This window comes from Vibrio sp. OPT24, assembly GCF_015163545.1.
Taxonomy (GTDB): Bacteria; Pseudomonadota; Gammaproteobacteria; order Enterobacterales; family Vibrionaceae; genus Vibrio; species Vibrio cyclitrophicus.
Genome location: NZ_JADDYI010000015.1, coordinates 126002 through 241344, shown reverse-complemented (window position 1 = coordinate 241344; position 115343 = coordinate 126002). Strand labels below are relative to the sequence as shown.

Below are 115343 nucleotides of genomic sequence, written 5' to 3'. Positions count from 1 at the left end.
CGAAAAAACATGATCGATTAGATACAAAAAGGCCTCATCACTGCAAAGTAATGAGGCCTTTTCTATTCAACTTTATATTGAATACGGGCTAACGATTTAATCTTAACGGAAGATTAAACAGTCTCTTCAGCCATCTCTTGCTCTGTTGCTTTACCAACAAAGAACATACAGATGATTGCTGCAGTCGTTGGCAATAACCAACCCATACCGAACTCAAATAGCGGAAGCATGTTAAGTGCAGATACATCGATACCCGCAACTTTAGCGCCATCAATAAGAGCAAACATCAGTGACACTAAAACAACCACACGGTAAGCCGCTTTTGGATTAGGGAAGCGGCTGCGCAAGAACGTCAGTGCTACCAATGCGATTGCTACTGGGTACAGTGCAAACAGTACTGGAACAGATAGAGAAATCAGCTGAGAAAGGCCAACGTTCGCAACGGTTGCACAAGCTACACCATTGATGATTACCCAAGTCTTGTAAGACAGAGGTGTTAGCGAGCTGAAATAATCAGAACATGCTGAAACAAGGCCGATTGCCGTTGTTAGACATGCTAGCAATACGATCACTGAAAGTACTAGCTGACCAGATGGGCCAAATAGTGATTGAACGTAAAGGCTTAGGATAGCACCGCCATTGTCAGCACCTGCAGCTACTGTTGCACTCGTTGCGCCTAAGAAGAACAAAGAGATGTAAACAAACGCTAGACCAGCTGCAGCAATACAACCTGCGCTGATTAAATACTTAGTCGTTGCCGCGCGATCAGTAATTCCTTTGCTGCGAATCGCATCAACAATCAGCATGCCGAACATCAAAGAAGCAAAAGTATCCATGGTGTTGTAACCTTCAAGGAAACCTTTGGTTAGTGGCTGAGTGATATATTCTCCGTGTGCCGCAAAAATGTCGCCTTGAGGGTTAACAAACACAGCAATCGCCAATACAACTAAACCAACGAATAGTACAGGTGTAAGCACCTTACCAATAACGTCGATTAGCTTACCTTGAGACCATGAGAAGAACATCGCTACAACAAAAAATGCAATCGAAAAGAACGTAAGGTGAGCTTGAGAGGCATCGATGAAGAACGGTTTCACCGCCATCTCATAAGCAACAAGACCGGTACGCGGTGCAGCAAATGCAGGACCAATGATAATAAAGATCAGCACAGCCATAATGGTAGCTGCTCGCTTAGGAAGATCTTTGGTTAGATGACCCCAAGAGCCACCAGCCACAGCCACAGCAACGATAGTGATTAATGGCAGACCAACGGCGGTCAGCAAGAAACCAAACATCGCTGGAAGGAAATGGTCACCAGCTAATTGACCAGCAAGAGGTGGGAAGATGATGTTACCCGCACCTAAGAAAAACGCAAAAAGCATAAAGCCCAATGCCATTATATCTGTTAGTTTTAGACTCTGTTTCACAGATAATCCTTAATTATATTTATGAGTTTATGTTGTGCTTACATGAATGTTACAGCTCAAAGCTGCCAATCAATCTATAAAATAGTCGCGCATAATGACGAAACACTTGGCTAGCTGCAAGTCACCACAAAAAAACACCATATAAATTTGCATATGAGAACCAAAAGCAGTGGATTCCACTGGATACAGAAAAATAGACGCAATTATAAACTAACCACAATTCACAACAATAGCTTTCCAAACAGAACATTGATTCATACAACTAATTAACATTAGAGCTAATCACTTAAAAATTCTCGATACTCAGAACATTCATGAAAGACAAAACAATAGAAACCAAAAGCTTCAATTTTAAAAAATTCTCTATTTACGGTGGACAAAGCGGCATGCCCGTTAGCACCGATGGCGTACTACTTGGAGCGTGGACTAACCTTGCACCGAAATCATCGGTACTCGACATAGGGACAGGAACTGGCTTATTAGCCTTGATGACGGCACAACGCTATGAAGATGCCTCTATCTTTGCGATCGATATTGATCTGCACGCGATTGATGCGGCGACAATCAACATTGAGCAGTCGCAGTGGCAAGATCGCATCTCTCTTCATCATGGCAGTGTGTTAACGGCGGATTTTTCACAAAGATTTGATGCGATTATCTGTAACCCACCCTACTTCAACTCTGGTGAACAGGCGCAGCAAAGCCAAAGAGCAACGGCCAGACATACAGGAAGCTTGGAGCACCTTCAGCTTGCCCTGCGTTGTTTCGAACTTACCACAGAAAATGCAACCGCAAGCTTCATACTGCCGACTCCAGAAGGAGAAGGTTTCATCAAGCTTGCCCAGCAATGTGGTTGGTATCTAGCAAAACGCCTTGATGTGAAAACAACAAATAAAAAACCCGCTAGCCGAATTTTGTTTGAGTTATCTAAAGATCCTGCTTGCGAGCAAGATTTGCAGTGTGAATCGCTCACGATCCACAACAATAATGGTTATAGCGAGGCATTTATTGCCCTTACTAAAGATTTTTATCTCAAGATGTAGCAAATACCATGTGATCCTAATCACTAATGCTTCTATAATGTCCGACTACTCTTTTTTATCGTCTGCTTTTTGAGGCAGAAACATTTATTGCTTGTGGAGAAACAACAGTGATCAGAACCTTTGCAGAACTCGATCTAAACCAAGAGCTGCTTAAAGCAATTGACGAAATGGGCTACGAACGCCCAACACAGATACAAGCTGAAGCAATCCCACAAGCGTTAGATGGAAGAGACGTTTTGGCTTCTGCGCCAACAGGTACTGGTAAAACAGCATCATTTGTATTGCCAGCACTGCAATACCTACTGGATTTCCCACGTAAGAAATATGGCCCTGCACGTATGCTTATCCTAACGCCAACGCGCGAGCTGGCAATGCAGATCACCGAACAAGCACGTGAACTTGCTAAATACACCAGCCTGAACATCTTCACGATCACGGGCGGTGTGATGTACCAAGAGCACGCAGATATCTTAAGTACAACTCAAGATATCGTAGTCGCAACACCTGGTCGTTTAATGGAATACATTGAAGGTGAGCGTTTCGATTGTCGTGCGATTGAATGGTTAGTTCTGGATGAAGCAGACCGCATGCTAGACATGGGCTTTGGTCCTGTCGTTGACCGTTTGTCAGCAGAGTGTCGCTGGCGTAAACAAACTTTACTGTTCTCAGCAACACTAGAAGGTAAAGGTATTGAGGGCTTCACTGAAGATCTACTTAAAAACCCAGCGGAGATCGATGCTAAATCATCGCTTCGTGAGCGTAAGAAGATCACTCAGTGGTATCACCGTGCCGATTCAGCTAAACACAAACTTGATATCCTAAAACATATCATCACTGAACAAGCTGAGCGCAGCATCATCTTCTTGAAAACTCGTGATCGCCTAGGTGATCTACGAGCTCAACTTGAAAGCGCGCAAATCCCATGTGCATGGATCCAAGGTGAAATGCCTCAAGATCGCCGTAACAATGCGATTGCTCGTTTTCGTGACGGTTCGGTAAACGTACTTCTCGCGACTGACGTTGCTGCACGTGGTATCGACCTTCCAGACGTAAGCCACGTAATCAACTACGACATGCCACGTACTGCTGATGTCTACCTGCACCGTATTGGCCGTACTGCTCGTGCTGGTAAAAAAGGTAACGCGGTTTCTATCATTGAAGCGCACGACCAGCTGATGATTGAGCGTGTAGCTCGTTACACTGAAGAACCGATCAAAGAGCGCTTTATCGAAGGTATGCGTCCAACACATAAGAAAGCGGCCGTGACTAAGAAGAAGAAACCGAAGAAAGAAGACAAGAAAGCGGTAGAGAAACAAAAAATCGCGAAGAAGAAAAAAATCGCGAAGAAAAAGAAAGCAGCAAAGAAGAAATAATCTAACTGCTTCAACGATTCCATAAAAAAGCCCCATGCAGTTCGCAGCATGGGGCTTTTCTTTGTCTGGCCTGTTATCTGGCTAAATAATTCGTCTCTAATTTTAATTACAGGCTAAAGCCGAGACTAACTCGTTAGCCAAGGGCTGCTAGTTTTGCTCTTCACGCTTGAAAACAAGCTCTTTCGCATTCGACTCTTCTTCAACGAAATAGTAACCCGCCGTATCAAATTGAGTTAGCGCTTCTACCGAATCAATTTTGTTCTCGATAATGTAGCGAGCCATCATGCCGCGCGCTTTCTTCGCGTAGAAACTGATCACCTTGTATTGACCGTTCTTACAATCTTTAAATACTGGGGTAATCACTTGGCCGTCAAGGTTCTTTGGCTTCACGGCTTTAAAGTATTCGTTCGACGCTAGATTGATCAGCACATTATCACCCTGAGCATTCAACGCTTCATTGAGCTTGTCTGTGATGATGTTACCCCAGAACTGATACAAGTTAGTACCACGAGCATTCGCCAAGCGTGTCCCCATCTCTAGGCGGTATGGCTGCATCAAATCTAACGGCTTAAGCAAACCATATAACCCAGAAAGCATGCGCAGGTGGTTTTGTGCGTAGTCAAAATCTTCATCCGATAAAGTCTCAGCGTCTAGGCCAGTGTAGACATCGCCCTTAAAGGCTAGGATTGCTTGGCGTGCGTTGTCTTGGGTAAAAGTCTCGCTCCACTGCTCAAAGCGCGCTACGTTCAACCCTGCGATTTTATCGCTGACTTTCATCAGTGCAGAAACATCTACTGGCGTCAGCTTACGGCACTCTTCAATCAGCTCAGCAGAGTGTTCAACAAACTCAGGCTGACTAAAGCGTTCAGTCGCTAATGGTGATTCGTAATCAAGTGTTTTGGCTGGAGAAACGACAACTAACATAACTTTACCCTAATCGGTTATCTAACTGGATGCTGCTAGAGTATAGAAAAAACATCAACTTGTCTTTATGACTCTTCCTATTACTTCGATAGGGAGAATGAGCTTTGATAGACAGAATTAGGCAAATGACAGGCAAAGAAAAAGGCTAAGGTCGAAACCTTAGCCTTTCTAATCACTTTAGGATGAGCTGTTTATCGCTCCAACAAGATTACTTCTTGTTGTTGTCCCAAATACCGTCTTCCAGCTGAGACTTAAGCTCTGGGAAGTCATTCGAATCAAATGTTGGTACTTTACCTGCGTCTAGTTGACGGTTGTAGTCTTTCGCTAGCTTAATCACGATACCCGATAGCAGGATAATCGCCGCCAAGTTTACAATCGCCATTAGGCCCATCGATACGTCAGCCAGTGCCCATACTGTTGGCAATGTCGCTAGAGAACCGAACATAACCATACCCAGAACAACGATACGGAATAGCACTAGGCCTTTCTTGTTGTTGTGCTCAAGGAAGATAAGGTTCGTTTCAGCGTACGAGTAGTTTGCAATGATTGAAGTGAAAGCGAAGAAGAAAATCGCTACCGCTACAAAGATGCCGCCCCATTCGCCCACTTGTGCCGTTAGTGCACGTTGCGTGAGTTCGATACCCGTTACTTCACCATGTGGTACATACTCACCAGACATTAGGATGATTGCTACTGTTGCTGAACAGATAACAATTGTGTCCATGAATACGCCTAGCATTTGCACGTAACCTTGCGATGCTGGATGCGGTGGGTAAGGCGTAGCAGAAGCTGCTGCGTTTGGCGCAGAACCCATACCCGCTTCGTTCGAGAACAAACCACGTTTGATGCCGTTAATCATTGCTTGTGCGATCGCGTAACCTAGGCCACCCGCGGCTGCTTCTTGCAGACCAAAAGCACTCTTGAAGATAAGAGCCAGAACTTCAGGCACTTTCTCAATGTTCATTAGCATTACGTAGATAGCGATAGCTAAATAAGCCAGTGCCATGATTGGAACAATGATTTCTGCAGTACGAGCGATCTTACGGATACCACCGAAGATAACGAATGCAGAGATAATTACGATACCAACACCAACGTAGCCGCGCTCAAAGTCGAATGCCGTATTCATTGCGCTTGCAATTGCGTTTGCTTGAACCGCGTTGAATACTAGACCAAATGCGATGATTAGGAAGATAGAGAATAGAACCCCCATCCAACGCATGCCTAGGCCTTTCTCCATGTAGTATGCAGGGCCGCCACGGTAGTTACCGTCGTTATCACGCGTTTTGTATAGCTGTGCTAGAGTGCTTTCAGCAAATGATGTTGCCATACCTAGCATGGCGATTAGCCACATCCAGAAGATAGCACCAGGGCCACCGGCGGTTAGTGCTACAGCAACACCTGCCATGTTACCTGTACCGACACGAGCAGCAAGACTAGTACAAAGAGCTTGGAAAGAAGAGATACCAGCACTGTCTGCTTTACGGCTGTTTCTGAGAACAGAGAACATGTGGCCGAAATGGCGGAATTGAATGAAGCCTAGTCGTACAGTGAAGTAGATACCCACACCAACGAGTAAGTAAACTAAGATAGATCCCCAAAGGAGATCGTTCATCAAATTGATTAAGTCTGTCACGTGAACCTCGTAATTGAGTTTAAGCACTGATCTTGCTTCCGAGCCTTCCTCTAGATCACCTATGCCAGTGTCAATAGTTGTGTCGGCATTAGTTTTATATTTATTTGCTGCGATCTAGATTGTAAATGTCGCTTCATGCATCCATTTTACGTATCAGTGTATTTTTTGACGGGCGGATAATGCAGCGAGACGGCCTAAAAATCAATATGCAATAGAATTTATATTTAAATGACATTTCACTAATAACACACCTTTTGTTAACACAATTCTCAACAATTAAGCCCAATAAAAGTCACATTACCGGGACATAATATCAACAAAAATCAGTCCTCCAACAAAACAAGGACGCCATGTTATATAAATACCGTCAGCCTAGGCTTTACAAGGTATAGTGAAGATATGTGCATTTTTCTAGAACAATGAGATTCCCATACCGCGCAGCGCAGTGTGCAACTGAATGCACCACTGTCAGAATGCTATCCCTTTCGCACAATGAATTAACATTCAATAACCACTAATTTAATCGTTTACTCATGTTTGTTTGCTCATTTTTTGTACACAAAAATCACCACAATGTGTGAGCATGCATAAAAAAATAGAACAAAAGCTTCATGGATTTGAAACAAATGAGAAACAAATCAAGGTTATTGTAGACTTAAATATGATATTTAATGGTTCGTAAGAACGAGTCCCACGGAAGGAGATATGGCTTATGGATAGCTTTCAATTTGATGAAATATCAGAACTAGAAATACCTCGTGCAACTCAAAAAACACGCTCCAAACCACTCAAGCGTAAATGGCGTGAAATCGAAGCAATCAACGACCGTAGACAGCTTGAAAAAGAGTTGAGAGAGATGAACCTAGGCCTCGACTTCAGCCTCGACGATATAAAGCTTTAATCAGCACGACAATAGAATAAAAACTAAAAGGCACCTATAAAGGTGCTTTTTTATTCTATTTGTACCGTCCTAAATATGATTACTCGCCAATTCAAAGCATCGTTTTGAACGCCTATGACCGAAGATAAAGAGTCAACAAGTATCAAGCGACTAATACAGAAGACACCTCAACATAGAGGTGCTTCAAAACTCATATTAGCTGTACTGATAGACTAAACGCACTCTTGTTCATTTTGTCGTACACGAGCTGCAAGCTGGCGGTATTGATCAGCAATCGTCTCTCCAAAGACAGGGTCGTTTTCAGGTTGAAGCCATTGCGATTCAACCTCTTGCCAATCTTTCACAGTAAATTCCTCAATAATCATTGGCAATACATGCTTCTCTTCATATTCCATGTGCTTTCTCTGCGCCTTTACAAAAGCTTCAAGCTGTTCAATAAACACTTGCTGAGGAACTACCGCATCTTGGAGGATCATATCGACTAACCCCAAAAAGTCGGCGGTTTTTTCCGAAAGCAATTGATGCTCTAGCTCCAAGTCTTCAATCACTTGGTCACTTCCATATTGCTTAAGGTAATACCGATAAATGACATCTTCTTTAGGATGATGCACCTTTTCCGAATGATTCATCAAATAATGAACCACCTCAGCGATCAGGCTGTAGTTTATTTCACGCTCTTGTTTTAGACACTCTAACTTATTATTGAGAATCGCGAGCAAACGAGCCATATAGCCATGCTCTCGTCTTATCCTTTCAATCATCATAGTATTGCACTCCATTACACCTACTATTTACAAGTGTATACGAAGATGCTTATTTATGGTTTGACCCTGCTCAGAAAACCATCAATCTATAATTCTGTTGGTAGCCGCCAATCGATAGGTTGTTGATCAATAGAAGAAAGCAGCTTATTAGTTGTTGAGAAATGCTGACAACCGAAGAAACCACGACGTGCGGATAATGGCGATGGGTGAGGTGCAACCAACACATGATGTTTTTTGGCATCAATCACTTGGCCTTTCTTTTGAGCATGCGCTCCCCAAAGCAAGAAGATGATAGGTTCAGAACGCTGATTCAACTCAGCGATGATCGCATCAGTAAAGCTCTCCCAACCACACTTTGCATGTGAGTGTGCTTTCGCCTCTTCTACCGTTAGGACTGTATTCAACATTAACACCCCTTGCGATGCCCAAGATTCAAGAAAACCATGACTAGGAGCCTCAAAACCCTTTATATCTTGTGCAAGCTCTTTGTACATATTACGTAGCGAAGGTGGAATTTTTACACCTGGCAGTACAGAAAAAGCTAAGCCATGCGCTTGATTGGCACCGTGATAAGGGTCTTGACCTAAGATAACCACTCGCACCGACTCAAAAGGTGTCATATCAAAGGCACTGAACACCTGATCTTGTGGAGGGTAGACAGTTTTCCCACTATTACGTTGCTGTTCGACAAAAGTGAGAACATTTTGGAAATACTCTTTCTCACGTTCATCATTAATGATGGATTCCCATGTCTTTGGTGCGCTCATCGTATTACTTCCCAATCATCAAGGTTTCTAGAGGTTGCCGGCCTTTCGCTACACAAAAAAATAGCTGTATCGGCTAACTATCCTAAATAAGGATCTAGTTATACCTCATACAGCTATCAATAAACATGATGTGTAGGGTTCACTTGTTGATGAATCATAATAATCAGTTCAAGTTGTGTTTATCTCTATTAACCACTTTTCTGCTGTGTACGATGATGACCATGGTTATGTACATGACGGTTTGGTGTCGGTAAACGACTTGCGACAGAAACAGTTTGAGTTTGGGCTATTGAATACATAAAAGCACCTCCTATAAGACTTCGTGAACTACATATTCACTTTAAGACTATGAAAGAAAGGTGCCAATTATTAGAAATAGAAGGAAATTAATTTCCGCCTCTATATATTACATTTCTTCACTCATAGCCGTTGCTGAGTGATGAAACATTCTAAGTTGTTGAATTTCCTCATTCCATATTGTTGAATCAATGGTTTCCAAGATAAGAGGGATACCATTAAAACGAGAATCCGAGGCAATATATTCAAAACAGTCCCAGCCAATCTCACCTTTTCCTAAAGAATGATGTCTATCTACTCGGCTTGCGAACTCAGCTTTTGAATCATTGATGTGCATTGCTCTTAGATAGTGCATGCCCACGATACGGTCGAACTCAGCAAAAGTATGCTCACACGCTTCTTTTGTTCTTAGGTCATAACCGGCAGTAAAGGTATGGCAAGTATCTAAACACACACCGACGCGTGACTTATCGTCTACTTGATCGATGATCTCTGCTAGGTGCTCAAACTTCCAACCAAGATTAGAGCCTTGCCCAGACGTATTCTCGATCACCGCAATCACATCAGGCACCGCTTGGTGAGCCAAATTAATCGACTCAGCGATCTTGGCCAAGCATTCGGTTTCAGAGATCTTCTTTAAATGACTCCCTGGATGAAAATTCAAAAGCGTTAAACCAAGTTGATTACAACGCTCCATTTCATCGATAAAAGCCGCACGTGACTTTTCTAGCTTCTCTTCTTCTGGTGCCCCTAAGTTAATAAGGTAAGAATCATGAGGAAGAATATGTTCAGCAGTAAAGCCTAACATTTTGCAGTTGGCTTTAAAGGCGCTGATGGTTTTGGCTTCTAGCGGCTTTGCCGCCCATTGTCTCTGGTTCTTAGTAAACAATGCAAAAGCATTGGCGCCAATCTCACGAGCGCGCATTGGCGCTTGATCAACACCGCCCGCTGCAGACACATGAGCACCAATAAACTTGATATTTGTTTGAGGCTTTGAGGCTGAATTATTGTTTGTCATTAAATCACTTTACACTTTCAGAATGCTTAATAAATAAAGGGTCGTATCAGTTGTAGTTCAATAAAAACACAACAAATGTAGTAAAATTACTACACATATAGCTGTTAAATATTTTTTATACTTTAAAATATTTTGTAATTACTTTGTTTTCAAAGGTTTTATTGATTTACCTCAATATAATTACCTTTGTAAAAATATGGTTTTTGGTTGTTTTTTGACTTAAATCAATGTTAACCTTACTAATATTAGGTATATATTACCCAGCTCAATAAAAATCGAAAGTTAACACCATAATCAAACCACATTCAGTGGACTAGGAGATAGTTATGATCCAAGGTATTCAAATTACTAAAGCAGCGAACGATGACCTACTAAACTCAATCTGGCTACTAGATAGCGAGAAGAATGAAGCTCGTTGTGTTGTTGCTACTTCAGGTTTCGAAGCTGACCAAGTTATCTCAGCTGCAGACCTAGGCGAGTACGAAAGCCGTGAAGTTGCAATCGAAGCAGCGCCACGCATCGAAGGTGGCCAACACCTAAACGTTAACGTTCTTAAGCGTGAAACGTTAGAAGATGCAGTTGCTCACCCAGAGAACTACCCACAACTAACTATCCGTGTATCGGGTTACGCTGTACGTTTCAACTCTCTAACTACTGAACAGCAACGTGACGTTATCGCACGTACGTTCACTGAGTCTCTATAATTTTTTAGAGCTTGAATTAGAATACAAAAACGGCGCTCATTGAGCGCCGTTTTTATTTGTTCAACAATACATATGTACGTTACGGTTGAACTCGGCGTAGTACCGTTTTCAGAGCTTCAAAATCATTGTCTAGATCTTCAGACAACAATTCCATCGCCGCGTGCTTAGCCAGTGGACCAGGTAACTCAATATCTGTACCTAAAATATCATCAACCACTTCTTTGAACTTCGCAGGGTGCGCAGTACACAGGAACAAGCCAGTTTCGTTTTCTTGCAGTTGCTCTTCCAGTAGGCGGTAAGCAATCGCACCATGTGGTTCACAAAGGTAACCTTGTGCTTTTAAGTCGCGCACTGACTCAGCGCTCTGCTCGTCAGAGACCTTACCTTTCCCTAGTGTATCTAAACCCCAACCTTTCAGTTGGCAAAGCTCTTCGATACGAGGCCAGTTGTTTGGTTGGCTAACGTCCATCGCGTTTGATGTTGTCGCAACCGTTGGTTTTGGATCCCATTTCCCCGTTTCAAGGTAGCGAGGAACCGTATCATTTTCATTGGTCGCTGCAATGAAGCGCTTCACTGGCAAACCAAGAGCTTTAGCCAATAGGCCAGCCGTTAGATTACCGAAGTTACCACTTGGGACTGAAATAACGAGGTTCTCACGCTGTTCTTTGGTGAGCTGAGATGCAGCCTCAAAGTAGTAACAGATTTGAGCCATTAAACGACTGATGTTGATTGAGTTTGCTGAGTTTAAGCCAATCTCTTTACGCAATTCAGCGTCATCAAATGCGTCTTTAACCAACGCCTGACACGCATCAAAATCACCATCGATTGCCACAGTGTGGATGTTTTTACCTAGCGTACAGAACAGCTTTTCTTGTAGTGGGCTGATCTTGCCTTTCGGATAAAGGATCACAACATTGATGTCTTTCATACCGTAGAAAGCATGCGCAACCGCAGCGCCAGTATCACCAGATGTCGCGGTTAAGATTGTGATTTGACCACCATCAGATACCGCTGCTAAAGATTGAGCCATGAAACGGCCACCGAAATCTTTAAATGCCAGTGTTGGACCGTGGAACAATTCAAGCGCGTAGACGCCGTCTTTTACTTGATTGATCGGTGCTGGGAATTGGAATGCCGCATCCACTAATTGATCAATCTGTTCCTTTGGTAATTCATCACCGATTAAAGCCGATAGGATCTTTGAGCTACGAGGGACAAAGTCCTCTGCTAGCAGCGCATCGATATCATCAAACTTCGGCAGCTCTGATGGGAAAAATAGACCTTGATTACGACCTAAACCTTGACGAACGGCTTGGCCAAAAGAGACTTGCTCATCGTTTTCTTTGATGTTGTACAGCTTCATAACTCACTTCCTGTAACGATCGAACCTTGTTTGTCTAAACGACAAACGTGGACGAATCCTTCTTCATTTTGTACGTAATTTTGTTCTAACCAACGTGCAACACGCTCGGCGACATCTTGTTCTTTGCAAATGCTAAACAGAGTTGGGCCACTACCGGAAATACCAGTAGCCAGTGCACCGGCTGAAGTTGCGTACTTACGCGCATCAGCAAACCCTGGAAGCAGTTTCTCACGATATGGTTCAGCAATCACGTCTTTGATCATCTTAGCTGCCAGTTCAGGTTGGCCTGAGTGGCAAGCGTGGATGAAACCAGCTAAATGGCGACCATGTGCAATCACATCTTGACGACGGTATTGAGATGGTAGGATTTCTCTCGCCTCAGCGGTTGAAACCTTAATGCCCGGATAAGCCATTACCCAGAACCAATCATCAAAACACGGTACTTCTTGGCTAATGATGCCTAACTCTTCAAGCATAAGCTGGACACCACCAAGGTAGCATGGCGCAACGTTATCGTAATGTATACCGCCTGAAATCTTACCTTCCATTTCACCCATTAGGGCAAGGAGTTCGGTTTCATCCAGTGGTTGTCCGTGAAAACGGTTCAGAGCATCAAGCGCCGCTACAATTGAACATGCACTTGAACCTAAACCAGAACCGATAGGCATGTTCTTCTCTAGTGTCATCTCCAAAGGCTTAACCGAAACGCCTTTCTTATCTAACTCTCTAGAGAACACCACCCAACAGTCATAAACGATATTTTCTTTGGTTTCAGTTGGCAGTTTAGAAACAAAGCTACCCGCTGTTTTTAGTGAAAACGCTTGATCACCAGCTTTAACCATTACTCGATCACCAAGTAATGTGCCATCCACTGGAGACACAGCGGCCCCCAGCACATCAAACCCTACACTGACATTACCGATTGATGCAGGAGCATAAACGACAACATCCATATCACTTGAACTCATTCCTAAACTCCTAATTTCCAACCAAGAGTACGCATCACATCAGAGAATACGCCTGCTGCTGTTACTTCAGTACCCGCACCGTAACCACGAAGTACAAGAGGGATTGGTTGGTAGTAACGACTGTAGAATGCCAGCGCATTCTCGCCATCTTTAATCTTGAACATTGGGTCGTCGCCATCAACAGCTGCGATACGAACTTTACACTTACCGTCGGTGATTTCACCGACATAGCGAAGTACTTTGCCTTCTTCTGCGGCGATAGCTGACTGCTCTTTGAAATAAGCATCCGCTTCTGGCAAACGAGCCATAAACTCTTCCACCGTACCTGAATCATCAAAACCCGGTGGCAATGCTTGGTCAACTTCAACGTCTTCAAGCTCAAGCGCCATACCAGCTTCACGAGCAAGAATAAGCAGCTTACGTGCGACATCCATACCAGATAGGTCATCACGAGGATCAGGTTCAGTAAAGCCGTTATCTTTAGCAATGTTTGTTGCTTGGCTAAGTGTCATACCTTCATCAAGCTTACCGAAGATGTAAGACAGAGAACCAGAAAGAATACCGTTGAATTTTTCAAGCTCATCACCTGCAGAGATTAGGTTCTGTAGGTTTTCGATTACCGGTAGACCTGCGCCTACTGTTGTCTCGTACATCAACTTACGACGAGAGTTACGTGCAACTTCACGAAGCTGATGGTAGTAAGCCATGCTTGCTGTGTTGGCTTTTTTGTTTGGTGTTACAACATGGAAACCAGCCGCTAGGAAGTCCGCGTATTGAGCAGCAATACCTTCGCTAGACGTACAATCAACCAACACAGGGTTGATGATGTGGTTACGTTGAACTAGAGCCGCTAAACGCGCTAGGCTGAACTCTTCTGTCGCGCTCGACATACGATCACGCCATTGCTCTAACGGCAGACCATCGCTGTCTAACAACAAACCTTTGCTGTTTGCTAAACCACACACGCGAATCACAATACCTTTCTCAGCCAGTTTGCCTTGTTGACGTTGGATCTGGTCAACAAGTTCACCTCCAACACCACCAACACCGACAACGAATACGTCAAGGAAGTGCTTCGAGTTAAATAGATTCTCGTGACACGCTTTTATCGCTTCTGAGATTTTATCTTCAGGGATAACCGCAGAGATCGCGCGTTCTGATGAGCCTTGAGCGATAGCAACAATGTTGACATTTACTTCAGCTAAAGAAGAGAAGAACTGAGAAGCAACACCACGTGATGTGCGCATACCGTCACCCACCAGTGTAACAATCGCTACGTCGTCCATGAACTCGACTGGCTCTAACAAGCCATCTTTTAATTCAAGTTCAAACGCCTCTGATAGCACTTGCTTTGCTCTTACTTTATCAGCCGATTCAATACAGAAGCTGATACTGTACTCAGAAGAAGATTGAGTAATAAGGACAATAGATACACCCGCAGAAGACATCGCGCCAAACACACGGCTCGCCATGCCTACCATGCCTTTCATACCAGGGCCAGATACGTTAACCATCGTTAGGTCACTAAGAGTTGTGATGCCTTTGATCGCTAGGTTATCTTCGCCAGTGTCTTGACCAATCAAAGTACCTGCACCCTGTGGGTTAAAGCTGTTTTTGATTAGGCAAGGGATATGAAATTGCGCGATAGGAGCAATAGTTTTCGGATGTAGAACCGAAGCACCAAAATAAGAAAGCTCCATCGCTTCTTGGTAGCTAAGCGATTTAAGAAGACGAGCGTCATGCACCAAACGTGGGTCACAGTTGTAAACACCGTCTACATCTGTCCAGATCTCACAACAATCCGCGCGTAGACACGCCGCTAGAACCGCTGCTGAGTAATCAGAGCCGTTACGACCAAGCGTTACTAACTCACCTTTTTCATTACCGGCCGTGAAGCCCGGCATGATGTTTACGTGACCTTGTGGAAGGGGTGATTGACGGAAGTTCTGAGTAGAAACATCCACATCAACCATCGCTTCAAGGTGATCACCTTTAGCGTATAAGTACTGAACTGGGTCAATCAGGCTTGCTGGTTGGCCTTTCGCTTCAAGTACCGCTTTCATTAACTGGATGGAGATTCGCTCACCTTTACTGATGATACGAGCATTAACATGATTCGGGCACATACCTAAGAGGTTAATGCCATTTACAAACTGTTTTAGTTGAGCAAGAGACGTATCCACTTGCTCTTGAAATGCAGAACCATCAACACCCGGTAATACAGCCTGAATCTCTGTAAACAGATTCGCAAATGATGATTCGATTTCTGCAATTTGTGCTTCTGCTTCACCATTTTTTAGTGCCGCTTCAATAACAGCAACTAGCTTATTGGTTGTTTTTCCTGGAGCCGATAGTACAACGGCTAGCTCTTCTTGCTGGGCATTATTAGCGATGATATCAGCCGCTCGTAAAAAACGATCTGCATCAGCTAATGATGAACCTCCAAATTTTAAAACGCGCATCCCTTTCTCCATAAGTCATAAAAATGGTACAAAAAAAGGCCTGTATCTTGTGGGATACAGGCCTTTCTTTTAAAATCCGTTACTTAGCAGCCTGCCCCAACAATGTGAATGTCGGTAATAATAATGGTGGTGGTCATTACTAGGTGGCTTAGGTGCTGCATATCAAATTCTCTGCTTGTGCTTTACTCTACGTGTATCAATTTTTACCACTAGACGTCAATGAAAAGTTGCGTTTTTTTTACATTCACGTCATTTTTCAGAGCAAACAGCCATTTCAGCGACAAAACGTCCTAAAACAGCTCCCAACTTAAAAGCGGAATTAGATTGCTAGATGAAGCGAAGTCATAAGTTGCATATATAGTCATAACAAAATGCTATATCGATTGTACAGCGAACGCACAACTTCTGTGCTTTAATTGAACGATAACGTTCGTAAAACAATAATAATGACATCAGGAGTGGGAAGTGAAGAGATTATTTATTCTTTTAGCCTTTGCTATGCCTGTCATTTGTTCAGCGAATAGTTTGCCTCTACTGAGTGGTTTACCATTACTTCCCAGTCAAATCGATCGTTCGTCTCATAAATTCTTCATCTCAACGCAAAATGCCTCAAGTGAAAGCTTCGACACTTGGAAAATCGACAGTGGTTACTCATACAGTCTGTTTGCTGATGTTGACCTTTATGTAGGTACACGAATCAACAGCGATTCACTTAAGTATGAAAGCGGATTTTTAAGTGGTGTCAGTTATCAGTTCTCAGAAAGGATCTCTTTTAACAGTTCTCTGCACACCTATAAAGACGAAGAAGAAGACAACGAAAAGTCATTAGCTGCAGAAGTTTCAAGCCGAGTACAACTTACCGATAATTTGGATTTGCATGCCACCCTTGATTACGAAGAGTGGCAGCAAGGTGTTGAAGTGGGGTTAGGATTTCGATTTTAATCGAATTCGGTTGTCCTTCATGAGTTCGCATGCGTTTTGATTTTTCAGTAGCTCAAGATCTTAGCGTCAACCTGTGCACGCAACAAACCGTTCCTCAATCCAATAATTCCAGCCTATTGTACTTAAACCTGTTAAGATTCAATTAACAATTCAGATGAAATTAATACACCATTCCAATCCGCATAAATGTAATCACCAGGTTGAATCAACTGATTGTGGACAGAAAGAGTGACATTAACCTGACCAACACCGCGTTTCTCTGTTTTGAATGGAGATGCACCAAGCGCCTGCACCCCAAGGTCCATTTGCGACATCATGCCGACATCGCGCACGGCACCGTTCACAATCACGCCTTCCCATCCATTTTCTATTGCTAGAATGGCGAGCTGATCGCCAAGAAGCGCTTTCTGGCACGAGCCATTTCCATCGACAACAAGCACTTTACCAATGCCATCAGTCTCTAAAACCTCGCGAACCTTGGAATTATCGTGATAACAACGAACTGTTACAATTTTTCCAAAGAACGCACCACGTTGACCGAAGTTCTGTAATGGTAGGTTAAGTAATGTGACTTTGCTTTCAAACTCATCACACAAGTCGGGTGTTATATCGTGCATATATCCTCCGTGAGTAAGGCGTTACCTGTTAAGTCAGGCGAACCTCTATGCTTTTATATGTTATTAAAATTAATCCTTTGTTTTCATTGTTCTATGTTCAATCTAATAATAATAAAAAGTTGATTGAGCATATTTATCTACTAGACTCTAAGGACAGCTTTCAGCTTCCTTGGTTCATATTCTTGCCTTTAGCAGGTGAGATGTGAGAGCCATCTCGAATAATCATTCTTGTTTTGCTGCTAAATAATCACCATAGCATTGGTTAAGTTGTAGCCATACTATTAAAGTTTGTTGCGATACGGCAATTGATGTAAATCAACAAAGTGAATGGAATTAACATTCTCGCATTGTTAGCATGCTGTTAACATTATAGAATCCTCTGCAATCACTAAAAGAATGATTAAAAGGCGTACTGGATCTACGTTATTGGGCAATACTTCAAGGAAGGCAGATAGCTGGAAGTAAGTGTTTTTTTGAAAACTTTAAGTTATCATCAAAATTACATTACCTGTATGTTATGTTTTTGCCTAGAATTTATTCTATTAGCACAGTTTCGTCACAAATTTAGGTACCGCCAAATGCAAACCCCGCAGATTCTGATCGTTGAAGATGAGCAAGTAACTCGTAACACTCTAAAGAGTATTTTTGAAGCAGAGGGATATGCTGTTTTTGAGGCTAGCGACGGTGAAGAGATGCACCAAGTGCTATCTGACAACCAAGTTAACCTTGTAATTATGGACATCAACCTTCCGGGTAAGAATGGCCTACTACTTGCGCGTGAACTGCGTGAGCAAGCAAATGTAGCGCTTATGTTCTTAACGGGTCGTGATAACGAAGTTGATAAGATCCTTGGCCTTGAGATTGGCGCTGATGACTACATCACTAAGCCTTTCAACCCACGTGAATTGACTATCCGTGCACGTAACCTTCTGAACCGTTCAATGAGCACTAGCTCAGTTCAAGAAGAAAAGCGTAGCGTTGAAAAGTACGAGTTCAACGGTTGGGTACTCGATATCAACAGTCGTTCTCTGGTTAGCCCAGATGGCGAAGGCTACAAACTACCTCGTTCAGAGTTCCGTGCTCTACTTCACTTCTGTGAGAACCCAGGTAAAATCCAAACACGTGCAGACCTTCTTAAGAAGATGACTGGCCGTGAACTTAAGCCACACGATCGTACTGTAGACGTAACAATCCGTCGTATTCGTAAACACTTTGAGTCTGTTTCTGGTACGCCAGAAATCATCGCAACGATTCACGGTGAAGGCTACCGCTTTTGTGGTGACCTAGAAGACTAATTCGATAAAGCTTCTGAACGCTGAGTTCCTGTAGTTGGTGAGCACTTCTAACTAGCTAGTACTCCTAACAGTCGAAGCGTAATCAATAATTATTAAAAAGGGAGAATGCCAACGCATTCTCCCTTTTTTATTGTTCTTAATTGAATGAGTTTTTAGTAAACCGTATCAACTTTAACGTCTTTCTCCACCAGCCACTTAACTGTTTCGCCATCTTTCAGCTCAACCGCTACATCTACCGGCTTGTCACTGTCGATCTCTAGCTGCCATACAAAAGCGACTTCCCATTGAGTTTCACTGTGAGTTCTTAAATCAAGATCGTCAGCCGTTACCAACAAGGTATCTGCACCCTGCTTAACCGTGACGCTCTCAACTGCAAGCGTTGCTGGCAATTGTGAGTCTGACTCTAGGTAGATGGAACCGTGTAGTGTCTTATCTTGAGCCTCTCCAATCGTTGGCATTTTGTTGTGCCACAGGTTACTTTTCATTGTGACTGTCGACGCAGAGACTTCAACTTGGTTACCTTGCTGCCATTCTACTTGTGGGGCAGAGCAGCCCGCTAATGCCACTACGCATGCGGCGAATGCTAATTTTTTCATTATTCTTCTACCTTTGATTTAACCAACTCTTTAATACTTCAATATCATTCTGGTATTCGTTATTAATTTCATCGACCCAATCTGAGATATTTTCCCACCACGCTGGCATATCTGGAGATTGAGCTTTCTGAGCGACTTGTTGTATGCGCTTCAAACCAATCGAACCGGCCGCACCTTTAATCTTATGAGCTTCAGAAACGATGCTGTCTTGATCTTTTGCGACCATGTTAGAGTTCAAGATTTCCATATACTCCGGCATCATATTTTCAAACATCACGATACTATCCAAAACCGGTTTCGGTCCAACAATGTCAACATAAGACTCTAGCATATCAATATCAAGCAGGGCCGTATCAACCGAAGAAAGAACCGGCTGCCTCGCTACTACTTTTTCAACACCGGTTGCTTTCTCAACACCAGTAGCTTTCTCAACATCCTTTACTGTATCAATACCTTTGGCTTTCTCATTAACCTCTGGGGCATCCTCAATAAGCTCGCTGATGACATCTTGAATAGCGCGAACCGACAGCGGCTTGCTGATCGCCTCGTCCATACCTTTCTGAAAATATTCTTGCTTGTTGCTTAAAACGTTCGCCGTCAAAGCAACTAAAGGAGGTAACTGGCTATATTTCTCTCGGTAGTACTGAGCGATGTCGAAACCTGTCATATCTGGTAACTGAATATCCAGAAGCACCAAATCATAGTCTTTAGGGTTGAAGACAATTTGCGCTTCTTTACCAGTCATCACCACCGTCACTTCATGGCCAAGGCTTTCAAGTAGAGAGCGAGCAACCGTGATATTGAGTTCAATATCTTCCACCATAAAGATTTTAAGGTTCGACTGCTTTCTTGGTGTTTTAATCAGTGCCTGAGTATCGTGATTCACCGGCACGCGAATCGAAACGGTAAATGTGCTACCAAAGCCTTCTTCACTGGTGACATCAATGTCGCCATCCATCATGTTGATCAATTGCTTAGATACAGCAAGACCAATACCAGTACCAACAGCGTGCAGGTTGTCGGCTCCTGACTTCACTTGATAGTACATTGCAAAGATCTTCTCGATTTCACTCTCTGGAATACCAATACCGGTATCCTCAACTTCCATCGTGATGTCAGCAAAATCACCATCGATATCGGCGCTGACCGTCATTACTACACCACCATCTTTGGTGAACTTCATCGCGTTACTGACAAGGTTCCACAGCACCTGTCTCAAGCGCGTACCATCGACTTCGACAGATGCAGGAAGATCGGACAACCTTTCTAGATCAAACCTCAACCCTTTTTGCTCTGCCATCAATGCAGAAATACTCTCAATCTCGACAACGAAATCTTCAAAGTTAATCGGGGTTGGGAATAACTCTAGCTTGCGGCGATCAAACTTATCCATATCGATAATATCGTTAAAGATATTACCCAGCGTTACGGCGCTAACCTTAATGGTTTGCATGTGTTTACGCTGCTCGGGTGTCAGTTGACTGTCCAGTAGCATTCGGCTCAAGCCGATGATCCCGTTAAGTGGGGTTCTTAATTCATGGCTGATGGTTGAGATAAAGGTAGTCTTATCACGACTGGCTTTCTCTAACGATTCTTGATGCTCTTTACGCTCGGTAATATCACGACCAAAGCCGACTAAGCCTAAGTGGCGGCCATCTTTACTGTAGAAAGGTACCTTACGCAGTTCGAAGTAGCTCTTACGACCATCAGGGTATTCCAACCATTGGTCGTAGGTCAGGGCTTGGTTATCAGAAAAGACTTTCTTATCAGTTTCAACAACCTGCTGAGCGATTTCTTTGCTGTAAACATCCCAAGGCGTTAAGCCAACCAGATCTTTTTCTGTTTTGCCGGTAAGTTCTTCTACTGCGCGGTTACAACCAGAGAACACACCATCTTCGTTTCGGTAGTAAATAAGGTCAGGAGAAGCGTCGATAAACGAACGCAGTAGTGCGGTACGCTCTGCGAGTTCAAGCTGAGTTCGTTCACGTTGAAAGACTTCATTTTCGAGATCATGCATAGCTTCAGCACGCGCTTCTTCCGCTTTCTCACGTTCTTCAATTTCTTGGTTAAGCTTCTCGATATTGAGCTGCAGTTTATTGTTGAGCTCTTGGTCTCGCTCACGCATATCGCCAAGTTTAGATACTAGCTTCGCCAATCTTTGTCGGGACTCTTCCAGTTGGTCAACAACTACTGACAAGAAATAGACCGCCCAAGGCGTGATGACTAAACCGAAGAAAACCGAACGTACAATGTCGATGTCATCAACATTGCCTTTGAGTGCGAGGGTAATACCGACTTGCACAACAACAGCGAGGGCAACAAGCGCTAAGGCGAGTAAGATAGAAAAGCGGACAATCCCCAGTTTTACGAGTAGATCTACGTAATACTGAGCGAGATTTTTCATGGGTTTCATTTAGCGCTCCATGCGATAAGACTAGCAACATTCTACCCTGTTTGAAGATAGGAGGTAAGCTAGCTGCATCACACGCAGCAAGAGATCCACAGCAATATCATGGTCAAACAATCAATATAGTGGTAACCAATCAAGATAGTGCTAAGCAACACCAAAAAGACAGGTTAGCCCAACCATAAATTTATAGAACTAGCTAATTGAAGAAGGATGTACCATTGAACGATTTCGACCGTCAGATTTAGCTTGGTAGAGTGCACTGTCAGCCATCGCAACTGCGGACTCCATTTCGTCATCAGGTGATGGAATATAAGAAATAATGCCAATACTCACCGTGATAAATTCAGAGACCGCTGATTTTTCGTGTATCAGACCTAACTTAAGTACTTCATCATGAATACGACTTGCAACAAGAAGCGCACCATCCGTAGTCGTATTTGGCAAAATAAAGCCGAACTCTTCCCCGCCATAACGAGCCACGCAATCAGACGAGCGACTGAGTACTTGCTTGAATGCCTGCGAAACTTGAATCAGAGCATCATCACCTTGCTGGTGACCATAAAAATCGTTATAGCCTTTAAAAAAGTCGATATCACACAGCATGATCGTCAATGGTAGCCTCTCACGCACATGGTAATGCCATAGTGTCGAAAGCTGTTCATCAAAGCGGCGTCGGTTGGAAACTTTAGTCAAGCTATCCATAAAACTGAGGCGTTCAAGTTCAAGGTTCGCCTCTTCAAGCTTTTGTTCTGCTAGATAGCGCTCGGTAATATCACGCGCCATGATCAACACACCATTAGTGCTCGATGCTGGATCTCTAAATGGTGATTTGACTACATCATACCAAGTAAATGCTCCATCACTTGAGACCACTTTGTCGATATAACGCAGCGATTTACTTTGATGAAGCACTTGATGATCGGTTTCTGAAATTCGCGTATAGATGCTATGTGGCACCACATCTTGTAAACGCTTACCGATCAAGTCACTCACTTCAGAGATTCCCAGCGCAGCCACAAATGGTTTATTACACGCTTGATAAACCATGTTTTCATTAAAGATACCAATGGAGTCCGGGCTGGCCTCCAGGATGTTTTGTAGAATGGTATCACGCTGTGCAAGCGCGACTTCGGTGTCTTTTCGTTTTTCCATCTCTCCGCGCAACTTTTGCTGCATGTCGTGCCAATCGGTTACATCATGGCTAATCGAAAGCGTACCTATGGTTGAGCCATCTTGTGAAAGCAAGACACTTTGGTAGGTTTCAAGCAAGCAGCTTTTTCCATCTTGGTCTGTGGTCCAAGAGCGTTCACTTACACGACCTTTTAATGCTCCACCAGAAACACTCAGGGTGCCCTCTTCAGCACGACCATGCCAAAACTTTTTAAACGAGCGATTACTCGTCACTAACTCACCTTTCTGATCTTTCACGTAGATCAGCTCAGACAAAGAATCTAAAGCCGTGCGCGCGACATTGAGCTCACGAACTTCTTGGGACAGTTCTTCATTGGTATTTTTATAAGGCGATGCATGGATCATCCAGGCTTTCTTGCTTCTAAAGTGGATTTTACGGCCGACTAAATTGACCTTAAAAGACTCAAATTCGGAAAGTGCCCAAAACGAAATTTGCTCAAATGATCGAGAGTTAATGTGATTGGTTAAGTAGTGACGGAAACTGTTTTCACTTTCCACGGTAGGAAAACGAAAATTAACACCGATTTGGCGGATACCCAATAATTGCATAGCTTGAAGATTGGCATACAAGATTTCACCACTTCGTACATCGACAAAGTAAAGTGGTGAGGGAGTAGAGAGTAGAAGCTTTTCAATGTGCGACTGATAACGCGAATAAAGATGCCAGCAGATGAGAGCAATTAGCAATACGATCACGATATATATACCGTAGCCATACGCCTTGTCCCACAACCAAGTCATTACCAGTTCCATTTACTCTCAATCTATACCATAAATTCTGTGAGGGAAATGTTACCACTATTTGCTGGTTTAATCTGCTGTTACCTACTCCCACGCATTTCTATAGATTGGCGCTATTTAATACAGGGAGCGTATACTTGAAAGCCGTACCTGTTTTGATGCCCTGCGCACCTGTTTTATCGAGTTCACGACCAATTTCAGTCATCGCTAACCAGCGGTTTTCACACCACAATGGCGAAAGAAGTGTCGGACGACGAGCGGCTGAAGATACACGATGATAAACCACATTTGCAGGCGTACGCTGGATAATTTCACTGGCGATATCAATATACTCTTCCAGGGTCGGCGCTTCGAGTTTGCCAGCTTTCCACGCTTTGGCCATGGTACTGCCCTCAACAATATGAAGGCCGTGAAGCTTGATACCATCAGTACCAACAGCTAATACCTTGTCTAACGTTTCCAGATTATCGACTTTGGTTTCTTTTGGCAGGCCGACGATAAGGTGCGTACAAACTTTGATACCTAAAGCCCGTGCGCGCTGAGTGATCGTTTCATACACCGCAAAATCATGACCACGGTTAATTCGTTTAAGGGTTTTATCATTGGCTGTTTGTAATCCTAGCTCTAGCCAAATCTCATAGCCTTGTTCCACGTAACCCGCTAGCAGTTCCAATACCGAATCAGGCACGCAGTCTGGCCTAGTGCCAACACAAAGACCTACGATATCGGCACCTGGTGCTTTAAGCGCTTCTTCATACATATTTTTGAGCACTTGGACTTCAGCATAAGTGCTGGTGTATGCCTGAAAATAAGCAAGATACTTCTTCGCACGAGCGATCTCACCGGCGCGATCTTTTAGCTGATCAGCAATACTTTGAATTTGAGTTTGTTCATCCGCAAACGAAGCAACGTTACAAAAAGTACATCCACCGCGACCGATGGTCCCATCTCTATTTGGGCAGCTAAAACCACCATGAAGTGTCAGCTTATGAACCTTCTCACCATAACGACGCTGAAGATCTTGGCCGATAGTATTAACCAACTCATGTAATTGCATATTTTCAAAGTTCTCAGTAAATAAGAATGAATATCAGTCTTTTTTGAAAAAAAATTACATCCCTGCAAAATTCGACCAAATAGTTTACGCAAAGCTTTTTGCGAGCAACCTATCAAATATCAATAAACATGCAAAAAATCAGCTCTATTTGCCTAATGTTGCACATTTGTTGTGCATTAAATTCAAAATAAAACGAAAAAAATGGTCTACATGGGGCAACTTTCATTGCAATTCGCCTAGACAAAATTGTAGGATACTTACACATATTGGCTATTTTTGAGTATTTACTTACAACCAAAACTTGCTGATAAGTCGGTGATACCCATATCCCACCTATATAAACCACTAGTTTGTGGTTAAAAATAAACGGATATCACTAAGGATTGTTTTTCTCGCAATACTTTTCCTGCGAGATACGGAAAGGATTCAAACCGCCAGCATAGGCAGGTTTAGACCCATAAATATAAAAGGACAAGGCTAACTTTATACAAATAAGTTGCGCCTAGATTTAACTGGAAGGATGTATCTATGGTAGATCAAGAGCAGAACTCACAGGGTCTGTATACTCCTGAATTGGAGCATGACGCTTGTGGTATCGGTTTTGTTGCGCATCTAAAGAATCGCAAATCTCATGATGTAGTAACTCAAGCACTCGATATGCTTGCACGTATGGAACACCGTGGCGGCCAAGGCTGCGATCCGTGTTCTGGTGATGGTGCAGGTATCCTGCTACAGAAGCCGCACGAATTCTTACTAGAAGAAGCCGTAAAGCTTGGAATTAAACTGCCATCTTTTGAAAAATATGGTGTTGGTGTTGTACTTTTCCCTAAAGATGAACACAAACGTGCACAGTGTCGTGACATTCTAGAACGCAATGCACAGCGCCTAGAGTTAGAAGTTATCGGTTACCGTGAACTTCCAACTGACAATTCAATGATTGGTGCTGACCCACTAAGCACTGAACCTCAATTTGAACACGTATTTATCTCTGGCGGCCCTGGTATCACTCCAGAAGAGCTTGAGCGCAAACTGTATGTTCTACGTAACTACACCGTTCGTGTTTGCCTAGAAAGCGTGTCAAATATCGGTGATGACTTCTACATCAACTCTATGTCTTACAAGACATTGGTGTACAAAGGTCAGCTAACAACAGAACAAGTTCCTCAGTACTTCCTAGATCTGCAAAACCCAACCATGGTGACAGCTCTAGCACTGGTACACTCTCGCTTCTCTACCAATACATTCCCACGTTGGCGTCTAGCTCAGCCTTTCCGTTATATCGCACACAATGGCGAAATTAACACGGTTCGCGGTAACCTAAACTGGATGAAAGCGCGTGAAGCGATCCTTGAATCGGATCTGTTCACACAAGCTGAAATCGACATGCTGCTTCCTATCTGTCAGGAAGGTAGCTCGGATTCATCAAACTTCGATATGGCGCTTGAGCTTCTTGTTCTTTCAGGTCGTACTCTGCCACACGCATTGATGATGATGATCCCTGAAGCATGGCAAGAAAACAAGAACATGGATCCAACTCGTCGTGCGTTCTACCAGTACCACGCGAACGTAATGGAACCATGGGATGGCCCTGCATCAGTATGTTTCACCGATGGTGTTCAAGTTGGTGCAACACTTGACCGGAATGGTCTGCGTCCTTCTCGCTACACGGTGACCAAAGACGACTTCCTAGTAATGGCGTCTGAATCTGGCGTAGTAGAAATCGCACCAGAAAACGTTGAATACCGTGGTCGTCTACAGCCTGGTCGTATCTTCGTTGCTGACCTTGAGCAAGGCCGCATCATTTCTGATGAAGAAGTGAAAGACGGTATCGCTAAATCGCAACCCTACGAAAAATGGGTTGAAGAGAATCTTCTGAGCTTGAAAAAGCTACCGGATGCGAGCAACGAATTTAACCAACCTTCTCCAGAGAAACTGCTTCACAAACAGCAATCGTTTGGTGTGAGCTCTGAAGAAGTGAACGAAATCATTCTCCCTCTTGCAAAAACAGGCTACGAGCCACTTTCTGCAATGGGTGCTGACTGGCCGCTAGCGATTCTGTCTCATCAATCGCAGCACCTTTCAAACTACTTTAAGCAGTTGTTTGCACAAGTAACTAACCCGCCGATCGACCCGATTCGTGAGCGTATGGTTATGTCTCTGAACACTTACCTAGGTAAAGATCAGAACCTACTTGCTGAAACACCTGAACACTGTCAAAAAGTGGAACTTGAGTCTCCTGTTCTTTCTAACTCAGAGTTAGAGAAACTTCGTGCAATCGATAATGAGCACCTTCAATCGAAGACGCTAGATATCGTATTCCAAGCAAACGGAGATCAAGGCAAGTTAGAGCGCGCACTTAAGCGTATCTGTCAGTACGCAGAAGACGCAGTGATTGATGGTTACTCTATCATTCTACTGACTGACCGTGCCGTTAACTCTAACCACGCCGCTATTCCAGCAATGCTGGCAGTTGGCGCGGTTCACCACCACCTAATCCGTAAAGGTCTACGCGCTAAGTGTGACATCGTTGTTGAAACGGGTGATGCTCGTGAAACTCACCATTTTGCAACACTTATCGGTTACGGTGCGAACGCAGTTAACCCATACCTAGTTATTGAAACGATTGTTGAATTGCAACGTACTAAGAAGCTAGATCCAAACGTACACCCACGTGAGTTCTTCGATAACTACCGTAAAGGTGTCAACGGCGGTCTACTGAAGATCTTCTCTAAGATGGGGATCTCTACGTTACAGTCTTACCATGGTGCTCAAATTTTTGAAGCCCTTGGTGTTAGCAAATCGGTGGTTGAAAAATACTTTACTGGTACTGTTTCTCGTATCCAAGGTCTAACGATCGACGATATCGCACGAGAAGTACTGGTTCGTCACCGTGTTGGTTACCCTGCTCGTGAAATCCCAGCTCAAATTCTTGACGTTGGTGGTGTTTACCAGTGGAAACAACGTGGTGAGAAACACTTGTTCAACCCTGAAACGATTTCTCTACTTCAAGAGTCGACGCGTAACAAAGATTACGGTCAATTCAAGAAGTACGCAAAAGCAGTCGATGACCAAGGCGACAACGCAGCAACGCTACGTAGCCAACTTGATTTCATCAAGAACCCTGCAGGCTCTATCCCTCTAGCGGAAGTAGAACCAATCGAGAATATCCTTAAGCGTTTCGCAACAGGCGCAATGAGCTTTGGTTCAATCTCGCATGAGGCTCACTCAACACTCGCTGTTGCGATGAACCGCATTGGCGCGAAATCAAACTCAGGTGAAGGTGGTGAAGACCCAGCACGTTTCGAGCGTAAAGAAAATGGCGACTGGGAACGTTCAGCAATCAAACAGGTGGCTTCTGGTCGCTTTGGTGTAACGTCTTACTACCTATCTAACGCTGATGAGCTGCAAATCAAGATGGCTCAAGGTGCGAAACCTGGCGAAGGTGGTCAACTACCTGGTGATAAGGTTGATGACTGGATCGGCGCAACACGTCACTCGACTCCGGGCGTAGGTCTTATCTCGCCACCGCCACACCACGATATCTACTCAATCGAGGATTTGGCTCAACTAATCTACGATCTGAAAAATGCTAACCGTAATGGCCGTGTAAACGTGAAGCTAGTATCGGAAGCAGGCGTAGGTACGATTGCATCAGGCGTAGCGAAAGCAAAAGCTGACGTGGTACTTATCGCAGGTTTTGATGGCGGTACAGGTGCATCTCCAATGTCTTCTATCCGTCACACAGGTCTGCCTTGGGAACTTGGTCTAGCAGAAACGCACCAAACACTACTGAAAAACGGCCTGCGTAACCGTATCGTTGTTCAGTCTGATGGTCAGATGAAAACACCACGAGACCTTGCAGTCGCAACGTTACTAGGCGCTGAAGAATGGGGCGTAGCAACAGCAGCATTGGTTGTTGAAGGCTGTATCATGATGCGTAAGTGTCACAAAAATACATGTCCTGTTGGTATTGCAACACAGAACAAAACTCTGCGTGAGCGTTTCGACGGCCGCGTAGAAGACGTAGTGACTTTCTTCCAATACATGGCTGAAGGTTTACGTGAAGTAATGGCTGAGCTTGGCTTCCATTCTATCGACGAAATGGTTGGTCAATCACACAAACTTAAAGTTCGCGATGACATCGGCCACTGGAAGTACAAGAACCTAGATCTAACACCAGTACTGCACATTGAGCAGGCTCGTGCTGAAGATGGTATCTACAACCAGACAAAACAAAATCACAACCTAGAAGACGTTCTAGACCGTAAGTTGATTCAAGCTGCAATTCCAGCACTTGAGAAAGGCGAAGCCGTGAATGCGACCTTCCCTATCATCAACACGGATCGCTCTGCAGGTACCATGCTGTCGAACGAAATCTCGAAGGTTTACAAAGACCAAGGTTTACCACAACCAATGAACGTTAAGTTCCACGGTAGTGCGGGCCAATCTTTCGGTGCATTCCTTGCGAAAGGCGTTAAGTTCGAAGTCGAAGGCGACGCGAACGATTACTGGGGTAAAGGTCTGTCTGGCGGTACATTGGTACTGTACCCAGATGCGAAATCTTCTATCGTTGCAGAAGACAACATCGTAGTGGGTAACGTATGTTTCTACGGTGCCACTTCTGGTGAATCTTTCATTCGCGGTATGGCTGGCGAACGTTTCTGTGTTCGTAACTCAGGTGCGAAGGTTGTAGTTGAAGGTGTTGGTGATCACGGTTGTGAGTACATGACAGGTGGCGCGGCAATTATCCTTGGCTCAACGGGTCGTAACTTTGCTGCAGGTATGAGTGGCGGTGTCGCTTATGTTTGGGATAAAGCAGGTGACTTCGAAACCAAGCTCAACGCAGAACTTGTAGACCTAGACCCAATTGAACAAGAAGATAAAGATCTTCTACTCGATATGCTAACGAAGCATGTTGAATTCACAGGAAGTGAAGTTGCTCAGTCTTTCCTAGACAACTTTGAAACAAGCGTTGCATCACTAGTTAAAGTAATGCCTCGTGACTACAAAGCAGTTCTTGAGAAGCGTAAAGCTGAAGCACAACAGGCACAAACGGAAGAAGTGGAGGCAGTATAATGGGTAAGCCTACTGGATTTTTAGAACACGGTCGTGAGCTTCCAAAGAAGCTCGACCCATCGGTTCGTATCGAAGACAACAAAGAGTTCGTACTTAACGAAGAGTTTGGTGAAAAGATCAATACTCAAGCATCTCGTTGTATGGACTGTGGCGTACCTTTCTGTCACAACGGCTGTCCGATTGGTAACATCATCCCAGAATTCAATGACGCGGTTTACCGTGACAGCTGGGAAGAGGCTTGGAACATTCTAAGCTCTACCAACAATTTCCCTGAGTTTACAGGTCGTGTTTGTCCTGCTCCTTGTGAAAGTGCCTGTGTTCTTGGTATCAACCAAGATCCAATCACTATCTGTAATATCGAGAAAACAATTGTTGAAACTGCGTACCGTGAAGGATACGCAAAACCGAAAACGCCACGTTCTCGCACAGGTAAAACGGTAGCCGTGATCGGTTCAGGTCCTGCTGGCCTAGCCGCTGCTGAACAGCTAAACAGTGCTGGTCACTCAGTAACGGTATTTGAACGTGACGAAAAAGTAGGTGGTCTACTTCGCTTCGGTATTCCAGATTTCAAACTGGGTATGGACGTCATCGATCGTAAGATCAACCTAATGGCTGAAGCGGGCGTTGAGTTTAAAGTTAACCAGCACATTGGTGTTGATGTTAATGCTCAACAACTACGTCAAGAGTTCGATGTGGTATTACTAACGGGTGGTTCTACGGTTCCACGCGACTTGCCAATCCCAGGTCGTGAGTTGGAAGGTGTGCATTTTGCTATGGAATTCCTTGGTCAAAATAACCGCCGTGCCAACGATTTAGATCTCAAGACCGAAGAAATCCATGCTAAAGATAAGCACATTGTGGTTATCGGTGGTGGTGATACAGGTTCTGACTGTGTGGGTACTTCAAACCGCCATAAGGCAGCAAGCATTACTCAAGTTGAGATCATGCCGATCCCACCTGAGAAACGTCCTGCGAACATGCCTTGGCCTCAATACCCAATGATCATGAAAACCACCACTTCTCACGAAGAAGGTTGTGAGCGTCATTGGAACATCCTGACCAAAGAATTCATCGGCAACGATAAAGGTCAAGTGACGGGTCTACGTATTGCAGACATTGTTTGGCAAGACGCGAAACCAGGCGAGCGTCCAGGCTTTGATGAAGTGGCTAACTCTGAACGTGTTATTCCTTGTGATATGGCGTTCCTAGCAATGGGCTTCTTACACCCAGAACCAACAGGTGTACTGGCTCAGCTAGACATTAAACTGGATGAGCGCGGTAACGTGGCCTCTGAAGGTTACGCGACGAACCAGAAAGGCGTTTTCGCTGCTGGTGATATGCGTACTGGCCAGTCGCTAGTCGTACGTTGTATTAACGAAGGCCGTGAATGTGCAATTGCGATTGATGACTTCTTAATGGGTAACTCAAACTTAGAAGCGAAAGCTGATTCACTCATGCTTTCCGCATAATATTTCTCGGGCTAACGTCGCTGACGTTAGCTTAGGGAAAAAGCAACACCCTTCCTAACTTTTGTATTTGGCTAGCACTCGATGCTAGCCTTTTTTCTGCCTGTCACTTTCAATACATCTACGATAGCTGTTAAATCCCGTTAACAACTGGCTTTCATATCTCTTTGATATAGTTCTATTATTTCAGGTTATTACGTGGCTAATCGCGTTTACGCATGATAATTAACCATGAACTTGACCTTAAACACAATTAGCTATACGTTGTAAAGCTGATGAAAATAAAACCAATAGGTTTTGTTAACACAGCTAATAACGTTTTAACTAGCTAAAAACAAACTATCAGTTTATATAAGAACAAGTTTATAAAAAACAACAAGTATATGAATAGTTAGTCATTTACTGTCTGGATGACAGAGAAGCAAAAGGGAGAATTGCAATGGCTCTATATGATCCTAGTCTTGAAAAAGACAACTGTGGATTTGGTTTAATAGCGCAAATGGAAGGCCAACCTAGTCATAAGTTGGTACGAACTGCTATTTCAGCCCTCGATCGCATGACACACCGTGGTGGTATCGCCGCGGATGGCAAAACCGGAGATGGTTGTGGCTTATTACTACAGAAACCAGACTCCTACCTCAGAATTATTGCAGAAGAGAATAACTTCAAGCTCGGCAAGCAATACGCTGTCGGCATGGTTTTCTTCAGCCAAGACCCAATCAAAGCACAATCCGCGCAAGACATCGTCAATAAAGAGCTCGCTCACGAGACCTTAACCATCGCGGGTTGGCGCGTTGTGCCGACCAACACCGATGTATTAGGTCCAATCGCCAAAGATTCCGTTCCTAATATTCAGCAAGTCTTTATCTCAGCCCCTGCTGGCTGGCGTGAACGCGATATTGAACGACGCCTTTATATCGCTCGCCGTAGAATTGAAAAGCAGATCACCGAAGACAAAGATTTCTATATTTGTAGCCTGTCGACCCAAGTCATGGTTTACAAAGGCTTGTGCATGCCTGCCGATCTACCGCGATTTTACCTCGATCTCGCTGACTTACGTATGGAATCGGCGATATGTCTGTTCCACCAGCGCTTCTCAACCAATACTCAGCCACGTTGGCCATTGGCTCAGCCATTCCGCTATTTGGCGCACAATGGTGAGATCAATACCATCGAAGGCAACCGTCAATGGGCTAAGGCTCGTGCTTACAAATTCTCCTCACCACTGTTGCCTGATTTACAAACAGCCGCACCTTTTGTAAATGAGACAGGCTCAGACTCATCAAGCTTAGATAACATGCTCGACCTGTTCCTTGCTGGTGGTATGGATGTGTTCAGAGCGATGCGTATGCTTGTGCCGCCCGCTTGGCAAAACCACCCAGATATGGATCCTGAGTTACGTGCCTTTTACGACTTCAACTCCAAACATATGGAACCGTGGGATGGCCCAGCTGGTATCGTACTTTCAGATGGTCGTTATGCAGCATGTAACCTTGATAGAAACGGCTTACGTCCAGCACGCTATGTCATTACCAAAGACAACCTGATCACTTTGGCATCAGAAGTGGGTATTTGGAACTACGCGCCAGATGAAGTAGCAGAGAAAGGTCGCGTTGGGCCTGGTGAACTGCTTGTTATTGACACTCGTCGCGGCAAGCTATGGCAATCTAATGAGATCGACAATGATCTGAAAGGTCGACACCCTTATAAAGAGTGGATGGAAAAGAACGTTCACAAATTAACACCGTTTTCCGAATTGTCAGATGATCAAGTCGGTAAGCGTAGCTTTGACGATGACACACTAAAAACTTATCAAAAACAATTTGCGATGAGTAACGAAGAATCAGACCAAGTACTTCGCGTACTCGGTGATATGGGACAGGAAGCGGTCGGCTCGATGGGCGATGATACGCCAATGGCCGTTCTGTCTTCTAAAGAACGTCTTATTACGGATTATTTCCGTCAGAAGTTTGCCCAAGTAACCAACCCACCGATTGACCCTCTGCGTGAAAAACACGTGATGTCTTTGGCGACCAGTATCGGCCAAGAGATGAATGTATTCTGTGAAACCGATGGCCACGCTTATCGTGTGACGTTTGATTCACCGGTGCTGCTTTACTCTGATATGCAGCAGCTTCTGCAGTTAAGTCAAAAGCATTATGGTCACGCTATTCTTAGCATGCACTATGATCCGGCAGATAAAGATCTCGAACAAGCCATCAACGACTTGTGTGATCGTGCAGTGGAAGAAGTGCGTGATGGTGCAGTTTTGATTGTACTTTCAGACAAAGGTTTAGAAAAAGGTAGGCTGCCAGTTCCTGCCGCCATGGCTGTCGGTGCCGTACAAACCAGACTTGCAGACAACAACCTACGTTGTGATGCTAACATCGTGGTTGAAACAGCAACCGCACGTGACCCGCACCAATTTGCCGTACTGCTTGGCTTCGGTGCTACCGCAGTTTACCCATATCTCGCTTATGAAGCTCTGGGCAAAATGTTGGACGATGGTTCATTAGATAAAGACTATCGCACTGCATTGCAAAATTACCAAAACGGCATCAACAAAGGTCTGTATAAGATCATGTCGAAGATGGGTATCTCAACGATTGCTTCGTATCGCTGCTCGCAGTTATTTGAGGCAGTAGGTTTACATACCGATGTTGTTGATCTGTGTTTCCGTGGCGTAACGACTCGCATCCAAGGCGCTAGCTTTAGCGACTTCCAACAAGACATCTATAACCTATCTCGTAAAGCATGGACAAAACGTAAACCACTGGAACATGGTGGCTTACTCAAATACGTACATGGCGGCGAATACCACGCCTACAACCCAGACGTAGTCAGTACCTTGCAAACCGCTGTAAAGACAGGTGAAACATCGGATTATCAATCTTTTGCGAAGCAAGTTAATGCTCGTCCTGCTGCTATGCTGCGCGACTTAATGAGCCTCAAAAAAGCCGAACAACCTCTGCCGCTAGAGCAAGTCGAGCCAAGTAGCGATCTCTTTAAACGCTTCGATTCTGCCGCGATGTCGATTGGTGCCTTGAGCCCCGAAGCTCATGAAGCGCTGGCCATGGCGATGAACCGATTAGGTGGTTATTCTAACTCTGGTGAAGGCGGTGAAGATCCACGACGCTTTGGGACTGATCGTAACTCGCGCATCAAACAGATAGCTTCCGGTCGTTTTGGTGTGACGCCACATTACTTAACCAATGCGGATGTTCTACAAATCAAGGTCGCGCAAGGTGCGAAGCCAGGAGAAGGCGGTCAGCTGCCGGGTCATAAAGTCACCGCAGAAATAGCCAAGCTGAGATACTCAGTTCAAGGCGTGACTCTGATCTCCCCTCCTCCGCATCACGATATCTACTCTATCGAAGATCTGGCTCAGCTGATTTTCGACCTTAAGCAAGTTAATCCTAAAGCCTTGGTTTCAGTGAAGTTAGTATCTGAGCCGGGTGTCGGCACCATTGCTACAGGTGTGGCGAAAGCTTATGCCGACCTGATCACCATTTCAGGTTACGACGGCGGTACCGCAGCAAGCCCACTGACCTCAGTGAAATACGCAGGTTGTCCCTGGGAGCTTGGCTTAGCTGAAACTCAACAAGCACTCGTCGCCAACGGGCTTCGTCATAAAATTCGCCTGCAAGTCGATGGTGGTTTAAAAACCGGCCTCGATGTTATCAAGGGTGCGATTTTAGGTGCAGAGAGCTTTGGTTTTGGTACTGCACCAATGGTAGCAATGGGTTGTAAGTTCTTAAGAATTTGTCACCTAAATAACTGTGCGACAGGTGTGGCGACTCAAGATGAAACCCTACGTCGTGAATACTTCAAAGGCCTACCAGACATGGTGGTGAACTACTTTACCGGCCTAGCCGATGAGGTTCGCCAATACCTTGCAGAGCTTGGCGTAGAAAAGCTTACTGACCTGATTGGCCGTACTGATTTGCTTGAAGCCGTTCAAGGTCTCACGGCGAAGCAGAGTAAGTTGGATCTTTCATCGATATTGGAAGCTCCGGTATCTACTGAAGGTCATCCACTGTTTTGGACAGAACCAAACGCACCGTTTGATAAGGCTCAGCTCAACCAACAGATCCTTGATGACGTAATCGAGGCAATTGAGAAACGTCAATCCACCAGCCTTTACTACAACGTGATCAACACCGATCGTTCGATTGGCGCTCGTATCTCTGGCGAAATTGCTAAGCGATACGGCAACCAAGGCATGGCAGGTTCACCAATCAAGTTGTACCTCGACGGCACCGCAGGCCAATCTTTTGCAGTTTGGAACGCAGGTGGTGTTGAGCTTTACCTAACAGGTGATGCCAATGACTATGTTGGCAAAGGCATGGCTGGCGGAAAAGTGGTTATCAAGCCTCACCAAGGCACCGCATTTACCTGTAACGAAGCGACCATTATCGGCAACACTTGTCTGTATGGCGCAACCGGAGGCAAGCTGTTTGCTGCTGGTACTGCTGGCGAACGATTTGGTGTACGTAACTCAGGCACGGTTGCTGTGATTGAAGGTGCGGGTGACAACGCCTGTGAATACATGACTGGTGGTATTGTTGCCATTCTTGGTGCAACGGGCGTGAACTTCGGCGCGGGTATGACAGGTGGTTTTGCTTATGTGATGGATAAGAATGAAGACTTCCAAGGCCGAGTGAACAACGAGTCGGTCGAGGCACTTTCTCTGTCTGACCTATTTATCCACCAAGAACATCTGCGTGGCTTAATTGCAGAACACTTAGAAGAAACGGGCTCAGTACACGCTGAAGCTATTCTGGCGAACTTTGATGAATGGATTCCGAAGTTCTACTTAGTGAAGCCAAAGACGGCGGATCTTAACACCTTGCTCGGCCACCAAAGTCGTAGCTCTGCTGAACTTCGTGTTCAAGCGCAATAATTGGAAGGAGCCAATAATGAGCCAGAATGTATACCAATTTATTGATGTGAATCGCGTAGACCCAGCGAAGAAGCCAATCAAGATACGTAAGATTGAGTTTGTAGAGATCTACGAACCTTTCACTAAGCAACAAGCCAAAGCGCAAGCTGACCGCTGTCTAGACTGCGGTAACCCCTACTGTGAATGGAAGTGTCCAGTCCATAACTATATCCCTCAATGGCTCAAGCTTGCCAATGAAGGGCGTATTATCGAAGCGGCTGAACTGTCTCACCAAACCAACAGCTTGCCTGAGGTTTGCGGCCGAGTTTGTCCTCAAGATCGTCTATGTGAAGGCTCTTGTACCCTCAACGACGATTTCGGCGCAGTAACCATCGGCAACATTGAAAAATACATCAATGACAAAGCGTTTGAGATGGGCTGGAAACCAGACATGTCTCACGTTGAATGGACCGACAAAAAGGTCGCGATCATTGGCGCTGGCCCTGCAGGTCTTGCAGCAGCTGATATCTTAGTTCGAAACGGTGTGAAGGCCGTGGTATTTGACCGCTACCCGGAGATCGGTGGCCTACTAACGTTTGGTATCCCATCGTTCAAACTCGAGAAAGGCATCATGGAAAACCGTCGCCGTATCTTTAGTGGTATGGGTGTCGAATTTAAGATGAATACCGAAGTCGGTAAAGACGTTCAACTACAACAACTTGTCGATGATTATGATGCCGTTTTCTTAGGGGTCGGTACCTATAAAAACATGCGAGCTGGGTTAGACAACGAAGAAGCACCGGGCGTTTATGATGCTCTACCCTTTCTTGTTTCCAATACCTACAAGGTCATGGAGCTGGATAATCCAACGCCATTCATCGACATGAAAGGCAAAAAAGTGGTCGTGCTTGGTGGTGGTGATACTGCGATGGACTGTGTTCGAACGTCTATTCGTCAGCATGCTGCTAACGTCGTCTGTGCTTATCGTCGTGATGAGGCCAACATGCCAGGCTCTCGCCGTGAGGTGAAGAATGCAAAAGAAGAAGGCGTGAAGTTCATGTTCAACCTTCAGCCATTAGCATTGGAAACCGATTCATCAGGTCATGTTACTGGCGTCAAAGTGGTGAAAACGGCGCTAGGTGAACCAGATGAAGCAGGCCGACGTCGTCCGGAACCCGTTGAAGGCAGTGAACATGTTCTAGAAGCCGATGCTGTGATCATGGCATTTGGTTTCCAACCTCATGCAATGGAATGGCTAGAACCATTTGGTGTAGAGCTCGACCAATGGGGTCGCATCAAGGCTCCCGGACAGCAAGAGTTTCAATACCAAACCACCAACAGTAAGATCTTTGCAGGTGGTGATGCAGTTCGAGGATCTGATTTAGTGGTGACTGCTATCGATGAAGGCCGTAAAGCCGCGGAAGGAATATTGGATTACCTAGAAGTGTGACTAGGTTTCCTTTATTACTCAGTTCGTTACTATAAAAAAGGGATCCAATTATGGATCCTTTTTAAACTAGATACGTTTATCACAAGCATCACGAAAATACGTAAAACAATTACAAATAAACCAATGCCGATAACTACAATTAGAATTAAAAACAAGCCATAGGAAACACCATGAAAAAAGCCGCTCTCCTTTCTCTATCTCTTTTAACTTTAACCGCATGCAGCCAAGGAATCACGAACATGAAAGACAGAACTTCATCACCTTGTGGAGACAAACCAAACTGCGTATCAACTCAAGATGGCCGTGAGCAGCATGCATTGGACACGTTTGAGTTATCTGACTCAGCAAACTTAGATGCGATTGAGCAGGTTGCACTAACTTTACCTGGATCGAAAACCGCGAGTAAAACAGAAGATTATCTGCGTATTGAATGTACTTCTCGCATCATGCGCTTTGTCGATGACTTAGAACTTAAGATCACTGATGACAAACTGATCGTGCGTTCAGAATCTCGCACTGGCCATTCTGATTTTGGCGTAAACAGAAAACGTGCAGAACAACTTCGTGCTAGCTTAAAAAGCGAAGGCCTAATCAAATAGATAAAAGAATCCGCAGATAAATCACTGCTATTCGGATGAGAAGTGCCTCTGGGCAGTCGCTCGACACTTCTTATCCATGCTACAATTTCGCTCTACTGTTTAAATATTATTTATTAAGAGACTACACATGAAAATCGGCATCATTGGCGCAATGGAGCAAGAAGTTGCGATCCTAAAAGCAGCAATTTCAGACATTACTGAAGTTAATAAAGGCGGTTGTACCTTTTTCTCTGGTCAGCTAAATGGTGTTGACGTTGTTTTACTTCAATCAGGCATTGGTAAAGTAGCAGCGGCTGTTGGGACTTCAATCCTATTAAGCGAATACCAACCAGATGTTGTTCTAAACACGGGCTCTGCTGGCGGTTTTGATTCAACACTGAACCTTGGTGATGTCGTGATCTCAACTGAAGTTCGTCACCACGATGCAGACGTTACAGCTTTCGGTTACGAAATCGGCCAAATGGCAGGTCAACCTGCAGCATTTAAAGCTGACGACAAGCTGATGGCTGTCGCTGAACAAGCACTAGCACAAATGGAAGATAAGCACGCCGTTCGCGGTCTTATCTGTACTGGCGACGCATTTGTTTGCACAGCAGAACGTCAAGCGTTCATTCGCAAGCACTTCCCATCTGTCGTTGCTGTAGAGATGGAAGCATCGGCTATCGCTCAAGCTTGTCACCAATTCCAAGTACCATTCGTGGTTGTTCGTGCAATCTCTGACGTTGCAGACAAAGAATCACCAATGAGCTTCGAAGAGTTTCTGCCACTAGCAGCACAAAGCTCTTCAGAAATGGTTATCAAGATGGTTGCCCTACTAAACTAAGCGACTAGACATGCAAACACTGTTTGATCAGGTATTTGCAAATGGCGTGCTCCTTGTAATGTGGGGAGCACTGCTTTTTCATTTGATTTTACCTATCCCCCATGCCGCACATCCCACAACCTTATGGCATAAGTTTGCTGAGCTTTTAGCAAGCAAGGTTAATAACAACCAAAACTATTCCCAAAGCTTAATCTCGGGCACATTAGCTTGGGGATTGATGGTACTGCCGAGTCTAGTAATTCTATTAGCACTGCAACCATTGGTTTGGCAATCTCAACTGTTTGAATTAGCACTGTTATTACTGGCGATTGATTGGCGCAACAATGAAAAGCTAACAAACCAACTGATCAAAGCACTTGGTCGAGAAGATAAAGCCACGGCTCGCCAGTTATTGGCGCCGATTGTTAATCGTCAAACTGAATCACTGTCATCACTTGGCCTAGGTAAAGCCGCCGTAGAAACCATCATCATGGGTTACGCTCGTAACGTGGTTTGTGTGTTGTTCTGGTACGCCATTGGTGGTGGCATCGCCGCGTTAATGTATCGTCTAGTAGTCGAGTTAGCTCGAGCTTGGTCGCCAAGTCGCAAGCAATTTTCTCCATTTGGATCAACGGCAATCAAGATCGTCGCTATTCTCGAATTTATACCGATGCGTTTATTTGCTTTGATGATCGTATGTGGTGATAAAGCCACGCACACATTTAAAATGATGCTAGTCCAAAGTCGCTCTTGGCCACTGCCCGGCCCTGCATGGTTAATCACGGCCGTTGGCAACAAGCTTGAGCTGTCATTGGGTGGCCCAGCGATTTACGACAACACCAAAGCCATTCGAGCCAAATTAGGTGGCAGAATCGCCCCATCAGCCCTGCATTTGTCGCAGGTTCAGAAGCTACTATTTGGCCGTATCGCTATCTGGATATTTTTACAAAGCCTAATCTTACTATTTGTTCACCAAGGGATTTAGAGTGAAACCTTTAGCACTTGTTACAAGACTTACTCTTTTATCTTCCAGCTTATGGCTGCCTTTATCATTTGCAGAAGAAACATCGCTGACTCCAGAAAAAGTACAGCCAGCTCAACGCGTAGTAAGCCTTGCTCCTCACGCCACTGAGCTCGCCTACAGCGCTGGTTTAGGTGATAAGCTTGTCGCGGTTAGTGAGCGAAGTGATTACCCACCACAAGCTGACAAGCTAGAGAAAGTGGCGAATTACCAAGGCATCAAGGTTGAGAAGATCATTGCACTTCAGCCTGATTTGATTCTTGCGTGGCCAGCCGGAAACCCGCCCAGAGAACTGGCGAAACTAGAGCAATTTGGTTTTAATCTTTACTACTCCAAGACCAAAAGCCTAAACAGTATCGCCACCAATATTGAACAACTCAGCCAATACGCTAGCGATCCAAGCATTGGCGAAAATAACGCTCAGCAATACAAAGAGCAGCTCAAGGCGTTGAGAATAAAATACAAAGATGCCGAGCCAGTAAACTACTTCTACCAACTCAGTGAGAAACCGATCATCACAGTTGCTCAAGGGCACTGGCCAAGTGAGGTGTTTGAGTTTTGTGGTGGCCGCAATATTTTTGAAGACAGCGCATCCCCTTATCCGCAAGTTGGAATTGAACAAGTTGTCTTAAGAAAACCGCAAGTGATCTTCACTTCTCAGCACGCGATTGAGAATGGAACCATATGGCAAACATGGGAAGATGAGATCCCAGCTGTCGCTCAAAATCAGATTTGGTCCCTCAATTCTGACTGGATTAATCGCCCGACAACGAGAACTTTGAAAGCGATCCAACAAGTGTGCGATTTCTTCGATAGAGCTAGGCAAAATCACTAACTATTTGCTGCGTTTTTTCGTACAATTCGCCACCGACCTATCCCTACAATTTTAACTATAAGAGCACCAGTATCATGGACTCCATGCTGCTTTATATTATCGATTTATTTGGCACTGCCATCTTTGCCGTCTCAGGTGTATTTGTCGCTGGCCGTCTTAAGATGGATCCCTTTGGCGTAGCCGTTCTAGGCAGTGTTACTGCAATTGGTGGCGGTACAATTCGAGACATGGCTCTGGGCGCGACTCCCGTATTTTGGATCACCGATACCACCTACCTTTGGGTCATCATCACCACCTGTTTGCTGACTATGATTATTGTAAGGCGCCCAAAACGTCTGGCTTGGTGGATATTGCCGGTGTGTGATGCGATCGGCCTCGCGGTGTTTGTTGGTATTGGTGTAGAAAAAGCGCTTACCTATCAAGATTCAGCGCTAGTGGCCATCATCATGGGTGTCATCACCGGCTGCGGTGGCGGTATTATCCGTGACGTACTTGCCCGTGAAGTACCAATGATTCTAAGAAGTGAAGTCTACGCGACCGCTTGCATCATTGGCGGCGCTTTCCATACAATGGCGATCAGCATGGGACACGACTCAGAAACTGCATTTTTAGCTGGCGTGTTCTCAACACTATTGATTAGGCTTGGTGCCATTCGTTGGCATTTATCATTGCCAACCTTTGCTATCAAATAGGCCATCGTTACAAATTGAAAGGCTCCGCAACGGAGCCTTTTTTAATCCTGCTCACTCTCCAATCCATTATTATGATCTTTCGTGACACTTTACGTTCCCAATTTAAAATACCTAACTGAGTTCAAACCTTTCGCTTCAAATCTAGAGAATGAAGAGTGTTTGAGGTAATTTGGTTTAATCATTCCCAACTTTCATGAATATAACCCAATGCTACTCGAAGGAATCGAAACTCTACTGGTATTGAGTAAAGCAAAGACCATGAGCCGCACAGGCAGTTTGCTTTATATCAGCCAATCAGCGGTCAGCAAACGGATTGCTAATTTAGAGAAGAAGTTAAGCAAGAAACTCATAGAACCGAGTGGCCGACAGATAAAACTGACGCCAGATGCGATTGCATTGATCGAGAGTATAGGCCCAACATTCAATGAGTTACGTGGTCTTATTTATGAACAGCAAGAGTTGGAAGATACGACTCTTATCACCTTAGACAGCTCTAAATCTCTGATAGCGGGCTATCTAGGTGAGATGATGGGCCAATTTATCCAGCAAGATAAATACATCACCATTACCACTAACCACACACCTCGAATCATAGAAAGAGTGCAATCGGGCAAAGCGACCTTGGGCTTATGCGCAGGCTTATTACCACCGCATCATGGGTTGATGACCTTCCATCTGTTTGATGAGCCGTTTTACATAGTGAGTAAGTCACCGCTAACGGAGCTTCCTCCATTGGTGATTACCAACGATATGACCAACCCCGCGAACTCTTATCAACTTTCTGTCTTAGAGAAGTTTGGTATCAAGCCCTTGATGGAGATGGATGCCTACACCGCAGCGGCTCAACTTGCATTGGGCGGGACTGGGCCAGCGTTAATCCCGCTCTCTATCGTAAAAACACTCAATATTGAGCCTCAATACCTGTATAGCTTCACCGAATTAGCAGGCTTAATTCGACCGATTCATATCTGTGTAAGACCAAATAGCTATCAGTCTCCACGAGTTAGAACACTGATAGAATCCATTGTTGATGCTGTTCCCAAAGCAGTTTAGACGCCATTAGCATCGACATAACGATCACAAGGGGTCGAATCCATTTCTGCCCTTTTGTCACCACCACTTTAGCGCCAAGCTGAGCGCCCATAAAACCGCCAACCGCCATCACTAATCCTAACTCCCAAATAGGCAAGCCAGCCAAAATAAAGAAGATCAATGCGGCAATATTAGAGGTGAAATTAAGTACCTTGGTGCGCGCCGTAGCATCGACTAACGAGAAGTGACCAATCGCAACAAAGCAGACTGTGAAGATAGAACCTGTTCCTGGGCCAAAGAAACCATCATAGAAACCAACTCCACCACCTACACACAGAGCAAACATCGCCTCAGAGATCTTCTGTTTTCCTTCAGACGCTCTAGTTTGCGGTGCCAACAGGAAATAGAGAGAGATAGCGATAAGCAGCAGCGGTATCACACTGGTCAGTAGGCTCGCATCAATGTGCTGAACTAACTCGGCGCCAATAGCAGAGCCGATAAAGGTACAAAAGATAGCAAGGCGCATCTCTTTGATACTGACAATACCGTTGCGCACGAAATACCAACTGGCGGAAAAGCTACCAAATGAGCTTTGGAGTTTATTGGTTGCCAATGCTTGAGTTGGTGGCACTCCGGCCGCTAGCAATGCAGGTAGAGTCAGTAAGCCACCACCACCAGCCATTGCATCGATGAAGCCTGCCGCCGTTGCAACAACAAACAAGATAGCCAATATTTCAAGAGTGATTTCCATATACCCAACGCCTTAAAGTCCTGTGTAACGACAAGTTACCACTCACTGTAGGTGAGCAATAACGAAACACAAGATTTTAACCTATTCCAAATATTCATCATTTAACCACTACAGAATAACAGACATAAAAAAGCCCACTCCGAAGAGTAGGCTTTGAGTATTTATATCTGTTTAACAGCGTTACGCTTTAGGCTATTACGCTAGAGAAGCTTTAACCTGAGCGTGTAGCTCTTGAACTGAAGTTACTGACGTCTTCGCGTCTGCAGTGTGCGCCATACAAGTCGCAAATGCAGCGTTTAGCGTAGTCGTGTAGTTAACCTTCTCAGCCAATGCGCCGCGACGAAGAACTTTAGAATCTTCAATCGCTTGACGGCCAGCAGCAGTGTTCACGATGTACGTGTACTCGTTATTCTTGATACGGTCAAGAATGTGAGGACGACCTTCGTGTACCTTGTTTACTAGACGTGGGTTAATACCCGCTTCTCCAAGAATAACTGCAGTACCGTGAGTTGCGTCTAACTGGTAACCAAGCTTAGATAGCTTAGAAGCTAGGTCAACAACACGCTCTTTGTCGCCTTCACGAACAGAAAGAAGTGCACGGCCGCCTTCTGGGTAGATATTGCCACAACCCAACTCAGCTTTAGAGTATGCTTCTGCGAATGTCGCACCAACACCCATAACTTCACCAGTAGAGCGCATTTCTGGGCCTAACAGTGGGTCAACACCAGGAAATTTGTTGAATGGAAGTACAACTTCTTTCACTGAGTAGTAAGGTGGGATGATTTCTTTCGTAAAGCCTTGAGACTCTAGTGATTGACCAGCCATTACACGCGCTGCAATCTTAGCAATCGGTGCGCCTGTAGCTTTAGACACGAATGGAACAGTACGTGCTGCACGAGGGTTAACCTCGATTAGGTATACTTCGTTATCTTTAACAGCAAACTGCGTATTCATCAGACCACGAACACCCAACTCAAACGCTAGCTTTTCAACTTGCTCGCGCATTACGTCTTGGATTTCTTGGCTTAGCGTGTATGCAGGAAGAGAACATGCTGAGTCACCAGAGTGAACACCCGCTTGTTCGATATGCTCCATGATACCGCCGATAACAACACGCTCACCATCACAAATCGCATCTACGTCTACCTCAATAGCGTCATCTAAGAAGCTATCAAGTAATACTGGAGATTCGTTTGATACGCTGACTGCTTCGTTGAAGTAGCGACGCAGGTCTTGCTCGTCGTATACGATTTCCATCGCACGACCACCAAGTACGTAAGAAGGACGTACAACAAGTGGGAAGCCGATTTCGCGAGATTTCTCAACCGCTTGCTCCATTGTTGTTACGGTTGCATTTTGTGGTTGAAGCAGGCCTAGGCGGTCTACAGCAACTTGGAAACGCTCACGGTCTTCTGCACGGTCGATTGCGTCTGGACTAGTACCAATAATTGGTACGCCAGCAGCTTCAAGAGCACGAGCCAGTTTAAGTGGCGTTTGACCACCGTACTGAACGATAACGCCTTTTGGCTTCTCAACACGAGCGATCGCCAGTACATCTTCCAGAGTTACTGGTTCGAAGTACAGGCGGTCAGACGTATCGTAGTCTGTAGAAACTGTCTCAGGGTTACAGTTAACCATGATAGTTTCGTAGCCATCTTCGCGTAGTGCTAGTGAGGCGTGTACACAACAGTAATCAAACTCGATACCTTGACCGATACGGTTTGGACCGCCACCCAAGATCATGATCTTGTCTTTGTCTGTTGGATTCGCTTCACACTCTTCATCGTAAGATGAGTACATGTACGCCGTATCTGAAGAGAACTCAGCAGCACACGTATCTACACGCTTGTAAACAGGGTGTATATCGTATTGGTCACGCATGCGACGGATTTCGCTTTCCGCTACACCTAGAATCTTAGATAAGCGTGCATCAGCAAAACCTTTACGCTTAAGCTTGTTTAACTCGTCTTTGTTTAGACCAGCAAAGCCTTTCGCTTTAAGTTCTTGCTCTAGCTTAACGATGTCTTCGATTTGAACTAGGAACCAACGGTCGATTTGCGTTAGGTTGAATACACCATCTACCGACATACCAGCACGGAATGCGTCAGCGATGTACCAAATACGTTCTGCGCCAGCTTCTTTTAGTTCATGACGGATAGTCGTTAGCGCATCAGGTGCGTCTAGGTCTACCATTTCGTCAAAACCAGTCGCGCCAACTTCTAGGCCGCGAAGTGCTTTCTGTAGAGATTCTTGTTGGTTACGGCCGATAGCCATAACTTCACCAACCGACTTCATTTGCGTTGTTAGACGGTCGTTAGCACCTGCAAATTTCTCGAAGTTAAAACGAGGAATCTTAGTAACTACGTAGTCGATTGTTGGTTCGAATGACGCTGGCGTTGCGCCACCAGTGATGTCATTCATTAGCTCATCTAGCGTAAAGCCAACAGCCAGTTTCGCTGCAATCTTAGCGATTGGGAAACCTGTCGCTTTAGAAGCTAGTGCAGAAGAGCGAGATACACGTGGGTTCATCTCGATGATAACCATACGGCCATCTTTCGGGTTGATACCAAACTGTACGTTTGAACCACCTGTTTCAACACCAATCTCACGCAGTACCGCTAGAGAAGCGTTACGCATTAGTTGGTATTCTTTGTCTGTCAGCGTTTGAGCTGGCGCCACTGTGATTGAGTCACCGGTGTGAATACCCATTGGGTCAAAGTTTTCAATCGCACATACGATGATACAGTTGTCGTTTTTGTCACGAACCACTTCCATCTCGTACTCTTTCCAACCGATAAGTGATTCATCGATAAGAAGTTCGTTAGTTGGAGATAAGTCCAAACCACGACGACAGATTTCTTCAAATTCTTCTTTGTTGTAAGCGATACCGCCACCAGTACCACCCATCGTGAACGATGGACGAATGATACAAGGGAAGCCAACCATGTCTAAAACTTTGTAAGCTTCTTCCATGGTTTTCGCTGTATCAGCAGTTGGACATTCAAGACCAATTGCTTTCATTGCTTTATCGAAGCGTGAACGGTCTTCTGCTTTATCGATAGCGTCAGCCGTTGCACCAATCATTTCAACACCGAACTCTTCAAGAACGCCGTGCTTTTCTAGGTCTAGAGCACAGTTCAATGCAGTTTGGCCACCCATAGTAGGTAGAACTGCATCGGGCTTCTCTTTAGCGATGATGTTACGCACAACTTCCCATTGAATAGGTTCGATGTAAGTTGCATCGGCCATATCTGGATCAGTCATGATTGTCGCTGGGTTCGAGTTTACAAGAATAACTCGGTAACCTTCTTCGCGAAGCGCTTTACAAGCTTGAGCACCAGAGTAATCGAACTCACATGCTTGGCCGATAACGATCGGGCCAGCACCTAGAATAAGAATACTTTTAATGTCAGTACGTTTTGGCATTGTCTACTACTCCGAATTACGCTGTGTGCTGTTTGATTAGTTCAATAAAGTGGTCGAATAACGGCGCTGCGTCTTCTGGACCTGGGCTTGCTTCCGGGTGACCTTGGAAGCTGAATGCTGGTTTGTCTGTACGGTGAATACCTTGTAGAGAACCATCAAATAATGATTTGTGCGTTGCACGCAGTGTCTCTGGAAGGGTTTCTTCGTCAGCAGCAAAGCCGTGGTTTTGCGAAGTAATCATCACAACATCACGATCTAAATCTTTAACCGGGTGGTTTGCACCGTGGTGACCAAACTTCATCTTCACTGTCTTAGCGCCTGACGCAAGAGCAAGAATCTGGTGACCTAGACAGATACCGAAGATTGGTAAGCCTTTTTCTAGGAACACTTTTGTCGCTTCAATTGCGTAAGTACATGGTTCTGGGTCACCAGGGCCATTTGAAAGGAAAACACCGTCTGGGTTCAGAGCGAGTACTTCTTCTGCTGAAGTTTCAGCAGGAACAACCGTTAGGCGGCAGCCGCGGTCAACAAGCATTCGTAAGATGTTTCGTTTTGCGCCGAAGTCATAAGCAACAACGTGGTATGGCAATTCAGAGTCTGCTTTCGCTTCAGGAAGTCCACCCGTAAGCGTCCACGAACCTTGTTTCCATTGATACGCTTCTTTTGTTGTAACTTCTTTCGCAAGGTCCATACCTTTCAGGCCAGGGAATTCTTTTGCTTTAGCCAGAGCTAGAGCCTCATCAAGGTTTCCATCGTTTACTGAAGAGCCAGCTACGATACAACCGTTTTGAGCACCTTTTTCACGAAGAATACGCGTCAGCTTACGAGTATCGATATCAGCGATACCAATAACGTTTTGCGACTTAAGGTAATCAGAAAGGGATTGTTCATTACGGAAGTTAGAAGCGATTAGAGGGAGATCGCGAATCACAAGGCCTTGAGCGTGGATTGAAGAAGATTCTTCGTCTTCGGAATTGGTTCCGGTATTGCCAATGTGAGGGTAAGTAAGGGTAACGATTTGTTGAGAATAGGAAGGATCAGTGAGGATTTCTTGGTACCCCGTCATCGAGGTATTAAAAACGACTTCACCAACTGCGGAACCTACAGCGCCAATGGCTTCACCGTGAAATACTGTCCCATCTTCTAGGACGAGTAGTGCTGACTTCTTCAAGACAACCTCCAGAAATAAAAATGCATTAAAATTGATTTAATTTGCAAATCTACCTTCCTGTAACACCAGAAACTGCGTGTTTATGGAAATTAGACAAATTGGCGATATTTTAGTGATCTGCGTGATACGTGTCAACATTTAACGCAAAAGAAATTAAACATTTGTAAGGACTAATTCAATTTACACCATCAAAGCTTCAAAAGTTTAACTTTCATGCTCATTTTGTCCGAATATTACGATTTTCTAATTTTCATCCCTCATTTTAGCCAACCATAGAGTGATAAAAATATCAGCAACAAAACGCAATCGATAAATACAAAGAGAAAAGGTCGAAATTTAAAGATCTAAAACAAAAAGCACACTATAAGCATTAAAAATCGCAGTTAAATAAGAGAAAATCGACAATAAGAAGAAACTAGAGAGAGGTTTGTAAAAGGGATATTACGAAGGAAAATGTATCAAATAAAGAAAGCGCTGGCAATTGCCAGCGCATAAATATCTATTTATAGGTCATTCAAACCAAGGACGTCAGTCATGGTATAAAAGCCTGCTGGTTTATCATTTAGCCAAACTGCCGCCTTGATTGCACCATTGGCAAAAGTCATTCGGTCAGTCGCTTTATGGGTAATTTCCACTCGCTCACCGATATCAGCAAACATAGCGGTGTGCTCACCAATAATGTCGCCGGCACGAATCGTCGCAAAACCGATCTCATCCTTAGTTCGCTCACCAGTAATACCTTCACGTGACCATACGGCTACATCGTTAAGCTCATTACCCATCGCACCAGCAATCGCTTCACCCATACCAATAGCCGTGCCTGAAGGTGCATCTACCTTGTGGCGATGGTGAGCTTCAACGATTTCAACATCACAGTAATCGCCCATCACTTTAGCGGCCTTTTCTAGCAGCTTAAATACCAGGTTTACACCAACGCTGTAGTTAGGTGCCATGACAATTGGCATCTCTTTTGACGCCGCATCGATAGCCTGCTTTTCTTCTTCAGAGAAACCCGTTGTGCCGATGATCAGCTTTTTACCATGACGTTTACAAAGTTCAATATTCGCTAATGTGCTAACAGGTGCGGTAAAATCGACGATCACATCAAACTCTTCGATAGCTTTAGACAAGTCATCCACTAAAGCGACATCAAAACGACCTTCACCACATAACTCGCCGACATCAACGCCCACTAAAGATGACTCTGGACGCTCTGAACCAGCACCAACACTTGCTTCTGAATTATGATGAGCGGCTTTCACCAAGTTACGACCCATACGGCCCGCTGCTCCTGCAATTGCAATTCTTACCACTGCGAATATCTCCATTGTTTTGGTTACCGTTGCCACTTATCTCGTGCGGCAACGTTCAATCGATTAATCCCTTTAAACTAACAACAATCTCAAACTCAGGCTAGCAATTACGAAAACTCTTTTATTACTCGCTCTAAAATTGGCACATTTGCCTCTGGGAAGGGGTATTGATTCAAAGATTCTAGGTTTACCCATTCACCTTGTTGACCCTCTTTACCATAAGGCTGTTGCTCAAAGGCTGTCACAAGGATGAAATCAAACTTAAGCGATTTATCACTGTAATCAAATTCAAGATGCTCAAAGAGAGACTGTTCAGTTACCTTGATGCCAATTTCTTCATCTAACTCACGAGCCATTGCTTGTTCAATGGTTTCCCCTACTTCAACCTTGCCGCCAGGGAACTCCCAAAAGCCACCTTTGTGTTTATCGTCTGGGCGTTTAGTAATAAAGACCTGTGATTTATCTTGGTTGAAGATAATGCCCGCAACAATATGGATTCTTTTCATATGATGGTATTCCTTAATAAAACGCTTTGCTCACTCATCCCCCTCAATACGTCATCCTCAAGAAGGACAAACAACTGAGTTGAGGATCTAATACAAGAGCGTGAGTCTAACTATTAAACGAGATTCCCTACTAGGCTCGTTCCTCGCTAGAGGGAATGACGACTTACCCTTTCATCAAAAGATAAGCCACGAAATTTACATACAAAAAGAGCCGCCTAAGCGACTCTTTAATCAGAACTATATTTAGGCAAAGCTGTATTGGTTGAGAACGAGGAGGCGACGCAGAGTTTACAAGTGTAAATGAGCATCGCCGATGAAGTTATCAGCCATTACAGCAAAGCATTAGTCAATTTTACCGTGACACTGTTTGTATTTTTTGCCACTTCCACATGGGCATGGTTCGTTACGACCCACTTTACGCTCATCACGTACTACCGTTTGTGGAGATACCGCTTCAGCTTCATCGTCAGCTAACTGATTTTCAGCCACTGCATGTTGTGTTTGAGCACGACGCGCCGCTTCTTCAGCTTGAGCTTGACGTTGAGCTTCCATCTTTTCAACTTCTTCTTGTTGCTGAACGCGAACCTTAGAAAGAATGGTAACAACGTCTGTTTTCAGTACATCTAACAGGCCTTCAAACAGTTCAAACGACTCGCGCTTGTACTCTTGTTTCGGGTTCTTCTGAGCATAACCACGTAAGTGTATACCTTGACGAAGGTGATCCATCGCAGCCAAGTGCTCTTTCCAAAGACCGTCTAGCGTTTGTAGCATCACAGACTTTTCGAAGTTACGCAGTACTTGAGCACCAACCACTTCTTCTTTTTGTTTGTACGAGTCAACCGCCATACCAATAATACGCTCACGCAATGCTTCTTCATAAAGCTTGTCGTCTTCGTCCAACCAACCTTGAATATCAAAGTCTAGATCGAAGTCGTTTTTCAGGCGATCTTGTAGACCAGCGATATCCCACATGTCTTCAAGAGATTGAGGTGCAATGTACTCATCGATAACCGAAGTAAACACGTCTTCACGGTTGTGTTCGATCATTTCGCTGATGTCGTCAGAACTCATCAGTTCGTCACGAAGCTCATAAACCACTTTACGTTGGTCATTAGCTACATCATCGTACTCAAGAAGCTGCTTACGGATATCGAAGTTACGACCTTCCACTTTACGTTGTGCTTTTTCAATTGAGCGAGACAGCATCTTAGATTCAATCGCTTCGCCTTCGTCCATACCACTTTGAATAAGGCCAGCCATACGATCAGACGTAAAGATACGTAGCAGAGAGTCTTCCATTGATAGGTAGAAACGAGAAGAACCCGCATCACCTTGACGACCAGAACGACCACGTAGCTGGTTATCGATACGGCGAGATTCATGGCGCTCAGTACCAATGATGTGCAGACCACCGGACTCAAGTACTTTATCGTGGATAACTCTCCAGTCAGCTTTGATCTTATCGATCTGCTCTTGAGTTGGGTTTTCTAGCTTCTCTACCTGAGCCTGCCAGCTACCACCCAATACGATATCGGTACCACGACCAGCCATGTTAGTTGCGATAGTTACCGCGCTTGGCGTACCCGCTTGTGCAACGATCTCGGCTTCCATTTCGTGAAACTTAGCATTGAGAACGTTATGCTTAATTTTTGCTTTTTTCAGTGCGTTAGACAGTAGTTCTGATTTTTCGATAGAAACCGTACCAACCAGTGATGGCTGACCAGCCGCAACACGATCTTTAATGTCTTCAATGATCGCATTGAATTTGTCTTCTTCGGTACGATAAACCACATCTGGCATATCGTTACGAACCATAGGCTTGTTGGTTGGGATAACCACCGTTTCTAGGCCGTAGATAGACTGGAATTCGAAAGCTTCTGTATCGGCTGTACCTGTCATACCAGACAGTTTCTCGTACAAACGGAAGAAGTTCTGGAAGGTAATCGATGCTAACGTTTGGTTTTCGTTTTGAATCTTTACACCTTCTTTCGCTTCAACAGCTTGGTGTAAACCTTCAGACCAACGACGACCAGGCATAGTACGACCAGTATGTTCATCAACAATAACCACTTCGCCTTCTTCAGTAACGATGTAGTCTACGTTTTTCTCAAACAATACGTGCGCACGAAGAGCCGCATTTACGTGGTGAAGTAAGCTGATATTGGTTGGAGAGTAAAGTGTATCGCCCTCTTCCATCAATCCATTTTTAACCATTAACTCTTCAACAAATTCTTGACCGTTTTCAGTCAGGTGAACCTGTTTAGATTTTTCGTCCATGGTGTAGTGACCTTCACCACGGTACTCTTCTGAATCTTCTTTATCTTGACGCTCTAGAGAAGGGATCAGCGTATTAATGCGCGTATAAAGATCTGAGCTATCTTCAGCAGGACCAGAGATAATTAACGGAGTACGAGCTTCATCGATTAAGATTGAGTCAACTTCATCGACTACAGCGAAGAAACGTTCACGCTGAACTCTATCTTCAGCACGGAAAGCCATGTTGTCACGCAGGTAATCAAAACCAAACTCGTTGTTTGTTCCGTATAGGATATCGGCTTGGTACGCTTCTTTCTTCTCTGGCGGAGCCATATTTGGCACGTTCACGCCAACTGTCATGCCAAGGAATTCAAATAGTGGTCGGTTTGTTTCCGCATCACGCTTCGCTAGGTAATCGTTCACCGTTACAACGTGAACACCTTTGCTTGGTAGGGCGTTAAGATAAGCTGGTAGAGTTGCGGTAAGAGTTTTACCTTCACCAGTACGCATCTCTGCGATTTGGCCAGCATTTAGAACCATGCCACCAATCAACTGCACGTCAAAGTGACGCATGCCGTAAACACGTTTAGACGCTTCACGTACTGTAGCAAATGCTTCAGGTAAAAGTTGATCTAGCGATTCGCCTTTATCTAAGCGCTCACGAAACTCAACCGTTTTAGCTTTTAACTCTTCATCAGAAAGTGCTTCTAACGTTGGTTCGTAGTTATTAATTTCTTTTACAATTTTTCTAAGGCGGCGCAGTGTTCTGTCATTGCGACTGCCAATTACCTTTGTCAGCAGCTTAGTAATCATGTGCTTGGAATCTCTTCGTTCTCAGATCGTCCGCGATCTATTTTAAATGCCGTCAGTCTCTACTAGCTATGAACTAGTCTTCAGTTACTAACCAAGGATACTGAGATAAATCTAGTATCTTTGATATTGTACTTGAGAGTAGAGTTTTCAAGGCTTGAGTTAAAATTAATGCTCTCTAGTGTAAGTAATTTTCACACTAACGACCATTTATAACCCCATTTGTTTGATGTGCTTGGAACTTTTCTTTCTAATTGCTGACGGATTAGCCAGACTGCAGTCTATTGGTAGACAACTTTCGGATGTTGACGACACTGTATCTGGAAAATAGATACAAAAAAACCAGGTCAATGACCTGGTTTTCGAAATCTTATATTGTTGTAAGCAACAATTACGCTAAAACCATACCTGGTTCAGCAAACGCAACTGGAGAGCCTACTTCTTCTTCGAATGTTGCCCATTCCCAAGCTTCTGCGTCAGCAAGTACTGCACGTAGTAGTTGGTTATTTAGGCCATGACCTGATTTGTATGCACGGAACTCACCAATAATAGCGTGTCCACACATGTAAAGGTCACCAATCGCGTCTAGTACTTTATGAGTTACGAACTCATTGTCAAAACGTAGACCTTCTTCATTAAGAATTCGGTACTCGTCAAGTACGATAGCATTATCAAAGCTACCACCAAGTACTAGATTTTGGGATTGTAGATACTCAATATCACGCATGAAACCGAAAGTACGAGCGCGAGAAATTTCTTTCACAAAACCTTGTGAAGAGAAATCAAACAACAAACGTTGCTCATCAGATTCAATCGCGGGATGGTTAAAGTCGATCTCAAAGTCCATGCGGAAGCCGTTAAATGGGACGAATTCTGCCCACTTATCGCCATCTTCAAAACGGATAGGCTTTTTGATTCGAATAAAACGCTTCGCTGCATTCAGTGTTTCTACACCTGCTTGCTGTAGCAAATATACGAATGGGCTTGCGCTACCATCCATAATTGGGATCTCTGGTGCATCAACCTCAACAATAATGTTGTCGATACCCATACCCGCTAAAGCTGCGTTAAGGTGTTCCACTGTAGAAATACGTACGCCTTCGTCGTTAACAAGAGCAGTACATAACATAGTGTCACGAACTGATGCTGGATCAGCTGGGAAATCTACAGGTGGATTTACATCAGTACGACGATAAACAATACCTGTATTTGCAGCTGCCGGGCGAAGAGTAAGTGTGACTTTACGACCAGAGTGGAGACCCACACCAGTTGTTTTCACAATTTCTTTCAGAGTACGTTGTCTGATCATCTGCTTGCCTCGTTATCAGTGCTACAAATCACGGTCAGTATTTACCGACCGCGAATTTTACCATTAATTCAACGATAGTCAAATTTTGGGTATTTGTTAATCAGCCTGACGTCGTAAGAATGCTGGAATATCTAAGTATCCACTCTCTTTCTCAGCTTTAGGTGCAGCACTCTGGCTAGCGCCTGTACCTGAAGAAACAGGTGACGTTGTTGGCTGTGGCTTAACTTGAGGTTTAACCTCAGTTTTCTCTTGCAATGGCTGTGCCATTTTCTCTTCCACTTTTGGTGCAGTTTGAGCTGCAACTTGTGGTTGAGGCGTTGGCGCTACTTTAGCCTTGCCACCAGCAACTAATGTAATGTCTGGTTTTTTCTCTGTTCCGATACCTGTTGCAACAACAGTTACACGGATTTCATCCGTCATGTCAGGGTCTAGAGAAGTACCAATCACGACAGTTGCGTTATCAGAAGCGAATGCCTTAACTGTATTACCCACAGTTTCGAATTCATCTAGACGCATGTCCAGGCCTGCAGTGATGTTCACAAGAACGCCACGCGCACCAGCTAGGTCGATGTCTTCTAGTAGTGGGCTAGAAATTGCCGTTTCAGCAGCTTCTTCAGCACGGTCTTCACCTTTTGCGATACCGCTACCCATCATTGCATGACCCATCTCAGACATTACAGTGCGAACATCCGCGAAATCGACGTTAATCATACCAGGGCGAGTAATTAGCTCTGCGATACCTTGTACAGCATTTTTAAGCACATCATTTGCACTTGCGAAAGCTTCTAGCAGTGTTACGCCACGGCCAAGTACTTTAAGTAGCTTTTCATTTGGAATCGTAATTAAAGAATCCACATGCTTAGAAAGCTCTTCAATACCTTGCTCTGCAAACGCTAAACGTTTTTTGCCTTCAAAGCTAAATGGCTTAGTTACAACAGCAACTGTTAGCACACCTAGCTCTTTCGCAACTTCAGCAATAACTGGAGCAGCACCTGTACCCGTACCACCGCCCATACCAGCTGCGATAAATACCATATCGGCGCCAGTTAGAACTTCTTTAATTCTTTCTCGATCTTCGAGAGCTGCATCACGGCCTACTTGTGGGTTTGCACCAGCGCCCAAACCTTTAGTGATATCACCACCAATTTGGATCACGCTGCTCACGCTTGTTTTACGAAGTGCTTGGGCATCAGTGTTAACACTGATGAATTCTACGCCTTCGATTGATTCACGTACCATGTGCTCAACAGCGTTACCGCCACCGCCACCAACTCCAACGACTTTAATTACTGCATCGTCAGACATTTCCATCATCGGTTCAAACATGTGTTATCTCCGTTTTTTCCTGCAACTCAGGTTAAAACTCTTTTTGTATCCAATTACGCAATTTGCCAAACAAGCCTGACATAGAAGGTGCTGAACGCTTAGGTTCGCTGTAATCACCTTCATCACTTATCTGACAATCTCTTGCGTAATGAAGTAAACCAACCGCCGTAGAATGATACGGCTCTTTAACATAGTCAGTTAAGCCACTAACTTCTAATGGCTTACCAACTCGAACTTGATTGCGGAAAACGCGTTCCGCACACTCTACCAATCCGTCAATTTGTGCCGCTCCACCAGTGAGAACGACGCCAGCTGCAAGGTGGTGTTTAATACCTTCATCGCGTAGCTGTAATTGAACCGTATCAATAGTTTGGTTAACGAGCCCCATAAGTTCAGTGTAACGTGGTTCAATCACTTCCGACAAAGTTTGTCGTTGCAAACTTCTCGATGGGCGACCACCAACACTTGGGACGTTAACAGAGTCATCCTTGCTTACGAGTTCACTCAGAGCGCAACCATGGTTTACTTTTATCTCTTCAGCATCGCTCACTGGCGTGCCGAAAGCGAAGGCAATATCACTGGTTACTGCATTTCCTGCGTAGGAAAATACTTCTGTGTGTCGAAGCGCGCCGCCAGTCCATATGGAAATATCCATTGTACCCGCACCGATATCTACCACACACACTCCAAGCTCTCTCTCGTCTTCAGTAATTACCGCGTTACTTGAGGCAAGTCCTGAAAACACGATCTGTTCTACTGTAAGACCACATCGTTCAACAGCTTTAATAATGTTTCTCGCCATGTCGCTATGGCAAGAAATTAGGTGAACACTGACTTCCATTCGAACACCAGATAAGCCAAGTGGGTTCTTAATCCCTTCTTGATAATCAATGGTAAATTCTTGTGGGATCACGTGCAGAATTCTCTGCTCATCACCTATTTTAATTGATTTCGCGGTATGGATCGCTCGATCCATATCATCTTGAGACACTTCTTCATCTGAAATAGTGCCCATGCCTTTTTCAATTCGGCTTGCGATATGTTTGCCCGATAGCGAGATAAACACATTGCTGATTTGGCATTCCGCCATCAACTCTGCTTGATCAATAGCTCGCTGAACCGACTTAACTACCGACTCTAGGTCGTTTACACCACCTTTATCCATACCTCTAGATGGGCTTTGCCCTGATCCAATGATATTGATTTGACCATCAGGCAATATTTCACCAACCAGAGCTGATATGGTCGCAGTGCCTATATCAAGACCAACGATTATGTTGTCATCTGCGGTCTTAGTCATCTGTGCTCTCTTCTAACTCTTGCTCTGGAAACCAGCCTACAGCGGCTCCCGTATCATACCTGAGGTCGATGTAGCTCACTTGATTCGCCTTACTACCTAATTCGTTGTAAAGCGAAATGAAGCGTTCAACACGCTCATCTAAAGAATCTTTACCTAGTTCTAAACGGATACCGTTATCTAGGATTATTTGCCACGCGCGACGCTCATTGAGAACGAGCGAGGTAACGGTTAACCCTAGACTATTAATCAAAGGAGTTATCTGTCGCCATTTTTCTATCACTTCTTGGCTGGTGCCGTCTGGGCCGTAAAGCTTGACTCGATCGCCCTTTAATAGGCCGATATCACCATTAAACACCTGACCATCGTCATTAAGCAGCATGTTACCGTTCCAGATTGCTGCTGCATGATACTCAGTCAAAAATACTTTTATTGTGTCTGGCCACTGTTTACGAATTGAGACAACAGACACCCAAGGCAATGCTTCTAAACTGTTTTGCAACACACCAATGTCCTGTGACATGAATGTTCCAATATGCTCAAGCTCGCCAAAGGCATGCTGAACATCACCAGCCGTTACATAAGTTAAGTCGCCCTGAAGTACTATTTTGGAAAGAGGCAATCGCTGATCGTCCCACATCCAAGTCAGTGTGGTATAGAAAAGAAACCCAATGAATAGCAGCACCACAACAAAAAAAGACCCGCCTAAGGCGTGTTTCTTGAGCGACGGTAAACTGAATAGGTGGCGGTTTTCGCTAAAAGTACTTTCTACCAAAGCCCGCATTCCCTGTCGTTGGTTCGCAATTCTATTCCCTATCTTCGTAATAGAGGTAAAAGCACTTACTTTAACCTATGAATTATACTGAGCAAAATCAAACTATCAAACGTTGATAATAAGATTTTTGGTCAATTTTAGGTCAATCGCAAGAAGTGAGCGATCAACCACAGTCTGTAGACGGTATTCTGTTACGCGTTCTGCATTTTATTAATGTCTAATTGTAACGATTCAAGCTGCTTCGCTACACGGCCAACATCACCTGCACCCTGCGTTAAAACAAGATCACCACCTTGAATTACGTTAGCAAGAGCCGACGGCAGCGCGTTGATATCAGCAACAAAGATTGGATCTATCTTACCACGACCACGAATAGTTCGACTTAACGAACGCCCGTCCGCACCTGCAATAGGTTTCTCACCTGCCGAGTACACATCTAATAAAATTAGAACATCAACCTGCTCAAGAACGTTAGCAAAGTCATCATACAGATCGCGAGTACGGCTATAACGGTGAGGTTGGAAGATCATCACAAGACGTTTGTCAGTCCAGCCGCTGCGTGCAGCTTGGATAGTAACATCCACTTCAGTTGGGTGATGACCATAATCATCAACCAACATTGCAACGCCTTTACCGGTTTCGTACTCACCTAAGTGATCGAAACGACGGCCTGTGCCTTCCGTTCCTGCCATCGCTTTTAGAATTGCTTCATCACTGATGTCATCTTCAGTCGCAACCGCAATTGCAGCTGATGCATTTAGCGCATTATGACGGCCCGGAATGTTCAATGTAATATCAAGGTTAGCTTTGCCTTCACGTACCACAGTGAACTTGCCTTGTTGCCCTTCTTGTACGTAATTTTCAATACGGATATCAGCATCTTCTGAGAAACCGTAAGTAATCACTTGGCGACTCACCTGAGGAATAAGCTCACGTACAACAGGATCGTCAACACACATCACAGCCTGACCATAGAATGGCAGGTTGTGTAAGAAATCAATAAACGTCTGCTTTAACGTTTCAAAATCACCGCCATAGGTATCCATATGATCCGCTTCAATGTTAGTCACAATACTAACCATTGGTTGCAGATGCAGAAATGACGCATCACTTTCATCAGCTTCAGCGATAAGGATACGACTTGAACCTAAGCGAGCATTAGTGCCTGCACTTTTCACCAAACCACCGTTTACGAAAGTGGGATCGAGGCCTGCTTCCGAGTAAATCTGTGTAACTAGCGCTGTGGTCGTTGTTTTACCGTGCGTACCAGCCACGGCAATACCGTGACGAAAACGCATCAGCTCAGCCAGCATTTCCGCACGACGAACAATCGGTGTACGCGCTTCACGAGCAGCAACAATCTCTGGATTTTCTTCGTTGATAGCGGTTGAAACCACCACTACACTTGCATCAGCAACGTTACTTGCTTGGTGGCCAATGTAAACTGTCGCCCCCTTGCTAACTAAACGATCAGTCACTGGGTTTTGAGCAATATCAGAACCCGTGATCTGATAGCCTTCATTTAGCAAGACTTCAGCAATCCCGCTCATTCCAGCACCACCAATACCAATGAAGTGGATAGATTTAACACGGCGCATTTCTGGCACCATTGCACGGATTTGCGCTAAGTCTTGGGTATGTTCAATCGTCATCAATTCAGTCTCGTTATTTTGCTAAAGCTTTAATTGCTTCAGCGACGGTCACATCAGCATCAAGCTTGGCTGCTTGACGAGCTTTTGTTGCCATCATTTTTAATTCATTTCTATCAAGCTGAGCGATAGCGTTCGCTAGCTTATCAGCCGTCAGTTGTGGCTGTTCAATCATTAATGCTGCGCCACATTCAACTAAATGGTCGGCATTCAACGCTTGCTGCCTGTCTTTGTGCATGAACGGAACAAAGATAGAACCAACACCAGCAGCTGACACTTCAGATACGGTTAATGCACCTGAACGACAAACTAATAGATCTGCCCATTCATAAGCTTGCGCCACATCATCAATAAATTCAGTTACTTGAACATTATCTACAGAGTGTGATTTGTATTGTTCAATCACTTGCTGTTGATTGTTCTTACCGGCTTGATGCACCACAGTAAAACCTTCACCAAGCTGGGCCATGCTCACTGGCAAGGTATCGTTCAGAATTTTAGCGCCCTGACTGCCGCCCATCACTAGGATACGAATATCACCGTCGCGCTCTGTCATGCGTTGCTCGGGTTCAGCTAAGGCAACCACATCTTCACGTACTGGATTACCCACCACATCAGCAGTAGGGAAAGCACCAGGGAAAGCTTGGAATACTTTTTTGGCAATTTTAGATAGCCATTGATTAGTTAAACCCGCCACTGCATTTTGTTCATGCAGAACTACTGGAATACCGGATAACCATGCCGCGATACCACCGGGGCCACTCACGTACCCCCCCATTCCAAGCACTACATCTGGCTGCCATGCTTTGATGTGATGTCTTGCTTGAAGTATGGCATTAATAATCTGGAATGGCGCTTTAATTAACTTGCTAATGCCTTGACCACGCAGGCCTTTCACTTTAATAAAGTCGATCTCAATGCCATGTTTTGGCACTAAGTCCGCTTCCATTCTATCCGCGGTTCCTAACCAGCGAATTTCCCAACCTTGTTGCTGAAGCTTTTTAGCCACGGCTAAGCCAGGGAAAACGTGACCACCAGTACCACCAGCCATCACTAAAAGTTTTTTGTTTTGTTTCATAACGTTGGATTCTTATTCTACTAATTCGTTTTGATTGTCGGCTTGTTCTTCTTGTTGTATTCGACATTCGTGATCAATGCGCAATAGCATTGAAACCGCGACTGACATGACGATAAGACTTGAACCACCGTAGCTGATCAATGGCAATGTTAGACCTTTGGTTGGAACGATACCTGAAGCGGCACCTACGTTAACAAGCGTCTGAAATGCAAACCAAATACCAATACCAAAGGCAAGATAACCGCTGAATAACTGGTCGTTCTCGAATGCTTTCTTACCAATTAAAATCGCTTTCAGTACCAAACTAAAGATCAGAATCAGCACGAGAGTTACACCAACAAAGCCTAACTCTTCTGCCAATACAGCAAACACAAAATCGGTATGTGCTTCAGGCAAATACTCTAACTTCTGAACCGAATTACCAAGACCTTGTCCCATCCAATCACCACGACCAAATGCCATTAGTGATTGAGTTAATTGGTAGCCACTGCCGAACGGGTCATTCCAAGGTTCCCAGAATGAGGTCACACGTCGAACACGATAGGGTTCTATAACAATTAATCCAACGACCGCGGCAATGCCCGCCACCATCAAGGCAATAAACTGTGAAAGCTTAGCACCTGCAATAAACAGCATGCCAAACAAGGTCACCAACATTACAACAACCGTACCTAAATCGGGCTGGCCGAGAAGCAAAACAGCAAAGGCACCAAACACCATGATTGGCTTACCGAAACCGCCGAAAAACGTTTTTCTGACCTCGTCTTGTTTACGAACCAGATAGCCCGCCATAAAGATAAACAGCGATAACTTAGCGACTTCTGCGGGTTGTAAGTTAAACAGTCCAAGTGGAATCCAGCGTGATGCACCATTAACCGACTTACCAACGGCCAGCACCACCACTAGCAAAAAGAAGGACAAACCCAACAGATACATACTGTATTGAAACCATCGCTTCATTGGGATCTGCAATATTACGCTGGATACACCTAGCGCCAACACAAGGAAAATGGCGTGGCGAAACATAAAGTGAAATGGCTGATCGGTTAAACGAGCGCTGATAGGAAACGAAGCCGACGTTACCATCACCAAGCCTGTCAGCATCAGTCCAAGAGCAATCCATACTAATTGACGGTCGTAAAGCGCCTCTGGTGTGGCACGATTAAGCCATTGCCAAATAGATTGATTGATCTCTTTCACTCTTTGCACTGAATGTTAGTCCTTCAACACGTTAGGCGTATTCATGAGCGAGTTCAGTGAAAGCATCACCTCTCGCCATGAAGTTATTAAATTGATCAAAGCTTGCACACGCTGGAGACAGCATCACCATATCACCGGGCACCAACTGCGTTGAGATGCTTTCGATAATGTCACTAATGGTTTCAAACGTCTTAGCCGATTGATGCAACGACATAAATTGCGCAGCATCTTCACCGAAGCAACACAGCTGAACACGCTCCAGTTGCGCCAACACAGGCTTGAGCTCACTAAAGTCAGCACCTTTACCTACACCACCAACCAAAAGATACAAAGTACCTTGGCACTCTAGCCCCGACAAAGCCGCCAATGTACTGGCTACGTTGGTCGCTTTCGAGTCGTTAACCCACTTGATAGAACGCTTATCAGCTACCACTTGGCAACGATGCGTTAAACCGTTGTAGGTCTTCAGAGCTTCAAGGCTTTTGCTGTAATCAATACCGACTTGTTTAAGCAGTGCTAGCGAGACTAGCGCATTTGCCACATTGTGACGTCCAACCAATGTTAAATCTTGAGTAGGAAGTACTGGCTTGCTGCTATCCACCAACCATTCAGTACCATCAATCGTCGCCACACCAAACTCTTGGTCGTCGAGTCCGAATGTCACTAATGGCATACTGTGGTCAGGATAAGTCTCTTTGTCTTCGCGGTTTACAATCGCGTACTGAGCGTTGTAAAAAATTCTTAATTTGGCGTCACGGTAATCGGCCATGCCTTGATAGCGATCCATATGATCTTCTGACAAGTTCAAAAAGGCCGCCGCTGCAAGGTTTAAACTGGATGTTGTCTCTAGCTGAAAGCTTGAAAGCTCAAGGACATATAAGTCGGCATCAAGCTCTAAAAGATCTAAGGCAGGAATACCGATGTTACCACCAACACCAACATTGAGACCTGCGGCTTTCGCCAGTACACCTGTAAGATCAGTCACCGTGCTCTTGCCGTTTGAACCTGTTATTGCCACAACGGGTTTATTTACCGCCCAGCCAAACAGTTCAATATCACCAACAACCGGAACACCCGCTTGAATAACATCTTGTATTTCCGGGGTCGCTAAGGCGATACCCGGGTTAGCAACGACTAAATCCGCTCCCGCTAACCATTGGCTATTCCAACTTCCAGAATGCAGTTCCACAGATTCAGGCAAAGATTCTCTGCCCGGTGGTAGCTCGCGAGTATCAATCACCTTCACATGTGTGTGAGGTTGATATTTTACGAGATGTTTAACGACAGAGAGCCCGGTAATACCGAGCCCCACAACCACTACATTTTGAATATTTTGCCAACGTTCCATTTAAACAAGATGCTCTTAATAGTTTTAAAGAGCCTCTAATCTGAGGCTCACATAGGATTAACGAACTTTCAGTGTCGCTAGACCAACCAATACTAATACCATTGAGATGATCCAAAAACGCACGATTACACGCGGCTCCGGCCAACCTTTAAGTTCGTAGTGGTGATGAATCGGTGCCATGCGGAAAATACGCTGACCACGCAATTTGTAAGAGCCTACCTGCAGAATCACTGACAAGGTCTCCATTACAAACACACCGCCCATGATAACCAGTACCAATTCTTGGCGAACTAACACAGCAATCACACCCAATGCACCACCAAGCGCTAGAGAACCAACATCGCCCATGAATACTTGTGCTGGGTAGGTGTTAAACCATAGAAAGCCGAGACCTGCACCCACGATAGCAGTACATACAACAACCAGCTCAGAGGTGTATGGGATGTATGGAATGTGTAGGTACGCGGCGAAGTTAACGTTACCTGTCGCCCAAGCAATCACAGCAAAGCCAGCCGCAACCATCACCGTTGGCATAATGGCCAAACCGTCTAGGCCGTCCGTTAGGTTTACCGCATTACTGGTACCCACAATAACAAAGTACGTCAGCACTATGTAGAACAAGCCTAACTGTGGCATCACATCTTTGAAGAAAGGAACAACCAATTGTGTTGCCGCAGTATCGTGACCATGAGCGTATAGAGCGAATGCGACAACCAATGCAATCGCCGATTGCCAGAAGTACTTCCAACGAGCAATCAAGCCGTCTGTATTTTTACGAACGACTTTACGGTAGTCGTCAACAAAGCCAACCGCACCGTAACCGCCAAGAACAACCAATACCGCCCAAACGTAAGGGTTAGAAAGGTCAGCCCACACTAATACCGTAATAATGATCGCAGCTAGGATCATCACGCCACCCATGGTTGGTGTACCACGCTTACTGAAGTGAGACTCAGGGCCGTCATTACGAACAACTTGGCCAATTTGTAGCATTTGCAGACGCTCAATTAAACGAGGTCCCATCCACAGTGACAGACATAATGCCGTCAAAATACTCGCGATTGCACGAAACGATAGGTATTCGAACAAACGGAAAAAAGAAAAGTGTGGCTGTAGTAGCTCTGCAAGCCAAATTATCATGAAAAGTTCTCCTTTAAAGCAGCGGCTATTTTACTCATTCCTGCACTGTTTGCGCCTTTTACCAACAAGGTATGTGACGCGTTTTCTGGCAAGCATAAGTGCTGCTCTATGTGCGCGATCATCGCTTGATGCGTTGCAAAGTGAGTACCATTACAGACCTCACTAATCACCTTAGTATCATTACCGTAAGTGAGTACATGCTCAAAAGCGAATGGGGCAGCATATTCACCGACTTGACGGTGAAGTGCAAGGCTTTCGTCGCCTAATTCAGCCATATTGCCTAAAATCAACCAACGTTGACCTTTGAAGCTCGATAGCAATTTAGCTGCCGCCTTCATTGCAGGCACGCTGGCGTTATAACTGTCATCTATCAGCTTGATATTCTGACTTAATTGTTGAACCTCAACTCGTCCTTTGACTGAGATAAGATTCGCTAAACCAATTTTTATTTCATCGAGCGTTGCGCCAAACTGAATGCTCAACGCTGCTGCTGCTAAGGCATTCGCTACGTTATGCTGGCCGATAATGCCAAGTTCAACGGGCACAGAACCTTTTGGTGTCTGCATATCAAAGCACGCTTCACCTTGCTCGTTGATACGAATATTTTTGGCAAAGTAATCCGCTGTATCATCACTTTCTGAAAAGGTCAGAACCGCTTTATCTGCGAGAACTTCACTCCAAAATTCGCCACCGTTACTCTCTAAACTAACAATAGCAGTGTCACCAGCTGCAAGCCCCTGAAAAATTTCACCTTTTGCTTGCTTCACACCATCAATTGAGCCAAATCCTTCTAGGTGCGCCGCTGCCACATTATTTACCAAGGCAACCTGTGGTTTCACAAGCTGGGTAGTGTAGGCGATTTCACCGATATGGTTAGCGCCTAATTCGATCACCGCATAGTCATCGCTTGGTTCACTACGTAGCAAAGTCAAAGGCACACCAATATCATTATTGAAGTTACCTGCCGTAAACAGCACCTTGCCACGTTGTTGCAGAATGCTCGCCACCATCTCTTTGACGGTCGTCTTGCCACAACTGCCAGTAATCGCCATGGTTGGCACGTCACATTGTTTATGGATCCAAGCACTTAACTGACCTAAAGCAAGTTTAGTGTCTTCAACAACAACTTGAGTAATATTTAAGTCAAGTTTTCGTTCGACTAACAACGCACTCGCATTCGCCTCAACGGCTTGATGACAAAAGTCATGCGCATCAAAACGTTCTCCGACGAGAGCAACAAACAATGCGCCCTCTTCAACGGTGCGAGTATCCGTAGAAACGGCATTAATTACGTTATGACTGGAGTTGACAGCCTCAATCAACTCGCCGCTGACTGCTGAACAAATTTGTTCGAGTGATACATCAATCATGATGAAATACCTAAAAGTTGAAGCGCAGACTCTCGGTCTGAGTAATGTACCGTATTGTCTTTCAATACTTGGTAATCCTCATGGCCTTTACCAGCCAAAAGAATAATGTCATTGCTGTCTGCCTGCTCAAGTGCAAACTTAACCGCTTGGTAGCGATCGTGCTCGACGAACGCCGATTCCGGCTCACTTAAACCAGCAAGCATATCTTTGACAATCAAAACCGGATCTTCGCTGCGAGGGTTGTCATCTGAAATAATAATTTTATCGGCAAACTGCTCTGCGGTCGCTGCCATCATCGGGCGTTTCCCTGTGTCACGATCTCCACCGCAACCAAAGATAGCCCACAATTTTCCCGAGCAGTGCACGCGCAATGCTGCCAGAGCTTTCTCTAACGCGTCTGGTGTATGAGCGTAATCAACAACTACTTTAGCTTTGCTCGGCACTTGGAACAGTTCCATACGACCAATAACAGGCTGAAGCTGAGGTGCAGTATCGACTAATATTTTCTTATCGATGCCCAATGAAAGCAGAGTCGCGAAAGCAACCAATACATTTGATGCGTTAAACTGACCAATTAAAGGAACCGAAAGATCGCCTTGTCCCCAGTTACCATCGAAAGACATCTGAATACCAGTTTCTGCATAAGCGACATCAGACGCCCATACCGATTGTTGATAACCCGCTAGCGGTGATAGTGAAACAGCAATGGCCTTGGATAAATCTATCATCCAAGCCTTACCCACTTCGTCATCCACATTAATGACGGCATGCTTGCATTTGTGTTGAGTAAACAAGCTCTTCTTCGCCAGAGCGTACTCTTCCATGGTGCCATGGTAATCAAGATGATCACGACTCAAGTTAGTAAAGACACCAACTTCAAAGTCCAAAGCCTTTACTCGACCTTGCACCAAACCATGAGAAGAGATCTCCATCGCAGTATAAACGGCTTTTTCTTCAGCCAACTCACTCAGCGTGCGCTGTATTTCAATCGCGCTGCCTGTGGTGTTAGCCGCTGTTTTTAGATTATCTAGGAAACCATTACCTGTGGTGCCCATTACCGCAGAGCGTTGACCAACGAGATCAAGCCATTGAGCAATCAATTGAGTGATGGTGGTTTTGCCATTGGTGCCAGTAACACCAATCAGTTTGGTCGCTTGAGAAGAATAAACTCGACCAGCCAGTTCAGAGAGAATTGAATTTAGCTCCGCTACATAAACAACAGGAACTGCATTTAACCACTCAACCAAGCCATGAGCTTTGTCATCACCAGCCTGTGCAATGACGGCTTTAGCTCCTTGAGCGACCGCTTTGTCGATAAAACGGCGACCATCAACGGCATGTCCAACAATGGCGACGAAAATATCACCTTTCTTGATGGCACGACTATCCAACTCCAATTGCTCAACAGCAATCGACTCTAGTTCTGTTGAATCAAAGTCCCCCCAAGGAGAAAGTAAAGATGACAGCGTGAGGCTATTACTCATATTGAATCCTGATTAACTCTATTCTTGAAACTTATTTTCATCAGCCGGGACATTCATGATTTGTAGTGCACCCTTCATGATCTCAGAAAATACAGGGGCTGCGACTGAGCCACCATAGTAAAGGTCACCTTGAGGCTCATTGACTACAACAACCAACGCAACTCTTGGGTCACTTACTGGGGCAAAGCCTGCAGTGATCGCAATGTATTCATCACTGTATCCGCCAGCCTCTGCCTTACGAGATGTACCCGTTTTGGCTGCAACGCGGTAACCCGGAACGGCGGCTCTTGTCGCCGTTCCACCTTTTTGAGTCACCCCTTCGAGCATGTTCAAAACCAGTTCAGCGTTTTCTCGCTTGATAATCTGCTTAGAAAAATCTTGGTCGTTGCTCTTAATAATATGAATTGGCTCATATAAGCCTTTGTTGGCTAGCGTCGCATAAGCATGTGCTAACTGCATCGGTGTAACAGACAAACCATAACCAAACGCTAAGGTCGCAATCTCAAACTTTGACCAGCGACGGCGATTCGGGAAAATACCGCTCGTTTCACCAACCAAATTCAGCCCAGACATCTCACCTAGACCAACCGAGCTGTACATACCAAGCAAGGCTTCGAGTGGCATATTAAGCGCTAATTTCGCAACACCTATGTTACTCGACTTTTTGAGGATCAACGCTAAGTCAGCCTTACCCACTTTAGACGAATCTCGCACACGACTACCACCGATCTGCATAATACCGTTGCCAGTATCAATAACGACATCTGGGTCTGCGGTGCCGTTCTCTAGCGCCGCTAAAACCACAAAAGGTTTCACGGTAGAGCCAGGTTCCATGGCGTCGGTTAATACGCGGTTTCGCATCTTAAAGCTTTGTAGGTCAGCACGGTTATTCGGGTTGTAAGATGGCGCATTGACCATGGCTAACACGGCACCTGTTTTTACATCGAGCAGTACCGCAGAGCCTGAAGTCGCCTTATGATCGGCCACCGCTTGCTTGATCGCTCGATAAGCAATGGCCTGTAATCGTTGGTCGATGGTTAATTCTAATGGCTTGCCTTCTTCACGCTCTTCTAAGGCAATATTTTCGACAACGCGTCCATAGCGATCTTTACGAATGGTACGTTTACCCGCTTCACCAGTGAGCCACTGATCATAACTGCGTTCTACACCTTCAAGACCATGACCATCGATACCGGTTACACCAATAAGATGAGCACTGATTTCACCTGCAGGGTAGTAACGACGAGATTCAGCTTTAAGCCCCACACCCACGAGTTTAAGATCGCGGATATATTTAGCCATCGCAGGGCTAACTTGTCTCTGAAGATAAATAAATCGGCGGGATTTGTTACTAGAGATCTTATCGATCATCGGTTGTCGTTCTAGGCCAAGTACATCAGCTAACGCATACCAACGATCAATTTGAGCCATACCATTTTTATCGAAAATGGTTTTCGGGTCAGCCCATACCGCTTCAACAGGAACACTGACAGCAAGTGGCTCACCATTGCGATCAGAAATAATACCACGAGCAGAAGGAATAGCCTTAACACGCACCGAACGAAGGTCGCCCTGACGAATTAAGTTATCTGGTTCAATGATTTGTATATAAGCCACACGACCAACAAGTGCAGCAAAGGCAAGAAACACGAAAGCAATAACGACGTTAAAACGCCATTTTATCAGAACTGGATCCGAATCCTTTTCGCTCTTCACACGCTTTTTCGTTGATTTATTAACGGTTTTCGCGGGTGATTTTTCCTTTTTACCGGTCATTTCAGTGTGATCACAACTTCTTTATCAGAGTCTGGACGTTTCATGTCTAACTCTCGTTTTGCCGATGCTTGAACGCGACTGTGTTCAGCCAAAGCTGTCTCTTCAAGCATTAAATTTCGCCACTCATCATCTAGCTGCTCTCGTTCGACTAATGCCATGTCTTTTTGCGTAATCGCCTGACGTGACATATGTGTCGTAAGAACGACCCCCATCGCACTCGCAAAGATACAGATAAGAACCACCAATGGGACCTTACCCACGGAGATCAAATCAAAAAATATTATCTTGGCTAAGTTAGGCTTGGAGGTCTTCATTGACTACAGCTTTTCTGCGATTCGTAGTACTGAGCTGCGTGAACGAGTATTTTCATCCACTTCACCTTTAGAAGGCTTGATCGCTTTACCAATTGGTTTTAGATCGGCACTGCCTAAAGCTTTAATTTGATCTTCTGTTAATGGTAAACCATGAGGTACCTGAGGGCCTTGACTCTCTTTACGGATGAAGCGCTTCACCATACGGTCTTCAAGAGAGTGAAAACTGATAACAGAGATACGACCTTGGGGAGCAAGAATACTTGCAGCGCCTTTCAGTGCGGTATCGATCTCTTCAAGTTCACTATTAATGTAGATACGAAATGCTTGGAAAGCACGTGTCGCTGGGTGCTTTTTCTCTTTAAAGTTCTTTGGAGCGACATCAGAGATAAGCTTAGCCAATTGGCCAGTACGTGTTAACGGTTCGTTCTCTTCGTTCTCTTGATAAGCAATGATGCCCTTCGCGATACGACGAGCGTGTTTATCTTCACCGAACTCACGGATAACCCATGTGATGTCATCAAGATCCGCATCAACTAGCCACTGAGAAACCGGAATACCCGTCGTTGGATCCATACGCATGTCTAGCGGGCCGTCTTTCATGAAGCTAAAGCCACGTTCAGCATCATCTAGCTGTGGTGAAGACACACCTAAATCCAGTAAAACACCATCCACTTTACCCACTAAGTCATAACGCTCTGCATATTCAGCCATACCTGAGAATGGGCCGTGAATAATCGTAAAACGGGGGTCATCAATCTTCTGAGCTTCAGCAATTGCTTGTGGATCGCGGTCGATACTAAAGAGTCTTCCATTCTCGCCCAGTTTAGACAGGATTGTACGGCTGTGCCCACCACGGCCAAAAGTACCATCGATGTAGGTACCGTCAGGTTTGATCGCAAGTCCGTCAATAGATTCGTTAAGCAATACTGAAATATGTTTGAATGCTTCTGTCATAGTCTTCTCAGTGAGTGGATTGAGCCATTAGTTCGGCAATAATTTGTTCTATTAACGTTTTAGTGTACTGATTTCACGCTGTATCTCCACCATATTGTGTATAGGCATTTGGAATTTTTGACCCAAGCTTATATCAGGGTGAAAGATTTTAAGGAAATCTAAATAATTTACGTCAATATAAAGCAAAAAACCCATCACTACGGTTAAGTAATGATGGGTTCTTTATATAGGTGGAGTTGACACATACGCCGGGTTCTGTTCCGCTTGCGCGGCGGTAACCATTCGTCTAGGCCTGCAATCGCTCACAGGCTCAAGCAATCTACCCGCCCCCATACGCGAGCAGCGCAATGCGAGGGCCTATTTGATCTTGCTCCGGGTGGAGTTTACCTTGCTACGAACTGTTGCCAGTCGCACGGTGCGCTCTTACCGCACCCTTTCAGCCTTACCTGTGCCTCTTCCGAAGAAATGAGGCCATCGGCGGTCTTCTCTCTGCTGCACTTGTCGTGGGCTCGCGCCCCCCAGACGTTATCTGGCACCCTGCTCTATGGAGCCCGGACGTTCCTCCCCTCTACCAGTCTCCCGAAGGACTTCAACGTCAGTTTCCCGAAGGACCTCAACGTCAGTCTCCCGAAGGACATCAGCAAAGCAGCGATTACCCGTTCAACTCCGAAGGCGGATTGTATAGAGATTCGTGTGCAGTGTCTAGCGAGATCACAAATATGGTGCAAACCTCTAAGCAACTGCGTGAATTTCACACAATCCAGACAAAAAAAGAGGAATGACGGCAATACCATCATTCCTCACAAGCTTTTCAATACAGGTTAGCGACTCTTTAAAGAGGTATCTAGTTGTCTAGATACTCTAGGCCCCATTTATATAAAGCGTTCTTTTTCAGATTGTAGATTTCTGCCGTCATCGCCGCCGCTTTTTTAAGGGGTAGCTCTTTGGTTAGAATACCTAGCGTGCGAGTCGCTTCGTCTGGTAATTCTGTGGTCGCTTCTTCACGGTGACCATGAATCAGCAGCACCATCTCACCACGTTTGCGGTTAGCGTCTTCTTCAATCCACTCAATCAGCTCACCAAGTGGCAGCCCTTGGATGGTTTCGAAGGTTTTGGTTAGCTCACGCGCCAATACAACTTCACGGTCAGGTCCTAGAATATCTAGCATATCCTGCAGAGAATCCGTAATACGGTGCGGTGATTCATAGAAGATACACGTGCGTTCTGCTTTTGCGATCTCTAAGAACTTATCTTTGCGACCCTTACTCTTTGGTGGCAAGAAGCCTTCAAAGCTGAAGCGATCCGACGGTAGACCAGAAGCACTTAACGCAGTAATCACTGCACAAGCACCAGGAAGTGGCACAACTCTCACACCCGCTTGACGACATTGTGAGACAAGATGGTAACCTGGGTCACTGATTAAAGGAGTACCCGCATCAGAGACTAATGCGATAGACTGACCTTCTAATAACCTTTCGACTAGAACTTGTGCTTTAGTTTGTTCATTATGATCATGTAAAGCGAACGTTCTGGTTGATATATTGAAGTGAGCAAGCAGCTTACCCGTGTGGCGTGTGTCTTCGGCTGCAATAACATCGACACTTGATAAAATTTCAATTGCTCTTTGAGTGATATCTCCCAAATTTCCGATTGGAGTTGGCACAATGTAGAGAGTTGGGCTCTCTGTGAGCAAGGTTTTGTTATCTGTCATTTGTTTACCATCACTTCAACGATTAATATAGATACAAATTTATACGGAATTTAAAGAACTCATGGCAACGATGAACCATAAGAGACTCAGTGTACCACGCTTACTAACTCCAATTGCATTAGCAATTACATTGGCGGCTTGTTCTTCAGGTCCTCAAGCACCAACGAGCGTTGATATTACACTAGATCCAGCGCAATCAACTGAAAGTTACATGATGCAGGCGGATAGTAGTAAAGGAAGTCTACAAAACGACTGGTTAATCATGGCGCTTAAATCTTCTGTGCAAGCTGGAAAAACCGATCAAGCAACACTGCTTATCAAACGCTTAGCAAAACAAGAACTAAGTGAAGTTCAACAAGCGGAATGGCAATTAGCTCGCGCTCAGCTGCTAGTGAATAACTCACAGCCTGATCAAGCTTATAGCCAACTGAACTTTCAGCCTTGGTGGAAGCTACCTGACGAACAGTGGAAAGATTATCACGAGCTACGCGCGAACATCTCAGAGATGAAAAGTGAGTATTTCGAGGCAAGCCGTGAGTTAGTGCTCTATTCAGAGTACCTAGACACTGACGACGAGCTTCAACAGCAAACTGCCGACCGTATTTGGCAGAATCTGAATAGCTACTCTCAATACGAGATTCTAGAACTGAAAACATCGCCGACAGAAGATGTGCTTTCAGGTTGGTTACAACTGGCTATCTACATGAAGACGCTCAACTCGAACCTTCCAAACCTACAGGAAACTCTATCTGATTGGTTAGCCGAGAACCCTCAGCACCCTGCGGCTACTTACACACCTCAAGCGATCACCGATATTTTAGCACTAGAGATCAGCAAGCCAACTAGCACAGCACTGTTGCTGCCGCTAACGGGTAAGTATGGTAAGCAAGCACAACTGGTACGTGATGGCTTCATCTTTGCTATGATGAACGACAAAGAACGCGAAGAAGATGCAACGCTGACCGTTATGGATACCAACGTGCAAAGTGCTGCTGAAATCAAAGCGACATTGGAAGAGAACAACGTTGATTTCATCGTTGGCCCGCTGATTAAGAGCAACATCACTAAGCTTCAGCAAGCACAGAAAAACCACGAGAACTCGATTCCAGCTTTAGCTCTGAACATTCCAACGCAACTAGAACCTGATACCAATATTTGCTATCTCGCTCTATCGCCTGAACAAGAAGTCGCTCAGGCCGCGAAACACCTTTTTGCTCAAGGTTACAAGTACCCGCTAATCCTTGCGCCAAAAGGACGTTTGGGTGATCGAGTTGAGCAAGCTTTTAAGGAAGAGTGGCAAAAATACAGTAGCAACGACGTCGCGATGAGTTTTTTCGCTGATAAACGTCAACTGCAGCGCACGGTAAACCAAGTCTTCGGATTACAAGAAAGCCAGCAGCGTATCGCTCAAATGGACGGGTTACTGAACCTAGACCTAGAAACAGAACCACGCAGTCGCCGTGATATCGATTCTGTCTACATTGTGGCTAAGAACTCAGAGCTAACGCTAATCAAACCGTTCATTGAAGTCGCAATTAATCCAGATGCTAGTCAACCAGCACTGTTCTCAAATTCACGCAGCAACAGCGGTGATAAACAGTATGAAGACCTAACCGGTGTTTTCTACAGCGATATCCCACTGTTAGTTGAGAACAAGAACGAGCTCAACAAAGAGCTAAACGACTTATGGCCTGCACATTCAAACGGCCAAAAACGTTTGCAAGCTCTGGGAATGGATGCTTATTACCTAATGGATGCACTGCCACAGATGAAAGCTGTACAAGGTTACAGTATTCCGGGTGAAACCGGTGTGTTAACCATCGATAATAATTGTGTCGTACAACGCGAAATCAGCTGGGCAGAGCATGGGGCTTTTTAGCCGTACGTTTTTGTCCAAAGCAACCGTCACCCACAAACAAGTGGGTGATAAATACGAGACCGTGGCGAAGAATTATTTAATTGGCCACGGTTTATCGTTAATTCAACAAAACTTCATAGCTAAATGTGGCGAGATTGATCTTATAATGCGCCATAACAATACCGTAGTGTTTGCCGAAGTAAAATACCGTAAGCAAACCCGTTACGGACATGCCGCTGAAATGGTAACAGCAAAGAAGTCACAGAAGCTGCTCAAAACAGCCAATGTTTGGCTTATGCAGCAAGGCTTGTCAGTGCATTCTACGGATTTCAGGTTTGATATTGTTGCCATTGAAGGGCCGAATGAACATATCGACTGGATTCAAAACGCAATTACCCAAGGATAAACATGCTAGACAGCATTAAAGAAAGTTTTACAGAAAGTATTCAAATCCAAATTGCGGCTGCAGAAGCACTGCCAGACGCAATCACGCATGCCGCTCAAGCTATGGTTGCTACCCTGCTCAACGGAAACAAAATTCTTTGTTGTGGTAATGGTGGTTCGGCGTCGAATGCTCAGCAATTTGTATCATGCTTACTCAACCGCTTTGAAACAGAACGCCCTAGCCTTCCGGCGATGGCACTCATGGCTGATAACACCACGCTAACTGCAGTGGCAAACGACTATCACTATGAAGAAATCTTCTCTAAGCAGGTACGAGCATTTGGTCAAACAGGTGACATCTTACTGGCTATCTCGACTAGCGGTAACAGCAAGAACATCATCAAAGCGATGGAAGCTGCGGTAACACGCGACATGACAATCATTGCCTTTACTGGTAAAGATGGTGGTGAAATGGCAGGCTTACTTGGTGAGCACGATGTTGAAATTCGTATCCCTTCACACCGCACAGCGCGCATTCATGAAGTACACATGGTGACACTACACTGCCTATGTGACCTAATCGACCAAGTACTCTTCCCTGCTCACGAAGAGTGATATACGGAGCATCACAATGAAATCATTAACCTCTATGAAGCTGTTCAAGCTGATTAGTGTTTCGCTACTTACACTGTCCCTATCTGGTTGTGCTGGCATTTTCATTGCTGGTGCGGCAACCACAGCAAACCTAGTCACGGATACGCGAACCACCAAAGAAATTTGGAACGATAACAACATCGAATTTGAAGTTGCGGCGATAACCAATAAACAACCATTTCGTGGCAATGTTCGTGTCACTGCCAGCTCTTACCGAGGTTCTGTCGTGCTGATGGGACAAGCCATGACAGACTCTGAACGTCGTGCTTTTGAAAACCAAGCCAAGGATGTTACCGGTGTAAAGAGCATTCACAATCAAGTTCGAGTTAAAGAACCACTATCTGTTAGCGCTATTAGCAAAGACAGTTGGATTACCACCAAGGTGAAGTCTGCACTACTTGCCAATGCTGAGCTTAACGGCATTAAAGTAAAAGTCATCACTGAAGATTCAGAAGTATTTTTGCTTGGATTGGTTTCTCGAGAACACGCTGATATCGCAACAGAAGTTGCACGTAATATATCTGGTGTGAAGCAGGTAATTCGAGCGTTTGAATATGGTGAAGAAGAAGAGACTTCGGTTAATTAACGAATCAATCTATATGCTCAATACTGGATAATGCAGATGCTCAGTAGCCCGTTCAAAAAGCTGGGCAGTAACTGACTGAAGACAGAATAAGAAAGCAAAAAAAGAAAAAGCAGCGATAGATCGCTGCTTTTTTATTTGGTTGTTATTTTACTAACGTTATTTGATAACGCGAAGGCTTGGGCGACCTTTCGCAGGACGAGGAGGCTCAGGATCTGAGTCAGGCTCTTCTTCAGCGTCTTCGTCTGCCGTTGCTACGCTCAAAGATGGGCCTTTTTCTGGTTCTTCAAAAGGACTTTCTTCGATCCCTTCTTCAAACGCTTCCATGTATGCCTCTTCAGGTTCAAACATGGTACCAGCACCATTTTCACGAGCATAAATCGCTTGTACTGCGTAAAGCGGAACGATCACAGAATGTGGACGGCCACTAAAGCGAGCACTAAACGTTACTGCTTCGTTACCCAATTCAAGTTGCCCAACAGCACGAGGCGCGATGTTCAGAATGATCTGGCCATCTTGAACAAACTCTTCAGGAACTCGCACACCGGGTAATGTTGCTTCAACAACCAAGTGAGGCGTTAATTCGTTATCAACCAGCCATTCATAAAATGCACGAAGCATGTATGGTCGGCGTGGGGTCATATTAGAAATATCCATAACGCTTAGCGAACGAGTCGCATCTCACGCTCAGCTTCAGTTAGAGAAGCTAGGAATGAATCACGTTCGAATACGCGGTTCATGTAAATCTTAAGCTCTTTAGAACCAGGACCAATTAGTTCGATACCAAGCTCAGGTAAACGCCATAACAGCGGAGCTAGGTAACAATCAATTAGGCTAAACTCTTCGCTCATGAAGTATTCATATTCAGCGAAGATAGGAGCAAGAGTCAGTAGGTCATTGCGCAGTTTAACGCGAGCAGCTTCTGATTCTTCAGCGTTGCCTTTAACGATTTTCTCAGCAACTGAATACCAGTTGCGCTCAATGCGGTACATCATTAGACGGCTATTACCACGAGCAACCGGGTATACAGGCATCAATGGTGGATGAGGGAAACGCTCATCAAGATATTCCATAATGATCTTTGAGTCATATAAAGCAAGCTCACGATCAATAAGGGTAGGTACTGATTTGTACGGGTTCAGTTCAACAAGCTCTGCTGGTAGATTTTTTTCATCAACCAACTCAACTTCAACACTTACGCCTTTTTCAGCAAGAACAATGCGCACCTGATGGCTATACATATCAGAAGCACTTGAGAAAAGAGTCATCACAGAACGTTTATTGGCAGCTACAGCCATGGAGCCCTCCAGTACACTTTAAATAAAAACAATGGAGGCCTAAAAGCCTCCATTGAACATTAACATAATTTGGGAATTAGCACGGTATTATAGCACAATTAGTGCACATCACGCCAATACTCTTTCTTCAGTAAAATCACAATGATAGTGAAGATTACTAAGAAGGCCATTACCCACCAACCCATAGCGTGGCGCTCAAGTTGTACCGGGTCGCCCGAGTAAACAAGGAAGTTTACAAGGTCGCGAACCGCTTCATCGTATTCACCAGTGCTTAGCTCACCAGAACCGTCAGTTTCAGTGCCAACAACAACCTTCACTTCCTCACCATCTACCATGTGAGTATCGTAGATTGGCGTTGGGATTCCTTGTAGCTCTTCAAGAACATGTGGCATACCAACACTTGGGAAAACGATGTTGTTCACCCCAAATGGACGAGACGGGTCTTCATAGAAAGTACGAAGATATGTGTATAGCCAATCTGCACCACGAACACGAGCAACCAGAGTTAAGTCAGGTGGCGGAGCACCAAACCAACTAGCCGCTTGATCAGAAGGCATAGCATTAACCATCAAACTACCAATTTTCACTTCTGGGTCGAAAATCAGGTTTTCCTTCATTAGGTCTAAAGGAATTTCTAAATCATTCGCAACACGCTCATAACGTTGGTACTGCGTTGAGTGACAAGCGAAACAATAGTTCATGAACATCTTAGCGCCATTTTGCAATGAGGCTTTGTCTGTTAAATCATTGTTCGCTTTGTCTAATGGTACGCTTGCACCCGCTGCCATCGCCAGTGACGGCAACATAGCAAATAAAATTACAATCCACTTTTTCATTTGAATGTCACCCTTTCTGGTAATGGTTTCGTCGCTTCATTTTTACTGTAGAACCACAGCAGAACGAAGAACATGAAGTAACCTAAGCTAAAGATTTGAGCTAGTAGCGTGTATGTTGGCGTCGCTGGAAGCGCACCAAGGACACCAAGCGCAATAAAGCTTATTGTGAATTGGATGATGTTAATCAAATGCAGTTTGCTACGGTAACGGTAAGAGCGCACTTTACAACGATCGAACCAAGGTAGTAGGAAGAGCACGACAATAGAGGCGCCCATTGCTACTACACCTAACAGCTTATCGGGAACAGCACGAAGTACAGCGTAGAACGGCGTGAAGTACCAAACTGGAGCAATGTGCTCTGGTGTTTTCAGTGGGTTTGCAGCTTCAAAGTTTGGCGGCTCAAGGAAGTACCCACCCATTTCTGGGTTAAAGAACAGCACGTAACAGAACAAGAATAGGAAGCCAGCAACACCAACCATATCTTTTACCGTCCCGTATGGGTGGAAAGGAATAGAGTCAATGATGTCGTATTTCTTAGTGTAATCCTTGTGGAATGGGAACTGAGTCTTGTAGTCGTCGCCCATCGTACCTTTAGGAAGCTTGGTTTCGATACCGTCAGGGTTATTCGAACCTACTTCGTGCAGTGCTAGTACGTGAAGTACGATAAGCAGCAATAGTACGATTGGTAAAGCGATAACGTGCAGTGCGAAGAAACGGTTCAGCGTTGCACCAGAGATGATGTAGTCACCACGGATCCAAAGCGTTAGGTCATCACCAATAACTGGGATTGCACCAAACAGAGATATGATTACCTGAGCACCCCAGTAAGACATTTGACCCCATGGTAGTAAGTAACCCATGAAAGCTTCAGCCATAAGCACTAAAAAGATCAACATACCGAAGATCCAAAGTAGCTCACGAGGTTTTTGGTATGAACCGTAGATTAAACCACGGAACATGTGCAGGTAGATAACCACGAAGAATGCCGAAGCACCCGTTGAGTGCATGTAACGCAGTAACCAACCGTATTCTACATCACGCATGATGTATTCAACAGAAGCGAACGCACCTTCACCAGACGGTACGTAGTTCATTGTTAACCAAATACCCGTAAGGATTTGGTTAACCAGTACCAACATTGCTAAAGAACCGAAAAGGTACCAAAAGTTAAAGTTCTTAGGCATTGGGTATTCAGATAAATGCTTTTTGTAAGCATTCATCGCAGGTAGACGTTTCTCTACCCAATCAAGCAATCCTTGCATTACGCGTCTCCCTCGTCCACACCGATCATGATCTTAGTGTCACTCAAATACATATGCTTTGGTACAACAAGGTTCAATGGAGCTGGTACGCCTTGGAATACTCGACCTGCCATATCAAACTTTGAACCATGACAAGGACAGAAGAAACCAGACTTAACACCCTGAACTTGTTCTGCAAAAGAATCCGGTAGGTAAGTTGGAGAACAACCTAAGTGCGTACAGAAACCAACAGCAACGAAGAATTCCGGCTTAATCGAACGGAACTCGTTCTGTGCGTATTCAGGTTGTTGTTCAGCTTCAGATTGAGGGTCACGAAGTTGACCACCGATCGCTTTTAGGTTTTCTAGTACCGATTCAGCTCGGCGTACAACCCATACAGGCTTACCTTGCCACTCGACACGAACCATTTGTCCCGGTTCTAACTTACTGACTTCCACTTCCACCGGGGCGCCTGCAGCTTTCGCCTTAGCACTCGGATTCCATGATTTAATAAAAGGCACGGCTACAGCAGCTGCTCCTAAACCACCAACAACGGCTGTTGTTGCGGTTAAGAAACGCCTGCGACCGTTATTTAAAGGCGCGTTGCTCATCCAAACATTCTCCCATTTGCTCCTTATGGATTGAAATAATTCCGAATAAAGAGCATGGCTAACAAAATATGTATTTAGTTCTATTTATTGACGGCAAATGATAAATAAAACCCTACTTTTTGACAAGATAAAGCTACCTTTTTGTAACAATCATGAGGCAAAGCGCACATTGGGTTACAAAAGCTTTCAAAATATAAGAATTTGGAAATAAAACGAGGGAGGGAAAGCGTTTAGAGGGGGTATAAAAACAAAAAGCCCGGCATATAGCCGAGCTTTGAACCACAATTCCAGTCGTAAAACTGGGAGCGTGTAATTTTTCGTAAAGAAAAATTAACGCTTAGAGAATTGAGGTTTACGACGTGCTTTACGTAGACCAACTTTCTTACGTTCAACGCAACGAGCGTCACGAGTAACGTAGCCAGCTGCACGTAGAGCAGGACGTAGAGTTTCATCGTACTCCATAAGAGCGCGAGTGATACCGTGGCGGATTGCGCCAGCTTGACCAGAAATACCACCACCAGAAACAGTGATGTAAAGGTCAAGTTTCTCAGTTAGTTCAACTAGCTCAAGAGGTTGCTTAACAACCATACGAGAAGTTGGACGACCGAAGTAAACATCAAGGCTACGCTTGTTGATTACGATCTCACCAGAGCCTGGTTTGATGAAAACACGAGCTGCTGAGCTTTTGCGACGACCAGTGCCGTAGTATTGATTCTCTGCCATTTTCATAATCCCCTTAGATGTCTAGTACTTGTGGCTGTTGAGCAACATGGTTGTGCTCAGTACCAGCGTACACTTTAAGCTTACGGTACATCGCGCGGCCTAGAGGACCACGTGGAAGCATACCTTTAACTGCTAGTTCAAGAACCATTTCTGGTTTCTTAGCAATTAGCTTTTCAAAAGTGATAGTTTTAAGACCACCTGGGAACTCAGAGTGACGGTAGTAAACCTTACCCTTAGCTTTGTTACCAGTTACAGCAACTTTCTCAGCGTTAACAACGATGATGTAATCACCAGTGTCTACGTGAGGAGTGTATTCTGCTTTATGCTTGCCGCGTAGGCGAGAAGCGATTTCACTTGCTAGACGGCCAAGAGTTTTGCCTTCAGCGTCTACAACATACCAGTCGCGTTTTACAGTTTCTGGTTTAGCAACGAAAGTTTTCATGCTAATAATTACCTATTTAAAAAATTTACACTTAAGGAATACTCGCGTACTCCCACTGTCTAAGAGTTACCATTCATCACCCCTTCGAGTGTTGGAAAACTCTTGGCATAACGTGATTTTACTCATCGCTAGAGGCCCGCAGTAACGGTAGGTCGCAGGATTATAGAGAAGAGCGAAGAAAAAATCACCTCTTTTTGAACAAAATCACGATTTTTTTAATTCTCTTTCTTATTCGAGATAATCAAAGCTAACTTAAGTGTTCTTTTGCCAAATATTCGTGGCTCTGCATTTCGATTAAGCGCGACTGACAACGTTTAAATTCAAACTCCAGCTGACCATGAGTATACAAACTTTCTAGCTCAACCTCTGCTGAAATTATCAGCTTAACATTGCGCTCGTAGAACTCATCGACTAACGCAATAAAGCGTCGTGCCGCGTCATCTGAGGTGGAACCCATTTGCAAAACATTTGCCAATAATACCGTGTGATAAACCTTAGACAGTTCAATATAGTCATTCTGGCTACGGGCCGACTGACAAAGCTGAGCAAAGGTTCCATGTAGAACGCCGTCACTTGCTTCTATTACGTCTAATTGACGATGGTTAACCTCTATTTGCTTTAACTTCTGTTTATCTTCGCCCACCAACTGTGCGTAGTACTTTTCAAGATTGATATTCGCTTGGCTATCTAATGGGTAATGATAGATTTCAGCTTGCTCTAAAGTACGCAGTCGATAATCGATCCCGCTATCGACATTAAGAATGTGACAGTTGTCTTGAATAAGCTTGATTGCAGGTAAGAATCGCGCGCGCTGCAAACCATTGCGATACAAATCTGCAGGTGGGATATTTGAGGTCGCGACTAAAATAACGTTTCGTGCGAAAAGTTCTTGGAACAAAGTCCCTAGAATCATTGCATCCGTAATGTCCGAAACAAAAAACTCATCGAAACAGATAATGTCCGCTTCTTCTTTTAGCTTATCTGCCACCAAAGGCAATGGATCGCTCACATTACCTAATGCTTTCAACTCATCATGCACGCGATACATAAAACGGTGAAAGTGAACTCGCATTTTATTTGTGGTCGGTAAGGCATCATAGAACGTATCCATTAAATACGTCTTACCGCGCCCTACACCGCCCCAAAAATAGAGACCTTTGGGTGGTTTCGGTGATTGAACTTTTTTCCCTAGTAGCTTCTGAAATCGAGTCAACTCAGGAATAGGAGTATTCATATATTCTTGAAACTGATGAAAGAGTTCATCTAAAGATTTAACGGCTTGCTCTTGTGCTGGATCTCTTTGAAATCCATGTTCTTTTATATCTTGTTCGTATTTTTTAATGGGATTCATGACGACATTTCCACAATGAAAGCAATATCAGACAGCGAAGAAAAATGAGCCTAAACAATTCTAGAGTTAATGCCATACGGCGAATAAAGCAGCACTAAACTGCTAACTAGCGCACACGCATTTCTCTTTATACTGCGGCTTTCTCATAGTACCATGGAGCCGTACCACGTGTAACTAAGCAGTAACAAACATGTTAAAAAACAATAATAAGGAGCTGTTATGCCTTGGATGTATGCCGTTGCCGGTTTACTAGTCGGAGTTATTTTAGGGGTCGCTATTTCTCGTCTCATGACACCTGAATACAAAAAACAAAAGAACGTACAGAAAGAATTAGATAGCGCAAAGTTTGCCCTTGAGCAACAGCGACAAGAGCTGGCTGACCACTTTGCGAAATCAGCAGAAATGCTGGATACCTTAGGTAAGGACTACACGAAACTGTATCAGCACATGGAAAAAACGAGCTCAGAACTCATCCCTAATCTACCTGAGCAAGACAATCCATTTGTGAAAACAGCGGCTGCACACTCAGACAAGCCACAAGATAAAGCTTCTGTTAAAGAGGCAACACTTGAGGAACAACCCAAAGATTACGCCAATGGCGCAACGGGGTTATTTACTGAGCAGAAGAAAGAAATTATTGATGCTCCGGATGTCGTTACAGCAAAAGCATCGTAAACATTTAATACTTCTGTGAACTTTACAAAGGTTTTTGAGTCATAACTTTCACTCAGGTCATTTGAAATTTCTCATATCTATAGCAAATATGAGAAGGCTAAGACCTTAACTAGAGAGGAGTTTATGATGAAAAAACCTTTGCTTGCTTTATCGGTACTGACTTTAAGCTTAAGTTCAATCATCACGCCAATTCAAGCGACAGCCGCACTTCCCCTAAGTGTGGGTAATGAACAATTACCTAGCCTAGCTCCTATGCTTGAGCAAGTTACCCCCGCTGTGGTTAGTATTGCTGTAGAAGGCAAACAAGTACAACGTCAGCAAATCCCTGAACAATTCCAATTCTTTTTTGGCCCAGAGCAAACTCGAGAGCGACCGTTCCGAGGTTTGGGGTCGGGTGTCATCATTGACGCTAAAAAAGGCCATATCGTCACCAACTATCACGTAATTAATGGCGCCGACGATATCAAAGTGAAACTTCATGATGGTCGAGAATATGATGCCGAACTCATCGGTGGCGACCAAATGTCTGATATTGCGCTTCTGAAATTAGAGGAAGCCAAGAACCTAACCCAGATAAAACTCGCAGACTCAGATCAATTAAGAGTCGGTGATTTTAGCGTGGCTATCGGTAACCCATTTGGACTCGGGCAAACTGTCACATCAGGTATCGTATCGGCCCTAGGAAGAAGCGGCTTAAACCTTGAGAACTTTGAAAACTTCATTCAAACCGATGCCGCGATCAATAGTGGTAACTCTGGTGGTGCGCTAGTCAACCTTAACGGTGAACTGATTGGTATCAACACCGCCATTCTTGGCCCTAACGGAGGCAATGTCGGTATCGGTTTTGCAATCCCGTCTAATATGATGAAAAACCTGACAGAACAGATTCTCGATTTCGGTGAAGTGAAGCGCGGTATGTTGGGGGTTCAAGGTGGAGAAGTGACCTCTGAATTAGCAGAGGCGCTCGGTTATGAATCAAGTAAAGGTGCGTTTGTTAGCCAAATTGTACCAGACAGCGCAGCAGATAAAGCAGGCCTGAAAGCGGGTGATATAATTACCTCTATCAATGGTAAACGCATTGATACCTTCAGCGAATTAAGAGCCAAAGTGGCCACTCTCGGTGCAGGTAAGCAAATTGAGCTTGGAATCGTTCGTGACGGAAAAAGCAAAACCTTTGATGTCACGTTAGGCGAATCAACCAATAACAAAACACAAGCTGAAAAGCTCCATGAAGGACTTGCGGGTGCTGAGTTGACCAACACTAACGATAGCGATGCAGCTACAGGAGTGAAAGTATCAAATGTGGCTAAAGGCTCACCAGCAGAAGCCTACCAGCTTCTGAAAGATGACATCATCATCGGCGTAAACCGCCAAACGGTTAAGAACCTTGCACAGTTCAGAGATATTTTAGAGAAACAACCTGGCGTATTGGCATTGAATATCCAACGAGGAAATAGAACTATCTACCTAGTCATTCGTTAATAATTTGTCAGTATAACCAAAGGGAGGCCGCATAAGTTTGCTTGAAACTTACTCAGTCTCCCTTTTCTTTAGATGAATCAAAATGCTATGCTTCACTTGTAATTAAGTCATCCATTCGCTGATGGCTTCGTACCTTACTTGTTGAAGAGGGAAACATGCTGTCCTTTCTATTTCGTTCTATTTCCCTTGGACTTGTTTCAGCGGCGCTTATTCTTCTCGCATTTCCGAGTTTAAGATCAGGCATTGTTTCTGACGTCACCACCCCTAAAGTGGATAATATCGCCTCTCTTCAGATTTCATTTAACCAAGCAGTACGCCGTGCAGCACCTGCTGTTGTGAATATCTATAGCCGTAAATACGCAGAGAGCGATCGCAACAAACTGCTGACTCAAGGCTTAGGGTCAGGAGTCATTGTCAGCGAAAAAGGCTACATCATTACCAACTTCCACGTTGTAGCTCAAGCTGACCAAATTGTAGTAGCACTTCAAGATGGACGAGTCGCTGCCGCGCAATTAGTCGGTTCTGATAAACGCACCGATATCGCAATACTTAGAGTCAGTGGTGACAACCTACCCGTGATTCCACTCAATCCAAGTTACAAGGCCAATGTCGGTGATGTGGTTCTGGCGATCGGTAACCCATACAACCTAGGTCAAACGACCACTTTTGGCATTATCTCAGCTACGGGCCGATCTTCGATCAGTGCTGACGGCCATCAAGCCTTTATCCAAACCGATGCTGCGATCAATGAAGGTAACTCAGGGGGAGCACTCGTCAACTCACAAGGCGAACTAGTCGGTATCAATACCGCGTCTTTCCAGCAAGCCACAGACATGGAAACCTACGGGATTTCATTTGCTATCCCCTACCCACTGGCTAATAAAATCATGGAAAAGATCATTGCAGATGGTCGTGTAATTCGTGGCTACATTGGTATTGACGGGCAAGACATCAACTCAGTAACGTCACGCTTACTTGGCAATAAGAACATTGGTGGCATTGTCGTATTAGGCATTGACCCGAACGGCCCTGCAGCAGATGCTGGTTTTGAAGCACAAGATATAATTATCAGTATCAATAATACCCAAATTAACGGGAGACAGAGCGTGATGGATATTGTTACTGATCTTCGACCGGGTACGGTGATTGAGGTTGGTATATTGCGCCAAGGAGAGAACAAAACTCTCAAGGTTACGATAGCGGAAGATACTCGCTTGTAGAGCGAATCATGACGCTAGATTCAAACCACTAAAGTACGCATAGAAAAGAACATAGATACAAAAAACCCAGCTCTCAGGCTGGGTTTTCTTTTATCTAGTCACGAGAACCTAGAACAAACGTCTTTATGATTCGCTAGGAGCTTCGATATCGATGCGAGTCACTCGCTGTAGACCTCTTGGCAGCAACCCTCCACGACGGCCACGCTCACCACGGAAGTTTTCAAGATCTGCAGGTTTCAAGCCAAGCTTACGTTTACCCGCGTAGATAGTTAGCGTTGCATTCTCAGGGATAGCCATTAAATGCGAGACAAACTCTTCACGCTCTTTTGCTTTCGCAGAAGGAATGTTGATGATCTTGTTACCCTTACCTTTACTCAACTGAGGTAGGTCTTTAATCGGGAACAACAACATGCGGCCTTGATTAGTAATCGCCAGAATCTGGTTAGTATCCAAGTCAGCAATCGGGCTTGGCAACATCACTTCAGAAGCTTGTGGCAAGTTAACTAACGCTTTACCACTCTTGTTCTTAGACAATAAATCACTGCCTTTACAAACAAAACCGTACCCAGCATCAGAACCCACTAACCATAGCTGCTCATTCTCTCCCATCACCACTTGGCGAATCGAAGTGCCAGGGCTGACGTTCAGGCGACCGGTAATAGGCTCACCTTGGCTTCGAGCCGACGGTAATGAATGAGACTCAAGGGAGTAACTTCGACCATCACTGCCCAGGAATACCGCTTGTTGGTTACTCTTACCCTTAGCGCTCGCCAAGAATTTATCACCAGATTTGTAGTTCAAGCCTTCAGCATCAACTTCATGCCCTTTAGCATGACGAATCCAACCTTTCTCAGACAACACAACCGTGATTGGCTCGCTTGGTACTAAGTCGCGTTCTGTTAGCGCTTTCGCTTCAGCACGTTCAATCAACGGAGAACGACGATCATCGCCGTATTTATCCGCATCAGCTTGGATCTCTTTTTTGATTAGTGTATTCAAGCGACGCTCTGAACCGAGTAGCTTCTCAAGCTTTTCACGTTCAGCTTCAAGCTCTTCTTGTTCAGCTCGAATCTTAAACTCTTCTAACTTAGCTAAGTTACGAAGTTTAATATCAAGAATCGCATTGGCTTGAATTTCAGAAATATTGAAACGGCTCATCAATACAGGACATGGTTCGTCTTCTGTACGAATGATCTCAATGACTTCATCGATATTAAGATAAGCAGCAAGCAAACCTTCTAAGATGTGCAAACGTGCCAGTACTTTATCTAAACGGTACTGAAGACGGCGGCGAACCGTTGTACGGCGGAACTCAATCCACTCTTTCAGAATTTGAACCAGGCCTTTAACTTGAGGGCGACTGTCTAAACCAATCATGTTCAAGTTAACGCGGAAGTTCTTCTCTAGATCCGTCGAAGCGAACAAGTGACTCATCAGTTGATCACAGTCGATACGGTTCGAACGAGGAACCACGACGATACGCGTTGGGTTCTCGTGATCAGATTCATCACGCAAGTCGTCAACCATTGGCAGCTTCTTAGCGCGCATCTGGTTAGCAATTTGCTCAAGTAACTTAGCACCTGACACTTGATGAGGAAGAGCCGTGATAACAATATCAGAGCCTTCCTTGTGCCAAACCGCGCGCATCTTAATGCTGCCACGTCCAGTGCGATAGATCTTTTCGATGTCCGACTTTGGCGAAATAATTTCAGCCTCTGTCGGGTAATCAGGGCCTTGAATGAAACCCATCACATCAGGAAGCTCTGCTTTCGGCGTGTCAATCAAATGAATCGCTGCATCCGCCACTTCACGGACATTGTGAGGGGGGATGTCGGTCGCCATACCAACCGCAATACCAGTGATGCCGTTAAGCAGGATATGAGGCAGGCGAGCTGGCAACATTTGAGGCTCTTTCATCGTGCCATCAAAGTTGGGTTGCCAATCAACGGTGCCTTGACCTAGCTCACCTAGAAGAACCTCAGCAAACTTAGATAATTTCGCTTCGGTATAACGCATTGCAGCGAACGATTTCGGGTCATCCGGAGCACCCCAGTTACCTTGACCATCTACCAATGGGTAGCGGTAAGAGAAAGGTTGTGCCATCAATACCATCGCTTCGTAACAAGCAGAATCACCGTGTGGGTGATACTTACCTAACACGTCACCAACGGTACGAGCTGATTTTTTATATTTCGATGCAGCTGATAAGCCGAGTTCTGACATCGCATAGATAATACGACGCTGTACTGGCTTTAAGCCATCACCGATATATGGCAATGCACGATCCATGATCACGTACATTGAGTAATTTAAATAGGCGTCTTCAGTGAACTTGCGCATCGGCAGTTGTTCAACACCATCATATGTAATTTCGTTAGACATCCATTATACCTCGGCCATATCACCGTTAGTCTGTAGCCATGTACGGCGATCATCTGCACGCTTCTTACCAAGCAGCATGTCCATCATCTCGTTGGTTGCTTCGTTATCATCAATCGTTAATTGAACAAGGCGACGAGTGTTTGGATCCATGGTGGTTTCACGCAACTGAAGTGGGTTCATTTCACCCAGACCTTTGAATCGTTGCACGTTAATCTTGGCTTTCTTCTGCGATAGTCGCTCAAGCACACCATCTTTCTCTGCGTCATCGAGTGCGTAGAACACTTCTTTACCGCAATCGATACGATACAGAGGAGGCATTGCCACATAGATATGACCCGCTTCAACCAGAGCATGGAAATGGCGAGTAAACAGTGCACATAGCAGTGTCGCGATATGAAGACCATCCGAGTCCGCATCGGCAAGGATACAGATCTTACCGTAACGCAGGCCCGACAAGTCATCGTTATCAGGGTCGATACCCAGAGCAACCGAGATATCGTGTACTTCTTGTGAAGCCAAGACTTGGTCTGCTGACACTTCCCATGTATTTAGGATTTTACCACGCAGTGGCATTACCGCTTGGAACTCACGATCACGAGCTTGCTTAGCAGAACCACCCGCAGAATCCCCTTCCACGAAGAAGATTTCGGTGCGACTTAAATCTTGAACTGAGCAGTCAGTTAATTTACCCGGCAACGCTGGGCCAGATGCGATCTTTTTACGAACAACTTTCTTACTCGCGCGCATACGGCGGTGAGCATTGGCAATACAAGCTTCAGCCAATTGCTCTGCCAGTTGCGGTTTTTCATTCAACCATAGGCTGAAGGCATCTTTTACAACACCAGAAACAAACGCTGCGGTTTGACGAGAAGATAGACGCTCTTTTGTTTGACCAGCAAACTGCGGATCTTGCATCTTCACCGACAGTACGTATGAACAGCGATCGAAGATGTCATCACCCGTTAGCTTAACGCCACGTGGTAGTAGGTTACGGAATTCACAGAACTCACGCATTGCATCAAGCAAACCTTGACGAAGACCATTTACGTGCGTACCACCTTGCTTGGTTGGTACTAAGTTCACATAACTCTCGGTGATCATATCACCGCCTTCTGGCTGCCAAATGATTGCCCAGTTAGCCATTTCCGTTTCAGCAACGAACTCACCAACATATGGGTCTTCAGGCAATAAGGTGTAACCTTTTACGCCCTCAGCTAGATAGTCTTTTAGACCATCTTCATAGAACCATTTATGCTCTTCACCACCAACTTTATCAACAAAGGTAATTTCTAAACCAGGGCAAAGTACCGCTTTTGCTCGTAGGTTATTGATAAGACGAAGTGTCGAAAATTTAGAGCTATCGAAATACTTTGGATCCGGCCAGAAATGCACCGTAGTACCAGTATTGCGGTGACCACAAGTTCCTGTCACTGTCAGGTCAGTAACAGCATGACCACCTTCAAGGGCGATCTCATGCACTTGACCATCACGACGAACCGTTACTTCAACACGTTTTGACAGCGCGTTTACGACCGAGATACCTACACCGTGCAAACCACCAGAAAACTTGTAGTTGTTGTTTGAGAATTTACCGCCAGAGTGGAGCTTAGTTAAAATCAGCTCAACACCTGAGATCCCTTTTTCAGGGTGGATATCAACAGGCATACCACGGCCATCATCGGTAACTTCTAACGATTGGTCAGCATGAAGCACAACTTTGATTTTCTTAGCGTGTCCCGCTAATGCTTCATCGACCGAGTTATCAATGACTTCTTGGGCAAGGTGGTTGGGTCTTTCTGTCTCGGTATACATTCCCGGGCGGTGTCGCACCGGATCGAGACCTTCAAGTACCTCGAGGTCTTTTGCATTATATTGTTCAGTCATAATACGGAGTTTACTCAAAAAGTTTGCGTCAGTTCGCTGGCTCTAGTTTCACTAAAGCAGAATCATTACTATGAACCGTCATAGTAGAGCGAATGAGCGAAGTATTGGGGAATATAGTCTGGAAGCTGAGTAATGATGTCAAGCTAGTTCAAAAACTAAGACATCAAACTATGATATTTCACCATTGATAGATGAAATAACAGACAAACAAGAGAAAATTACTCAGTTAATGGAACAGGTTATAAATCTAAAAAAGTAATGATTTGTTGTGGGTAACGCTCAAAATCAACAAAGCTATGATCCCCACCCTTTTCTATTGTTTGTGTTGCACCTTGGTACTTTTCGACAGCTTGTCGATAATCCAGAACTTCATCTTCCGTTTGCTGAAGTAACCAGAAATCACTCGGCTGAGAAAGAGCCGGAACCTCTAACGCCTTCAGTTCATCAATATGCTTTGTTTCCAGTACATATCGCTCATGTGTGTATGGGTTTACTTGTTCACCCAAATAGTCGGCAAGAAGCTCATACGGCTTCACTGCTGGATTTACAACAACCGCTTTAAAACCATAATGACTATTCAGCCATGTTGAAAGATAGCCACCCAATGAGCTACCGACCAATGCAATCTGATATTGCTCTTTATATTGTTCCACCAGCTGTTGCAGATGAAGTGCCGCTTGCTGAGGGAAACTCGGCAGTTGAGGAGTGACGACTTTAATATCAGCCCGATGCTCCGCACAGTAATTAGCCATCACATTCGCTTTATGAGAACGAGATGAACTGTTAAACCCATGAATATAGAGAAGCAATGATGGCTTAGCGACTTGCTGATTAGAACCGGACATTAATAGCCTCCTACAACAATAATCACTAACATCAATAACCACCCGCTTCAAAATCAGGTAAGAACTGCCCATTAGGCAAGCGGCGCACTTGAGTACTTACTGTGCCATCTTGATGTAATTCAATCTCTCTCCAACCCGGAGACAATGTATCAACGGCAAAGTCATCTGAATTAGGTTTGAATTGCACACAAGTCGACGGGGTTGCCATGACTTGCACACCATGATGATCTCGATTCATGTCTTGATGAACGTGGCCACACAGTACCGCTTTGACATTGGTATGCTGCTGAACCACATCCCAAAATTGATCCGCATCTTTTAGGTTATGTTGATCCAGCCATGCGCTGCCCACTAATAACGGGTGGTGGTGCAGTAAAACCAAGGTATTACGCTCAGGGAATTCGATCAATTTTTGTTCTAACAGATCAAGTTGTTGATCGCTTAGACGCCCATGAGGCACACCAACCACTTGCGAGTCCAGCATCACCATCTGCCAGTTATCACCCAGTAAGACATGGTCAACGCACTGTATTTGAGGTGATGGTAAGACACTGCCCATATTAGGCTTGAAATCATGATTTCCTGGCAACCAATAACATGGCTTTTCCAGAGGTTGAATACCTGATTCAAATTTTTGATACGACTCAGCACTGTGATCTTGAGAGATATCACCCGTCGCCAAGATCGCCTCATAATCGAAGCCTTGGTTAACAATGCCATCAACTACAGCACGAAAGCTATCTTGAGTATTGATGCTTAATAAGCTGCCATTGCTCGGCGCAAACAAATGCGTGTCCGTTAGCTGTACAAGCTTAATACTGCTCTCATCAAATTTTGAAGTGTGTGATAATTCCAAAATACCAAATCCAGATACGTTACTGTTTAAACTTTAAAGTGTTTTTACAATGGGGCTCAATTAAAAAGGAATTGGCGAACGGCTGATACCCGTTTTTAAACAAAACGTTAACCATTCTCCAAGAAATTTGTTCAACTGAAATTTCTCATCCTTTTGCAGAAGCTTAGTGTTGGGATAGTCATATTTCGCTTTGACTCGTGAAAAATCCCCGCTAGCGCACACTTCTGCAACTCGAGCGTCGTGATATAGCCTGACAGACATTTTTGGCAAAGGAAACACTGGCGTCTCGTCACTCTGACATATGTCTATTAATGTGGTGTATTTTGTGACCTCATTCACTGTCAATTGATACACCATATTAACGGCTTGGTAACAGCGAACATCACCAACCTCATGCCCTACCGGTAACAGAGCGTTAAGCTTGGCATAGTTAGTCTCGTAAACTCGCATCAGTTCAGCAAGATCAACATGATACGGTTTCTTGACTGCTATATTTGGCATAACGTTAATCTATCCACTCTGACTGTAATTCTTGGTAGTTCAATTGTAGCCACTGCAGCGCAATAATTGTGGCCCCATTTTCAAACACACCCTCTTTTACTAACTGATAAGCCGCATCGCGAGTCATCACTTGTACGCGAATATCTTCACCTTCGTAATCTAAACCGTGTACACCTTTTGCTGTGGTTGTATCAACACAACCAACAAAGACGTCGAGCTTTTCTGAACAACCGCCAGATGAAGGGTAATACGAAGTGATAGGCAATACAGATCCGACTTCAACGCCCGCTTCTTCCATCGCTTCACGACGAGCAACATCTTGTGATGATTCGTTCGTATCAATGATCCCGGCCACAATTTCATATTGCCAAGGGTTCTCATGCTCTAGAGCGCCGACACGGATCTGTTCTACGATCACCACTTCGTCACGAATAGGATCATAAGGTAACAAAGCGGCAGCATGACCACGTTCAAACATCTCGCGTTCTATAGGTTGGCTCCAGCCCCCCTCAAACAGCTTATGTTTAAATGTGTATTTAACCATTTTGAAAAAACCACGAAACAGCGTCTCTTTTGAGACTATTTCCACATCTTGAGGAGTAAACTCGTGTCGTTGATTATCATACTGTTGCATTTGGTACCTCACTAAGTGATCTTTATAGTTTACTCATTGTCCGAGTTAACTACCAAGGATAAGGTTCAACTTTTTGTATAAATTTTATAATTAAAGTTAAGTTTTAAAAAATAAATATTGCACAAGTGGACAGTTAAATGTAAAAAAGTGCAAAGTTTCGAGTAAATTACCATCAAACTGGGTTAAACTCTTTCAGAGAAAATTCTATTAAAGGCAGGAATAGGAAAATGAAAAAACTGCTTCCACTATTTATCAGTGCAGCAATTGGCAGCCTGAGTTCGTCAGCTTTCGCTGATACGCTAGCTGAAGTTTACGACCAAGCAAAACAGAACGATCCACAACTTCTTCGTTCAGCAGCGCAGCGCGATGCCGCTTTTGAAGCAGTAACGTCAAGCCGTAGTGATTTGCTACCACAAATTAACCTAACAGCGAACTACGACATTAACCGTGGTGACAGAGATACTTCTGGTTCAGGTAGCTCAAGTATTGATAATAACACTTGGGGAGCAGCGATCGGCTTCACTCAAGAACTTTATCAACGCTCTTCATGGATCACGTTAGATACAGCAGAGAAAACCGCTCGTCAGGCTGATTCAGCGTATGCAGCAGAGCAACAAGCTTTGATCCTGCGTGTAGCAACAGCATACTTCGAAGTACTGCGTGCTCAAGATAACCTAGAGTTCGTTCGTGCAGAAAAAGCAGCGGTTGCGCGCCAACTAGAGCAAACAAAACAGCGCTTTGAAGTAGGTCTTTCAGCAATCACCGATGTACATGATGCGCAAGCTCAATACGATGCTGTTTTAGCTGATGAAGTTTTAGCAGAGAACACTCTGATTAATAACTACGAAGGTCTACGTGAGATTACAGGGCAAGAACACTCTAACCTAAGCATCCTAGACACTGACCGTTTCTCAGCAAGCAAATCTTCTGAGTCTGCGATTGCACTGGTTGAACAAGCAGAGCAAAAGAACCTTAGTCTACTTGCTGCTCGTATCTCTCAAGACGTAGCAAAAGATAACATCTCTCTAGCAAGCTCTGGTCATCTACCTAGCCTAACTCTTGATGGTAGTTACGCTCTTACAGATCAATCAAACAGCTCAACTGATTATGATCAAGATAACCTAAACCTAGGCTTGAACTTAGTGGTACCTCTATATACGGGTGGTAGCACAACTTCTTTGACTAAACAGGCTGAATACAACTACGTTGCAGCAAGTGAAGATCTAGAAGCAACTTACCGTAGCGTTGTAAAAGACGTACGTGCCTTCAACAACAACATCACAGCTTCTATTGGTGCTCTACGCGCTTACGAACAGTCTGTTGTTTCAGCTCAGTCTGCTCTAGAAGCAACAGAAGCTGGTTTTGATGTGGGTACTCGTACTATCGTTGACGTACTAGATTCGACTCGCCGTCTATACGATGCGAACAAAAACCTTTCAGATGCTCGTTACAACTACATCCTAAGTGTTCTTCAGCTTCGTCAAGCGGTTGGTACACTAAGCGAACAAGACATCGTTGATGTAAACGCAGGTCTAAAAGTAGCAAGCAAGTAATTCTTAAATCCTAGTTAAAGACTCTAATCAAAGTCTTTAATAAAGCGACTAGATTACCGTTACAAAAATGCCGCTCATTGAGCGGCATTTTTATTATCTATCAAAAGTTAGATTTACAATCTGACTATGAGCTTGAGGCTAAAGGTTTTATACTCGAAGGCGAAGGGTTAACCTCGACCACCTTTAATCGCTTTGATAATTTCAGTTGTAGAGCAACCATCTTCAAAGTTAAGTACTTTAACTTCGCCACCAGCCGCAATCACTTCCGCACCGCCAGCGATATCTTCAGGTTTATAATCCCCGCCTTTTACCAAAATGCTTGGCAATACTTCAGAGATCAAACGTTGAGGCGTATCTTCAGAAAACGGAACAACCCAATCAACCGCACCTAAACCAGCCAATACCGCCATACGACGATCGGTTGGGTTCACTGGGCGACCTGGGCCTTTCAAGCGTTTCACTGACTCATCAGTATTAACGGCAACGATCAAACGGTCACCCAACTCAGCGGCATGGTTCATGTAAGAAACATGTCCGGCATGCAGAATATCAAAGCAACCATTAGTCATAACCACTTTCTCACCTTTCGCACGAGCACGTTTCACCGCTTCAACTAATGCCGCTTCAGAGATCACGCCGTAATCGGTATCTTGGCTTCCGTGAATCGCTTCCGCTAACTCAATTGTAGACAGTGTCGATGTACCAAGTTTGCCAACTACCACACCAGCCGCCGCATTCGCGAGTGCACACGCTTCATCTAGAGGTTTGCCCGCAGCCACCGAAGCAGCCAATACTGAGATAACCGTATCGCCCGCACCGGTCACGTCATACACTTCTTTCGCTTGAGTCGGCAAATGGAATGGCGCCTGCCCTTTACGAAGTAAGGTCATGCCATGCTCACTACGAGTCACTAACAAGGCTTCAAAGTCGTATTTTTCGATTAAGGCGATGCCTTTCTCGATAAGATCTTCTTCCGATTTAACCTTACCTGCAACCAACTCGAACTCAGACATATTTGGCGTAAGCAAAGTCGCACCACGGTAGCGTTCTAAATCAGCACCTTTCGGGTCGATAAATACCGGAACCTTTGCCGCACGAGCTTTTTGAATAAAACTTTGCACATGCTCTAACGCACCTTTCGCGTAATCAGAAAGAATGACCGAACGTACATTTGGAAGCGCTTGCTCCATGCGAGACAAAATAAGCTCAGGGTCTGTATTCTCAAACTTGTCTTCAAAATCAAGACGGATCAGCTGCTGACCACGGCTCATTACACGCAATTTAGTAATGGTTGGGTAATCTTCTAACTCAACGAAATCACATTTAACCTTTAGTGCGCCTAAGGTATTTTTTAACACCTCAGCAGGCTCATCTTTGCCAGTTAAACCAACAACATGAGCGTGACCACCGAGAGACGCAATATTCATTGCTACGTTGGCAGCACCACCAGGACGCTCTTCGTTATTTTCTACTTTAACAACGGGCACAGGTGCTTCAGGTGAAATACGGCCAGTTGGGCCATACCAGTAACGATCAAGCATGACGTCACCGACAATAAGAACACCTGATTGGCTGTAGTCAGGTAGAATTGGTTTCATTATTGATCTCCAAAAATCAAATCTGGCTAGAGTCTAGCACACTGATTACAGTGGCTAAACTATAGATAAATGGGTAAAAGCTTATCAAGATAGACACAGCAGCCACTACGCAATGGCTGGGTTACGCTTCCATCCACTGCTTCCATGCTTGCACGACATGCTCTCTTTCCATTTCAAACTTATCGATCGCCACATCCGCATCAAGGTTAAGTAGATTACGGTGGTGGATTTCATCCCTTAATGTGGTGTACGCATTGGTCAATGCCATACCTTGTTGCTCGTCCATTATTCCTTGCGACAACAAGCTTTCAAAGATTCTCACATTGTCACACCAACGAGTAAGCTTAGGTTTCTCGTTGCTGTATCTAAGTACTAAATATTGCGCCAAAAACTCAATATCAGTGATACCACCAGCATCTTGTTTCAGCATGAACCGGTCGACTTTTTTGCCACCTAAATGACCACGCATTTTTTCACGCATATCGACAACTGACTTTTTGAGTGTTGCCTCATCTCGTGGCAAGCACAAAACCTCATGCCGAGTTTTGTTAAACGCAGATGCCAATAAGTCATCACCGTAAATCATACGAGCACGAGTGAGCGCTTGGTGCTCCCATGTCCACGCGTCATTGTGCTGATACTCATCAAAAGCATCTGTAGGGCTCACAAGCAAGCCAGAGACACCTGAAGGTCGTAGGCGAGTATCGACCTCGTATAAAATTCCAGAAGCCGTTCTGGTCGAGAAAATATGAATAATTCGCTGCGCCAACCTTAGGTAAAACTGGCGTCCATCTATCTCTTTTTTGCCATCAGTATAGATGTGTACCGGGCAATCGTGTATGAACACAATATCGAGGTCGGAGTTGTATCCAAGCTCCCAACCACCAACTTTTCCATAACCAACCACCGCAAAACCACGCCCTTCGCGATCTTTGACATGGGTAGGTTCGCCAAACTTAGCCGAGACCTGCAACCAAGCTTGGTTAACACCAGCTTCTACTATCGCTTCAGCCAAATACGTCAGGTGATCACTGACCTTCATCACCGGAAGCACACCTGCAATATCAGCCGCTGCGATACGGAGAATGCAAGTCTGCTTAAACTGACGCAGACCTTCCATCTGCTGCTCCATATCATCTTCTGGGATACGAGCAAGGTAATCACGCAGCTCCGTCTTGTAAGATTCCAATGGCACAGGGTTATAAAGTTGCTGAGGATCGATAAGTTCATCCAGCAGAATAGGATAGCGACCCAGTTGTTCCGAGATCATCGGGCTTGCTGTACATAAGCGAACTAACTGAGTCAGCGCTGCTGGGTGTTCATCCAATAGCTCAAGGTAAGTGGTACGCGTCACTATCTTTTGCAGTAAATGTAGTACTCGCGACAAACCAAACTCGGCGTCTTTATTCGTATATAAAGCTTGAAATACTTTAGGCATTAGACGATTCAGGACTTCCCGCCCACGAGGGCCAAGGGTCTTTTTAGCCAAATCGGCTTTAAACTGAATGATCGTTTTCGCCGCATCAGGCGGGCTCGCGACCGCAATATCGTGTTCCAACACGTGCTCAATTACATCGGGTTTATGGGCCATATCCCACAACTCGCTAAAGTGGCTCGCGATTGGGTTCGCATCTTCTTCATCGACCCCAATCAAGTCTTCAAATACCGTATGTACATTTGCCATATGAGCACGGGTCGCATCAATCAAACCATCCCAATCGGAAAACTGCATGGCGACGGCTAGCTGTAACTGTTCGAATTCACCATCGGGTAGGGTTTGAGTTTGCTTATCGGCCATCGCTTGTAATAGGTTTTCTAGGCGGCGTAAAAACAGGTAAGCTTCACGTAAATGTCCCACCTCTTGAGCTTCCAGAAGGTTAAGTGACTCAATCGCACTCAAGGTTTCTAATAATCCTCGGCCACGAAGGCTTGGTTCGCGTCCACCACGAATCAATTGGAAGACTTGGGCTATAAACTCAACTTCGCGAATACCACCAGAACCAAGCTTGATATTGTTTGAAAGGCCACGGCGGCGTACTTCGCTGCTGATCATTGATTTCATACGGCGCAGAGATTGAATCGCACTGAAATCGATATAACGACGGAACACAAATGGACGCAACATTTGGCGAAGCTCTTGGTATTCAGGGTACATTTCGCTGCCCATCACCCGTGCTTTCACCATCGCGTAGCGTTCCCAATCACGACCTTGTTCTTGGTAGTAATCTTCCAAAGCCGCGTAACTCATGACCAATGGGCCACTCTCACCAAACGGGCGAAGGCGCATGTCGACTCGGTAACAGAATCCATCAAAGGTTTGTTGATCCAACGCTTTGATAATACGTTGCCCTAAACGCGTGAAAAATTGCGCGTTGGCAATGCTGCGTCTTGCTCCTTGGGTTTCGCCATTCTCAGGGTAGGTAAAAATCAGATCGATATCAGAAGAGAAGTTAAGCTCACCACCACCGAGCTTGCCCATGCCAATGATCAACATTGGCTGCGCTTCACCTTGCTCATTGCAAGGTGTACCCCACTCTTTACAACAAATATCGTACTGCCATTGGTAGGTTTCGAAGATCATCGCCTCAGCCAACATCGATAGATGGTTTAGACTCTGCTCTAGCTCCCACGCCCCCATAAAATCGCGCCACGCAATGTAGGTCATTTCTCGATTACGGAATTGGCGTAACACACGTTGGCCACTCATTTCATCCGTGCAACCAGAAAGCAACTCGGCCAATCGCTCACGATACCCTTCAGCACGATCTTCGCATGCCAACATATCAGGTAAAGTACTGGATAGTATCGTGTCTCGTTGTAAGCAATCACCCACAAAACAACTCAAGCCCAATACACGCTTAAGATCGTCAATAAGTGGCTCGGGCCAAGTACTAATAGCTTGACTTTGGTGCTCTAACAATTGCTCAAAAGCAGACTGGGAATGAGTGACGAGTTGAGAAGGCAATGGCATGTTTCTTCCTTGTGTTAGCTGCGAGCCGAAAAATCAGTTTTGTTTTTAATAAAGAGTTCTAGTAGACGAGTTTCAATGACTGTTTAGAAAAACAAAAGTAAGTTATACCAAAGTTACGCCAATAAAAAACGCCCACATTAGCAATGTGGGCGTTTTATCAGTTAACTTATCGAGTAGTGCCTTCGTCTATCGTAATAAACCTCTAGGGATATCCCCCTGAGAACAAAGGCTAGAACCTAAAATTTACACCTTAAACTGCTTAATCTTACCGTCCAGTTCTTGCGCGTTGGTTTCCATGATCTGAGATGTTTCAAGAAGCTCACCAACGACAACTACAGATGCTTCAACCAACTCACGAACATTGGTGAGGTTGACACTCATCTCTTCCGCTACGCTGCTCTGCTGCCCCGCAGCCGTTGCAATTTGGAAGTTCATATCATTAATCTGATTTACTTGGCTCACGATACCATCGAGTTCAGACCCAGCATTAGTAACAAGTTCAACACCTTCAGCCGCTTCCACCACGCTTTTTTCCATCAGTTCTACCGCAGAGTTAGCGCTGCTTTGTAGGTGACTGATCATGTCTTGGATTTCTACTGTTGCTTGTTGAGTACGCTGCGCAAGGTTACGAACCTCATCGGCAACAACCGCAAAACCGCGTCCAGCTTCACCCGCACGCGCTGCTTCTATCGCTGCGTTCAGTGCCAGTAGGTTAGTTTGCTCTGAAATGCCTTGGATAGTGCCCACAACGCTACCAATTGAGTCAACGCGCTCTTCAACTTGGTTTACCGCAGCAGCAGAGGCTGCGATATCTGAAGACAACTCACTCATCTTGGAAACAGAACCTTGAACGAACTTTTGACCAGTCAGAGCTTGGCCTGAAGCCTGCTCAGTCAATGAAGAAGCACTTTGTGCATGCTCGGCTACGGTTTGCACGGTAGATGTCATCTCACTCATTGCAGTTGCTAGCTGGTCGATTTCGTTGAACTCTTCTTGAGCAGAATCTTTGGTTTCAGACATGCTTATGGTCATCACTTCGGTCAAAGCGAATAGCTCGTCTGAAGATGCCACTTGAGTTTTAATCATGTCATTCAATTGAACACGAGTTTTTTCAAGCTCGCGTGCCACATCACCGTATTCATCTTTACAGTCCATTTCAATCGGTACTGATAAGTTCTTATCGGCCATGGTTTTAATAGCATCGTTTAGGTACTGGGTTTGACGCAACATCACGCGAGCGGCAGCTAATAAGAGAACCACAAACACGACGATCATTAAAGCGGTTTGCCATGCGACTTGAACTAGATAAGTCTCATAGTGCTGCTGAGCAACCTGCGCATTGTTCGTTACTGCAAGCAATGAATCATAAAACGTACTTGCGTCCCATAGCTGTTTTGAAATGATCAAAATAGTGCTGAATATCATCAGCATGACCATTTTCGGAACGAGACGAACGTCAGAGATTACCCTTTCCCACGGCTTGAATGACAGTTTAGTCATTGTCAGTTCTCCATTAATTCTTATATATTGATGGCTTCTATATCCGCGAGGTGGCTATGTCAGTCAAAGTCGCGATTTATTTTGAGCCTCGTATGAATGTTGAATAGTACCAAAGACGCAACCAAGCCGATGAGCTTATTATCACTGATTCTCTCTTTCTTAGCGTTATTTGTGATCTCAGGCTTATTGTTTGCACCGATTGATAAAGAATCAAAACAAGTCCTTATCGGCCTCGATTTTGTAATCTGTAGTGTTTTTCTTTTTCAGCTCACAATTGATCTATTCAGATCACAAAACAAGAAAGAATATCTAAAAGTACACTGGATCGATTTCTTAGCAAGTCTCCCAATGATCGAACCTCTTCGTTTCGCTCGCATTTTTCAAATCCTGCGTGTCATTCTCGTTTTGCGGTCAGGTAAACGGGTTTTCAGAGAGCTCTTTCGTAATCGAAGAGAGACCACGCTCGCCTCAATCATTCTACTGCTGGTTATTTTATTGACCATAGGTGCAGGCACTATCCTGCTCTTGGAGCACAAAGATCCCAATGCCAACATTACCACTGGCCAAGATGCTTTATGGTGGGCTTTTGTTACCATCAGTACTGTAGGATACGGTGACCATTATCCTGTGACGAGCTCAGGCAAATTAGTTGCCTCTCTGGTGATCATCTGTGGTGTGGGTGTGTTCGGTATGATTTCAGGCTTGATTACTTCTTTGATCACCTCTCCAACTCACCATGAAAATAAACGAGCAGAAAACAAAGAGAAGCACCTTGAAAAGATCATAGAGCAACAACAAAAAATACTAGAGCGACTAGAAAAGCTCGAGCAACAAACAAAAAAATAGGGCCGAGGCCCTATTTTCAAATTCATATTAATATTGATACCGGTATTGGGTTTAGTCTTGCCAGTACGGCTCAACCTCAACACTGATTTGGCGCGTCTGCTCCATCGCATGCAGAATAGACACTTCTTGGCGAGCCAACCAACGCTCTAGCTGAACCTTCTCGTCGCCTTCCAGCTTCTCAGTCAAAGGCTCTAATGTTTTAAGTGCTAGCAAGTCATCAATGCCTTGCACCATATCGGCCCATGGCAAGCGGAAGCTGTTTCGTTCAGCGTCATCATACAAACTCGCGAAACCAACGCCAGAATATAGGTTTCGCATCAAACGGTATTGCTGATCAATATACGCTTGGCTGGTCATGACACGTTCTGGTGGGAAGGCTTCCATCAACTCTGCCCATGTTCGATCGAGTTGCTGCACTGAAAACCATTCAATACCACGTTCCATTTGCTCACGCGCTTTATCATCAAGAAACGGCTGCCAGCCACGAGACAAGATCCAGCGGCTCAAATCCAATAATAAACCAGTGTAACGTGCCGAACTTAGCAAAGTGAGTAAGTCTTCACGATCAGGAAGCTGATCTTGCATTTCTTTAAGCTCAGCTACCAAGAATTTACGTGCGTCCAATTTACGCAGCACATGGCCTTTGTCTTCAAGTAAATCCTCGAAATGGTCATAGATCTTAAGCCAATCGAGTTCTTGCTCAAGCCACTTCAACTCTTGACGCAGAATAGCACTCGCACGGCGTGGCACGATACCGCCATAAATGGTGAAAGTTTGACGAATGAAACTCAGCGAATGACTGATCTCATGTAACGCTTCAATCGATTGGCGTTCCGTGAAAATCTGTTCGTGATAATGCCAATGAGCGAGAGCGTGCTCTAAAGATTGAATGAAACACGATTCAACAGTATCACTTTTGCTAGTATCAACTAAGGTCAAAGGAGTGACTTCATCCCCTTGATAACCTTGGGCAAGACGATACCCCTTAGCCGCTTTGCTAAGGTTACCCAGGCGCATGCCTCCTTGCTCGCAAAATTGACGAGAAAGTGTAAACAGCGCATCCGTTTGACCAGATTTAAGTTCTAACTCAACTTCACAAATGGGTTCTTGCAGCTCACCGGATTCAACAAAGCCTTGGTCAAACGCAACCTCGACTTGGCTACCATCAGGCATACCAATCAACCACTGCTCGCGCGTGAAGTTAGTAGAAAATAGAGGCGTCAGCTCAGCTTGCAACGTTTCAATATCTTTACCCTCAGGCCAAATGTCTTCTGGATGTAAAGATAACTTGGGTTCGTTGCTGTCATGCTCAGCATTGTATTCAGGCCTTTGGTGCAGGCCAGCGACCACACGACCAGCGGTCTTTACGGTTTGTACAAATACGTCATCAAAGCGTCGAATGCGCAAGCCTGTATCGTGCTTACGTAGCCAGTTGTCAGGGGTGTCAAAGTAGATGTTACCTAGCTCTCGACAACTGTGCTGAAGTACTTTAGTTTCAGCAATTTTATTGCGTAAAGTCTCTGAAAAATCAGGCGAAACAAAAAACTTCAGTTCTATCTCGGTTTCCATAGTTATACCTTTCTGTGAAGATAGGGACAGGATATTGCCAATTTCAAAAGTCAGCAAGTCAGAAATATCGCCCTTATGATGATCTAAAACAGTTTTAATGAGACATTGATTAGGTTAACATGCGCGACTTTGTAGCCATCGCTTAACATTTCACCATGAATATGGTGTATGTTGTTTTAAGGTTATTATTTATTAGGTTGGATGACCATGCCAGTAAATACAATTATGGGGTTATTTGCAAAGTCCCCAATTAAACCTTTGCAGCGTCACGTAGTATGCGTGAACGAATGTTGTTCTCACCTGGTTAATTTTTTTGAAGTTTCTTCAAAAGGTGACTGGGAAAAAGCATCAGAAATTCGAGCTCAAATTTCTCACCTTGAGAAAGAAGCTGACGTACTAAAACGTGAAATTCGCCTTAAACTTCCTCGTGGTTTGTTTATGCCAGTTGATCGCACCGACATGTTGGAGCTATTAACGCAACAAGACAAACTAGCAAACCTAGCGAAAGACATTGCTGGCCGTGTATATGGTCGACAACTTGTCATTCCTGCTCCTATGCAAGAAAACTTCATCGCTTACGTTAAACGTTGTTTAGATGCAGCGAACCAAGCACAAAACGTAATCAATGAATTAGACGAATTACTTGAGACTGGCTTTAAAGGCCGTGAAGTAACTCTCGTTGCTGAAATGATTCATCAATTAGATGTAATTGAAGATGACACGGATGCGATGCAGATCGAACTACGCCAACAACTAATGGCGATTGAAGGCGATCTGAATCCAGTTGATATCATGTTCTTATACAAGATTCTTGAATGGGTCGGTGGTATTGCAGATCAAGCACAGCGTGTAGGCGCTCGTCTTGAAGTAATGCTTTCTCGATCTTAAATCATACGTTAACCATATAACGAAGAGCATTTTTTGAACAAACCACTTATGCGCTGAGTATTTCTCTCGCTGAGCGTTTTTTTGCGTCTAAATTTGTTCCGCTTGTTATCAAACAACTAGGTATTACGATGGATATCCTTGCTAACTACGGCACTGTCCTGATTATTGTTGCAGCAGCTTTCGGTTTCTTGATGGCTATTGGTATTGGTGCAAATGACGTTGCGAACGCAATGGGCACCTCAGTAGGCTCTAAAGCTCTAACCGTAAAACAAGCGATCATTATCGCAATGATCTTTGAATTCGCAGGTGCTTACCTTGCGGGCGGCGAAGTAACTGACACAATCCGTAAAGGTGTTATCGAAACATCTCTTTTCGCAGACCAACCTGACGTACTTGTTTACGGCATGATGTCTGCACTACTTGCTGCTGGTACATGGCTACTTCTAGCGTCATACATGGGCTGGCCAGTATCAACAACTCACTCAATCATCGGTGCAATCATCGGTTTTGCGTGTGTGTCTGTAGGTACAGAAGCAGTAGACTGGAACAGTGTTCAAGGTATTGTTGGTAGTTGGATTGTCACACCGTTGATTTCCGGTATTTTCGCCTATCTCATTTTTGTCAGTGCTCAACGACTGATATTCGATACAGAAAACCCGCTATTCAATGCGAAACGTTTTGTACCTGTATACATGTTCATTACCACAATGGTCATTGCACTTGTAACGATCAAGAAAGGTCTTAAGCACGTAGGTCTTCACCTAAGCAACTCTGAAGCGTGGATGTGGTCTGCTGGCGTATCTGGCCTGATCATGGTCGGCGGCTACCTATACATTCAGAAGAAATTTGCTAACCGCGAAGAAGACCATGGCTTTACTGGCGTAGAAGGCATCTTCAGCGTACTAATGGTTATCACAGCTTGTGCGATGGCATTTGCGCACGGTTCAAACGATGTAGCAAACGCGATTGGCCCACTATCAGCGGTTGTTTCAACGGTTGAGCACATGGGTGAAATCTCAGGTAAGAGCACCATCGCATGGTGGATTCTTCCTCTAGGTGGTATTGGTATCGTTGTTGGTCTTGCGACCATGGGCCATAAAGTAATGGCAACCGTAGGTACTGGTATTACAGAACTAACACCTAGCCGTGGCTTTGCAGCTCAACTAGCGACAGCATGTACAGTTGTATTGGCTTCTGGTACTGGTCTTCCAATCTCAACCACACAAACATTAGTTGGTGCGGTTCTGGGTGTAGGTTTTGCTCGTGGTATCGCGGCGCTGAATTTAGGTGTTGTACGTAACATCGTTGCATCTTGGATTGTAACGCTACCAGCAGGTGCTCTGCTTGCTGTTGTATTCTTCTACGCAATTCAGGCTGTGTTTAGCGTGTAATAGCGATTTCGTTAGTGAATACTAGCGTCAGAATACTGTGAGCTTCAGTAACGATATGTAAATGCCATGTCATTATTGACTCAAACGCACAGAAAGGGAGGCTTTGCCTCCCTTCTTTGTTGCACCACATAAAGAAACTAAATATTATTTGTGGATTGAGGCTGACTCATACGCCTACCCAATTTGAATCGTTAAGGGATTTACTGTGAAAAAACTGATTAGCTTAGTTTTGTTCGCAATGCTTGCGGCTCCAGCTGCCTTTGCACAAGACCGTTATATTGCTGACAAACTATTTACTTATATGCATTCTGGCCCAAACAATACGTTCCGTATCATCGGTAGTGTTGACGCTGGTGAGAAGATTACCTACTTACAAACGAACAAGAGCACGGGTTACACCCAGGTTCAAGACAGCCGTGGCCGTAAAGGTTGGGTTGAAAGTAAGTTTGTAAGCACACAAGAAAGCATGGCACTGCGCATGCCTAAGCTAGAAAAAGAACTCGCTGAAGTAAAAGGCAAGCTAGCGAATGCTCGTCAGAGTGCTGACAGCGAAAAAGCAGGCCTAGCGAGCTCTCTAGAGTCTCGTAACAAGCAGATTGCTGAACTAGAACAGAACTACAGTGAAATTAGCCAACAGCTAACGAGCTCTCAAACAGAGAACCGTGAACTACGCGCTAAACTAGACACTCAAAAAGATGATCTACTATTGAAGTACTTCATGTACGGTGGTGGTGTTGCTGGTATCGGTCTACTTCTGGGCCTTGTCCTACCACACATTATGCCTCGTCGTAGAAAGTCACCAAACGGCTGGGCGTAAGCGATTCGTTTGTCGATTTCTCGTGTTGTACGTGAATCAAAGTAAATTCAGTATCGAATATCAAAAAGGAGCACCAAGGTGCTCCTTTTTATTTGCCTTTTATCTAGATGCTTTTAGAACTCGCTAGCCTTTCCATTCATACAGCGCGGGAATTTCTATCTTTTGCTGATTGAATTCAATCACTATCGATTGAGGTTTAATCTCAAGCAACTGAATGTCCTGTCCTATCCAGTCTCCTTGCGCCACTTCTTGGCCATTCACTTTGACCCAACGCTTCGTTTCACTGCTTGAGTACATGTGAGTTTGTAGATCTAACTTGGGTAACACTCCAGATAAGCTATTGCTATGAGACTCGAGTTCTATTGTCTGAGATTCCGTTTGTGTTGCTGGTCTTGAATCCATTGGTTCGGGCGCGTCTTGCTGATCTCCCATAATCGATTCAAGCTTCAACGCCAGATCAGGAGGCAGTTCACTGAAGTCTAGCCCTTGCAGTAAATCACTGTCCGATTGCAAATCACGGCTCTCATCGCTCGCTGTAGGTTGAGCTGATGATTGCACCGTTGATGAATCAGAGCTGGCTGTCGCTTGTGTATGATTGTCTGCGTTTGCCGCACTCACGTTTGAGCCACCAGCACGATTGCCGCTATCTGAGTCAATCTGTGCATAAACCGCCTGGCGTGGCAGTGCTGCTAATGTCTGACTTACCGGAGCAGCACGAACAGCAAACAACGCTTTGTTTTTAACTCCTTCTGACGCAGTATCCACACTTTGCGTACCAGCCTCAGCTATTTCAACTTCAACGTCTGGTTGAGGTGCCTGTTCTAGTTGCACGACGTCAACGGGTTGCTTTGCTGATGGTGACTGTTGTTGGTCGTTATACGATTGATAAGCTAAAGTTCCACCCACTATCAAGGAAGGAACCAACATAAAGAGTAAGCCCATAGCAACCGAGGAACCTTTCTTTTTACTGATCGCCATTGCAGAGTTCGGTACATGATGACTTTGATAACCTCTAAGCTCAGATTGTTTAAGCTCGTGCATAATGCGTGACATTAGCTTGCACCTCCATCCAGTGACATCAGCTTAGGAGAATCGAGTTGAGCTAACCTTTGAAGTCTTGCTAGCGTGCGTTTTCCAGCGATACCATCTACCGACATCCCTTGCCAAATTTGAAAGGCTTCGACCTTCATTTTCAATTCGCTATCGAAAATATCACTGCCAGATACAACATCATCCAAAACTTCAGAAAGTAACAGATCAAGCAGTGCAACTGCCTCACCTTGATAACCTTCTTTAAGCGTCTCTCTTAATGGCTGTTTCCAAATCGCGACATAATCACCTTGCCATATTTGCTCTAGAGATCGCTTAGGCATTACCAAAAGCTTTTCATTAACTAATAATTCCACCGAATCTTCGGACGCACCATAAAGTACCGCGAACACAGGTTCTTGCTCAATATCTAACTCAAGGACAACAGGCACACCAAGCTCTAATAAGGACTCTAGATTGGACTGGTGTTGCTCACATACGAAAACACTTTGCGGCTCACTTAAACACAAGCCATCACGTAGTGAAGACTGATAACCCCATAAAGTATAGAGATCTTTAATCGCCAGAGAACGGTTGGTTCCCTGCATCAAATGCTGCTGAATGTGTTGTGGTAATGCAAATTTTGAAGATTCAGGTTGCAAGACCAATTCTGGAGAGCCTACCACCAAAGAGCGCTGAACGGTTGGAGAGGCTTCAATGCTCGCTTCGCTTAAAGGCTCAGTAGATAACCAGGAGTCGATATACGATGGCGCGAAATTAAAGGTCGCGAATGCTAAACCAATGCTTAACACAGCAACACTTGCGTATTGGATTAACTTTGGAGCCACATAAGCCATGCGAGGTTTTTCAACGTGATAAACCTCGGCTTGAAAGGCCATGATCTGTTGGCAAGCTCGGCTAACCGTGTCATTCGAAGGAGCTCGTTCACCATCATGAAAAGAGAGCTGAAGCGCTTTATCACACACCAAGTTAATCAACCTTGGGATGCCATGGGTATATTGGGCAATTAACTTAACCGAGCGATTTGAAAACAACATCTGCTCGCCACCCGCCGTTTCCAAACGAAACGCGATGTACTTGCCAGTTTCCTCAATATTGAGTGGCAGCAAGTGATAACGCCCCGTAATACGCTGCGCTAGTTGACGTAGCTGAGTGGTTTGTAAGTGTTGCTGTAATTCAGGCTGACCAACCAACAAAACTTTTAATAATTTACGACTGTCAGTTTCTAAATTAGTCAGAAGACGCAACTGCTCCAGCACATCGGCTGCGAGATGTTGGGCTTCATCGATCACCAATAAAGTTTGAATGCCTTCGGCATGGCTATCGAGTAAGAAGTGATGAATCGCCTGAGTCAATTGTTTCAACGATGCCTGTTCAGGGTACTCAACCTCAAACTCATCGCAGACAGCTTCAAGTAAATCAGTATTGGAAAATGTAGGGTTAAGTATAAGGCCAGCTTGAGTCTGACTATCGAGAGAGGACAGCATTGCCTTGGCGACCGTAGTTTTCCCTGTACCAACCTCACCGGTGAGCATTGCAAAGCCCCCACCTTCGCCTAAACCGGCTTGTAGGTTCTGCATCGCCTCTTGGTGACGCTGACTCAAAAACAAATAGCGAGAATTTGGTACAATCGAAAATGGCATCTCAACGAAGCCAAAATATTCCTTATACATGTGCTGCCCTATAATTACGATTAATGGAAAGTACCATTGCTTGCAGTAAAGTCCAGCAGTGATAAAACATTTCGAGGTGATAAGTTGCAAATATTCGATAGCCTACCAAAAGAGAATGGGCTACAACGCTATCTCGTCGGCGGTGCGGTACGCGACCAACTGCTCAACATTGAAAGTTATGATAAAGATTGGGTGGTCGTCGGAAGTACTCCTCAAGAGATGGAGAGCCTTGGCTTTACCGCTGTCGGGAAGGATTTCCCTGTCTTCTTACATCCAAAAACCAAAGAAGAGCACGCACTGGCTCGTACCGAAAGAAAGTCTGGCTCAGGTTACACCGGCTTCGAATGTTACTTTGCGCCAGACGTAAGTTTGGAAGAAGATCTGATGCGTCGAGATTTGACGATCAACGCTATTGCTCAAGATGACAAGGGCCAACTTTACGATCCTTACCATGGCGAGAGAGATCTCTCTGATCGAATTCTAAGACACGTTTCTGATGCGTTTATAGAGGATCCTCTACGAGTGCTGCGCGTCGCTCGCTTTGCAGCAAAACTTCACCATCTTAACTTCACGGTTGCACCTGAAACCATGGATATGATGAGTAAGATCGTCCAATCCGGTGAACTCGCACACCTCACCGCAGAACGAGTTTGGCAAGAGTGGCATAAGTCTCTTAGTACATCACATCCAGAGGTGTTCCTTTCCGTTTTAAGAGAATGTGGCGCATTGGCTGTTGTATTACCTGAAATTGATGCTCTATTTGGCGTACCTCAGCCTGAAAAATGGCACCCTGAGATCGACACGGGGATTCACACTCTGATGGTTGCTCAACAAGCAGCACTCTTAAGCCTGTCATTGCCTGTGCGCTTTGCTGCTCAAGTGCACGACTTAGGCAAAGGCGTCACACCAGAGAAAGAATGGCCAAGCCACAAAATGCATTGTCACACTGGTTTAAAGATCATTAAAAGGCTTTGCCAAAGAGTACGAGTGCCCAATGAGTTTAGAGATTTAGCACTGCTGGTATGCGAGCAACACTCTAATATCCATCGAGCAAGTGAGCTCAAACCAGCCACTTTCCTCAAAATTCTCAATAAGTTCGATGTTTGGCGTAAACCAGATAGGCTAGATAACATATTACTTTGCTGCCAAGCTGATCACGCAGGTCGTAAAGGATTAGAAGATCAGCCTTATCCTCAGAAAGCGCGTTTTGAAGTGGCTTACCAAGCGGCGCTTCAAGTCGAGGTTAAATCGATTATTGCCGATGGTTTTCAAGGTAAAGAGATTCGAGAAGAGCAAGAGAAACGCAGAGCTGCAGCCATTGAAAACGCATTATCAGAGCTCACTGATACTTAGTCTTCACTCCATTAGTAAGCACGCATTAAAAAGCCCGCGAGTCAGCGGGCTTTTTATTTCAATCTTTATACGACGAGACTGTTATCAGCGTCTGTTATTGCATCATTAAGAAAGCAAACAGACCACAACCTAGAATTAGGCGGTAGATAACAAATGGTGTCATACCCATGCGTGAAATAAGCTTCAAGAAGAAGTGAATACAGATGTAAGCACTGATGAAAGACACCGCAACACCCGTTAGCAGAGTGCCAACATGGATTGGGTCACCGCTTGTCACCAACTTAAGACCCAAGTAGCCACCAGCCAAAGTGATGATTGGAATAGACATCAAGAAAGAAAATCGAGCTGCCGCTTCACGAGTAAAGCCAAGGTAAAGCGCTGCAGTAATGGTTGCGCCAGAACGAGACGTTCCCGGGATAATCGCCATTGCTTGAGCCAGGCCAATAAACAAAGCCTTTTTCCAACCCGCTTGGTATTCGTCATCACGTAGGCTTGAATTCTTATCCACCCACCATAGCAATAGGCCAAAAATGATCGTCGTCGTTGCAATCACCCACGCGCTACGCAAGTAAAGCTCAACAATGTCTTTCATCAACAAGCCAAAGATACATGCCGGGATCGTTGCGAGAATGATCATCCACGCTAACTTCGCTTCTTTACTGCGATCACCCTTAAATACCGAGCCAAAAAACGCACTCAACAAAGAGACCACTTCTTTGCGGAAATAAATAACCACTGCAGCCAACGTACCAACATGTACTGCAACATCAAAAGCCAAACCTTGATCTTCCCAACCCAATACCGCGGAAGGAAGGATTAAGTGTGCTGAACTGGAAATAGGTAGAAATTCAGTAAAGCCTTGTACCAACGCCAATATAAACGCTTCAAAATAACTCATTACTTACCTTAAAAATTATAGTTTTATGTCTACGACAGAGAGCGAGTCTAGTTGCTGCATCTTCTGCCATATTTCACCGACGGTTCGTCCGTCTTGCGGGATGACTCTCGCAGGACAGAGATCATAAAGTGGTTGTGTTACAAAAGGATATTTATAAATATCACTGCGTGGTAATTCTGGATCGCTCTCAGAAACCACCTCTCCAAACAGCACAATATCAAGATCGAGCTTTCGATCTTGAAGCTTATGAGCGTCTTCAGAGCGACCCCATTTAAACTCAATCTTACGCAGTTGCTGTGAAAATTCAGTCAATGATAGTGATGTGTCGAGTTCTATCACAAAGTTATAAAACGAGTGGCTTTTAAACCCCACAGGCTCACAGTGATAGATTTTAGAGCATTTAAGGTTAGTCCCTAACGATTGAAGCTCTGTCCATGCCACCCTTGCATGCTTGTCGCGGTCTATGTTCGTGCCGACACCAACATAGGCTATTGTCATGCCTGACCTCGTTCGATGATCACACCGACTGCTTTCGCTTGTGGCACTGCGCCAGGTTTAGCCAAACGGATCTTAATCCAAGGCACAGAGAATTGAGTCATGATCAATTCAGCGACTTCTTCTGCTACACGTTCAACCAATAAGAAGCGACCATTAGCAATATGATCTAATACCGCAGTGCTGACTGTCGAATAATCCAAAGCATCGACTACATCGTCACTTTTTCCCGCAGGGCGGTTGTCATGAGCCATTTCAATATCAAGTACAAGTTTTTGTTTAATCTCTTGTTCCCAATCGTAAACACCGATCGTTGTAATTACTTCTAGCTGTTCAATGAAAACTTTATCCAGTGCCATGACTTGTCCTTTTAGAGGTCGGATACCCATATTGGGGAAAAAAACGTATTATTCGTGTAATTCCAGATATGATATCAATTACTCTTGGATTGAGCATTATTTTCCCATCGTTAGGCTTACAACCGTTTAAGGAAAAACATGACCCCTTTGGCACTTATCATGATCATTGCAGCCTATTTGCTAGGTTCAATTTCGAGTGCGGTCTTGATATGCCGAGTCTTAAGACTTCCTGATCCAAGAACGGTAGGCTCCAACAATCCAGGGGCCACCAATGTACTCCGCTTGGGCGGTAAAGGCGCCGCGGCAGCCGTACTACTTTGTGACATGCTTAAAGGCACCATTCCAGTCTGGCTTGGCTACTACCTCAATATCGACTCGATCATTTTAGGCGTTGTGGCTATTGCTGCATGCCTTGGTCATATGTACCCGATATTCTTCCATTTCAAAGGCGGTAAAGGCGTTGCCACCGCACTTGGAGCCATCGCACCAATTGGATTCGATTTAACAGGCATGATCATGGCGACATGGTTAGTGGTGGCATTTTTGTTTCGTTATTCTTCTTTAGCGGCATTGGTTACTGTGTTGCTTGCGCCTTTCTACGCTTGGTTAGTCAAACCTCAATACACACTGCCAGTAGCCATGTTGTGTTGCTTAATCGTTCTACGTCACCATCAGAATATTCGTCGCTTACTCGATGGCAGTGAACCAAAACTCGGGCAAAAAAAATCGGCTTAAACTGTCATGTCTAAGCCGAACCATTTTAAAACCGAGATACGTTTAAAGCGACGTAAGTATAAGTCGATCAATCATACTCAGTATTTTAGAGCTTACAGCAGATGTTTATCTAAAAACGTCTTCAGCATAGCGTTAACAAACTCGGGCTGCTCTAGCGAACTAATATGACCCGCCCCAGGAATCACCACTAACTCACTGCCTGTAATGCAATCGTGCATTAAGTAAGATTCCAATGCTGGACGTGGCTTATCTTCTTGTCCAACGGCAATCAAAACTGGCAATGCAAAGTTCTCTACCACTTCAATCATATCGCGACGTCCAAACACCATTCGACCGATTCGTGCGACTTCTTCTGCTTTCTCACCCTCAAGTGACGATAGCTGCTGAGTAAAACCTTCCACTAAAGCTGGTGAGTTAGTTTGAGCATCATTGGCGAAGAACAGTGGAACAACCGCTTCTACAATCGGCTGAGGAACCATTTTGGTTTGAGTAATGGTGTCTAGCATGCTGAAGTATTTAGCATGAGCAACTTCTGGCTCTAAACCAACAAAGGTATCCATAAGTACCAGAGACTTGATTCGTGCAGGAGCTAATTCCGCTAACTCTGCTCCCCACATACCGCCAACCGATAAACCAACCACTGAGAATTCTTCGATCTCTAAATGATCAAGCAGAGCCAAAACGTGCTGAGCGTAATCTTTTAGGTTACGCATTGAACTTGGTGCAGCTTGAGATTCACCATGAGACCAAAGCTCTGGAACAATACAACGATACTGCGCTTTTAGCGCATCGATCTGTGGCTTCCACATCGCACTATCCCAAAGATAGCTGTGGCCGAATACTACGACAGGGCCTTGACCTTCATCGAGGTACGTCATTGACTGATTATCTACAGTAAACTTGTTCATTTTCTTCCCTAATATCTCTCTACGAATATCGCTCAGCTTATGAAACGACGATATATAAAAACGGCCGCACGAGGCGACCGTTTATCGAAACACACTGGTTTATTCTGCGCTTAGTTTTTGTTGATCGACTGTTTTCGTTGATCGACTTTTTCTCGTTGAACGATTGCGACTACTTAAGCAATTGGCTCTAGTTGGTCAATTGGCCAACGCGGCGTGGCATGAACAGACAAATCAGCCGTTTCACCATTTTTAAGGCGTTGCATACCCGCGTAAGCAATCATCGCACCGTTATCAGTACAGAACTCAGTGCGTGGGTAGTACACCTCACCACCGATTTTCTTCGCCAGCGCTTCAAGCTCAATACGTAGCTGTTTGTTGGCACTTACACCACCAGCAATCACTATACGTTTCATGCCCGTTTCCGCCAAGGCACGCTTACATTTGATTACCAAGGTCGCACAAACGGCTTCTTGGAACGCGTAAGCGATATCAGCACGTGTCTGATCGTCGTTGTCATTCGCACGAATCGTGTTCGCAGCAAATGTTTTTAGACCAGAAAAGCTCATATCGAGCCCTGGACGATCGGTCATTGGACGCGGGAACTTAAAACGACCTGGAGTGCCTTTTTCTGCTAAACGAGACAGCAATGGACCACCTGGGTAATCTAAACCCATCAACTTCGCGGTCTTATCAAAAGCTTCACCGGCCGCATCATCAATCGATTCACCAAGAATTCGATACTCGCCGATGCCTTTCACTTCTACCATCATGGTATGTCCGCCAGAAACCAGCAGAGCCACAAATGGGAATGGTGGCGGGTTATCTTCTAACATTGGCGCAAGAAGGTGACCTTCCATATGGTGCACTGGCACAGCAGGCACGCCCCACGCATAAGCAATACTACGACCAATGGTTGCACCCACGAGCAGTGCACCAACTAAACCTGGGCCAGCCGTGTAAGCAACACCATCAATGTCTTTGGAGGTCAAGTTAGCTTCCGCTAATGCCGCTTTAATCAATGGAATGGTCTTTTTCACGTGGTCACGTGATGCAAGTTCAGGCACCACACCACCATAATCGGCGTGCAGTTTTACTTGGCTGTATAATTGATGAGAAAGCAGCCCTTGCTCATCATCATAAATCGCGATTCCTGTTTCATCACAAGAGGTTTCAATACCAATAATGCGCATAATTTTCTCGGCACGCTTTCGTCTAAAATGGGAAATTAGCGCAATATTACCCTGCCTAAGCTCTTCAAACAAATATTGTACAGACTATAATCGACAAAGTGCTTTACAAAGCCACTGTGATCGGATTAAAATTCCGCACCATTTTTGATCAAGCTGGTTAATGGCCAAACGCGAATAGAGAGTTAGCTCGATGGTAACTTCTCTGATTTGGTACTGAGTGACCAGCGATAATGAATAACCCCTGAGGTGAAAGGCATATGCCAATAGTTAAAGTACGTGAAAACGAACCGTTCGACGTTGCACTACGTCGTTTCAAGCGCTCTTGTGAAAAAGCAGGTATCCTTTCTGAAGTGCGTCGTCGTGAGCATTACGAAAAACCAACTACAGTTCGCAAACGCGCTAAAGCAGCAGCTCAAAAGCGTCACGCTAAGAAGCTAGCTCGCGAAAACGCACGTCGCGTTCGCCTGTACTAATAACTTAATCCATAAGGACTGAGTTATGGCTCTTATTGAACAACTCAAAGAAGAGCAAAAATTAGCGATGAAAGCCAAGGACAAACCGCGCCTTGGCACTATCCGCTTAGCTCTTTCAGCAATTAAGCAACGTGAAGTTGACGAACGGATCACTCTGAACGACGACGACATTCTTGCTGTATTAGTTAAAATGGTTAAGCAACGTCGCGATTCTGTTGCTCAATATGAATCGGCAAATCGTCAAGATCTTGCTGATGTGGAAAAAGCAGAAATTACTGTACTTGAAGGCTTTATGCCTCAGCCGTTAACCGAAGAAGAAGTTATTGCACTACTTGATAGCGCAATCGCCGAAGCTCAACCAGCGGGCATGCAAGACATGGGTAAAGTAATGGCTATCTTGAAACCACAAATTCAAGGGCGTGCAGATATGGGTAAAGTGAGTGGTTTAGTTCGTTCTAAACTCGCTTAATCCCAAATCAAATTGCAACAAGCCGTGCAATCCTTCGGAACGCACGGCTTGTTTGTATCTGTAACCCATTCAAACTATTATTATCCACACTCTCAGTTAGTGCATTTTTCTAAGGTTTTATGGCAGGACACATCCCGCGCAGTTTCATCGATGATCTCCTAGCACGTCTCGACATTGTCGATATTGTCGACGCACGCGTGAAACTTAAGAAAAAAGGCAAAAACTATGGTGCTTGTTGTCCATTTCACAATGAGAAAACCCCCTCTTTCAGCGTAAGCCAAGAAAAACAGTTTTATCACTGCTTTGGCTGTGGCGTACATGGCAATGCCATCGACTTCATGATGGAGTTCGAACGCCTCGATTTCGTGGAAGCGATTGAAGAGCTTGCTTCCTTTCTCGGGTTAGATGTCCCAAGAGAACAGCGCAGCGGTGAAATATCAACAACACCAAGAGCCAACAGCGAACAAAAACGTAACCTCTACGATTTGATGGGCGGAATCAGTAATTTTTACCGCTCTCAACTGAAGATCTCAGCTAACAAGCCTGCGATTGATTACCTAAAAAATCGTGGACTGTCTGGTGAAATCGTCCAGAAATTTGGTATTGGTTACGTTGCCGACGAGTGGGACCTTGTTCGTAAAAACTTCGGGCAACAAAAAGAAGCCCAAGACATGCTGGTTACTGGCGGCATGTTAATAGAAAACGATAAAGGCAACCGATACGATCGATTCCGTGGACGCGTAATGTTCCCGATTCGTGACCGTCGTGGCCGAGTGATTGGATTTGGTGGTCGTGTTTTAGAAGACGGCACGCCGAAATATCTAAACTCACC

Annotated in this window: 94 protein-coding genes, 1 other RNA gene and 1 other annotated feature (1 of these 96 cut by a window edge); of the genes, 34 read left to right on the top strand and 61 right to left on the bottom strand. The window is 44.7% G+C overall.

The window, feature by feature from the left end; genetic code table 11:
• Window positions 1-113 precede the first annotated feature (113 nt).
• On the bottom strand, window positions 114-1427 hold the full coding sequence (brnQ, locus tag IQO02_RS04590) for a branched-chain amino acid transport system II carrier protein (RefSeq protein WP_010434813.1): 1314 nt from the start codon (window positions 1425-1427) through the stop codon (window positions 114-116).
• 314 nt (window positions 1428-1741) lie between these two features.
• On the opposite strand from brnQ, the gene IQO02_RS04585 reads away from it, so the two are divergent.
• Both IQO02_RS04585 and srmB read left to right on the top strand, forming a co-directional pair.
• Window positions 1742-2470: a tRNA1(Val) (adenine(37)-N6)-methyltransferase gene (locus IQO02_RS04585; RefSeq protein WP_016783950.1), complete on the top strand. Its 729-nt coding sequence runs from the start codon at window positions 1742-1744 to the stop codon at window positions 2468-2470.
• Between the two features lie 107 nt (window positions 2471-2577).
• Window positions 2578-3843: an ATP-dependent RNA helicase SrmB gene (gene srmB, locus IQO02_RS04580; protein WP_016799155.1), complete on the top strand. Its 1266-nt coding sequence runs from the start codon at window positions 2578-2580 to the stop codon at window positions 3841-3843.
• A 147-nt stretch (window positions 3844-3990) separates the two neighbouring features.
• Here the strand turns inward: srmB and yaaA are convergent, their stop codons facing one another.
• Entirely contained in the window at window positions 3991-4767 is a 777-nt protein-coding gene (yaaA, locus tag IQO02_RS04575) for a peroxide stress protein YaaA (protein ID WP_016783951.1), read from the bottom strand.
• A 208-nt stretch (window positions 4768-4975) separates the two neighbouring features.
• Window positions 4976-6403, bottom strand: a complete 1428-nt coding sequence (locus IQO02_RS04570; RefSeq protein ID WP_010434805.1) for an alanine/glycine:cation symporter family protein — start codon at window positions 6401-6403, stop codon at window positions 4976-4978.
• Window positions 6404-7115: 712 nt separating this feature from the next.
• Here IQO02_RS04570 and IQO02_RS04565 point away from each other — a divergent pair.
• On the top strand, window positions 7116-7304 hold the full coding sequence (locus IQO02_RS04565) for a DUF3545 family protein (protein ID WP_010434803.1): 189 nt from the start codon (window positions 7116-7118) through the stop codon (window positions 7302-7304).
• Between the two features lie 212 nt (window positions 7305-7516).
• Here the strand turns inward: IQO02_RS04565 and IQO02_RS04560 are convergent, their stop codons facing one another.
• The 3 genes from IQO02_RS04560 to nfo form a co-directional block, all read right to left on the bottom strand.
• Complete coding sequence (locus tag IQO02_RS04560) at window positions 7517-8068, bottom strand: hemerythrin domain-containing protein (protein WP_010434801.1); 552 nt, start codon at window positions 8066-8068, stop codon at window positions 7517-7519.
• 86 nt (window positions 8069-8154) lie between these two features.
• Entirely contained in the window at window positions 8155-8835 is a 681-nt protein-coding gene (gene ung / locus IQO02_RS04555; RefSeq protein WP_016767739.1) for a uracil-DNA glycosylase, read from the bottom strand.
• Between the two features lie 406 nt (window positions 8836-9241).
• Window positions 9242-10150: a deoxyribonuclease IV gene (nfo, locus tag IQO02_RS04550; protein ID WP_010434798.1), complete on the bottom strand. Its 909-nt coding sequence runs from the start codon at window positions 10148-10150 to the stop codon at window positions 9242-9244.
• Between the two features lie 326 nt (window positions 10151-10476).
• Here nfo and grcA point away from each other — a divergent pair, with 326 nt between their 5' ends.
• On the top strand, window positions 10477-10854 hold the full coding sequence (grcA, locus tag IQO02_RS04545) for an autonomous glycyl radical cofactor GrcA (RefSeq protein WP_009848415.1): 378 nt from the start codon (window positions 10477-10479) through the stop codon (window positions 10852-10854).
• Window positions 10855-10933: 79 nt separating this feature from the next.
• Here grcA and thrC read toward each other — a convergent pair whose 3' ends face one another.
• From thrC to thrA, 3 genes are read right to left on the bottom strand one after another with little or no spacing between them, the layout of a single operon-like run.
• Entirely contained in the window at window positions 10934-12217 is a 1284-nt protein-coding gene (thrC, locus tag IQO02_RS04540) for a threonine synthase (protein ID WP_010434795.1), read from the bottom strand.
• The gene (gene thrB, locus IQO02_RS04535; protein ID WP_032544909.1) at window positions 12214-13170 is read right to left on the bottom strand and encodes a homoserine kinase; all 957 of its coding nucleotides are present in this window, start codon (window positions 13168-13170) and stop codon (window positions 12214-12216) included. Before thrB ends, thrC begins: the two co-directional genes overlap by 4 nt.
• A 17-nt stretch (window positions 13171-13187) precedes the next feature.
• Complete coding sequence (thrA, locus tag IQO02_RS04530; RefSeq protein ID WP_010434791.1) at window positions 13188-15647, bottom strand: bifunctional aspartate kinase/homoserine dehydrogenase I; 2460 nt, start codon at window positions 15645-15647, stop codon at window positions 13188-13190.
• A gap of 29 nt (window positions 15648-15676) precedes the next feature.
• Window positions 15677-15795, bottom strand: a sequence feature (Thr leader region).
• Between the two features lie 317 nt (window positions 15796-16112).
• Between thrA and IQO02_RS04525 the strand changes: the two genes are divergently transcribed.
• Window positions 16113-16589, top strand: a complete 477-nt coding sequence (locus IQO02_RS04525) for a hypothetical protein (protein WP_010434788.1) — start codon at window positions 16113-16115, stop codon at window positions 16587-16589.
• A gap of 131 nt (window positions 16590-16720) precedes the next feature.
• Here IQO02_RS04525 and IQO02_RS04520 read toward each other — a convergent pair whose 3' ends face one another.
• Window positions 16721-17206: a putative 4-hydroxy-4-methyl-2-oxoglutarate aldolase gene (locus IQO02_RS04520; RefSeq protein ID WP_010434787.1), complete on the bottom strand. Its 486-nt coding sequence runs from the start codon at window positions 17204-17206 to the stop codon at window positions 16721-16723.
• Window positions 17207-17253: 47 nt separating this feature from the next.
• On the opposite strand from IQO02_RS04520, the gene IQO02_RS04515 reads away from it, so the two are divergent.
• Together IQO02_RS04515 and arcA are read left to right on the top strand one after the other, a co-directional pair.
• Entirely contained in the window at window positions 17254-17412 is a 159-nt protein-coding gene (locus IQO02_RS04515; protein WP_016767741.1) for a hypothetical protein, read from the top strand.
• A 372-nt stretch (window positions 17413-17784) separates the two neighbouring features.
• Window positions 17785-18501: a two-component system response regulator ArcA gene (gene arcA / locus IQO02_RS04510; RefSeq protein ID WP_004741534.1), complete on the top strand. Its 717-nt coding sequence runs from the start codon at window positions 17785-17787 to the stop codon at window positions 18499-18501.
• 152 nt (window positions 18502-18653) lie between these two features.
• Here arcA and IQO02_RS04505 read toward each other — a convergent pair whose 3' ends face one another.
• The 4 genes from IQO02_RS04505 to IQO02_RS04490 form a co-directional block, all read right to left on the bottom strand.
• Window positions 18654-19097, bottom strand: a complete 444-nt coding sequence (locus IQO02_RS04505) for a hypothetical protein (RefSeq protein WP_016767742.1) — start codon at window positions 19095-19097, stop codon at window positions 18654-18656.
• 7 nt (window positions 19098-19104) lie between these two features.
• Entirely contained in the window at window positions 19105-21510 is a 2406-nt protein-coding gene (gene arcB, locus IQO02_RS04500; protein WP_016791803.1) for an aerobic respiration two-component sensor histidine kinase ArcB, read from the bottom strand.
• A gap of 189 nt (window positions 21511-21699) precedes the next feature.
• Complete coding sequence (locus IQO02_RS04495; protein ID WP_016786557.1) at window positions 21700-23451, bottom strand: diguanylate cyclase; 1752 nt, start codon at window positions 23449-23451, stop codon at window positions 21700-21702.
• 88 nt (window positions 23452-23539) lie between these two features.
• Window positions 23540-24496, bottom strand: a complete 957-nt coding sequence (locus IQO02_RS04490) for a TIGR01212 family radical SAM protein (protein WP_010434776.1) — start codon at window positions 24494-24496, stop codon at window positions 23540-23542.
• 528 nt (window positions 24497-25024) lie between these two features.
• Here IQO02_RS04490 and gltB (IQO02_RS04485) point away from each other — a divergent pair.
• The 10 genes from gltB (IQO02_RS04485) to IQO02_RS04440 all read left to right on the top strand — a co-directional run bounded on the left by gltB (IQO02_RS04485) (window position 25025) and on the right by IQO02_RS04440 (window position 42372).
• Window positions 25025-29572: a glutamate synthase large subunit gene (gltB, locus tag IQO02_RS04485; RefSeq protein WP_010434775.1), complete on the top strand. Its 4548-nt coding sequence runs from the start codon at window positions 25025-25027 to the stop codon at window positions 29570-29572.
• Window positions 29572-31041: a glutamate synthase subunit beta gene (locus IQO02_RS04480; protein WP_010434774.1), complete on the top strand. Its 1470-nt coding sequence runs from the start codon at window positions 29572-29574 to the stop codon at window positions 31039-31041. The genes gltB (IQO02_RS04485) and IQO02_RS04480 overlap by 1 nt, the downstream gene beginning before the upstream one ends.
• A gap of 436 nt (window positions 31042-31477) precedes the next feature.
• Entirely contained in the window at window positions 31478-35941 is a 4464-nt protein-coding gene (gene gltB, locus IQO02_RS04475; RefSeq protein WP_046209299.1) for a glutamate synthase large subunit, read from the top strand.
• Window positions 35942-35957: 16 nt separating this feature from the next.
• Window positions 35958-37370 carry an FAD-dependent oxidoreductase gene (locus tag IQO02_RS04470; RefSeq protein WP_016787584.1) on the top strand — a complete coding sequence of 471 codons (1413 nt, stop codon included), beginning with the start codon at window positions 35958-35960 and terminating at the stop codon, window positions 37368-37370.
• 170 nt (window positions 37371-37540) lie between these two features.
• On the top strand, window positions 37541-37969 hold the full coding sequence (locus tag IQO02_RS04465; RefSeq protein WP_016790334.1) for a DUF1499 domain-containing protein: 429 nt from the start codon (window positions 37541-37543) through the stop codon (window positions 37967-37969).
• Window positions 37970-38096: 127 nt separating this feature from the next.
• A complete protein-coding gene (mtnN, locus tag IQO02_RS04460) occupies window positions 38097-38792 on the top strand; it encodes a 5'-methylthioadenosine/S-adenosylhomocysteine nucleosidase (RefSeq protein WP_010434770.1) in 696 nt (231 codons plus the stop codon).
• 10 nt (window positions 38793-38802) lie between these two features.
• A complete protein-coding gene (locus tag IQO02_RS04455) occupies window positions 38803-39756 on the top strand; it encodes a cobalamin biosynthesis family protein (RefSeq protein ID WP_010434769.1) in 954 nt (317 codons plus the stop codon).
• Window position 39757: 1 nt separating this feature from the next.
• Window positions 39758-40627, top strand: a complete 870-nt coding sequence (btuF, locus tag IQO02_RS04450) for a vitamin B12 ABC transporter substrate-binding protein BtuF (RefSeq protein ID WP_016790333.1) — start codon at window positions 39758-39760, stop codon at window positions 40625-40627.
• A gap of 74 nt (window positions 40628-40701) precedes the next feature.
• Entirely contained in the window at window positions 40702-41319 is a 618-nt protein-coding gene (locus IQO02_RS04445) for a TRIC cation channel family protein (RefSeq protein ID WP_016767748.1), read from the top strand.
• A 207-nt stretch (window positions 41320-41526) separates the two neighbouring features.
• On the top strand, window positions 41527-42372 hold the full coding sequence (locus IQO02_RS04440) for a LysR family transcriptional regulator (protein ID WP_010434764.1): 846 nt from the start codon (window positions 41527-41529) through the stop codon (window positions 42370-42372).
• Here IQO02_RS04440 and IQO02_RS04435 read toward each other — a convergent pair.
• The 22 genes from IQO02_RS04435 to rsmI form a co-directional block, all read right to left on the bottom strand.
• Window positions 42323-43102: a TSUP family transporter gene (locus IQO02_RS04435; RefSeq protein WP_010434762.1), complete on the bottom strand. Its 780-nt coding sequence runs from the start codon at window positions 43100-43102 to the stop codon at window positions 42323-42325. The genes IQO02_RS04440 and IQO02_RS04435 overlap by 50 nt on opposite strands.
• Window positions 43103-43297: 195 nt before the next feature.
• The gene (gene carB / locus IQO02_RS04430; protein WP_010434761.1) at window positions 43298-46528 is read right to left on the bottom strand and encodes a carbamoyl-phosphate synthase large subunit; all 3231 of its coding nucleotides are present in this window, start codon (window positions 46526-46528) and stop codon (window positions 43298-43300) included.
• 16 nt (window positions 46529-46544) lie between these two features.
• Window positions 46545-47699 (bottom strand): glutamine-hydrolyzing carbamoyl-phosphate synthase small subunit, encoded by a 1155-nt coding sequence (gene carA / locus IQO02_RS04425; RefSeq protein ID WP_016787587.1) that lies wholly within the window; start codon window positions 47697-47699, stop codon window positions 46545-46547.
• Window positions 47700-48202: 503 nt separating this feature from the next.
• Entirely contained in the window at window positions 48203-49027 is an 825-nt protein-coding gene (dapB, locus tag IQO02_RS04420; protein WP_016783966.1) for a 4-hydroxy-tetrahydrodipicolinate reductase, read from the bottom strand.
• Window positions 49028-49119: 92 nt separating this feature from the next.
• Window positions 49120-49518, bottom strand: coding sequence for an 8-oxo-dGTP diphosphatase MutT (mutT, locus tag IQO02_RS04415; RefSeq protein ID WP_016783967.1), 399 nt, complete (start codon window positions 49516-49518; stop codon window positions 49120-49122).
• Window positions 49519-49860: 342 nt separating this feature from the next.
• Window positions 49861-52587, bottom strand: a complete 2727-nt coding sequence (gene secA, locus IQO02_RS04410) for a preprotein translocase subunit SecA (RefSeq protein WP_016767751.1) — start codon at window positions 52585-52587, stop codon at window positions 49861-49863.
• A gap of 388 nt (window positions 52588-52975) precedes the next feature.
• A complete protein-coding gene (gene lpxC, locus IQO02_RS04405; RefSeq protein WP_010434751.1) occupies window positions 52976-53893 on the bottom strand; it encodes a UDP-3-O-acyl-N-acetylglucosamine deacetylase in 918 nt (305 codons plus the stop codon).
• Between the two features lie 96 nt (window positions 53894-53989).
• Complete coding sequence (gene ftsZ, locus IQO02_RS04400) at window positions 53990-55219, bottom strand: cell division protein FtsZ (protein WP_010434749.1); 1230 nt, start codon at window positions 55217-55219, stop codon at window positions 53990-53992.
• Between the two features lie 31 nt (window positions 55220-55250).
• Window positions 55251-56519, bottom strand: coding sequence for a cell division protein FtsA (gene ftsA / locus IQO02_RS04395; RefSeq protein WP_010434747.1), 1269 nt, complete (start codon window positions 56517-56519; stop codon window positions 55251-55253).
• A complete protein-coding gene (locus IQO02_RS04390) occupies window positions 56512-57291 on the bottom strand; it encodes a cell division protein FtsQ/DivIB (RefSeq protein ID WP_010434745.1) in 780 nt (259 codons plus the stop codon). The genes ftsA and IQO02_RS04390 overlap by 8 nt, the downstream gene beginning before the upstream one ends.
• A gap of 191 nt (window positions 57292-57482) precedes the next feature.
• Complete coding sequence (gene murC, locus IQO02_RS04385) at window positions 57483-58943, bottom strand: UDP-N-acetylmuramate--L-alanine ligase (RefSeq protein ID WP_010434743.1); 1461 nt, start codon at window positions 58941-58943, stop codon at window positions 57483-57485.
• 13 nt (window positions 58944-58956) lie between these two features.
• Window positions 58957-60018 (bottom strand): undecaprenyldiphospho-muramoylpentapeptide beta-N-acetylglucosaminyltransferase, encoded by a 1062-nt coding sequence (gene murG / locus IQO02_RS04380; protein WP_016789751.1) that lies wholly within the window; start codon window positions 60016-60018, stop codon window positions 58957-58959.
• A gap of 12 nt (window positions 60019-60030) precedes the next feature.
• Entirely contained in the window at window positions 60031-61227 is a 1197-nt protein-coding gene (gene ftsW, locus IQO02_RS04375; protein WP_010434740.1) for a cell division protein FtsW, read from the bottom strand.
• A 22-nt stretch (window positions 61228-61249) separates the two neighbouring features.
• Window positions 61250-62566, bottom strand: a complete 1317-nt coding sequence (gene murD / locus IQO02_RS04370; RefSeq protein ID WP_016791799.1) for a UDP-N-acetylmuramoyl-L-alanine--D-glutamate ligase — start codon at window positions 62564-62566, stop codon at window positions 61250-61252.
• A gap of 57 nt (window positions 62567-62623) precedes the next feature.
• A complete protein-coding gene (gene mraY, locus IQO02_RS04365) occupies window positions 62624-63706 on the bottom strand; it encodes a phospho-N-acetylmuramoyl-pentapeptide-transferase (RefSeq protein WP_010434722.1) in 1083 nt (360 codons plus the stop codon).
• On the bottom strand, window positions 63703-65076 hold the full coding sequence (locus IQO02_RS04360) for a UDP-N-acetylmuramoyl-tripeptide--D-alanyl-D-alanine ligase (protein ID WP_016791798.1): 1374 nt from the start codon (window positions 65074-65076) through the stop codon (window positions 63703-63705). The genes mraY and IQO02_RS04360 overlap by 4 nt, the downstream gene beginning before the upstream one ends.
• Window positions 65073-66560, bottom strand: a complete 1488-nt coding sequence (gene murE, locus IQO02_RS04355) for a UDP-N-acetylmuramoyl-L-alanyl-D-glutamate--2,6-diaminopimelate ligase (protein ID WP_016789749.1) — start codon at window positions 66558-66560, stop codon at window positions 65073-65075. The genes IQO02_RS04360 and murE overlap by 4 nt, the downstream gene beginning before the upstream one ends.
• Before the next feature lie 18 nt (window positions 66561-66578).
• On the bottom strand, window positions 66579-68336 hold the full coding sequence (locus tag IQO02_RS04350; RefSeq protein WP_010434717.1) for a peptidoglycan glycosyltransferase FtsI: 1758 nt from the start codon (window positions 68334-68336) through the stop codon (window positions 66579-66581).
• Entirely contained in the window at window positions 68333-68650 is a 318-nt protein-coding gene (ftsL, locus tag IQO02_RS04345; RefSeq protein ID WP_016793006.1) for a cell division protein FtsL, read from the bottom strand. The genes IQO02_RS04350 and ftsL overlap by 4 nt, the downstream gene beginning before the upstream one ends.
• A gap of 3 nt (window positions 68651-68653) precedes the next feature.
• A complete protein-coding gene (gene rsmH, locus IQO02_RS04340; RefSeq protein ID WP_010434714.1) occupies window positions 68654-69604 on the bottom strand; it encodes a 16S rRNA (cytosine(1402)-N(4))-methyltransferase RsmH in 951 nt (316 codons plus the stop codon).
• A 228-nt stretch (window positions 69605-69832) separates the two neighbouring features.
• An RNA gene (rnpB, locus tag IQO02_RS04335) (RNase P RNA component class A) lies at window positions 69833-70272 on the bottom strand.
• Between the two features lie 176 nt (window positions 70273-70448).
• The gene (gene rsmI, locus IQO02_RS04330; protein ID WP_010434711.1) at window positions 70449-71315 is read right to left on the bottom strand and encodes a 16S rRNA (cytidine(1402)-2'-O)-methyltransferase; all 867 of its coding nucleotides are present in this window, start codon (window positions 71313-71315) and stop codon (window positions 70449-70451) included.
• Window positions 71316-71376: 61 nt separating this feature from the next.
• Between rsmI and IQO02_RS04325 the strand changes: the two genes are divergently transcribed.
• The 4 genes from IQO02_RS04325 to IQO02_RS04310 are packed head-to-tail and all read left to right on the top strand — an operon-like array spanning window position 71377 to window position 74797.
• Complete coding sequence (locus IQO02_RS04325) at window positions 71377-73194, top strand: penicillin-binding protein activator (protein WP_016783970.1); 1818 nt, start codon at window positions 71377-71379, stop codon at window positions 73192-73194.
• Window positions 73181-73579 carry a YraN family protein gene (locus IQO02_RS04320; protein WP_010434707.1) on the top strand — a complete coding sequence of 133 codons (399 nt, stop codon included), beginning with the start codon at window positions 73181-73183 and terminating at the stop codon, window positions 73577-73579. Before IQO02_RS04325 ends, IQO02_RS04320 begins: the two co-directional genes overlap by 14 nt.
• A gap of 2 nt (window positions 73580-73581) precedes the next feature.
• Window positions 73582-74172 (top strand): phosphoheptose isomerase, encoded by a 591-nt coding sequence (locus IQO02_RS04315; RefSeq protein WP_010434705.1) that lies wholly within the window; start codon window positions 73582-73584, stop codon window positions 74170-74172.
• Window positions 74173-74188: 16 nt separating this feature from the next.
• A complete protein-coding gene (locus IQO02_RS04310) occupies window positions 74189-74797 on the top strand; it encodes a BON domain-containing protein (RefSeq protein WP_010434703.1) in 609 nt (202 codons plus the stop codon).
• A 156-nt stretch (window positions 74798-74953) separates the two neighbouring features.
• Here IQO02_RS04310 and sspB read toward each other — a convergent pair whose 3' ends face one another.
• The 8 genes from sspB to zapE all read right to left on the bottom strand — a co-directional run bounded on the left by sspB (window position 74954) and on the right by zapE (window position 81296).
• Window positions 74954-75451, bottom strand: coding sequence for a ClpXP protease specificity-enhancing factor (gene sspB, locus IQO02_RS04305; RefSeq protein ID WP_010434702.1), 498 nt, complete (start codon window positions 75449-75451; stop codon window positions 74954-74956).
• 5 nt (window positions 75452-75456) lie between these two features.
• A complete protein-coding gene (gene sspA / locus IQO02_RS04300; protein WP_010434700.1) occupies window positions 75457-76092 on the bottom strand; it encodes a stringent starvation protein SspA in 636 nt (211 codons plus the stop codon).
• A 98-nt stretch (window positions 76093-76190) separates the two neighbouring features.
• Complete coding sequence (locus IQO02_RS04295; protein ID WP_010434698.1) at window positions 76191-76928, bottom strand: cytochrome c1; 738 nt, start codon at window positions 76926-76928, stop codon at window positions 76191-76193.
• On the bottom strand, window positions 76925-78190 hold the full coding sequence (locus IQO02_RS04290) for a cytochrome b (protein WP_009848941.1): 1266 nt from the start codon (window positions 78188-78190) through the stop codon (window positions 76925-76927). The genes IQO02_RS04295 and IQO02_RS04290 overlap by 4 nt, the downstream gene beginning before the upstream one ends.
• The gene (gene petA, locus IQO02_RS04285) at window positions 78190-78780 is read right to left on the bottom strand and encodes a ubiquinol-cytochrome c reductase iron-sulfur subunit (protein WP_010434692.1); all 591 of its coding nucleotides are present in this window, start codon (window positions 78778-78780) and stop codon (window positions 78190-78192) included. Before petA ends, IQO02_RS04290 begins: the two co-directional genes overlap by 1 nt.
• A gap of 330 nt (window positions 78781-79110) precedes the next feature.
• Entirely contained in the window at window positions 79111-79503 is a 393-nt protein-coding gene (gene rpsI / locus IQO02_RS04280) for a 30S ribosomal protein S9 (RefSeq protein WP_004740758.1), read from the bottom strand.
• Window positions 79504-79516: 13 nt separating this feature from the next.
• Window positions 79517-79945, bottom strand: coding sequence for a 50S ribosomal protein L13 (gene rplM / locus IQO02_RS04275; protein WP_010434689.1), 429 nt, complete (start codon window positions 79943-79945; stop codon window positions 79517-79519).
• 247 nt (window positions 79946-80192) lie between these two features.
• Window positions 80193-81296, bottom strand: coding sequence for a cell division protein ZapE (gene zapE / locus IQO02_RS04270; protein ID WP_010434686.1), 1104 nt, complete (start codon window positions 81294-81296; stop codon window positions 80193-80195).
• Between the two features lie 219 nt (window positions 81297-81515).
• On the opposite strand from zapE, the gene zapG reads away from it, so the two are divergent.
• The 3 genes from zapG to degS all read left to right on the top strand — a co-directional run bounded on the left by zapG (window position 81516) and on the right by degS (window position 84673).
• Window positions 81516-81971, top strand: a complete 456-nt coding sequence (zapG, locus tag IQO02_RS04265) for a Z-ring associated protein ZapG (protein WP_010434684.1) — start codon at window positions 81516-81518, stop codon at window positions 81969-81971.
• Window positions 81972-82097: 126 nt separating this feature from the next.
• The gene (locus tag IQO02_RS04260; protein ID WP_010434682.1) at window positions 82098-83453 is read left to right on the top strand and encodes a DegQ family serine endoprotease; all 1356 of its coding nucleotides are present in this window, start codon (window positions 82098-82100) and stop codon (window positions 83451-83453) included.
• 155 nt (window positions 83454-83608) lie between these two features.
• The gene (gene degS / locus IQO02_RS04255; protein ID WP_010434680.1) at window positions 83609-84673 is read left to right on the top strand and encodes an outer membrane-stress sensor serine endopeptidase DegS; all 1065 of its coding nucleotides are present in this window, start codon (window positions 83609-83611) and stop codon (window positions 84671-84673) included.
• Window positions 84674-84796: 123 nt separating this feature from the next.
• On the opposite strand, the gene parC is transcribed toward degS, so the two are convergent.
• The 6 genes from parC to nudF form a co-directional block, all read right to left on the bottom strand.
• A complete protein-coding gene (parC, locus tag IQO02_RS04250; RefSeq protein WP_010434678.1) occupies window positions 84797-87055 on the bottom strand; it encodes a DNA topoisomerase IV subunit A in 2259 nt (752 codons plus the stop codon).
• Window positions 87056-87058: 3 nt separating this feature from the next.
• Window positions 87059-88939: a DNA topoisomerase IV subunit B gene (gene parE, locus IQO02_RS04245; RefSeq protein WP_010434676.1), complete on the bottom strand. Its 1881-nt coding sequence runs from the start codon at window positions 88937-88939 to the stop codon at window positions 87059-87061.
• Window positions 88940-89178: 239 nt separating this feature from the next.
• A complete protein-coding gene (gene yqiA / locus IQO02_RS04240; protein WP_010434674.1) occupies window positions 89179-89784 on the bottom strand; it encodes an esterase YqiA in 606 nt (201 codons plus the stop codon).
• Window positions 89785-89815: 31 nt separating this feature from the next.
• Complete coding sequence (gene cpdA / locus IQO02_RS04235) at window positions 89816-90640, bottom strand: 3',5'-cyclic-AMP phosphodiesterase (protein ID WP_010434672.1); 825 nt, start codon at window positions 90638-90640, stop codon at window positions 89816-89818.
• Window positions 90641-90700: 60 nt separating this feature from the next.
• The gene (locus IQO02_RS04230) at window positions 90701-91141 is read right to left on the bottom strand and encodes a DUF1249 family protein (RefSeq protein WP_010434670.1); all 441 of its coding nucleotides are present in this window, start codon (window positions 91139-91141) and stop codon (window positions 90701-90703) included.
• A gap of 4 nt (window positions 91142-91145) precedes the next feature.
• Window positions 91146-91775, bottom strand: a complete 630-nt coding sequence (gene nudF, locus IQO02_RS04225) for an ADP-ribose diphosphatase (RefSeq protein ID WP_010434668.1) — start codon at window positions 91773-91775, stop codon at window positions 91146-91148.
• Window positions 91776-92002: 227 nt separating this feature from the next.
• On the opposite strand from nudF, the gene tolC reads away from it, so the two are divergent.
• On the top strand, window positions 92003-93328 hold the full coding sequence (gene tolC, locus IQO02_RS04220) for an outer membrane channel protein TolC (RefSeq protein WP_010434666.1): 1326 nt from the start codon (window positions 92003-92005) through the stop codon (window positions 93326-93328).
• A 167-nt stretch (window positions 93329-93495) separates the two neighbouring features.
• Here tolC and hldE read toward each other — a convergent pair whose 3' ends face one another.
• The 3 genes from hldE to IQO02_RS04205 all read right to left on the bottom strand — a co-directional run bounded on the left by hldE (window position 93496) and on the right by IQO02_RS04205 (window position 99397).
• Window positions 93496-94926, bottom strand: coding sequence for a bifunctional D-glycero-beta-D-manno-heptose-7-phosphate kinase/D-glycero-beta-D-manno-heptose 1-phosphate adenylyltransferase HldE (gene hldE, locus IQO02_RS04215; RefSeq protein ID WP_010434661.1), 1431 nt, complete (start codon window positions 94924-94926; stop codon window positions 93496-93498).
• 121 nt (window positions 94927-95047) lie between these two features.
• Window positions 95048-97897, bottom strand: a complete 2850-nt coding sequence (glnE, locus tag IQO02_RS04210) for a bifunctional [glutamate--ammonia ligase]-adenylyl-L-tyrosine phosphorylase/[glutamate--ammonia-ligase] adenylyltransferase (RefSeq protein WP_016767760.1) — start codon at window positions 97895-97897, stop codon at window positions 95048-95050.
• Window positions 97898-98140: 243 nt separating this feature from the next.
• Window positions 98141-99397 carry a methyl-accepting chemotaxis protein gene (locus tag IQO02_RS04205; protein WP_010434658.1) on the bottom strand — a complete coding sequence of 419 codons (1257 nt, stop codon included), beginning with the start codon at window positions 99395-99397 and terminating at the stop codon, window positions 98141-98143.
• 96 nt (window positions 99398-99493) lie between these two features.
• Here IQO02_RS04205 and IQO02_RS04200 point away from each other — a divergent pair, with 96 nt between their 5' ends.
• Window positions 99494-100243, top strand: coding sequence for a potassium channel family protein (locus IQO02_RS04200; RefSeq protein ID WP_010434656.1), 750 nt, complete (start codon window positions 99494-99496; stop codon window positions 100241-100243).
• A 51-nt stretch (window positions 100244-100294) separates the two neighbouring features.
• Here the strand turns inward: IQO02_RS04200 and IQO02_RS04195 are convergent, their stop codons facing one another.
• Window positions 100295-101812, bottom strand: coding sequence for an inorganic triphosphatase (locus IQO02_RS04195; RefSeq protein ID WP_016788285.1), 1518 nt, complete (start codon window positions 101810-101812; stop codon window positions 100295-100297).
• Between the two features lie 207 nt (window positions 101813-102019).
• On the opposite strand from IQO02_RS04195, the gene IQO02_RS04190 reads away from it, so the two are divergent.
• The 3 genes from IQO02_RS04190 to IQO02_RS04180 all read left to right on the top strand — a co-directional run bounded on the left by IQO02_RS04190 (window position 102020) and on the right by IQO02_RS04180 (window position 104908).
• The gene (locus IQO02_RS04190; protein ID WP_010434644.1) at window positions 102020-102700 is read left to right on the top strand and encodes a TIGR00153 family protein; all 681 of its coding nucleotides are present in this window, start codon (window positions 102020-102022) and stop codon (window positions 102698-102700) included.
• A gap of 128 nt (window positions 102701-102828) precedes the next feature.
• Window positions 102829-104091 (top strand): inorganic phosphate transporter, encoded by a 1263-nt coding sequence (locus IQO02_RS04185; protein WP_016783976.1) that lies wholly within the window; start codon window positions 102829-102831, stop codon window positions 104089-104091.
• A gap of 205 nt (window positions 104092-104296) precedes the next feature.
• Entirely contained in the window at window positions 104297-104908 is a 612-nt protein-coding gene (locus IQO02_RS04180) for a TIGR04211 family SH3 domain-containing protein (protein WP_010434638.1), read from the top strand.
• Between the two features lie 123 nt (window positions 104909-105031).
• Here the strand turns inward: IQO02_RS04180 and IQO02_RS04175 are convergent, their stop codons facing one another.
• Together IQO02_RS04175 and IQO02_RS04170 are read right to left on the bottom strand one after the other, a co-directional pair.
• Window positions 105032-105961 (bottom strand): general secretion pathway protein GspB, encoded by a 930-nt coding sequence (locus IQO02_RS04175; protein ID WP_065100587.1) that lies wholly within the window; start codon window positions 105959-105961, stop codon window positions 105032-105034.
• Complete coding sequence (locus IQO02_RS04170; RefSeq protein WP_186706792.1) at window positions 105961-107631, bottom strand: ExeA family protein; 1671 nt, start codon at window positions 107629-107631, stop codon at window positions 105961-105963. Before IQO02_RS04170 ends, IQO02_RS04175 begins: the two co-directional genes overlap by 1 nt.
• 36 nt (window positions 107632-107667) lie before the next feature.
• Between IQO02_RS04170 and IQO02_RS04165 the strand changes: the two genes are divergently transcribed.
• On the top strand, window positions 107668-108984 hold the full coding sequence (locus IQO02_RS04165; RefSeq protein WP_010434626.1) for a multifunctional CCA addition/repair protein: 1317 nt from the start codon (window positions 107668-107670) through the stop codon (window positions 108982-108984).
• Window positions 108985-109078: 94 nt separating this feature from the next.
• Here the strand turns inward: IQO02_RS04165 and IQO02_RS04160 are convergent, their stop codons facing one another.
• The 3 genes from IQO02_RS04160 to folB are packed head-to-tail and all read right to left on the bottom strand — an operon-like array spanning window position 109079 to window position 110736.
• Window positions 109079-109882, bottom strand: a complete 804-nt coding sequence (locus IQO02_RS04160) for an undecaprenyl-diphosphate phosphatase (protein WP_010434624.1) — start codon at window positions 109880-109882, stop codon at window positions 109079-109081.
• A 15-nt stretch (window positions 109883-109897) separates the two neighbouring features.
• Window positions 109898-110380 carry a 2-amino-4-hydroxy-6-hydroxymethyldihydropteridine diphosphokinase gene (folK, locus tag IQO02_RS04155; RefSeq protein WP_010434622.1) on the bottom strand — a complete coding sequence of 161 codons (483 nt, stop codon included), beginning with the start codon at window positions 110378-110380 and terminating at the stop codon, window positions 109898-109900.
• Window positions 110377-110736, bottom strand: a complete 360-nt coding sequence (gene folB, locus IQO02_RS04150; protein ID WP_004735969.1) for a dihydroneopterin aldolase — start codon at window positions 110734-110736, stop codon at window positions 110377-110379. The genes folK and folB overlap by 4 nt, the downstream gene beginning before the upstream one ends.
• 138 nt (window positions 110737-110874) lie before the next feature.
• Between folB and plsY the strand changes: the two genes are divergently transcribed.
• Window positions 110875-111471, top strand: a complete 597-nt coding sequence (gene plsY, locus IQO02_RS04145) for a glycerol-3-phosphate 1-O-acyltransferase PlsY (RefSeq protein WP_016767764.1) — start codon at window positions 110875-110877, stop codon at window positions 111469-111471.
• A 92-nt stretch (window positions 111472-111563) separates the two neighbouring features.
• Here the strand turns inward: plsY and IQO02_RS04140 are convergent, their stop codons facing one another.
• Together IQO02_RS04140 and tsaD are read right to left on the bottom strand one after the other, a co-directional pair.
• The gene (locus IQO02_RS04140) at window positions 111564-112379 is read right to left on the bottom strand and encodes an alpha/beta fold hydrolase (protein ID WP_016767765.1); all 816 of its coding nucleotides are present in this window, start codon (window positions 112377-112379) and stop codon (window positions 111564-111566) included.
• 173 nt (window positions 112380-112552) lie between these two features.
• Window positions 112553-113569: a tRNA (adenosine(37)-N6)-threonylcarbamoyltransferase complex transferase subunit TsaD gene (tsaD, locus tag IQO02_RS04135; protein WP_010434613.1), complete on the bottom strand. Its 1017-nt coding sequence runs from the start codon at window positions 113567-113569 to the stop codon at window positions 112553-112555.
• A 257-nt stretch (window positions 113570-113826) separates the two neighbouring features.
• Between tsaD and rpsU the strand changes: the two genes are divergently transcribed.
• From rpsU to dnaG, 3 genes are all read left to right on the top strand, one after another.
• The gene (gene rpsU, locus IQO02_RS04130) at window positions 113827-114042 is read left to right on the top strand and encodes a 30S ribosomal protein S21 (RefSeq protein WP_004396009.1); all 216 of its coding nucleotides are present in this window, start codon (window positions 113827-113829) and stop codon (window positions 114040-114042) included.
• A gap of 25 nt (window positions 114043-114067) precedes the next feature.
• Window positions 114068-114511 carry a GatB/YqeY domain-containing protein gene (locus tag IQO02_RS04125; protein ID WP_010434610.1) on the top strand — a complete coding sequence of 148 codons (444 nt, stop codon included), beginning with the start codon at window positions 114068-114070 and terminating at the stop codon, window positions 114509-114511.
• Between the two features lie 119 nt (window positions 114512-114630).
• Window positions 114631-115343, top strand: the beginning of a protein-coding gene (gene dnaG, locus IQO02_RS04120; protein WP_010434609.1) for a DNA primase. Its footprint extends 1039 nt past the window's final position; only the first 713 of its 1752 coding nucleotides appear in the window; the start codon lies at window positions 114631-114633; its stop codon lies off the right edge, out of view.

Coding starts and splice junctions, on each gene's coding strand:
- IQO02_RS04560 (WP_010434801.1), bottom strand. CDS start 8,068: ATGATGATTGAAAGGATAAGACGAGAGCATGGCTATATGGCTCGTTTG.
- ftsL (WP_016793006.1), bottom strand. CDS start 68,650: ATGAAGACCTCCAAGCCTAACTTAGCCAAGATAATATTTTTTGATTTG.
- tolC (WP_010434666.1), top strand. CDS start 92,003: ATGAAAAAACTGCTTCCACTATTTATCAGTGCAGCAATTGGCAGCCTG.
- murE (WP_016789749.1), bottom strand. CDS start 66,560: ATGAGTAATAGCCTCACGCTGTCATCTTTACTTTCTCCTTGGGGGGAC.
- IQO02_RS04175 (WP_065100587.1), bottom strand. CDS start 105,961: ATGTCACGCATTATGCACGAGCTTAAACAATCTGAGCTTAGAGGTTAT.
- IQO02_RS04480 (WP_010434774.1), top strand. CDS start 29,572: ATGGGTAAGCCTACTGGATTTTTAGAACACGGTCGTGAGCTTCCAAAG.
- thrC (WP_010434795.1), bottom strand. CDS start 12,217: ATGAAGCTGTACAACATCAAAGAAAACGATGAGCAAGTCTCTTTTGGC.
- IQO02_RS04490 (WP_010434776.1), bottom strand. CDS start 24,496: ATGCAATTACATGAGTTGGTTAATACTATCGGCCAAGATCTTCAGCGT.
- sspB (WP_010434702.1), bottom strand. CDS start 75,451: ATGGATATTTCTAATATGACCCCACGCCGACCATACATGCTTCGTGCA.
- IQO02_RS04190 (WP_010434644.1), top strand. CDS start 102,020: ATGCCAGTAAATACAATTATGGGGTTATTTGCAAAGTCCCCAATTAAA.
- IQO02_RS04230 (WP_010434670.1), bottom strand. CDS start 91,141: ATGCCAAATATAGCAGTCAAGAAACCGTATCATGTTGATCTTGCTGAA.
- IQO02_RS04455 (WP_010434769.1), top strand. CDS start 38,803: ATGCAAACACTGTTTGATCAGGTATTTGCAAATGGCGTGCTCCTTGTA.
- IQO02_RS04445 (WP_016767748.1), top strand. CDS start 40,702: ATGGACTCCATGCTGCTTTATATTATCGATTTATTTGGCACTGCCATC.
- nfo (WP_010434798.1), bottom strand. CDS start 10,150: ATGACAAACAATAATTCAGCCTCAAAGCCTCAAACAAATATCAAGTTT.
- murG (WP_016789751.1), bottom strand. CDS start 60,018: ATGAAACAAAACAAAAAACTTTTAGTGATGGCTGGTGGTACTGGTGGT.
- IQO02_RS04515 (WP_016767741.1), top strand. CDS start 17,254: ATGCTTTTATATGTTATTAAAATTAATCCTTTGTTTTCATTGTTCTAT.
- carB (WP_010434761.1), bottom strand. CDS start 46,528: ATGCCAAAACGTACTGACATTAAAAGTATTCTTATTCTAGGTGCTGGC.
- hldE (WP_010434661.1), bottom strand. CDS start 94,926: ATGAAACCAATTCTACCTGACTACAGCCAATCAGGTGTTCTTATTGTC.
- sspA (WP_010434700.1), bottom strand. CDS start 76,092: ATGGCTGTAGCTGCCAATAAACGTTCTGTGATGACTCTTTTCTCAAGT.
- zapG (WP_010434684.1), top strand. CDS start 81,516: ATGCCTTGGATGTATGCCGTTGCCGGTTTACTAGTCGGAGTTATTTTA.
- glnE (WP_016767760.1), bottom strand. CDS start 97,897: ATGCCATTGCCTTCTCAACTCGTCACTCATTCCCAGTCTGCTTTTGAG.
- rpsI (WP_004740758.1), bottom strand. CDS start 79,503: ATGGCAGAGAATCAATACTACGGCACTGGTCGTCGCAAAAGCTCAGCA.
- IQO02_RS04295 (WP_010434698.1), bottom strand. CDS start 76,928: ATGAAAAAGTGGATTGTAATTTTATTTGCTATGTTGCCGTCACTGGCG.
- ftsZ (WP_010434749.1), bottom strand. CDS start 55,219: ATGTTTGAACCGATGATGGAAATGTCTGACGATGCAGTAATTAAAGTC.
- IQO02_RS04435 (WP_010434762.1), bottom strand. CDS start 43,102: ATGGAAATCACTCTTGAAATATTGGCTATCTTGTTTGTTGTTGCAACG.
- IQO02_RS04565 (WP_010434803.1), top strand. CDS start 7,116: ATGGATAGCTTTCAATTTGATGAAATATCAGAACTAGAAATACCTCGT.
- gltB (WP_010434775.1), top strand. CDS start 25,025: ATGGTAGATCAAGAGCAGAACTCACAGGGTCTGTATACTCCTGAATTG.
- IQO02_RS04310 (WP_010434703.1), top strand. CDS start 74,189: ATGAAATCATTAACCTCTATGAAGCTGTTCAAGCTGATTAGTGTTTCG.
- mutT (WP_016783967.1), bottom strand. CDS start 49,518: ATGAAAAGAATCCATATTGTTGCGGGCATTATCTTCAACCAAGATAAA.
- yaaA (WP_016783951.1), bottom strand. CDS start 4,767: ATGTTAGTTGTCGTTTCTCCAGCCAAAACACTTGATTACGAATCACCA.
- IQO02_RS04195 (WP_016788285.1), bottom strand. CDS start 101,812: ATGGAAACCGAGATAGAACTGAAGTTTTTTGTTTCGCCTGATTTTTCA.
- ung (WP_016767739.1), bottom strand. CDS start 8,835: ATGAGCGCACCAAAGACATGGGAATCCATCATTAATGATGAACGTGAG.
- IQO02_RS04470 (WP_016787584.1), top strand. CDS start 35,958: ATGAGCCAGAATGTATACCAATTTATTGATGTGAATCGCGTAGACCCA.
- IQO02_RS04260 (WP_010434682.1), top strand. CDS start 82,098: ATGAAAAAACCTTTGCTTGCTTTATCGGTACTGACTTTAAGCTTAAGT.
- IQO02_RS04360 (WP_016791798.1), bottom strand. CDS start 65,076: ATGATTGATGTATCACTCGAACAAATTTGTTCAGCAGTCAGCGGCGAG.
- IQO02_RS04325 (WP_016783970.1), top strand. CDS start 71,377: ATGGCAACGATGAACCATAAGAGACTCAGTGTACCACGCTTACTAACT.
- folB (WP_004735969.1), bottom strand. CDS start 110,736: ATGGCACTGGATAAAGTTTTCATTGAACAGCTAGAAGTAATTACAACG.
- parE (WP_010434676.1), bottom strand. CDS start 88,939: ATGACTGAACAATATAATGCAAAAGACCTCGAGGTACTTGAAGGTCTC.
- nudF (WP_010434668.1), bottom strand. CDS start 91,775: ATGCAACAGTATGATAATCAACGACACGAGTTTACTCCTCAAGATGTG.
- murD (WP_016791799.1), bottom strand. CDS start 62,566: ATGGAACGTTGGCAAAATATTCAAAATGTAGTGGTTGTGGGGCTCGGT.
- IQO02_RS04465 (WP_016790334.1), top strand. CDS start 37,541: ATGAAAAAAGCCGCTCTCCTTTCTCTATCTCTTTTAACTTTAACCGCA.
- IQO02_RS04585 (WP_016783950.1), top strand. CDS start 1,742: ATGAAAGACAAAACAATAGAAACCAAAAGCTTCAATTTTAAAAAATTC.
- gltB (WP_046209299.1), top strand. CDS start 31,478: ATGGCTCTATATGATCCTAGTCTTGAAAAAGACAACTGTGGATTTGGT.
- IQO02_RS04315 (WP_010434705.1), top strand. CDS start 73,582: ATGCTAGACAGCATTAAAGAAAGTTTTACAGAAAGTATTCAAATCCAA.
- IQO02_RS04505 (WP_016767742.1), bottom strand. CDS start 19,097: ATGAAAAAATTAGCATTCGCCGCATGCGTAGTGGCATTAGCGGGCTGC.
- IQO02_RS04440 (WP_010434764.1), top strand. CDS start 41,527: ATGCTACTCGAAGGAATCGAAACTCTACTGGTATTGAGTAAAGCAAAG.
- degS (WP_010434680.1), top strand. CDS start 83,609: ATGCTGTCCTTTCTATTTCGTTCTATTTCCCTTGGACTTGTTTCAGCG.
- murC (WP_010434743.1), bottom strand. CDS start 58,943: ATGACGATTGAACATACCCAAGACTTAGCGCAAATCCGTGCAATGGTG.
- IQO02_RS04185 (WP_016783976.1), top strand. CDS start 102,829: ATGGATATCCTTGCTAACTACGGCACTGTCCTGATTATTGTTGCAGCA.
- plsY (WP_016767764.1), top strand. CDS start 110,875: ATGACCCCTTTGGCACTTATCATGATCATTGCAGCCTATTTGCTAGGT.
- yqiA (WP_010434674.1), bottom strand. CDS start 89,784: ATGTCCGGTTCTAATCAGCAAGTCGCTAAGCCATCATTGCTTCTCTAT.
- IQO02_RS04320 (WP_010434707.1), top strand. CDS start 73,181: ATGGGGCTTTTTAGCCGTACGTTTTTGTCCAAAGCAACCGTCACCCAC.
- rpsU (WP_004396009.1), top strand. CDS start 113,827: ATGCCAATAGTTAAAGTACGTGAAAACGAACCGTTCGACGTTGCACTA.
- rsmH (WP_010434714.1), bottom strand. CDS start 69,604: ATGACAGAAGCATTCAAACATATTTCAGTATTGCTTAACGAATCTATT.
- mraY (WP_010434722.1), bottom strand. CDS start 63,706: ATGATAATTTGGCTTGCAGAGCTACTACAGCCACACTTTTCTTTTTTC.
- IQO02_RS04140 (WP_016767765.1), bottom strand. CDS start 112,379: ATGAACAAGTTTACTGTAGATAATCAGTCAATGACGTACCTCGATGAA.
- thrB (WP_032544909.1), bottom strand. CDS start 13,170: ATGGATGTTGTCGTTTATGCTCCTGCATCAATCGGTAATGTCAGTGTA.
- zapE (WP_010434686.1), bottom strand. CDS start 81,296: ATGAATCCCATTAAAAAATACGAACAAGATATAAAAGAACATGGATTT.
- IQO02_RS04520 (WP_010434787.1), bottom strand. CDS start 17,206: ATGCACGATATAACACCCGACTTGTGTGATGAGTTTGAAAGCAAAGTC.
- IQO02_RS04170 (WP_186706792.1), bottom strand. CDS start 107,631: ATGTATAAGGAATATTTTGGCTTCGTTGAGATGCCATTTTCGATTGTA.
- arcA (WP_004741534.1), top strand. CDS start 17,785: ATGCAAACCCCGCAGATTCTGATCGTTGAAGATGAGCAAGTAACTCGT.
- IQO02_RS04160 (WP_010434624.1), bottom strand. CDS start 109,882: ATGAGTTATTTTGAAGCGTTTATATTGGCGTTGGTACAAGGCTTTACT.
- grcA (WP_009848415.1), top strand. CDS start 10,477: ATGATCCAAGGTATTCAAATTACTAAAGCAGCGAACGATGACCTACTA.
- petA (WP_010434692.1), bottom strand. CDS start 78,780: ATGAGCAACGCGCCTTTAAATAACGGTCGCAGGCGTTTCTTAACCGCA.
- IQO02_RS04205 (WP_010434658.1), bottom strand. CDS start 99,397: ATGACTAAACTGTCATTCAAGCCGTGGGAAAGGGTAATCTCTGACGTT.
- IQO02_RS04495 (WP_016786557.1), bottom strand. CDS start 23,451: ATGGAACTGGTAATGACTTGGTTGTGGGACAAGGCGTATGGCTACGGT.
- arcB (WP_016791803.1), bottom strand. CDS start 21,510: ATGAAACCCATGAAAAATCTCGCTCAGTATTACGTAGATCTACTCGTA.
- thrA (WP_010434791.1), bottom strand. CDS start 15,647: ATGCGCGTTTTAAAATTTGGAGGTTCATCATTAGCTGATGCAGATCGT.
- IQO02_RS04200 (WP_010434656.1), top strand. CDS start 99,494: ATGTTGAATAGTACCAAAGACGCAACCAAGCCGATGAGCTTATTATCA.
- dapB (WP_016783966.1), bottom strand. CDS start 49,027: ATGGAGATATTCGCAGTGGTAAGAATTGCAATTGCAGGAGCAGCGGGC.
- secA (WP_016767751.1), bottom strand. CDS start 52,587: ATGATTACTAAGCTGCTGACAAAGGTAATTGGCAGTCGCAATGACAGA.
- IQO02_RS04290 (WP_009848941.1), bottom strand. CDS start 78,190: ATGCAAGGATTGCTTGATTGGGTAGAGAAACGTCTACCTGCGATGAAT.
- folK (WP_010434622.1), bottom strand. CDS start 110,380: ATGACAATAGCCTATGTTGGTGTCGGCACGAACATAGACCGCGACAAG.
- ftsA (WP_010434747.1), bottom strand. CDS start 56,519: ATGACTAAGACCGCAGATGACAACATAATCGTTGGTCTTGATATAGGC.
- IQO02_RS04350 (WP_010434717.1), bottom strand. CDS start 68,336: ATGACCGGTAAAAAGGAAAAATCACCCGCGAAAACCGTTAATAAATCA.
- lpxC (WP_010434751.1), bottom strand. CDS start 53,893: ATGATCAGACAACGTACTCTGAAAGAAATTGTGAAAACAACTGGTGTG.
- rplM (WP_010434689.1), bottom strand. CDS start 79,945: ATGAAAACTTTCGTTGCTAAACCAGAAACTGTAAAACGCGACTGGTAT.
- parC (WP_010434678.1), bottom strand. CDS start 87,055: ATGTCTAACGAAATTACATATGATGGTGTTGAACAACTGCCGATGCGC.
- rsmI (WP_010434711.1), bottom strand. CDS start 71,315: ATGACAGATAACAAAACCTTGCTCACAGAGAGCCCAACTCTCTACATT.
- IQO02_RS04125 (WP_010434610.1), top strand. CDS start 114,068: ATGGCTCTTATTGAACAACTCAAAGAAGAGCAAAAATTAGCGATGAAA.
- mtnN (WP_010434770.1), top strand. CDS start 38,097: ATGAAAATCGGCATCATTGGCGCAATGGAGCAAGAAGTTGCGATCCTA.
- tsaD (WP_010434613.1), bottom strand. CDS start 113,569: ATGCGCATTATTGGTATTGAAACCTCTTGTGATGAAACAGGAATCGCG.